The 115,343-nt window shown below is 38.0% G+C and carries 104 protein-coding genes (2 of these 104 cut by a window edge); 54 read left to right on the forward strand and 50 right to left on the reverse strand.

Annotation, left to right across the window (positions count from 1 at the left end; translation table 11 throughout):
• The 3 genes from RI845_RS15750 to RI845_RS15760 all read right to left on the reverse strand — a co-directional run.
• Positions 1-459, reverse strand: the start of a protein-coding gene (locus RI845_RS15750; protein ID WP_348387124.1) for a multiheme c-type cytochrome. Its footprint begins 1,692 nt before the window's first position; only the first 459 of its 2,151 coding nucleotides appear in the window; its start codon is at positions 457-459; its stop codon lies beyond the left edge, outside the window.
• 164 nt (positions 460-623) lie between these two features.
• The gene (locus RI845_RS15755) at positions 624-1,769 is read right to left on the reverse strand and encodes a DUF1501 domain-containing protein (protein WP_348387125.1); all 1,146 of its coding nucleotides are present in this window, start codon (positions 1,767-1,769) and stop codon (positions 624-626) included.
• A 13-nt stretch (positions 1,770-1,782) separates the two neighbouring features.
• Entirely contained in the window at positions 1,783-3,159 is a 1,377-nt protein-coding gene (locus RI845_RS15760; RefSeq protein ID WP_348387126.1) for a DUF1800 domain-containing protein, read from the reverse strand.
• Between the two features lie 153 nt (positions 3,160-3,312).
• Between RI845_RS15760 and RI845_RS15765 the strand changes: the two genes are divergently transcribed.
• The 3 genes from RI845_RS15765 (at position 3,313) to RI845_RS15775 (ending at position 6,473) form a co-directional block, all read left to right on the forward strand.
• Positions 3,313-3,765, forward strand: coding sequence for a DUF6491 family protein (locus RI845_RS15765; RefSeq protein ID WP_348387127.1), 453 nt, complete (start codon positions 3,313-3,315; stop codon positions 3,763-3,765).
• A gap of 219 nt (positions 3,766-3,984) precedes the next feature.
• Complete coding sequence (locus tag RI845_RS15770) at positions 3,985-5,406, forward strand: sodium-dependent transporter (protein ID WP_348387128.1); 1,422 nt, start codon at positions 3,985-3,987, stop codon at positions 5,404-5,406.
• Positions 5,407-5,564: 158 nt separating this feature from the next.
• Complete coding sequence (locus RI845_RS15775) at positions 5,565-6,473, forward strand: class I SAM-dependent methyltransferase (RefSeq protein WP_348387129.1); 909 nt, start codon at positions 5,565-5,567, stop codon at positions 6,471-6,473.
• Positions 6,474-6,483: 10 nt separating this feature from the next.
• Here RI845_RS15775 and RI845_RS15780 read toward each other — a convergent pair whose 3' ends face one another.
• Both RI845_RS15780 and RI845_RS15785 read right to left on the reverse strand, forming a co-directional pair.
• Positions 6,484-7,095 carry a LysE family translocator gene (locus tag RI845_RS15780; RefSeq protein ID WP_348387130.1) on the reverse strand — a complete coding sequence of 204 codons (612 nt, stop codon included), beginning with the start codon at positions 7,093-7,095 and terminating at the stop codon, positions 6,484-6,486.
• 55 nt (positions 7,096-7,150) lie between these two features.
• On the reverse strand, positions 7,151-8,023 hold the full coding sequence (locus tag RI845_RS15785; protein WP_348387131.1) for a DNA ligase: 873 nt from the start codon (positions 8,021-8,023) through the stop codon (positions 7,151-7,153).
• A gap of 94 nt (positions 8,024-8,117) precedes the next feature.
• Between RI845_RS15785 and RI845_RS15790 the strand changes: the two genes are divergently transcribed.
• Both RI845_RS15790 and RI845_RS15795 read left to right on the forward strand, forming a co-directional pair.
• A complete protein-coding gene (locus RI845_RS15790; RefSeq protein WP_348387132.1) occupies positions 8,118-8,390 on the forward strand; it encodes a hypothetical protein in 273 nt (90 codons plus the stop codon).
• Between the two features lie 116 nt (positions 8,391-8,506).
• Positions 8,507-8,737, forward strand: coding sequence for a PGPGW domain-containing protein (locus RI845_RS15795; RefSeq protein WP_348387133.1), 231 nt, complete (start codon positions 8,507-8,509; stop codon positions 8,735-8,737).
• 77 nt (positions 8,738-8,814) lie between these two features.
• On the opposite strand, the gene RI845_RS15800 is transcribed toward RI845_RS15795, so the two are convergent.
• Positions 8,815-9,534: a DUF3581 family protein gene (locus RI845_RS15800; RefSeq protein WP_348387134.1), complete on the reverse strand. Its 720-nt coding sequence runs from the start codon at positions 9,532-9,534 to the stop codon at positions 8,815-8,817.
• A gap of 114 nt (positions 9,535-9,648) precedes the next feature.
• Entirely contained in the window at positions 9,649-9,906 is a 258-nt protein-coding gene (locus RI845_RS15805) for a GIY-YIG nuclease family protein (protein WP_348387135.1), read from the reverse strand.
• Positions 9,907-9,963: 57 nt separating this feature from the next.
• Between RI845_RS15805 and arfB the strand changes: the two genes are divergently transcribed.
• On the forward strand, positions 9,964-10,377 hold the full coding sequence (arfB, locus tag RI845_RS15810; RefSeq protein WP_348389552.1) for an alternative ribosome rescue aminoacyl-tRNA hydrolase ArfB: 414 nt from the start codon (positions 9,964-9,966) through the stop codon (positions 10,375-10,377).
• A gap of 42 nt (positions 10,378-10,419) precedes the next feature.
• Positions 10,420-11,295: a DUF2797 domain-containing protein gene (locus RI845_RS15815; protein WP_348387136.1), complete on the forward strand. Its 876-nt coding sequence runs from the start codon at positions 10,420-10,422 to the stop codon at positions 11,293-11,295.
• A 56-nt stretch (positions 11,296-11,351) separates the two neighbouring features.
• On the opposite strand, the gene RI845_RS15820 is transcribed toward RI845_RS15815, so the two are convergent.
• From RI845_RS15820 to RI845_RS15830, 3 genes are read right to left on the reverse strand one after another with little or no spacing between them, the layout of a single operon-like run.
• A complete protein-coding gene (locus RI845_RS15820; RefSeq protein WP_348387137.1) occupies positions 11,352-12,398 on the reverse strand; it encodes an ABC transporter ATP-binding protein in 1,047 nt (348 codons plus the stop codon).
• A gap of 1 nt (position 12,399) precedes the next feature.
• Complete coding sequence (locus tag RI845_RS15825; protein ID WP_348387138.1) at positions 12,400-14,031, reverse strand: ABC transporter permease; 1,632 nt, start codon at positions 14,029-14,031, stop codon at positions 12,400-12,402.
• Between the two features lie 37 nt (positions 14,032-14,068).
• A complete protein-coding gene (locus RI845_RS15830; protein ID WP_405054132.1) occupies positions 14,069-15,088 on the reverse strand; it encodes a Fe(3+) ABC transporter substrate-binding protein in 1,020 nt (339 codons plus the stop codon).
• Positions 15,089-15,347: 259 nt separating this feature from the next.
• Here RI845_RS15830 and RI845_RS15835 point away from each other — a divergent pair, with 259 nt between their 5' ends.
• Together RI845_RS15835 and RI845_RS15840 are read left to right on the forward strand one after the other, a co-directional pair.
• Positions 15,348-17,159 (forward strand): DUF885 domain-containing protein, encoded by a 1,812-nt coding sequence (locus RI845_RS15835; RefSeq protein WP_348387140.1) that lies wholly within the window; start codon positions 15,348-15,350, stop codon positions 17,157-17,159.
• 263 nt (positions 17,160-17,422) lie between these two features.
• Positions 17,423-18,760 carry a hypothetical protein gene (locus RI845_RS15840; RefSeq protein ID WP_348387141.1) on the forward strand — a complete coding sequence of 446 codons (1,338 nt, stop codon included), beginning with the start codon at positions 17,423-17,425 and terminating at the stop codon, positions 18,758-18,760.
• Between the two features lie 94 nt (positions 18,761-18,854).
• Here the strand turns inward: RI845_RS15840 and RI845_RS15845 are convergent, their stop codons facing one another.
• Positions 18,855-19,277, reverse strand: coding sequence for a DUF3010 family protein (locus tag RI845_RS15845; RefSeq protein WP_348387142.1), 423 nt, complete (start codon positions 19,275-19,277; stop codon positions 18,855-18,857).
• A 134-nt stretch (positions 19,278-19,411) separates the two neighbouring features.
• Here RI845_RS15845 and RI845_RS15850 point away from each other — a divergent pair, with 134 nt between their 5' ends.
• The 5 genes from RI845_RS15850 to RI845_RS15870 all read left to right on the forward strand — a co-directional run bounded on the left by RI845_RS15850 (position 19,412) and on the right by RI845_RS15870 (position 25,020).
• Positions 19,412-21,259: a DUF885 domain-containing protein gene (locus tag RI845_RS15850; protein WP_348387143.1), complete on the forward strand. Its 1,848-nt coding sequence runs from the start codon at positions 19,412-19,414 to the stop codon at positions 21,257-21,259.
• Between the two features lie 146 nt (positions 21,260-21,405).
• Positions 21,406-22,629 carry a threonine/serine exporter family protein gene (locus tag RI845_RS15855; protein WP_348387144.1) on the forward strand — a complete coding sequence of 408 codons (1,224 nt, stop codon included), beginning with the start codon at positions 21,406-21,408 and terminating at the stop codon, positions 22,627-22,629.
• Positions 22,630-22,643: 14 nt separating this feature from the next.
• On the forward strand, positions 22,644-23,405 hold the full coding sequence (locus RI845_RS15860; RefSeq protein WP_348387145.1) for an NRDE family protein: 762 nt from the start codon (positions 22,644-22,646) through the stop codon (positions 23,403-23,405).
• A 26-nt stretch (positions 23,406-23,431) separates the two neighbouring features.
• Positions 23,432-24,160: an SDR family NAD(P)-dependent oxidoreductase gene (locus RI845_RS15865; protein WP_348387146.1), complete on the forward strand. Its 729-nt coding sequence runs from the start codon at positions 23,432-23,434 to the stop codon at positions 24,158-24,160.
• Positions 24,161-24,171: 11 nt separating this feature from the next.
• Entirely contained in the window at positions 24,172-25,020 is an 849-nt protein-coding gene (locus tag RI845_RS15870) for an amidohydrolase family protein (RefSeq protein ID WP_348387147.1), read from the forward strand.
• A gap of 12 nt (positions 25,021-25,032) precedes the next feature.
• Here RI845_RS15870 and RI845_RS15875 read toward each other — a convergent pair whose 3' ends face one another.
• Together RI845_RS15875 and RI845_RS15880 are read right to left on the reverse strand one after the other, a co-directional pair.
• The gene (locus tag RI845_RS15875) at positions 25,033-26,208 is read right to left on the reverse strand and encodes a mandelate racemase/muconate lactonizing enzyme family protein (protein ID WP_348387148.1); all 1,176 of its coding nucleotides are present in this window, start codon (positions 26,206-26,208) and stop codon (positions 25,033-25,035) included.
• Positions 26,209-26,395: 187 nt separating this feature from the next.
• Complete coding sequence (locus tag RI845_RS15880) at positions 26,396-27,163, reverse strand: class II aldolase/adducin family protein (RefSeq protein ID WP_348387149.1); 768 nt, start codon at positions 27,161-27,163, stop codon at positions 26,396-26,398.
• A gap of 155 nt (positions 27,164-27,318) precedes the next feature.
• Here RI845_RS15880 and RI845_RS15885 point away from each other — a divergent pair, with 155 nt between their 5' ends.
• Both RI845_RS15885 and RI845_RS15890 read left to right on the forward strand, forming a co-directional pair.
• Complete coding sequence (locus RI845_RS15885) at positions 27,319-28,221, forward strand: L,D-transpeptidase family protein (RefSeq protein ID WP_348387150.1); 903 nt, start codon at positions 27,319-27,321, stop codon at positions 28,219-28,221.
• Positions 28,222-28,507: 286 nt separating this feature from the next.
• Positions 28,508-29,716: an IS256 family transposase gene (locus tag RI845_RS15890; RefSeq protein WP_348389553.1), complete on the forward strand. Its 1,209-nt coding sequence runs from the start codon at positions 28,508-28,510 to the stop codon at positions 29,714-29,716.
• Between the two features lie 171 nt (positions 29,717-29,887).
• Here RI845_RS15890 and RI845_RS15895 read toward each other — a convergent pair whose 3' ends face one another.
• Entirely contained in the window at positions 29,888-30,175 is a 288-nt protein-coding gene (locus tag RI845_RS15895; protein ID WP_348387151.1) for an Lpp/OprI family alanine-zipper lipoprotein, read from the reverse strand.
• Positions 30,176-30,300: 125 nt separating this feature from the next.
• Positions 30,301-30,780: a winged helix-turn-helix transcriptional regulator gene (locus tag RI845_RS15900; RefSeq protein WP_348387152.1), complete on the reverse strand. Its 480-nt coding sequence runs from the start codon at positions 30,778-30,780 to the stop codon at positions 30,301-30,303.
• A 212-nt stretch (positions 30,781-30,992) separates the two neighbouring features.
• Here RI845_RS15900 and putA point away from each other — a divergent pair, with 212 nt between their 5' ends.
• Positions 30,993-34,790 carry a bifunctional proline dehydrogenase/L-glutamate gamma-semialdehyde dehydrogenase PutA gene (putA, locus tag RI845_RS15905; RefSeq protein ID WP_348387153.1) on the forward strand — a complete coding sequence of 1,266 codons (3,798 nt, stop codon included), beginning with the start codon at positions 30,993-30,995 and terminating at the stop codon, positions 34,788-34,790.
• A 337-nt stretch (positions 34,791-35,127) separates the two neighbouring features.
• On the opposite strand, the gene RI845_RS15910 is transcribed toward putA, so the two are convergent.
• Together RI845_RS15910 and RI845_RS15915 are read right to left on the reverse strand one after the other, a co-directional pair.
• Complete coding sequence (locus tag RI845_RS15910) at positions 35,128-35,640, reverse strand: TlpA disulfide reductase family protein (protein ID WP_348387154.1); 513 nt, start codon at positions 35,638-35,640, stop codon at positions 35,128-35,130.
• Positions 35,627-36,013 (reverse strand): hypothetical protein, encoded by a 387-nt coding sequence (locus RI845_RS15915; RefSeq protein WP_348387155.1) that lies wholly within the window; start codon positions 36,011-36,013, stop codon positions 35,627-35,629. The genes RI845_RS15910 and RI845_RS15915 overlap by 14 nt, the downstream gene beginning before the upstream one ends.
• Positions 36,014-36,176: 163 nt before the next feature.
• Here RI845_RS15915 and RI845_RS15920 point away from each other — a divergent pair, with 163 nt between their 5' ends.
• The gene (locus RI845_RS15920) at positions 36,177-37,010 is read left to right on the forward strand and encodes a 2OG-Fe(II) oxygenase family protein (RefSeq protein WP_348387156.1); all 834 of its coding nucleotides are present in this window, start codon (positions 36,177-36,179) and stop codon (positions 37,008-37,010) included.
• A gap of 79 nt (positions 37,011-37,089) precedes the next feature.
• Here RI845_RS15920 and RI845_RS15925 read toward each other — a convergent pair whose 3' ends face one another.
• The 4 genes from RI845_RS15925 to RI845_RS15940 all read right to left on the reverse strand — a co-directional run bounded on the left by RI845_RS15925 (position 37,090) and on the right by RI845_RS15940 (position 40,190).
• Positions 37,090-38,334 carry an ammonium transporter gene (locus tag RI845_RS15925; RefSeq protein ID WP_348387157.1) on the reverse strand — a complete coding sequence of 415 codons (1,245 nt, stop codon included), beginning with the start codon at positions 38,332-38,334 and terminating at the stop codon, positions 37,090-37,092.
• Between the two features lie 14 nt (positions 38,335-38,348).
• On the reverse strand, positions 38,349-38,687 hold the full coding sequence (locus tag RI845_RS15930; protein ID WP_348387158.1) for a P-II family nitrogen regulator: 339 nt from the start codon (positions 38,685-38,687) through the stop codon (positions 38,349-38,351).
• A 490-nt stretch (positions 38,688-39,177) separates the two neighbouring features.
• The gene (locus tag RI845_RS15935; RefSeq protein WP_348387159.1) at positions 39,178-39,681 is read right to left on the reverse strand and encodes a hypothetical protein; all 504 of its coding nucleotides are present in this window, start codon (positions 39,679-39,681) and stop codon (positions 39,178-39,180) included.
• A 146-nt stretch (positions 39,682-39,827) separates the two neighbouring features.
• Positions 39,828-40,190 carry a hypothetical protein gene (locus RI845_RS15940; protein WP_348387160.1) on the reverse strand — a complete coding sequence of 121 codons (363 nt, stop codon included), beginning with the start codon at positions 40,188-40,190 and terminating at the stop codon, positions 39,828-39,830.
• Positions 40,191-40,473: 283 nt separating this feature from the next.
• Between RI845_RS15940 and RI845_RS15945 the strand changes: the two genes are divergently transcribed.
• From RI845_RS15945 to RI845_RS15970, 6 genes are all read left to right on the forward strand, one after another.
• Positions 40,474-41,685 carry a POT-type proton-dependent oligopeptide transporter gene (locus RI845_RS15945; protein ID WP_348387161.1) on the forward strand — a complete coding sequence of 404 codons (1,212 nt, stop codon included), beginning with the start codon at positions 40,474-40,476 and terminating at the stop codon, positions 41,683-41,685.
• A gap of 206 nt (positions 41,686-41,891) precedes the next feature.
• A complete protein-coding gene (locus RI845_RS15950; protein ID WP_348387162.1) occupies positions 41,892-42,254 on the forward strand; it encodes a hypothetical protein in 363 nt (120 codons plus the stop codon).
• Positions 42,255-42,364: 110 nt separating this feature from the next.
• A complete protein-coding gene (locus RI845_RS15955) occupies positions 42,365-42,628 on the forward strand; it encodes a hypothetical protein (RefSeq protein WP_348387163.1) in 264 nt (87 codons plus the stop codon).
• Between the two features lie 57 nt (positions 42,629-42,685).
• Positions 42,686-43,093, forward strand: coding sequence for a hypothetical protein (locus tag RI845_RS15960; RefSeq protein WP_348387164.1), 408 nt, complete (start codon positions 42,686-42,688; stop codon positions 43,091-43,093).
• 26 nt (positions 43,094-43,119) lie between these two features.
• Positions 43,120-43,365: a hypothetical protein gene (locus RI845_RS15965; RefSeq protein ID WP_348387165.1), complete on the forward strand. Its 246-nt coding sequence runs from the start codon at positions 43,120-43,122 to the stop codon at positions 43,363-43,365.
• Positions 43,366-43,472: 107 nt separating this feature from the next.
• A complete protein-coding gene (locus tag RI845_RS15970) occupies positions 43,473-43,841 on the forward strand; it encodes a hypothetical protein (protein ID WP_348387166.1) in 369 nt (122 codons plus the stop codon).
• 419 nt (positions 43,842-44,260) lie between these two features.
• Here the strand turns inward: RI845_RS15970 and RI845_RS15975 are convergent, their stop codons facing one another.
• The 7 genes from RI845_RS15975 to RI845_RS16005 form a co-directional block, all read right to left on the reverse strand.
• Entirely contained in the window at positions 44,261-44,542 is a 282-nt protein-coding gene (locus RI845_RS15975; protein ID WP_348387167.1) for a helix-turn-helix transcriptional regulator, read from the reverse strand.
• 276 nt (positions 44,543-44,818) lie between these two features.
• Entirely contained in the window at positions 44,819-45,487 is a 669-nt protein-coding gene (locus RI845_RS15980; protein ID WP_348387168.1) for a metallophosphoesterase, read from the reverse strand.
• Between the two features lie 367 nt (positions 45,488-45,854).
• Positions 45,855-46,976 carry an RtcB family protein gene (locus tag RI845_RS15985; protein WP_348387169.1) on the reverse strand — a complete coding sequence of 374 codons (1,122 nt, stop codon included), beginning with the start codon at positions 46,974-46,976 and terminating at the stop codon, positions 45,855-45,857.
• Entirely contained in the window at positions 46,969-47,358 is a 390-nt protein-coding gene (locus RI845_RS15990) for a hypothetical protein (RefSeq protein ID WP_348387170.1), read from the reverse strand. Before RI845_RS15990 ends, RI845_RS15985 begins: the two co-directional genes overlap by 8 nt.
• Positions 47,359-47,615: 257 nt before the next feature.
• Complete coding sequence (locus RI845_RS15995) at positions 47,616-47,969, reverse strand: hypothetical protein (protein WP_348387171.1); 354 nt, start codon at positions 47,967-47,969, stop codon at positions 47,616-47,618.
• Positions 47,970-47,977: 8 nt separating this feature from the next.
• Entirely contained in the window at positions 47,978-48,604 is a 627-nt protein-coding gene (gene prfH / locus RI845_RS16000) for a peptide chain release factor H (RefSeq protein ID WP_348387172.1), read from the reverse strand.
• Positions 48,601-49,776 carry an RNA ligase RtcB family protein gene (locus RI845_RS16005; protein WP_348387173.1) on the reverse strand — a complete coding sequence of 392 codons (1,176 nt, stop codon included), beginning with the start codon at positions 49,774-49,776 and terminating at the stop codon, positions 48,601-48,603. The genes prfH and RI845_RS16005 overlap by 4 nt, the downstream gene beginning before the upstream one ends.
• A gap of 354 nt (positions 49,777-50,130) precedes the next feature.
• Here RI845_RS16005 and RI845_RS16010 point away from each other — a divergent pair, with 354 nt between their 5' ends.
• The 12 genes from RI845_RS16010 to RI845_RS16065 all read left to right on the forward strand — a co-directional run bounded on the left by RI845_RS16010 (position 50,131) and on the right by RI845_RS16065 (position 67,078).
• Positions 50,131-50,643 carry an SF0329 family protein gene (locus tag RI845_RS16010; protein WP_348387174.1) on the forward strand — a complete coding sequence of 171 codons (513 nt, stop codon included), beginning with the start codon at positions 50,131-50,133 and terminating at the stop codon, positions 50,641-50,643.
• 69 nt (positions 50,644-50,712) lie between these two features.
• On the forward strand, positions 50,713-53,436 hold the full coding sequence (locus tag RI845_RS16015) for a DEAD/DEAH box helicase (protein WP_348387175.1): 2,724 nt from the start codon (positions 50,713-50,715) through the stop codon (positions 53,434-53,436).
• Entirely contained in the window at positions 53,433-54,110 is a 678-nt protein-coding gene (locus RI845_RS16020) for a penicillin-insensitive murein endopeptidase (protein ID WP_348387176.1), read from the forward strand. Before RI845_RS16015 ends, RI845_RS16020 begins: the two co-directional genes overlap by 4 nt.
• On the forward strand, positions 54,110-55,246 hold the full coding sequence (locus RI845_RS16025) for a saccharopine dehydrogenase family protein (RefSeq protein ID WP_348387177.1): 1,137 nt from the start codon (positions 54,110-54,112) through the stop codon (positions 55,244-55,246). The genes RI845_RS16020 and RI845_RS16025 overlap by 1 nt, the downstream gene beginning before the upstream one ends.
• Entirely contained in the window at positions 55,243-55,719 is a 477-nt protein-coding gene (locus RI845_RS16030; RefSeq protein ID WP_348387178.1) for a DUF2269 family protein, read from the forward strand. Before RI845_RS16025 ends, RI845_RS16030 begins: the two co-directional genes overlap by 4 nt.
• 10 nt (positions 55,720-55,729) lie before the next feature.
• Positions 55,730-56,122, forward strand: coding sequence for a DoxX-like family protein (locus tag RI845_RS16035; RefSeq protein WP_348387179.1), 393 nt, complete (start codon positions 55,730-55,732; stop codon positions 56,120-56,122).
• 23 nt (positions 56,123-56,145) lie between these two features.
• Positions 56,146-57,129 carry a nuclease-related domain-containing protein gene (locus tag RI845_RS16040; RefSeq protein ID WP_348387180.1) on the forward strand — a complete coding sequence of 328 codons (984 nt, stop codon included), beginning with the start codon at positions 56,146-56,148 and terminating at the stop codon, positions 57,127-57,129.
• Between the two features lie 202 nt (positions 57,130-57,331).
• Positions 57,332-61,306, forward strand: coding sequence for an NACHT domain-containing protein (locus tag RI845_RS16045; protein ID WP_348387181.1), 3,975 nt, complete (start codon positions 57,332-57,334; stop codon positions 61,304-61,306).
• Between the two features lie 858 nt (positions 61,307-62,164).
• Entirely contained in the window at positions 62,165-62,770 is a 606-nt protein-coding gene (locus RI845_RS16050) for a hypothetical protein (RefSeq protein WP_348387182.1), read from the forward strand.
• Between the two features lie 2 nt (positions 62,771-62,772).
• A complete protein-coding gene (locus tag RI845_RS16055; protein WP_348387183.1) occupies positions 62,773-64,731 on the forward strand; it encodes a hypothetical protein in 1,959 nt (652 codons plus the stop codon).
• Between the two features lie 3 nt (positions 64,732-64,734).
• The gene (locus tag RI845_RS16060) at positions 64,735-65,700 is read left to right on the forward strand and encodes a TniB family NTP-binding protein (RefSeq protein WP_348387184.1); all 966 of its coding nucleotides are present in this window, start codon (positions 64,735-64,737) and stop codon (positions 65,698-65,700) included.
• Positions 65,684-67,078: a TniQ family protein gene (locus tag RI845_RS16065; RefSeq protein WP_348387185.1), complete on the forward strand. Its 1,395-nt coding sequence runs from the start codon at positions 65,684-65,686 to the stop codon at positions 67,076-67,078. Before RI845_RS16060 ends, RI845_RS16065 begins: the two co-directional genes overlap by 17 nt.
• Positions 67,079-67,500: 422 nt before the next feature.
• Here the strand turns inward: RI845_RS16065 and RI845_RS16070 are convergent, their stop codons facing one another.
• From RI845_RS16070 to RI845_RS16090, 5 genes are all read right to left on the reverse strand, one after another.
• The gene (locus tag RI845_RS16070; protein WP_348387186.1) at positions 67,501-67,851 is read right to left on the reverse strand and encodes a hypothetical protein; all 351 of its coding nucleotides are present in this window, start codon (positions 67,849-67,851) and stop codon (positions 67,501-67,503) included.
• Positions 67,852-67,993: 142 nt separating this feature from the next.
• On the reverse strand, positions 67,994-68,587 hold the full coding sequence (locus RI845_RS16075; protein ID WP_348387187.1) for a PGAP1-like alpha/beta domain-containing protein: 594 nt from the start codon (positions 68,585-68,587) through the stop codon (positions 67,994-67,996).
• Between the two features lie 61 nt (positions 68,588-68,648).
• Complete coding sequence (locus RI845_RS16080; RefSeq protein ID WP_348387188.1) at positions 68,649-71,786, reverse strand: efflux RND transporter permease subunit; 3,138 nt, start codon at positions 71,784-71,786, stop codon at positions 68,649-68,651.
• A gap of 5 nt (positions 71,787-71,791) precedes the next feature.
• Positions 71,792-73,033, reverse strand: a complete 1,242-nt coding sequence (locus RI845_RS16085; RefSeq protein ID WP_348387189.1) for an efflux RND transporter periplasmic adaptor subunit — start codon at positions 73,031-73,033, stop codon at positions 71,792-71,794.
• A 122-nt stretch (positions 73,034-73,155) separates the two neighbouring features.
• The gene (locus RI845_RS16090) at positions 73,156-73,521 is read right to left on the reverse strand and encodes a YacL family protein (protein ID WP_348387190.1); all 366 of its coding nucleotides are present in this window, start codon (positions 73,519-73,521) and stop codon (positions 73,156-73,158) included.
• Between the two features lie 141 nt (positions 73,522-73,662).
• On the opposite strand from RI845_RS16090, the gene RI845_RS16095 reads away from it, so the two are divergent.
• Positions 73,663-74,379 carry a hypothetical protein gene (locus tag RI845_RS16095; protein WP_348387191.1) on the forward strand — a complete coding sequence of 239 codons (717 nt, stop codon included), beginning with the start codon at positions 73,663-73,665 and terminating at the stop codon, positions 74,377-74,379.
• A gap of 243 nt (positions 74,380-74,622) precedes the next feature.
• Here RI845_RS16095 and acnB read toward each other — a convergent pair whose 3' ends face one another.
• On the reverse strand, positions 74,623-77,220 hold the full coding sequence (gene acnB, locus RI845_RS16100) for a bifunctional aconitate hydratase 2/2-methylisocitrate dehydratase (protein ID WP_348387192.1): 2,598 nt from the start codon (positions 77,218-77,220) through the stop codon (positions 74,623-74,625).
• Positions 77,221-77,569: 349 nt separating this feature from the next.
• Between acnB and RI845_RS16105 the strand changes: the two genes are divergently transcribed.
• From RI845_RS16105 to RI845_RS16130, 6 genes are all read left to right on the forward strand, one after another.
• Positions 77,570-78,268: a potassium channel family protein gene (locus RI845_RS16105; RefSeq protein ID WP_348387193.1), complete on the forward strand. Its 699-nt coding sequence runs from the start codon at positions 77,570-77,572 to the stop codon at positions 78,266-78,268.
• Entirely contained in the window at positions 78,261-79,367 is a 1,107-nt protein-coding gene (locus RI845_RS16110) for an AI-2E family transporter (RefSeq protein WP_348387194.1), read from the forward strand. Before RI845_RS16105 ends, RI845_RS16110 begins: the two co-directional genes overlap by 8 nt.
• A gap of 18 nt (positions 79,368-79,385) precedes the next feature.
• Positions 79,386-80,543, forward strand: coding sequence for an HlyD family secretion protein (locus RI845_RS16115; RefSeq protein WP_348387195.1), 1,158 nt, complete (start codon positions 79,386-79,388; stop codon positions 80,541-80,543).
• 3 nt (positions 80,544-80,546) lie between these two features.
• Positions 80,547-81,599, forward strand: coding sequence for a DUF2955 domain-containing protein (locus tag RI845_RS16120; protein WP_348387196.1), 1,053 nt, complete (start codon positions 80,547-80,549; stop codon positions 81,597-81,599).
• A gap of 50 nt (positions 81,600-81,649) precedes the next feature.
• A complete protein-coding gene (locus RI845_RS16125) occupies positions 81,650-82,642 on the forward strand; it encodes a metallophosphoesterase family protein (RefSeq protein ID WP_348387197.1) in 993 nt (330 codons plus the stop codon).
• Positions 82,643-82,959: 317 nt separating this feature from the next.
• Positions 82,960-83,472: a hypothetical protein gene (locus tag RI845_RS16130; protein WP_348387198.1), complete on the forward strand. Its 513-nt coding sequence runs from the start codon at positions 82,960-82,962 to the stop codon at positions 83,470-83,472.
• A 219-nt stretch (positions 83,473-83,691) separates the two neighbouring features.
• Here RI845_RS16130 and lpdA read toward each other — a convergent pair whose 3' ends face one another.
• From lpdA to ampD, 6 genes are all read right to left on the reverse strand, one after another.
• Complete coding sequence (lpdA, locus tag RI845_RS16135; RefSeq protein ID WP_348387199.1) at positions 83,692-85,125, reverse strand: dihydrolipoyl dehydrogenase; 1,434 nt, start codon at positions 85,123-85,125, stop codon at positions 83,692-83,694.
• A 439-nt stretch (positions 85,126-85,564) separates the two neighbouring features.
• Complete coding sequence (aceF, locus tag RI845_RS16140) at positions 85,565-87,220, reverse strand: dihydrolipoyllysine-residue acetyltransferase (protein WP_348387200.1); 1,656 nt, start codon at positions 87,218-87,220, stop codon at positions 85,565-85,567.
• A gap of 23 nt (positions 87,221-87,243) precedes the next feature.
• The gene (aceE, locus tag RI845_RS16145) at positions 87,244-89,916 is read right to left on the reverse strand and encodes a pyruvate dehydrogenase (acetyl-transferring), homodimeric type (RefSeq protein ID WP_348387201.1); all 2,673 of its coding nucleotides are present in this window, start codon (positions 89,914-89,916) and stop codon (positions 87,244-87,246) included.
• Positions 89,917-90,075: 159 nt separating this feature from the next.
• A complete protein-coding gene (pdhR, locus tag RI845_RS16150; protein ID WP_348387202.1) occupies positions 90,076-90,849 on the reverse strand; it encodes a pyruvate dehydrogenase complex transcriptional repressor PdhR in 774 nt (257 codons plus the stop codon).
• A 467-nt stretch (positions 90,850-91,316) separates the two neighbouring features.
• On the reverse strand, positions 91,317-92,162 hold the full coding sequence (gene ampE / locus RI845_RS16155) for a beta-lactamase regulator AmpE (RefSeq protein ID WP_348387203.1): 846 nt from the start codon (positions 92,160-92,162) through the stop codon (positions 91,317-91,319).
• A gap of 97 nt (positions 92,163-92,259) precedes the next feature.
• Positions 92,260-92,835: a 1,6-anhydro-N-acetylmuramyl-L-alanine amidase AmpD gene (gene ampD / locus RI845_RS16160; protein WP_348387204.1), complete on the reverse strand. Its 576-nt coding sequence runs from the start codon at positions 92,833-92,835 to the stop codon at positions 92,260-92,262.
• A 111-nt stretch (positions 92,836-92,946) separates the two neighbouring features.
• On the opposite strand from ampD, the gene RI845_RS16165 reads away from it, so the two are divergent.
• From RI845_RS16165 to RI845_RS16210, 10 genes are all read left to right on the forward strand, one after another.
• Positions 92,947-93,474 carry a retropepsin-like aspartic protease family protein gene (locus tag RI845_RS16165; protein WP_348387205.1) on the forward strand — a complete coding sequence of 176 codons (528 nt, stop codon included), beginning with the start codon at positions 92,947-92,949 and terminating at the stop codon, positions 93,472-93,474.
• Complete coding sequence (gene nadC, locus RI845_RS16170) at positions 93,474-94,367, forward strand: carboxylating nicotinate-nucleotide diphosphorylase (RefSeq protein WP_348387206.1); 894 nt, start codon at positions 93,474-93,476, stop codon at positions 94,365-94,367. Before RI845_RS16165 ends, nadC begins: the two co-directional genes overlap by 1 nt.
• A 447-nt stretch (positions 94,368-94,814) precedes the next feature.
• A complete protein-coding gene (locus RI845_RS16175) occupies positions 94,815-95,192 on the forward strand; it encodes a pilin (protein ID WP_348387207.1) in 378 nt (125 codons plus the stop codon).
• Positions 95,193-95,305: 113 nt separating this feature from the next.
• Positions 95,306-97,003 (forward strand): type IV-A pilus assembly ATPase PilB, encoded by a 1,698-nt coding sequence (pilB, locus tag RI845_RS16180; protein WP_348387208.1) that lies wholly within the window; start codon positions 95,306-95,308, stop codon positions 97,001-97,003.
• A gap of 37 nt (positions 97,004-97,040) precedes the next feature.
• Complete coding sequence (locus RI845_RS16185; RefSeq protein ID WP_348387209.1) at positions 97,041-98,288, forward strand: type II secretion system F family protein; 1,248 nt, start codon at positions 97,041-97,043, stop codon at positions 98,286-98,288.
• A gap of 156 nt (positions 98,289-98,444) precedes the next feature.
• Positions 98,445-99,332 carry a prepilin peptidase gene (locus RI845_RS16190; protein WP_348387210.1) on the forward strand — a complete coding sequence of 296 codons (888 nt, stop codon included), beginning with the start codon at positions 98,445-98,447 and terminating at the stop codon, positions 99,330-99,332.
• A 71-nt stretch (positions 99,333-99,403) separates the two neighbouring features.
• On the forward strand, positions 99,404-100,009 hold the full coding sequence (coaE, locus tag RI845_RS16195; protein WP_348387211.1) for a dephospho-CoA kinase: 606 nt from the start codon (positions 99,404-99,406) through the stop codon (positions 100,007-100,009).
• Between the two features lie 167 nt (positions 100,010-100,176).
• Positions 100,177-100,923 (forward strand): cell division protein ZapD, encoded by a 747-nt coding sequence (gene zapD, locus RI845_RS16200; protein WP_348387212.1) that lies wholly within the window; start codon positions 100,177-100,179, stop codon positions 100,921-100,923.
• An 80-nt stretch (positions 100,924-101,003) separates the two neighbouring features.
• Positions 101,004-101,240 (forward strand): DNA gyrase inhibitor YacG, encoded by a 237-nt coding sequence (gene yacG, locus RI845_RS16205; protein WP_348387213.1) that lies wholly within the window; start codon positions 101,004-101,006, stop codon positions 101,238-101,240.
• A gap of 92 nt (positions 101,241-101,332) precedes the next feature.
• Positions 101,333-101,863, forward strand: coding sequence for a DUF3465 domain-containing protein (locus tag RI845_RS16210; RefSeq protein WP_348387214.1), 531 nt, complete (start codon positions 101,333-101,335; stop codon positions 101,861-101,863).
• A 47-nt stretch (positions 101,864-101,910) separates the two neighbouring features.
• Here the strand turns inward: RI845_RS16210 and mutT are convergent, their stop codons facing one another.
• From mutT to RI845_RS16230, 4 genes are all read right to left on the reverse strand, one after another.
• Entirely contained in the window at positions 101,911-102,306 is a 396-nt protein-coding gene (gene mutT, locus RI845_RS16215) for an 8-oxo-dGTP diphosphatase MutT (protein WP_348387215.1), read from the reverse strand.
• Positions 102,306-104,252 carry an LTA synthase family protein gene (locus tag RI845_RS16220; RefSeq protein WP_348387216.1) on the reverse strand — a complete coding sequence of 649 codons (1,947 nt, stop codon included), beginning with the start codon at positions 104,250-104,252 and terminating at the stop codon, positions 102,306-102,308. The genes mutT and RI845_RS16220 overlap by 1 nt, the downstream gene beginning before the upstream one ends.
• Before the next feature lie 38 nt (positions 104,253-104,290).
• Positions 104,291-106,972 (reverse strand): preprotein translocase subunit SecA, encoded by a 2,682-nt coding sequence (gene secA / locus RI845_RS16225; protein WP_348387217.1) that lies wholly within the window; start codon positions 106,970-106,972, stop codon positions 104,291-104,293.
• A 91-nt stretch (positions 106,973-107,063) separates the two neighbouring features.
• Positions 107,064-107,960, reverse strand: a complete 897-nt coding sequence (locus RI845_RS16230) for a M23 family metallopeptidase (protein WP_348387218.1) — start codon at positions 107,958-107,960, stop codon at positions 107,064-107,066.
• Between the two features lie 52 nt (positions 107,961-108,012).
• On the opposite strand from RI845_RS16230, the gene RI845_RS16235 reads away from it, so the two are divergent.
• Positions 108,013-108,471, forward strand: coding sequence for a DUF721 domain-containing protein (locus tag RI845_RS16235; RefSeq protein ID WP_348387219.1), 459 nt, complete (start codon positions 108,013-108,015; stop codon positions 108,469-108,471).
• Positions 108,472-108,608: 137 nt separating this feature from the next.
• Here RI845_RS16235 and lpxC read toward each other — a convergent pair whose 3' ends face one another.
• The 6 genes from lpxC to murC all read right to left on the reverse strand — a co-directional run.
• Complete coding sequence (lpxC, locus tag RI845_RS16240) at positions 108,609-109,520, reverse strand: UDP-3-O-acyl-N-acetylglucosamine deacetylase (RefSeq protein WP_348387220.1); 912 nt, start codon at positions 109,518-109,520, stop codon at positions 108,609-108,611.
• A gap of 288 nt (positions 109,521-109,808) precedes the next feature.
• Positions 109,809-110,963, reverse strand: a complete 1,155-nt coding sequence (gene ftsZ, locus RI845_RS16245) for a cell division protein FtsZ (protein WP_348387221.1) — start codon at positions 110,961-110,963, stop codon at positions 109,809-109,811.
• 74 nt (positions 110,964-111,037) lie between these two features.
• Positions 111,038-112,273, reverse strand: coding sequence for a cell division protein FtsA (gene ftsA, locus RI845_RS16250; RefSeq protein ID WP_348387222.1), 1,236 nt, complete (start codon positions 112,271-112,273; stop codon positions 111,038-111,040).
• Positions 112,266-113,054, reverse strand: coding sequence for a cell division protein FtsQ/DivIB (locus tag RI845_RS16255; RefSeq protein WP_348387223.1), 789 nt, complete (start codon positions 113,052-113,054; stop codon positions 112,266-112,268). Before RI845_RS16255 ends, ftsA begins: the two co-directional genes overlap by 8 nt.
• Positions 113,055-113,070: 16 nt before the next feature.
• Complete coding sequence (locus tag RI845_RS16260) at positions 113,071-114,021, reverse strand: D-alanine--D-alanine ligase (protein WP_348387224.1); 951 nt, start codon at positions 114,019-114,021, stop codon at positions 113,071-113,073.
• Positions 114,014-115,343 carry the 3' portion of a UDP-N-acetylmuramate--L-alanine ligase gene (murC, locus tag RI845_RS16265; RefSeq protein WP_348387225.1) on the reverse strand. 113 nt of this gene lie beyond the right edge of the window, so 1,330 of the gene's 1,443 nt are visible here — the last part of the coding sequence; its start codon lies beyond the right edge, outside the window; it ends in the stop codon at positions 114,014-114,016. Before murC ends, RI845_RS16260 begins: the two co-directional genes overlap by 8 nt.

Consider the following 115,343-nt stretch of genomic DNA (forward strand, 5'->3'; position numbering starts at 1 on the left):
GGGCTTTATTTCTTCATTTTGATAGTTATGATACCAACGTTGCCCTCCCTCTTCTTTAGAGCGAGCATCCCAAGCAAAAGGTAAAACTTGAAAACGTCCTGGTTCAGTTTCGACTAAATATTGTTGCAACGGATAGTGTCCAAACGTATAAGTGATTGGTAATGTTTGAACTTTTTTATCGTAGGATATATCGACAAAGTATTTGTCTTGTTGCTGATAAAAATAAGCTTTTTGACCATAATGCTCTGCCGTTTGTTTATCAAAGTTTCCTACTACGCTTTGTTTATCTGCAATAGCCATAGATTTGGCATGATCTGATTTTTGCCACTGAGTTGTTTGTTCTTGATGGCAGTCGATACAAGCTTGGTTCTCATCTGCGGTTACACTGGATGAAAGCAAAAAGCCGACGGTTGCGAGAATGACAAAAGAAAGTTTATTTAAAGAATTAAAAAAATACACGAAAAAGCCTATCTGTTGTTTTTATTATGATAAGTGAATTGGAAACGATAGCCATGCTACCTCAAAATTCACAATTCAGCGAGAATTTTGAGTTCGCATAGGTTTACAAGAACTGGCAAAAGGTATTATCCCCTTAAAATTAATGTTCAAGAGCTGAACTCTTGCTAACGAATAAGTTGTGTTGTGTACGCCGGGTTATCTGGAAATACATTTGCAATATTCTTAGGCTCTAATTGCCAATGTTGCTGCAATACCGCGCCAATCCAAGAAAAGGTGCTAGTTGTAGGCATCAAATCACGGCCTTTAAATAATTGTTCAGGAGCCAACCCCGGCCATTTACCTAATACTTTGCCGCCTTGCACTGCTCCGCCAGCAATAAACATTGCACTACCAGTACCATGATCAGTACCACCAGTACCATTCTCTTTAGCTGTACGACCAAATTCAGTTGCGACCATTACCACTGTATCTTGCCAATATTCACCCAACTCTGCTTGTATCGCTGCAATGCCTTGATCCAACTCGTTAAGTTGACGGTTTAATCTAAAGCTTTGGTTATTGTGGGTGTCCCAACCACCAACTTCCAGCATGGCACAATCAATACCATTATCATTTGCCATTAACTTGCCACAAGATTTCGCAAGATCTACAAATTTTCCCTTACGTTTTGTATTAGTGCTGCCAGCCATTTGTTGAGTATTTAAGCCTTCTTGTAAACGAGAAAACAACAATTCATCACCTTGGTATAAATCCATCAGTGCTTCATATATATTTTCATCCGCATCTTTTAATCTCGCAGGATACCAAGTACTAACTTTTTCGCTGTCCCTCATGCTAATAGGTACAGAATTAGCGACCGCTAAAGCTTTGGTGTCATTGTTAATTTCGTTTAATGCTCGTCCCAACCAACCAGTATCATGATCCATGCTTGGTAAACCGCTCTCTAAATAATCTTGGCCGTCAAAATGGGATCGTTGAGGATAACCAGAGCCAACGGCAACAATCGGTAGAAGTTGTTTATTTTCATATAAACCATGCATATGCTTTAACGCTGGATGCAGAGCAAAGTCAGCTGACAAAGGTAATATATCATTAGCAATTGTTGATGCTAATTTAGGCCTTAAGCTTGGATAGCTTTTATCAGTAATAGGAATTATTGTATGCAATGAGTCCATTGCTCCGCGCAAGATAACCCAAACCACTTTTTTCGGCTTACTTGTTAGCTTATTTACAGCTGCCAATGTTGGAGTTTGCATTAAAACTAGGGATGCTGAGGCTCCTAGTGTTTTAATAAATTGACGTCTTTTCATAATTATTTCTCCACTATCTCCGCAAAAATTCTGGACTCATTAGCAACATCACTAACGCTTGTTTTCTGCTTTCCGCTCGAACAACGGCTTTATAGGTGTTGCTTGAGGATGATAGTGCTAAGGTATTATTCATAACAGTCTCAGCGTTCGCTTTAACTTTATTTGCTAATAGCGTTGTCCAGTCAATTTTCGACATTAAGGCATTGCCACCATTCCAATCTTGCTGTTCATCACTGTAGCCAGCGGGAGAGCCTGCTTGAAAAGGTTGCTGACCAAATGTGTTTAATGTAAAAAATAACTGTTGAAAATTAACTGTTTTGACGTTTAATGCACGAAATGATGATTGCAAAAATTCTCTTGGGGTTTTAAATTTTACTTGCTCTGCTGACCATGCTTGTTCAGAGTAAATTAGCGCAAGCATTACCTCTTTTATATTTCCGCCAGTTTTTTGCCAGCGTTTGACTAAGGTTTCTACTAGCTGAGGATTAGGCTTATCACTGATAAAATGCTTCACCAGTTTGCTACAGACATATTTTGCAGTGTTCGGGTGATTGGCTAAATCTTTCAACATGGCTTCACCTTGTTTAATGCCCTTTTGTTTATATTTTTTTCCTAATAAAACTCTCGCGCCAGGCTCTTTCCCCCAATCTCTATACTTAAAGCCAACGGCGTCATCTCTAGATACATTGGCTACACTCCAACCGGTTATTCCTTTGGCAAGTTCAATAACATCTTCTTGCTTATAACCGCCATTAACACCTAAAGTGTGCAGTTCAAGAATTTCACGAGCTAGGTTCTCATTAAGGCCAACGCCTCTTTTCATTTTATTAGACTTTGTTGCTAATTTTGAATTCGGTCCAAATGAACGTTCATTATTTAAATAAATTAACATCGCCGGATGTTTACTTACTGCCAATAACATATCTTCAAAGCGATTGAATAAGTTGTCAGCAATAGCCTCTCTTTCGAGCGTTGCAGCTATCGCAGTCATTACCGCTCCGTTTGCTGTAACACTAAAATGGTTTGAGAAAAAATCGAGTAGACGCCAAGCGACACTGTTGTCACTATTGATACTTTGTACAAACGAATCTGTTGCAACTTTTCGGTAACTGGATTGAATAAACCTCTGTCTGGTTTTATTGGCTTTTTTATCTTCCTCTTCACTGACTTTGTTGTTTTTATTCTGTTTTCTTATTGCTTGATATTCACTAAGCTTTTGCAACAATTCATTTGAAGAAGGTAATTCTTGATTAAAAGTTACTGGGGTTAACTGTTTCGACAACCATTTTTTAGGATCTTTTTCAGCTTGAATGATTTCACCTGGCTTGGCTCCTAGACCAAAACGATTAGTCGCTATAGTGGCTGCCACTTTCGATGCTACTGTACCCATAGTTCCCTACCATTACTTTATGTTACCCCTAACATAACAAGTTATTTACATACATCTATTTGTTTTACATAACTTTACACTAAAGCACGTTTTAACAATTTCTATAATATCGTAAGCTTAGATTATTATTTAACCATTTTATGAGGCACACAGATGTTTTTAAAATCACTTTCCAGCGCCATTGCATTGCTATTGTTATTAACTGCTTGTGCCAGCACAGAGCAATCACAAAAAGATAAACCTGTAGATCCCAGACAAGGCGAAGCAGTAAATCAAATATGTTTTACTGGTAATATGGACGGTTGGAGCCCACTTGAAGGCGATAATAAAGCGTTGATTGTTTTTGATCGAAGAGATGACGCTTATAAACTCGACTTAGTTGGTACTTGTGATCCGCAATGGGCAATGATGCGAATTGCTACCGTCAGTCGTGGTGCCTCTAACTGTTTATCAAGAGGTGATAAAATCTTCACCGATGCAGGTATGTCACGCCACGACAGTTGTACTATTATGAAAATTTATAAATGGCATCCTGAAAACGTAACAGATGAAAAAAAACCGAGCGAAACCGAAAAGCCAGCAGAGCAAGATAGTACTGAAAATTAACTTACTGCTTATATTCCCCCACTTATAAATCTAAATGTTATTCAAAGTTTGTGAAGCAAATAATACAAATTTTGAATAACATTCCTAACTTCGTACAAGACATAGCCTATAATCCTTGGTAGCATCAGAGCATGATTATTTTCTTAAATTGAAAATAATGCTTTAAATTTCTATCATAATAATTAAAAAAACTAATAAAGTTTTACACAGGATTTATATATGACTGCATCACGCGAGCATTTCAGCTCTAAACTTGGTTTTATACTAGCCGCAGCGGGCTCCGCTGTTGGTATCGGTAATATCGTTGGCTTTCCAGTAAATGCAGCTAAAAATGGTGGCGGAGCATTTTTATTGATGTACGCTATTTTTGTTATTGCCATTTGTTTACCGGTTATGATGGCAGAAATGTCTGTTGGCCGTAAAACTGCTAAAAATCCTGTAGGTGCTTATGGCGCTTTGGCGGGTGAGAACTCAAAATGGCGTTTAGCTGGTTTGTTAGGCATTATCACTCCATTTATGATTGCTGTATTTTATACCGTGTTAACCATTTGGATTCTTATATATTTGGTATTAACACTAGGTGGTCAATTAGATTATTTAGCAAGCGCCGATGGTTTTGGTGAAATTATTAATAGCCCATGGTTATTTATTTCTATGGTCGGTGTCGGTGGACTCGTTGCCTTCATCTTAAAAGCTGGTGTAAAAGATGGTATTGAACGCGCGGCGAAAATAATGATGCCAGCATTATTTGTGATGTTAGTACTACTGGTTATTTTTGTTTTAACCTTAGATAACGCTATGGCCGGCGTACAATTTTATGTTATTCCTGATCTAGATAAAATCACTCCATCGGTGATCAGCGGCGCTATGTCACAGGCATTCTTCTCATTATCGCTTGGTATGGGTATTTTAGTTACATATGGTTCTTATATTTCAAGAAAAACCGATATCGCCGGCTCTGCCAAATTAGTTGCTATTTGTGATACATCAGTTGCGTTTATTGCCGGCTTAATGGTTCTGCCTGCAATATTTGCTCTTAACCCAGAGGTGAACCCTGATGAATTAAGCTCTAGTTCTGTATCAATGATTTTTGTTTACTTACCTAAAATATTTTTAGCTCTGCAAGCAACTACAGGTTACTTTATCGCAAGCGCCATCGCGGCAGTATTCTTCTTATTAGTATTTTTTGCGGCGATTACTTCTTTAGTATCAATTATTGAAGTACCAGTTTCATATTTAATCGATGAAAAATGTAAAACCAGAAAACAAGCGTTAAGCGCAATATTCTTATGGGGTGGCTTAATTGCAGCATTGGCAACATTATCATTTGGTATGGTAGATGCGTTAACAAACTTAACTAACTACGGCAGTGGTAATAAGGGCCTATTTGATGTTATTTACGATATGTTCTACGACACTATATTGCCGCTAAATGGTTTATTAATTTGTTTATTTGTAAGTTACCGTTGGAAAAAACATAATTTGAATGAAGAGTTAAGCCAAGGCAATGAAGGCTTTGCTAATACCTTTTTAGCGAAGTATGTCGACTTCTCTTTAGGAACATTTATTCCGTTTATTCTTGCTGCAATATTTATAAATACTGTTGCAAAAATCTACTTTGGTTATGACGTATTTAGTTAAATAAAGCCTTATATAAAATCTTCAATAAACCCAGCTTTTGCTGGGTTTATTATTTCAGGAATGGAATTATTTAAAATGGTCAAAGTTCTGTTATTTATTTCAGATGATATTTAGTCTAAACTCCGCCCTATTATACAATTCTATGATTTCTAACCGCCATGATTGAACATATTAACTTTTCAGCAGTAGACCCTATTGAATGTCAGCGTTTATTCCATGGTCGGGGTCATGCCTTTCAAGGCTTTAAACATGTTAATGTTGACTGGTTACCTCCCGTTGCTCTGATCACTCTTTACCAAGAAGAAAGCGATGAATGGCTACAAGATAAAGCCCAGCAACTTTTTGAAAATATCAAGGAATGCACTTCGGTAATGGTGCAGTTTAGATGCAGACACAAGGGCCCTTATCAATTGTTATTAGGTGAGGAAAAATCACACCTGACAGTAGTTGAACACGGTTTAAAGTATCAATTGCAACTTGGCAACGCCCAAAATAATGGCTTGTTTTTAGACATGAGTAATGGTCGTAAATGGGTGAAGGAGAACAGCCAAAATAAAACGGTATTGAATCTGTTTGCCTACACCTGTGCCTTTTCTGTTGCGGCTATTGCAGGCGGGGCGAGTAAAGTTGTTAACGTAGATATAAGTAAAGCGCCGTTAGCAAAAGGCAGAGACAATCATAGAGCAAATAAACAAGAGCTAGGTAATGTTAAGTTTGAAGGTGTTGATATTTTTAAATCTTATGGCCGTTTAAAAAAGCATGGTCCTTACGATTTACTTATTTCAGATCCACCTTCTTTCCAAAAAGGTAGTGTAGATATCAAGCGCGATTACCCGAAAATTATACGTCGCTTACCACAGTTAATGAACGACCAAGGCTTAGTAATGCTGTGTTTAAATTCACCCGATTTAAGTGAACAGTTCATCCATGACATGATAGAAACTGAATGCCCACAATGCGAGTTCATTGAAAATATATTACCACCAGAAGTATTTAAAGAAGCAATGCCAGGCAAAGGCTTAAAAGTGCTTATATTTAAATACCACGCTAACAAGCCAGCCAATTAATCACGCATAACTAAACAACAACCCTAACAGCCAACAAGATAAGAACCACACCGGTTACCTTGTCGATAATGTTGGTTTTGGATTTTAAGCGTTGTAATACTGGTCCTCTAGATAAGCCAAAAGCTACAAGACAATACCAAATGGTATCAATACCACCAACGGTTAGAACCATCACCAGTTGCTGTACAAAACTAGCGTTTGCATCAATAAATTGACTGAATAACGCCAAAAAAAACATTGCAATTTTCGGGTTTAAAAATGCAATTAAAAAGCCGTCACGCCATCCATTTATATTCTCTGTGGTGGTGGCTTCTCCAGAAGTTAGTTCTATGTTGCTGGCTTTACTTGTTAAAGCTTTATAAGCTAGAAACAGTAAAAATGCCGCACCGCTATATTGAACAACCTGAAAAATTACAGGCGATTGGACAATAACTACCCCTATTCCGGTGAGTACAACTGCAGCGTAAAGACCAATTGCTAAGCCATGACTAATTGCTGTTGCCAAACCAGAGCGCGGTCCACCTAGTATAGTATTGCGTACAACTAACGCTAATGATGGTCCTGGAGACATAGCCCCTAACACGCAAATTAAAACTAAAGATAACCACAATTCTAAGACCATTTAACGAATAGCTCATTATAAGAAAAAACCTATCTAACCATATTTTGATGAATACTCATAATGTTTTTCTTACTCGTAAAAATGACGCAAACCTAGGCTTTCCTTTACTGGTTAATCCCCAGTACTTATAAGTAATTATCGATCCAAGTGGCGGCGGCATTGCTCTTTCTTTATCACTGAAACCGCTGCCAACTTTAAATATGATGCCATTTTGTTTACGTACAATAAGCGCCCCTAAAAGGCCTTGGTACTTTCCTTTGCCAATAGTATGCCCTATCACTTGCGCTTCGCTATCTTGGTAGGTTTTAAGCTTTAATAAATTATTCGTTTTACCAATATGATAATGAGCAGTTTCTCGATGCAGCATCAGCCCTTCACCACCAAGTTTAATAACCTTGTTAAGCAATTCAAATAGCTTAGCATCAGTTGATATTTTTATTTGCTGGATCATCTGTAGATATCGAGAATTACTTTTAGTAATAAGTTGCCTCATGTTCGCAACTCGGTGTGCAAAAACTCCTTGTTGCTCTGGCAAGTCAAAAATCATAAACCTCACTTTTTGCCAGCCAACATGGGGCTGTTCACGTGAAACCACACTTAATACTTCAGAAAATTTCCCCCTACCAATCCAAAGTTCACCATCTAAGCTGATAGGAGGAAAATCTTTTGTAAACCACTTTGGCGCAGCAAAGGCATTGCCATTTCTTGACATCAACTTTGTGCCATCCCAAAAACCGCGAACACCATCAAGCTTTTCACTCACGTAAAATTCATTAATGTTGATATTGCTATCTTTGGAGTAAGTTTTGCCGTGCTGTAGAGCAAGAGTTTGCGTTATTTTATTGGGCTCAAGCAACGGTTCGCCAGCATGTACTTGATTAAAAAGAAGAGTAAGAAATAAAGTAGCGGTAATAAATAAAGCTTTCATAGAAAATCCTTTTTCTAGTTTATGTCCATTTTGGACAAAGTATAGTGCGTTTTTTGAACTATAGTAATCTATGAATAAAACAAGGAGTGTTTTTATGTACAACTATCAGATTTTTGCCCTATCAATATTTATCATTTCACCAACAATTAATGCCAAACCTGACTGCAGCCCTTTACTTGACGATCTAAAAAAAGTGCAAAGTAAATTACGCTCAGGGTATAGCGTAAAACAAGGAGAGAAGTTAAAAACCAAAGAGAAAAAGATGAAAGAACTATGGTGGCAATGTCGAAACAATAAACTATCAAAAACAGAAAAAGTGAAACTAAATAAGCGGTTAAAGAAACAAAATATTAGTAAAAATGACTAAATTTTAAAATCATCTACGATTATGCTGCTGTAAGACACTGTTTTTAATTGATTATATTCTTGGTGTGAGTTTTGCAGATACCAGTTAAATAATTTTTATTAAATTTGAGAATATACATGCAAACACTTAAAACAAAAGCACTATCAGTAATTGGACTACTTTTTTTATTAATTGGTTTAGTGTTTATAATATTGCCAGGACCGGCAATATTATTCATTCCAATAGGACTTGCCTTATTAAGCTTTGAATACCCTGCAGCTAAAAAGTGGCTACGAAAATATCAGCGTTATTCAAGCAAAGCGGCAACAAAAATGGATGGTATGGTGCGTAAACTAAAACGTACCTAATAATAAGTAAGATGTTAAACGAAAACAGGCCTGCTAAAGCGCAGGCCTGTTTTCTTATTTTATAACTGAATCAGTGATTATTTTTTAGCGTAATACTCGTCTTTCATCGCATAAAATCGAGTATTTAATCCTTCCATTTGCTCTTTGCAATATTCACGTAAACCACTTAGTACCATAAACTTAACCCCATGGCCTACAACCTCACCATTACTTAACAGGTCAAATTTAAGTTTCGCCTGACCGCGTTTTCCATCAACTTTTAACACCGTTTCTTCTTTATTTAACTCTAAAGAAACATCAGTTAAGTCTACAGTGTCTAACGCAATTTCCATGCTTTCATACATGATCATTGGTCTTGCTGGATTTATCATTACATTATTCTTTTCCATCAAATCCCCTAAAATGTGTGGGAACGTATGACCCGAAAACTCAACGTAAGAATGGATTAGAGATTCGATTAACGTCTCACAGCGAGTATGATCGCCAGATACATTAAAGTTCAAGTATTCTTTATCATTATCGCCAACAATTCTTGTTTCTAAACCAACTTTTTCTGGAATGTTTAGCGATACGGTATCTGTCACCATGCCAGAAAAGTTAAATGTCATTTTTTGGCATAAGCCTGTTTTAGACAAAGCAACTGCAAATAATAAATCTCCTGGTACACAAAATCGTTTCGCATCCACATTATGAATTGGATTAAAGTCATCTGCGATTTGCTTGGCAAAATCACTCGCTTGCTGACGAGAAAAAGTAACCTTTTGATTTTCCTCGTTATAATACTTATCTATAAACATTGTTTAAAATTTTCCTGGCTCAAAACAAATTGCGGAGCGTAGTTTAACAGTGAATGGAATGTAAATCGAAGTTTAATCAACTAATCAGACCACAATGCCCTAAGTATAAATTAATTATGAACCCGCAATTAACTCTAACTTCTTCTTTCTCGTTAATTTCTTAATTGCCATCTCACGCTTTGTTGCATTAGAGCGATCCTTGCATTCTTCTTGATATACCAGCTTAACCGGTCGACGATTACGTGTATATTTAGCCGACTTAGGGCCGCCTTCATTGTGCTCTGAGATCCTACGTTCTACATCAGTAGTAATTCCTGCGTATAAACTATCATCACCACACCGTAAAAGGTAAACAAACCAAGGATTAGCCATTTATTATTGTTCTCAATCTCGCTAGTATAAGGGTTACTAAAAATGAGTTTCCCAATTATGATAGTTATATCAAATCGACTACAGATAAACGAGCAAGAAATTGAGTTTAATGCCATACGCTCTCAAGGAGCGGGTGGTCAAAACGTCAACAAAGTTTCCAGTGCTATTCATTTGCGCTTTGATGTTAAAGCATCGAGTATTGATGATTATTTTAAGGAACAAATTTTAGCGATAAGAGATAGCCGCATTAATAAAGATGGGGTTATTATAATTAAAGCGCAAACTTTCCGAACTCAAGACAAAAATAAAGCCGCAGCCATCCAGCGCTTAATCGAGCTGTTAACACCGGTTACAGTAGTGCAAAAAGTCAGACGAGCGACAAAACCAACAAAAGGCTCACAAAAAAGACGAATGGATAGTAAAAATAAGCGCGGCCAAGTAAAATCTAACCGAGCAAAAATCAGAATTTAATAGCAAACCAAATAGCCCACTTTAAATAAGCAGAATAACAATATGAGCACAAATAGCCTAACTGGCCACGTACGTAAAATGACTTCCAAGTTGATTGATGGTCAAGTTGAATATCAATTACCTTTAGGAGAACATTCATTGCCCCTGAATGAACTGATTGGTAAGCACTTGTCATTAACTCATAGCGGAAATATTAACTGTCAGGAATGCGGCAAAAAAACCAAGAAAAGTTATTCTCAAGGGTTTTGTTATCCGTGCATGATGAAGTTGGCAAAGTGTGACATGTGTATTATGAAGCCTGAAACCTGCCACTTTGAGCAAGGCACTTGTAGGGAGCCGCAATGGGGTGAAGCAAATTGCTTTGTTCCGCATTATGTCTATTTGGCAAACACTACCGCAATAAAAGTCGGAATAACTCGTCATACGCAAATACCTACCCGTTGGATTGATCAGGGAGCTAATCAAGCCTTACCTATTTTCAAAGTAAGTACTCGCTTGCAGTCTGGTCTAGTAGAAACCGCACTTGCAGAATTTATTTCTGATAAAACCAATTGGCGCAACATGTTAAAAGGTAAGGCAGATAGTATTGATTTAAAAGCCAGAGCAGAAGAATTAATCCCACAAATTGAAGCTCGTTTAGCTGACATTAAATTAAAATATGGTGAGGATGCGGTAGAGCGTTTAAATGAAGAAGTGGTGGAAATTGACTTCCCTGTAATGCAATACCCAACAAAAATTAGCTCACTATCATTTGATAAATCCAAAAAAGAATTAGAAAAAGAACAAGACCTAACTGAAAAAACACTCAAAACAGTTTCAGGCACATTAATGGGCATTAAAGGGCAGTATTTATATTTTGATACTGGCGTTATTAATATGCGTAAGTTTACCTCTTACGAAGTTACCGCAACATATTAATTACCGCACATTAAAATGGGAGCGATTAAGCTCCCGTTTATAGATTTCATCGTATTTTAAAGTACCACGAGCTGTTGTGGGGTTAATTTTACCTGTACCGTTTTAGTATTTTGTACATCAAAGTAACCCGGCAACCATACTTCAATAATTTGCTCTCCAACCGCTACCTGCGCCCGGTAACCATCATCTCTAAATTGGTACTCTTTAATTATGCCATTACCTGACTCATTAGCAATCACACTAAACTGATGCGGTCTAATAAATAGATCGACAGTTTCACCTACAACTAATGTCTTATTAGCAGTACAGGTGACGTCGCCCAAAACACAACGTAGCTGATTTTCATTGAGTACTTGCGCAGTTAAAATAGAACCATGTCCTAAAAATTCAGCAACAAACTTTGTCGCGGGATAATTATATAAATGTTGTGGCGCGCCGCTTTGTACAATGCTACCGTTATTTAACAGTGCCATAGTATCGGCCAAAGCAAAGGCTTCTTCTTTAGCGTGGGTTACAAAGATAGCCGCCATATTCCTTTGTTTAAGAATCGCTTTTATATCTCTTATTAACGGTAACCTAAGTTGGGCATCAATATTTGAAAACGGTTCATCCAAAAGTAATACTTTCGGCTCTCGGGCAAGCGCTCTTGCTATAGAAACTCGTTGCTGTTGACCACCGGACAATTCATGTGGATATCTGGCATCCAGGCCTTCTAAACTCACCAACTCTAACAATTCATCAATTTTTCTTTTCTGTTGTGTTTTACTTAAATCGGCAATACCAAAAGCAATATTTGCGCTTATGGTTAAATGTGGAAACAGTGCGTAATCTTGAAAAATCATCCCCAAGTCACGCTTGTTGGCATCAACATTAATGTTTTTGCCGGTAGCCTTGCCTGCTAATAAAAGGCGATTTTTTAATTTTATCTCACCTGATGCTGTCGTAATTAAACCAGCTATCGCTTTAAGAAGTGTTGTTTTTCCGCACCCTGATGGCCCCAACAAACACATTATTTCACCGTCACTTACGGTTAATGACAAATCATTTAGTATAGTGTTCTGTTCATAGCGACAGGTTAAGTTATTAATTTCTAAAAGGCTCATATTACAACTTAGATTCCATTGTTCTATTTAATAAAATAATAGGGATTAAACCTGCTAACACTATTGATATAGCAGCCATAGAAGCAAGTTCCAATTGTTCATCAGATACGTACTGAAAAACATATGTTGCTAAGGTCTCATAGTTGAATGGCCTTAGTAACAGGGCGGCGGGTAACTCTTTCATCGACTCGATAAAAACTAGCAGTATCGCTGTTAATCCACCTCTTTTTAACAGTGGTAGATGTACTTTCACTAAAGTAATAAAGCGGTTATTACCTAGCATAATTGAAGCATTATCTATTGAAGGTGAAATGCGTTCATAACTAGATTCCAACGCTCCGATGGCGACAGCGATAAAGCGAATTACGTAAGCGAAACCTATCGCAAATAACGTACCAGTAAAAATTAACCCTATCGGCGCTTCACCTTGAACTATCAGAAAGTCGTTCAAACCATGATCGATAAAAGTTAAAGGTAGAAGTACTGCGATAGCAAGTACAGTGCCGGGCATAGCATAACCTGAGCTGCTGATTTTCAACGGTAAGTTTGCCAGCAAACTTTGATTAAATCGCTTAAACACCACAACAACCAACCCTAAACATAAACAAATAATAGATACGCTAATCGCTAACGTTAAACTGTTAAATCCATAGCTAAAAAAGTCACTATTAAGGGCTTGCTCTTGATACTGCCACGCCATCTCAGCCAGATAAATTACCGGTAAAATAAAGGAAAAAAGCAATACGCTAAAGCAGGCACTAAACGCCAGCCATCCCTTTTTACCTTGCAGTTTAACAACCTGAATTTCGCTTGAAGAATTACCAGAAAACGTTTTTTGTTTGTTGCGACTCATTCTTTCAAAAGAGATAAACAAGAAGATCATTACTAGCATGATGACAGATATTTTAGCTGCAGCAGTTAAACTGCCATAACCTAACCAGGTATCATATACTGCGGTGGTCAGTGTATTGACAGCAAAATACTTTACCGCGGCAAAATCGGCTAGCGTTTCCATAGCAACCAGAGATGCTGCAATAGCCAATGCTGGGCGAGCTAGCGGCAATGATATGTTTGAAAATATTTGCCAAGGGGTTTTACCAAGCATTTTGCCTGCATGAACAAAGCTTGTTGACTGTTCTTTGAATGCAGTTTTTACGATTAAAAACACATAAGGAAACAACACTAAAGAAAGTACAATCGCAGCACCGGTAATTGAGCGAATATCAAAAAAGTAATAATCCGCTTTATTTTGCCACGAAAAAACAGCTCGTAAAGCTCTTTGTACAGGCCCGGCATATTCTAACCAGTCGGTATAAATATAGGCCATCAAATAGGAAGGCATTGCCAAAGGAAGCAATAAGCCCCAATTGAAAAACTTGGCTCCCGGAAAACTGAAATTTGCTAATAAATACGCTAACGGAACACCTATGAGCAACGAAATAATAATAACCGCTAGTATCAACACCACTGTATTAATTACATAGTCGATTAATACGGTATTGAGCAGATGCTCGAAAACCTCTTTATCTGGAGTTAAAGATTCATTGATCAAAAAGAGTAGCGGTAATATTAAAATTACCGCAACGGTCCAACTGGACAGGCTCCAAGATGAATACCATTTAGCTGCAATCAACTGAGGTTATCTACCTAATTAAGTAAAAACATTAAAATTATAAATCAAACTTTACTTCATCTAGTAGCATAATTGCTGCTTGACGATTTTCAGCAACTTTAGTCATCGCTAAATTATCTTCCTTAAAGGCTCCCCAAGAGGCAACTATTTCAGATGGTTTCACCGTCGGGTTTACCGGATACTCCATATTCACCGAAGCATATACTTGTTGTGCTTGCGATGATGATAAAAATTCCATTAATTTTTTAGCCGAGTCTTGGTTAGGGGCATACTTTGTCATTGCAATACCACTTACATTAATATGAGCGCCACGATCATGTTGGTTTGGAAATAAAATATTGACAGAATCGGCCCATTTTTTTTGCTCAGGATCTTGTTGCATCACACCAAAGTAATAACTGTTACCTAAGGCTAAATCACACTCACCTTCTTTTACTGCTTTTACTTGACCACGATCATTGCCTTGTGGTTTACGAGCTAAATTAGCTTTTAATCCTTGTAACCACGTTTTTGTTTCAGCACTGCCGTGATGGGCGATCATTGATGCCACTAAAGCGATGTTATAAGGATGTTTTGAACTTCGCATACACACTTTATTTTTATATTGTGGTTTCGCTAAGTCTTCATAACTTATACCAGATAGGTTCGCCATACGTTCTTTAGAGGCATAAACATTGCGAACTCGTTTTGTTAATGCAAACCATTGATTGTCATTATCACGAAATTGGCTAGGAATATTAGCCGTTAAAATATCGCTGCTAACTGCTTGGCTTAATCCTTCATCACTGATCTGCATTAAGCGCGCAAAGTCAGACGTTAACACCACGTCTGCAGGAGAGTATCTACCATCTTTTTTAAGACGTTCTATCAATCCACTCTTGGCAAAAACAACATTGGTTTTAATCCCAGTTTGAGCCGTAAACTTTTCTAAGATAGGTTCAATTAAAAATGTTTGACGGTATGAATAGATGTTCACTTCATTTGCTAATGCACTTGCAGATACACTGCTTATGAGTAAAGTAAAGGTAGCGATTGATGTTGCTTTGATCCATTTTATTTTGTTTAACATATTTGCGCCTGCTAGCCGTTTATATTTAAGAGTAACACACTCTAAATAACAATAATTCTCATTTGGATTATACTTATTCATCGTACAAAAAAAGTATTAAATTGTTATATTCTGCAACGATGTTCGTTACTTGGGCCTTTCTTTATTCAATAAATGGTAAGTTAATGTTGCAAAGACCTTTCTTTTATTAAAAAATCATTTACCCTCATAAGCATAAATCTATTTACACGAAATTCTACTTAACACTATGAAAAAATCTTTATTAGCACTTACTTTAATTACGGCGATTACTGGCTGTACTACAGCAACAGATGAAACAAAAAAAAACACAACTGAAGTAGTCGCTTCCGAGCAACAAGAGTCAGCAAAGCTTGCAACATTATTTGATAATTATTTCAACGCGAGTATTGCTTTGTCACCAATATCGGGTACTTATGTTGGATTAAATGAATACAATAATAAATTCAGTGTTCCTATATCAGCCGAAAGTCTTAAAAATGAACTTGAACACGAACAGACGTATTTGAAACAAATTGAAGCCATTGATAAATCTAAGCTCGAAGGCCAAGATCTATTAAGTTATGAAATATTTTTGCGCGATAGAAAGTTAGCGATAAAAAGCTCAGAATTTAATAGTCACTTTATGCCTTTAAACCAAATGTATGGCATACATAACTCTTTTGCGACGTTAGGCTCTGGTAAAAGTGCCCAGCCGTTTAATACCGTAAAGGATTACCAAAACTTTGTTGAGCGTAGCCACGGTTTTGCTCTATATATGGATAGCGTAACTGCATCTATGCGTGAAGGCGTTAAAAATGGCTATGTTTTACCTAAAGCCATTATAGAAAAAATATTACCGCAATTATCTGTGCATATTGTGAAAGAAGCAAAAGACAGTGTGTTTTATGGTCCGGTAACCATGCTTGCTAAGAATGAACAAATTAGTTCTGCAGATAAAACCAAAATAACAGCCCAATACGAAACTCTTATATTAGAAACGTTATCTCCTGTATACGCAAAGTTCCATGATTTCATCTTAAACGAATACTTGCCGCATGGCCGTGCAACTGTTGGTTTATCAGAATTACCTAACGGTAAAGCATGGTATGAATATCAAATAGAGAAGAACACCACATTACCTTTATCTGCAGAAGAGATTCATAAATTTGGTCAACAAGAAGTTGCAAGAATTTTAGCTGAAATGAAACAGGTGAAACAACAAGTTGGCTTTACAGGCGATTTAAAAGCCTTCTTCAAGTTTTTACAAGAAGACCCACAGTTTTATTGGCAAAACGAAGCCGAAGTTGTGAAAGCTTATACCGATGTTAAAAATGATATTAACTCGCGTTTACCAGCGTTATTTGAAGTGTTTCCTCGTGCAGATTACGAAGTAAGAGCGGTTGAAGCGTTTAGGGCTGCATCAAGTGCAGGTGCCAGTTATCAAAGTCCAGCTCCTGATGGATCTCGCCCAGGTATTTTTTATATCAATACTCATAACTTAAAAGCACAGCCGAAATTTATTCTTGAAACATTAAGTATTCATGAAGCATCGCCTGGCCACCATTTTCAAATCAGTATTCAGCAAGAAGTGCAGAGTTTACCAATGTTCAGAAAGTTTGGTGGTTACACAGTATTTGCAGAAGGGTGGGCACTGTACGCTGAAAGTTTAGGTAAAGAAATGGGCATGTTTACTGACCCTTATCAATGGTATGGACGTCTTTCTGATGAACAGCTTAGAGCGATGCGCTTGGTAGTAGATACAGGTTTACACGCCTTTGGTTGGACTCGTGAACAAGCCATTCAATTTATGGTCGATAATTCATCTTTAGCGTTAAGTGACATTACAGCAGAAGTTGAGCGTTACATTTCTATTCCTGGACAAGCATTAGCCTATAAAACAGGGCAACGCGCGATACGTGAAATGCGCACCAACGCTGAAAAACAGTTAGGTGATAAATTTGATATTAAAAAATTCCACACCCAAGTGTTAACCGATGGTGCTTTGCCGATGCCAATTTTGGCTAGAAAAATTCAATCATGGGTAGATAGCCAGTTGTAGTATTTTTTATTGCCTAAGATCTAAATACTAAGCCAGTCTTTAACGTTCCTGTTAGATTGGCATTACCTCATCCTTGAAGTAAAAATGGCGAATTATTTCGCCATTTTGTTAGTTATTCCCACATATTTACAAAATAATACAATCTTTCTCAGCTATTACCTTATTTTTTATTCCCTAAGGCTTAACTCATCGGTATATTAGAAAGTAAGCGCTGAGTAAGTAATTAAAATGCTTACCAATAATAAAAATACTATGGATTAGTTATGCACAAACTCCTTCGATTATCTTATTTACCAAGCTTAATTCTATTAACTGCTTGTGGCAGTGGTAGCGGTGGTAGTGATGATGATGATAAAGAACCAACAACTCATCAATTCACCTTACAATCACTTATAAAAAATTCATGTGGTCAGGCAACCCCCTACTCCGATGCTCAGGTATTTTTACAAGATGAGAATTGGCAAGTACTAAGCGAACATCAAATAAATGATGAAGGCCTCGTTGAAATCACCACGACTAACGATAAAATAAACTTTACCGTATTAGCCGCGTTTAAAGGCGATAATAATATCGAGTCTTATCAGGCGATGTCTTATCATCAAGTTGATAGTGACGTAAAGGCGACTTACTATGCAACGCATTCGGATAAATTAGATAACTCAACTTGTGAGTGCATTACTCAAGATGTAGTGTTATCACACATCAACTCAAACAATGTTCAAAACGCACTAAGCTCAGCTACGTTTGAAGGCTATGAGTTGATTGACGGCAGTACAACAACATTTAAACAAGTAGAATCATGTCGAATTAGTGGCCAAGAATGGCCTGAACACTCATTTGCAGTTTATGATTCTGAAGAAGGATTTGTTGGCTTTCATCAGGACTTTACCACCACCGAAAACGGTACTTGGGAAGTTTTTGACGATGGCAACGGTATCTCGGTTAGTTTTAATCGCAAAGATATGAATATGACCACTTCGCAAATATTTAACCACACTAGACACTTTGCTAAAACAGTCGTGGCCGAATCAAATGAAACAATTATTTTTGAAAATCATAAGTTCACGGGTAACGCAGTATACAGTGCCAGTGCCGACTTTATTTTTAAAGAAGAATCTTCACCATTTGGCTCTGTTGGTTTAAAAAGTAGAGAAACCGTTTTTAGTCCCGATTACAATGATTCACTCGCGGTTAAGCCAAGCGAAGATGATGAAAATATTGACTATATAACCTGGGGTGAAATCGAAGCATCAGGCGCTTATGATTACTCGCATGTAAGTAAGCATAAAATGGCAGTGATCAGTTATGTGTTTGATGCAAAGAATCCTGACACGCAATTAGATATGCCAGTATTATGGACTTCTTTTGGCCCAATTGAAGGTCAACTTCCGATGAATACTTTATTACCTGGCTTTGAAGATATTATTAACGGTGATACAGGCATCGATGTTACTCAGGTTAACTTATTAAGACATCATAGTTTTGACAACTATCAAGAATACATAAATTATTACACCAAACTTGGTCATGCTGATGTTAATCAACAAATGGATATCACAGACGATACTGTGCACCAATATTTTGTTGAATTAGTTAAGTAAAATAAAGGATTTGGAAAAATAAAGGGGTCAGTGATAATTTTATTCTGAATAAAATTATCACTGACCCCTTTTTAGTTGTTAAACCTATTAATTGTTACGGGTTAAAGAAGGTAAATGCTGCTTCAAACGCATTTTGTTGAAATTGCTTTAAACCGGTATCTCTAAAGTCGATACTTACTTGTGCTTTGTTCAATTTTTCTTTAATGATATTCGCGCGTACAAGTTCTACTTGTAAGTCATCGATCAACTGAATGGCAGCCTCAATTTTAAATCCTTGTGAGCCACCGGCAAACTTGCCTTTAGTAGCACGTTCTTTGATTACAACTGCATCAATTTTATAGTCTTCAACTAACTTTTTAAAAGCAAATTGAAATTTACGAATATTTTCAGCATCAGTTCCTTTTTGCAGTGCAATTTTTGGCACGCGCAAATGAGGAATGTCATACAAATTATTTTCTAATGCGACTAAACTAATTACAGCTTCATCGGCTTTGATTTCTACACCACAAACTCTCATGGTTTCTCCTATTAAACTTAATGAACACATTATAATCTAAACTTAGGATTTATATGTAATTAATTTGCTTTACAGTAAACTTGTTGGCAATCTAAATGAAATAAAGTATCTCACAATAATTTTTAAGGTTAATGATGAAAAAGTATTTACTCTCTGCCGCTATTTTTGCAGCTTTATCGGGCTGCTCACCAGCAGAAAAAACACAACAACCAAGTAAGGTTGAACAGCCAACAGAAGTTACTCCTGAAGAATCAGCATCTGCACCACAAGAAAGTGTTCGAGAGAAAAGCAACAATGTAGATCCAAAACTCAATGCCGAATTTGAAACATTTACCCATACATTAATTGAAGAGTTTTGGCAGTACAACCCTGGCTACGCCGTTTATGTGGGTTATTATAAATATGATGATCAATTACCAGTTCCAGACCAAAAGCGCATTGACGAAGAAGTTACTTTTACTAAGGATAGATTGACGACATTAACAGCCTTTGATGTAAACAAACTTAGTGCAAACAATGCCAGCGATTACTATATTTTAAAAAACCAAATGGAATCACAGCTGTTTACCGTTGAAGAATTTAAGTCTCATCAATGGAACCCTGCTAACTATAATGTAGCCGGAGTTTTTGGCGTTATTTTAAACACCGACTACAAAGCGAAAGATGAGCGTTTGCGAGCAATCTTCCGTCGTATGGAAAACATCCCGGCATATTATGAAGCGGCGAAAGCCAACATAACAACGCCAACTATCCCACATACAGAATTGGCAATTCAGCAAAATAAAGGCGCTGCGTCATTATTTACTGACACAATTCATGCCGCCATGATTGAGTCTGGTTTAAGTGACACTGAAAAAGCTGATTTTAATTTCCGTTTAGCTAAAAGCGCTTCGGCAATAAATAAGTACATTAAATGGTGTGAAGAAAAGCTGGAAGAGCTCAAAGCCAACGGCACTGCTAAAGATTTTCGCATTGGCGAAGCATTGTACGATAAGAAGTTTTCTTTAGATATCTACTCAAGTTTAACTGCTAAGCAACTGTTTGATAAAGCAGTTAAAGAAAAAGGCCGAGTACATGGCGAAATGGCAGAAATTGCCGAACAGCTTTGGCCAAAGTATTTTGCCGATACGGCAATGCCTAGCGATAAATTAGTAGCAATAAAGCAAGTCATTGATCATATTTCAGTTAATCATGTTGAACGTGAAAAATTTGTAGATAGCATCCGCGCGCAAATTCCTGAACTTGAAAAATTTGTTATGGATAAAAAGCTGCTAGAGATGGATGCTGACAAACCTTTAGTAGTTCGTGAAACTCCAATATATCAACGTGGGTTTGCTGGGGCATCTATCAACCCTCCTGGACCATATGATGCAAATGCCAATACTTATTATAACGTAACGCCTTTAGATAACTTTAATGCTGAACAAGCCGAAAGCTATTTAAAAGAGTATAACCATTGGTTACTGCAAATTTTAAATATTCATGAAGCAGTTCCAGGTCATTACACCCAGTTAGTACACAGCAATAAATCAAAATCTTTAGTTAAATCTATATTTGGTAACGGTGCTATGGTTGAAGGTTGGGCGGTTTATACTGAGCGCATGATGCTGGAAGAAGGTTATGGTGACTTTGAACCAGAGCTTTGGTTGATGTATTACAAGTGGAATTTACGTACTATCATGAATTCAATCATCGACTATTCAATTCAAGTGAATAATTTAAGCGAAGAAAAAGCCTTGGACATGATGATCAACGAAGCATTCCAACAAGAAGCTGAAGCACAAGGTAAATGGCGCAGAGCAACTCTTTCACAGGTACAGCTTACCAGTTACTTTACCGGTTACTCAGAAATTTATGACTTGCGTGAAGAGCTAAAAGAAAAGCTTGGTGATGATTTTGACTTAGCCGACTTTCATAACCAATTTTTAAGTTATGGCAGCTCGCCAGTACCAATTATTCGTCAAATGATGTTGTCAGAGTAATGACATAAATGATGTTTTAAAGTAGTCATAAGGGTTAACTAAAAAGTTAGCCCTTTTTTTGCAATAAAAGTTAACCATAATTAAATATAAGTAGTAAAATTAACAGCATAGAAGTTATTGGCAACACCTCATTAGGAATAACGTTAGTGAAACCAGATTCGTTTACACAAAAGCGCCACTTTATTATTACTCTTGGCAAACTATTGCATAAGTTTGGCGCTACCGCTTATCGTTTAGAAAATCATTTGAAAAACGTTTCCCGCTTATTAGAAGTACAAGCGTCATTTGTGATCACGCCCACCTCATTAACGTTCGTACTTTTTAATGTTGAAGACCAACAAGAACATAACTTTATAGTTCGAGTGAGCCCAGGAGATATTGATCTAGGCGCATTATCTAGAACCAATGAACTGGTAGACGAACTAGATTCAGGTCAACGCACTTTATCGGAAGCCATTGAGCGCTTGCAGGAAATACCCAATAAACCGTCTCCTTACTCGCCATTTCTTACGTTTTTGGGTTTTGGTGCATCTTCAGGTGCATTTGCCATGTTAATGCATACTTCCTGGAACGATGTATTTTGGTCTACCCTGCTTGGTTTTATCGTTTTTCTATTGGTTATTTGGTCGGAAAAATCGAAAAGTGTTGGTAATATGCTTGAGCCATTATCAAGTATTGTGGCAGCTGTAGGGGCAAGTGCCATTACATTAATTGACCCCACCATAAATGCACCTTTAGTTATCCTGTCGAGTATTATTGTTTTTATCCCGGGCTTATCACTGACCACAGGCCTGAGCGAACTGGCTGAACGTAATTTAATATCGGGAACCGCGAAGATAATGGATGCGTTAATGACCATGTTCAAGCTTTATTTTGGCGCTATTTTAGGTTTAACTTTAGGCAGTTTGTTGTGGGGAACTGTGGATAAAATAGATGTAGAACTTGTGCCTCAATGGACTCAATGGCTAGCGGTATTAATTCTGTCTATGTCTTTGGTGATTATCTTCAGAGCAAGACCTCGTCATGCATTTTGGGGAATTTTATGTGGTTTCATCGCCTATGGCTCTAGTGTTTGGGCAACGAACTATGTTGGAGTTTCTCTTAGTGCATTTGTTGGTGCTTTTGCTGTGGGCGCGTATTCAAACCTTTTTGCTCGATTCTTAAAAGCGCCAGCCACAGTTGTTATGCTCCAGGGTCTAGTTGTATTAGTACCAGGTTCGAAAGTTTATATTGGTTTAAACTCTATGGTAACCGGTAGCCAGATTGTACAGGCTGATCAGTTAGGCTCACAAACGTTCTTAATTTTCATGTCACTCGTCGCCGGGCTCATTTTTGCTAATGTTGCCGTACGCCCACGAAGCTCACTGTAAGCATAAAGATAACTATGTGTATATTATTCATCGCCATTAATCAGCATAAGGATTATCCATTAATCATTGCCGCTAATCGCGATGAATTTCATCAACGACCAACAAAGTCAGCGTATTTTTGGCCTGCACCAGCTGAAATATTAGCCGGTCAAGACTTACAAGCAAATGGGACTTGGCTTGGGCTGAATAAACAAGGCGACTTTTCAGCTTTAACGAATATAAGAAGTGCTTTAATGCTGAATATTGATGCTAAATCTCGCGGAGAATTAGTACAATTGGCACTGCAACAGCCAGAGTTAATTAATCAGCAATGGTTGATTCAAAACAGTCAGCACTACAATCCATTTAACCTCGTTTATACGCAAGATAATAATTTATATTGTTTTAACAGCAGTACGTTAGAACATACGTTATTAACGGATGGCTTTCATGCTATCTGTAATGGTGCAATGGATGATGTGTGGCCGAAAATGGCTAAAGGTGAAATACTACTAGAGCAATTAATAAGTGAACAACAAGAGTTACACAGTGAACATTTGTTTGCCATCATGCAAGATCCCACTCAAGCACCAGATGAATTACTACCAGAAACCGGAGTAGGCTTGGAATGGGAACGAAAACTATCCAGTATATTCATCAAGTCCAGCGAATACGGCACTCGTTCTACTGCTGTAATTTTAAAACACCATAGTGGTAGTATTGATTTTTATGAACAAAGCTATACTAGCAACGCTGAGATATTTAATAAAAAACAATTTGCCCTCGCGCATCAATAAAAACAACATTAATAAAAGTGAAAAGCATGAATAAAATTTGTATTGTTACTGGCGGCTCTTCAGGCATTGGCTTGGCGATTGTAAAAGCCTTTATTAGCAATGATTACACTGTTTATAATTTAGATATTCAGCACTCGACCCTTGGTCACTTTATTCAATGTGATATGAGTAAGGTTGAACAGGTGCAACAAGCCATCGCTCAAATAAACAGTCAAGAAAAGCAGGTAGACGTGTTAATTTCTAACGCCGGTATCCATCGGTCAGCCAGTATTGAAAACACTTCAGAAGAATTGCTAGATGAAGTATTTGCCATTAACGTTAAAGGCGCATTTGCCGCGACTAAAGCTGTTTTATCTTTAATGAAAAAGCAAAATCAAGGCAGTATTATTTATATAGCATCCGACCAAGCACTTGTTGGAAAATCAAATTCCTTTGCCTATAACTTATCAAAACATGCGTTAGCGTCTATGGCAAAAACTACCGCACTTGATTATGCCAAATATAATATCCGCGCTAATGCCATTTGCCCAGGTACTATTGAAACTCCACTTTACCATAAAGCCATTGACAAATACTGTGCTGAAAGTGGCGCAAACAAAATTCAGGTTCATGCTGAAGAAGCAGCATTACAGCCACTAAATCGTCTAGGCCAGCCAGAAGAAGTGGCACAATATGCGTTGTTTCTGGCGAGCGATAAGGCACCATTTATTACCGGTAGCTTACAAGTAATTGATGGCGGTTATACCACTGGCTAGCTTAAAAAATTATGTATAAAATTATTGACCCGCATATTCATTTATTCGACTTAATTAGTGGCGATTACCATTGGCTAGAGCCTAGTAACCCACCTTTTTGGCCGAAAAAGGCATTAATTAATCGTAACTTTAATGAGGTTGATTTAGTACTGAATGAGTCAATGACTCTTGCGGGTTTTGTACACATTGAGGCAGGTTTTGATAACAACAAACCCGAGCGAGAATTAGCCTGGCTCGAGCAACACTGCACCACGCCATTTAAAAGCATTGCTTTTGCCGATATTTGCTCAGCTGATTTTCATCACCACATACAAACGTTACAGCAATATAATTCCTTTATTGGTATCCGTCATATTCTCGATGATCAGGCAGCAATAATTCTTGCTCACCCTAACTTTCTCGCAAACCTTAAACTTCTGGCATCACTAGAGCTTATTTTTGAATTACAATGCGATTGTTCAGATATGGCTGTAGTTGCACAGTTATCAGGTTATCTTTTAGACGTGCCCAACTTGACCATTATCATTAATCATTGTGGTGCAATAGATGACAATACTCTTAATCAAGGATTGAAAAATGGCTTAGCTACTCTTGCTGAGCATGAGCGGTGTTTTATAAAGTGTTCGGGTTGGGAGATGCGCGATAATAATTGGCAACCGGAAATATTAGCACCACTAGTGCATTCAATCATTACTATATTTGGTGAACACCGAGTGATGTTAGCCAGCAATTTTCCCGTGTGTTTATTCAGTATCAGCTACGCCCAAATATGGCAGCAGTATGCACAGCTTTCTGGTTTTGCAGATAAAACCCTTGAAGCCCTGTGTTTTAACAACGCTTCTAGGGTCTATCAGTTATAAAGTAAGCGTGGTTTACTTCACTTCCGCTCGAGGTGAACGCATAACAATCTCATCGTTAAGTTCAATACCAATACCTGGCTCTTCAGACACTTGAAAGAAACCATTAACGGGTTGAGGATCTTGGATACATAATTCACGATTCCACGCTTTAATCGCATAGGTATGATGTTCATGAATTAAAAAGTTTGGTATCGCAGTTTCCAAATGTAATGATGCCGCGGTTGCCACAGGACCACCACAAACATGGGCTTGAATGCGAATATCGTAAACATCAGCGTAATCACAAACTTTTTTCGCTTCGGTAAAACCACCACATAGGCCAACATCTGGCTGGAGCACATCGATGCTTTGATCTTCAAAATATGGACGCACATCCCAGCGGTGATACAAACGTTCACCACCTGCGATAGGGACATTAACATTATCAGATACTTTTTTATGAACCGCTGAGTTTAAATAATTCACCGGCTCTTCATACATCATACAGCCGACTTCTTCGACTATTTTTCCCATTTGAATTGCTGACGCAGCCCCCATTAATGAATGCGATTCAAAAATAATATCGACATCATCACCAACAGCGTTACGGATAGCTCTAAGGCGATTGCCAAATAAACGCATTTGTGGGTTAGTAAATAACTTAGTGCGATCAAATGCCGAACTACCATCGTGGTTATAAACGATTGGATCGACTTTTACCGCATCATAGCCCTCGCTTACCGCTTTTAAGGCAGCTTCAGCGTACTCTTCTGGTTGGATAAGTTTTTTACACTCTTTATCCCAATCAAACTGTAATTGGCTCGCGTAAGTGCGCAATTTATCATTTACCTTACCACCTAACAGTTGGTAAACCGGTACACCTAATGCCTTGCCTTTAATATCCCAAAGCGCGGTATCTATTGCACTCATTGCCGAATAAAGTACAGGGCCGCCACCAAGTCCCCAAAAACTTTCTCTCAGCATACGCGACCATAAAAGCTCTGTTTGAAACGGGTTGAAGCCTATTAATACGGCTTCGGCAATTTCTTTTATCATCGCTGCGGCTGCACTATGGCCCCAATCGTAGGCTAACCCTGCTTCACCAACGCCAGAGATACCTTCATCAGTATGAATGCGAATAAACACAGGGTTCCAAGGTGGTCTTTCAGGGCATTCGATATCAAAAATTTCTACACGGGTGATTTTCATGGATTCTCCAAAGAGGGTTATTTTATTAAACTGTAATTATATAAAGTTAATATTCGGTAATTATAGAAGGAACTAGATACGAGCAACGAGAAACTAACAACGCCATTTCCTGAACTTGTTTCATGAAGTCGGTTAATGAGCTAAGCTGCTCTTCGTTTCTAGTTTCTATTAATCTCGTTCCTTGTTCTTACTTAGCAAAACCAGGGTCAAGTCGATACGCTTTACGCATCATTGCTGGCCATGATTTTTGCCCACCAGTTGAACCGGTATGCACGACATTTGCTTGTGCAATAATATTATCAACAATAGGTTGCTCAACCATGATTAGCTCTTCACCACTTGCTTGCAACATCAATTGAATTTCACAGGCACGGTTTAAATCGTACATACGCATAAATGCATCACCAATAGTAGCACCAAGCGTTAAACCGCCATGGTTTCTCAATAATAAGTGATTATTTGTGCCCAAGTTTTGCTGCAAACGTCGTTTCTCTTCTGGGTTTACTGCCAAGCCTTCATAGTCGTGATAACTCATCGATGCCATTGAAAACATGGAGTATTGACTTAAAGGAAGTAAACCCTGCTTTTGTGATGCTACCGCAATGGTTGAGTTGGTATGTAAATGCATTACACACCCTGCATCATGGCGTACTTCATGAATAGCGCTATGGATAGTGAAACCGGCAGGGTTAATGTCAAATTCACCACCGTCTAGAATATTACCGTTTATATCTATTTTGACTAAATTTGATGCTGTTACTTCATCAAATGCGACACCAAACGCATTTATAAGGTAATGCTCGGTGTTAGGTATTTGCGCTGATATATGCGTATAAATTAAATCATCCCAGCCAAAATGTGCGACTAAGCGATAACATGCAGCTAAATCTAAGCGAGTCCGCCATTCATTTTCACTCACGTGATGCTTTAAATCTCTTTCTGGTAAATCAAACAACTTCATCGCCTTAAACATTGTTTATAATTGATAGTACGTATTATACATTGCAATCATACCAAGTCCGATAATTTCTCTGAATTGGTATTACTAGCAATCATTGTTACAGCAGAGTAAACTTATCTCTAGTAAAATTATACCCTTGGAATCAATGAATGTTGAATAAAGTATTCTCAACTATTATATCAATTTGCATTTTCTTCTCGCTGAGCAATAGCGCAAATGCAATCGAATATAAACTGCCGCAGGATAACAGTAGACTTGTTGGCGAGGTCACCAAATATACTGTGGTAAAAGGTGATTACTTTCAGCAATTAGCGCAAAAATTTAATGTCGGCTTTTTAGCCCTGATGGAAGCAAACCCAGGCGTTGATCCACTACGACCTGAACCTGGTACAGAACTAATCATTCCAACACAACTTATTCTCCCTTACGGCAAACACAACGGTATTGTTATCAATTTGTCAGAGCTGCGTCTTTATTATTTTAATAATAAGAAAAAGACAGTGAACGTGTTTCCTGTTGGAATTGGAAAAATTGGTCACTCTACACCGACCTTGATTAGTGAAATAACCGAAAAACGCACCAATCCCAACTGGTTTCCTACCGAAGATACACGAAAAGATTATTTTGAAAAGCACGGTGTGCAGATGGCAAAAATGATCAAAGCAGGGCCAGACAACCCATTAGGTGATTACGCCATGCGAATTGGTACCAGTGCTTATTTGATTCACGGCACTAATCAACGGTTTGGTATTGGCATGCGTGCAAGTTCAGGTTGTATTCGAATGAACCCTGAAGATATTGAATGGCTTTTTAAACAATCAGCGCCAGGGACTAAAGTTAAAATTATCAATGCACCAATAAAGATGGCTTATATTGCACCTGATAAGCGTTTAATTGAAATACATTCTCCACTGTCAGATAACCAAGGCAATGTACCTAGCCTATTGCCAGTTTCCAAAGGTGTGGAAAAATTTATCGGCTCTGAACAAGACGATATTGAGTTATTGAAAGAAATAATTGCGAACCCGAAAGGGATCCCAGTAGAATTGTAGCTGGAAATAATACCAATCTGCATAAGGAATGAGTCACTCAGCGATACTAAAAGAGTTTTAGACGAGGCTTTCATTTTGTACTGTGGTTATTCCACTGTAAAAATGTTTAACGAAGTATAAAACTCTTATAGCATCGCCCTTTGGGTGATTATCAAACCCACGATAACGGCCCCAAATTTAAAGAAGATAGAATAACTATCTGCTTTAAATTTAGATTGTTCGACCCTGTAACTAAATCTGTGTAATTGCCTATTATTAACCCCTAAAGGGTTTAGGATAGGCAATGATGAATAAAAAAGAACTCGAAGCGTTTGCTAAGCAAGCCGCTAAATCAATCAAAACAGAATCAGACTTAACTGATTTTCGTAAAATGCTCACCAAGGTGACCGTCGAAGCTGCGCTCAATGCAGAGCTAGACGAACACCTTGGTTACTCTCGCCACGAACAATCGAGTAAAGAGAATTACCGCAATGGTTATTCTCCTAAAACCATCAGAACAGAAGATGGTGAAGTCGATTTAGAAGCACCTCGTGATAGAGATTCAAGCTTTGAACCACAACTCGTTAAAAAGAATCAAACCCGTTTTACCTCGATGGATGACAAAATTTTATATTTGTATTCCAAAGGCATGACCACGCGCGACATCGTCGCTACATTCAAAGAAATGTATGACGCAGATGTTTCACCAACACTGATTTCTCGCGTCACTAATGCTGTCATTGAACAAGTGGTTGAGTGGCAAGCAAGGCCGCTTGATGCGGTTTACCCCATTGTATATTTGGATTGTTTAGTTGTAAAAATCAGACAAGATAAGCAAGTCATCAATAAAGCCGTTTACCTAGCCTTAGGTGTCAATGTTGAAGGCCATAAAGAATTACTGGGTATGTGGATATCGGAAAACGAAGGCGCCAAGTTCTGGATGAACGTGTTAACCGAACTTCAAAACCGTGGTGTAAAAGATATCCTCATAGCGTGTGTTGATGGCTTGAAGGGCTTTCCTGATGCCATTAATACGGTTTACCCTGACACACAAATACAGCTCTGTATTGTGCATATGGTGCGTAACTCATTGAAGTTTGTGCCGTGGAAAGACTACAAGGCCATCACGGCTGATTTAAAGCGTATTTATCAATCAGTCACAGAAGATGAAGCCTTGATGTCGCTCGACCAATTTGAGCAACGCTGGGACGATAAATACCCCAATATCTCTCGTTCATGGCGTAATAACTGGCAGAACGTCAGTACATTGTTCAACTACCCGGAAGATATTCGCAAAGCCATTTACACGACCAATGCGATTGAATCACTCAACAGTGTTATCCGTAAGGCTATTAAGAAACGTAAGCTGTTTCCGCATGATGATTCTGCGCGGAAAGTGATTTATTTAGCGATAGAGCAAGCATCGAAAAAGTGGACGATGCCGATAAGAAATTGGAAAACGGCCTTGAATCGATTTATGATTGAATTCGAAGACCGTTTGAAAGATGTTATTTAAACCTGGCAGTTACACAGAATCTGTTACAGGGTCGATTGTTCTAGTGCGTTTGATAAACACTGAGTTGACTATATACTTATACAGGTTGGTATAAAAACGACCGGAACAAGTCCGGTCGATTATTTAGAAAATAACGTCTGAATTTAATCAGGCGAACAGCTTATTAACTGTTTATTTTTTATAAGAGCTTACAACGTTGTCTACACGTTCGTTAGCTTTTGCTGCTTCAGCTGCTGCTTCTGCTGCCATTTCTTTAGCTGCTTGTGCTTCTGCTGCATTTTCTTCATGAGCTGCTTTCATCGCCGCATGATCACCAGTTAAACTTTCTACTTGTGCAGAAAGGCTATCAACTTTAGTGTTTAAATCAGCAATACTTTGATTAAGTTCATCATTATTAGCACAACCAGTTAAACCTAGTGCTAATACTACCCCTGAAAGAGTGATTAATTTGTTATTCATCCTGAGACTCCAATTTCATATTAATTTAACTGTGAATGTATCTCACATTCTTAGTCAGTATGGCATAAATATTAAAAAAAACAGTTTTTTATTGTTATTTTTTAATGGTTTGAATGATTTATAAGCTAATTATCCAATACCGGAAGACCTAAATCTTCCTTAACATTTTCAATCACTACATAAGTATGAGTTTGAGAAACTCCGGGTAGCTCTACAATCATACCAAGTACATCACGGTAATTGTTCATATCAACCACTCTAAGCTTTAATAAATAATCGAATCCACCTGCCACCATATGACACTCAGCAACCTCTTTAATATTTACAACTTCGTCGCGAAACTGATTGAACACATCCGCAGTGGTTCTATCTAACGTCACTTGAATAAAGGCCGACATACCAACATTTAATAATTGTGCATCAAGCACTGCGCCGTAGCGCTTAATAAAACCTTCGTTTTCTAAGCGCTTTACTCGATCTAGACAAGGGCTTGGACTAAGATTAACTTGCTTAGCAAGTTCAACATTAGAAATACGCCCTTGTCGTTGCAAAGTGTCTAATATCGTTAAATCTATACGGTCAAGTGTTCTACTTTTGTAACTCATTTAGTATTTTATAGTGCATTAATTTACAATTTCCAAATAATACACTGAATAAAAGCGAATTTCACCAACACATTCGGTGGTTATTTCATTAAAATTCAAAAATTATTTTGCGCTGAATACTTAGCTATTCAAAAACTAGAATTACATAATTTTAATTTGTTTATTGCCTCATGTTCTTAAACAAATCTGATTCATATATATAGGTAGATACTATGCTTTTTAACGGTACTTTAACGACAACCGACCCTATTCGTCAGCAAATACGCGATCACTATCGTGCAAACGAAAACGATGTATTAAATACTTTATTGCCGTTAGCTGAAATTGGCGCCAATGCACGCTCTCGTGCTTGGGAACGTGCTCGTCAACTAGTGGTACAAATTCGTAAAGATCAAACAGGTAAAGGTGGCGTTGATGCCTTGTTAAACGAATTTTCACTTTCTAGTGAAGAAGGTGTAGTACTAATGTGTCTTGCCGAAGCATTACTACGTGTTCCAGATAAAGCCACAGCTGATAGTTTAATTCGCGATAAATTAGCGGAAGGTGATTGGAGTTCACACATTGGTAATAGCGACTCTATATTTGTAAATGCTTCTTCTTGGGGCTTATTACTTACCGGCAAGTTAGTCACTTATTCTGATGAAAATAAAAAACAACAGTTTGGTTTATTGAAAAAAACTATTGGCCGTTTGGGCGAGCCGGTAATTCGTAAGGCAGTTCGTTATGCAATGAAAATTATGGGTACCCAATTTGTTATGGGTCGTAACATAAATTCAGCCGTAGAACGTGCGATAAAAACTGAAGCAAAAGGCTATACCTATTCATACGATATGCTGGGCGAAGGCGCTCGCACGATGAAAGATGCGGACCGTTATTTTGACAGTTACGTAAATGCTATTGAAGTAATTGGCAAAGCCGCACAAGGTAAAGGGCCACAAAAAAGCCCAGGAATATCAATTAAGCTATCTGCGATTCACCCTAGATATGAGTTTTCACATCGTGAACGTGTAATTGAAGAATTAGTTCCACGTTTAAAAGATTTAGCATTAAGAGCTAAAGCTTACAATATTGGCTTTACCGTTGATGCTGAAGAAGCTGATCGTTTAGATATTTCATTAGATATTATCGGCGCAGTATTTTTAGATAAGGATCTAGATGGTTGGAATGGTTTCGGTATTGCCTTACAAGCTTACCAAAAACGTGCTTTATACGTTGTTGAATGGGTACGTGAACAAACCTTAAAAGCCAATCGTCAAATGATGGTACGTCTGGTAAAAGGTGCCTATTGGGATGCAGAGATTAAAATCAGCCAAGTTGAAGGTTATGAAGACTTCCCGGTATTCTCACGTAAACCGGCAACGGATGTTTCCTACCATGCCTGTGCAAAACGGTTATTAAGCTACCGCGACAGTATTTACCCTCAGTTTGCGACCCACAATGCCTATACAGTTGCCACCATTATTGAAATGACTGACAACCATGAAGGATTTGAGTTCCAACGTTTACACGGTATGGGCGAATCTTTATATGACCAAGTCGTTACTGGCGAACGCATTTCTTGTCGTGTTTATGCGCCAGTAGGTGAACATGAAGACTTACTTGCTTATTTAGTACGTCGCTTACTTGAGAACGGTGCTAACAGCTCATTTGTAAACAACATTGTTGATGAAAATATACCGGTTGAATCATTACTGAGTGATCCGGTTGAAGTTGTACAAAGCTGGAAAGACGTTTATAACCCACAGATACCACAATCTATCGCCATGTATGGCGCTGAGCGTGACAATTCAAAAGGTATCGATTTAACCAATATTGATCAAGTTACGCCAATGCGTGCAAACTTGGATAATTGGTTCGCTAAAGCGGTATCAACTGAAAATGTAACAGGCGGAGAGCCGGTAATTAATCCAGCTAACCACAATGAAATTATTGGCTACATTAATCATGCAGATGAACAGGAAATGGAAAATATTCTCGCATCTGCTCAAAGCGCATTTAATACATGGTCAACTACCGATGTAAAAGTGCGTGCTGATATTTTATTAAAAACAGCCGATGCACTTGAAGCTAACCGCGACGAACTTATAGCGTTATGTATTAAAGAAGCAGGAAAAATACCTGTTGATGGCGTTGCCGAAGTTCGTGAAGCGGTAGACTTTTGCCGTTACTATGCCGCTCGAGCGCAAACGATGTTAACTGATTCAAACCTTCAATCTCGCGGTGTTGTGCTTTGTATCAGTCCTTGGAATTTCCCACTAGCAATATTCTTAGGTCAAGTTGCTGCCGCTATCGTAACCGGTAACACCGTGGTGGCAAAACCAGCAGAACAAACCAGCTTAATAGCATTAAGAACCATTGAGTTAATGACGGAATGTGGTTTGCCTGAAGGTGTCGTAATGCCAGTTATTGCACGCGGTAGCAAAGTTGGTGCTCACATAGTTCCAGATGAACGCGTTCAAGCTATCATGTTTACCGGCTCTACCGAAACAGGTACTTGGATTTCGCAAAAACTTGCTGAGCGTGATGGCGACCCTGTACCGTTAATCGCTGAAACCGGTGGCCAAAACTGTATGGTGGTTGACTCTACAGCGCTACCAGAGCAAGTGGTTGACGACGTTGTGGCTTCTGGTTTCCAATCTGCAGGGCAACGTTGTTCAGCATTGCGTGTTTTATTCTTGCAAGAAGATATTGCCGATAAAGTAATTAATATGATCAGCGGTGCAATGAAAGAGCTTCATGTTGGCGATCCTGCGTATTTTAGTACAGATGTTGGTCCGGTTATTGATGAAAAAGCATTTACTGCCTTAAACAACCATGTTGATTATTTGAAAGATAAAGCAACGCTGCATTATGAATGCAAAGCGCCAGATATGGGTGATGTTGGTAATTACTTTTTCGTTCCTCGCTTATATGAAATTAGCGATTTATCGGTATTAACCAAAGAAGTGTTTGGTCCATGTGTGCATGTGATCCGCTTTAAAGCCAGTGAAATAGATAACGTGATTGACCAAATTAACGGTACAGGCTTTGGTTTAACCATGGGTATTCACACTCGTATTGAAGAGAAAAGTGAATATCTGGCAAAACGCTCTCGTGCCGGTAACGTATATGTAAACCGTAATATGATTGGCGCCGTGGTTGGTGTACAACCATTCGGTGGTCGCGGCTTATCAGGTACCGGTCCTAAAGCTGGTGGCCCAATGTATTTAACGCGTTTGGTTAAAGAGCCACAACTTAGTGAAGATAATTTACTAAGCAATGATGAAAAACAAGCGATTGAAAACCAATTTGCAGAGCATGAAAGCAATGCCTGGAAAGTTGGATCTAAGCTGCAAAATGCCAAGAATGATGAACTTAAATGGCGTGATTCGCCGGTAAATGTTCGTGTATCGGTAGCACGTCAATTATTGGCGCAGATTGCTAATAATAAATTGTTTATCTCACAAGAAGCAGAGCTTGAACAAGTATTGGTAGCGGCACGCGAACAACTTACTCACATTGAAAAAGTGATCAGTGAACCAACGACTCTACCTGGCCCTACAGGTGAATCGAATAAACTCTATCTTGAATCGCGTGGCATATTAGCGTGTATTCGTGATCAAGATACTAGTTTTGAGTTTTGGTTGGTATCTGTTGTTTCTGCCCTTGCTGCTGGTAACAACGTTATCGCATTAGTAAGTGATGAGTACCTAAGCGAGGCACAAACCTGTGAGCAAGTATTAAGCAAAATCGGTTTAGTATCTGGAATTTTCCAAGTAATTTCATTAAACCATTTGCCAACTGTACTTGAGCATAGCCACTTAACCGGTGCAGTACTTGATAGTTCAAGCCGATTAAAACAAATTGTCGGGGAACGTCTTGCCGCTAGAAGTGGCGCAATATTGCCATTAATAACGGCACAAACTCATACTAAATTATTCCAACGCTTGGTAACTGAGAAAACAGTGACAATTGATACAACTGCCGCGGGTGGTAATGCATCATTGATGACAATGGAATTAGAAGACTAGATCTGATTCAACTAAGTAAACAAAATTTAAAGGCCGCATTATTTTTCAATAATGCGGCCTTTTTATAGCTAAGATACGAGAATGCTAGAATCGAGAAACGAAGAGCTTGAATGCCTCTTCCCATCTAGTACTTATAACATCACACTTCCTGAACTTTCTACCTAATCACTTCCTGAACTCATTTCAGGATCTCTATTTAAATTTAGAGCCTGAAAGAAATTCAGGAAATGCTATTTTTCAAATCAAGAAAAGTAATGTAAGCATCACGACCCCAAGTATTATTACTTGGTATGTCTGTAGACTGGATTTTCGTTTCTAGTTTTCTCGTTTCTCGCTCTTATTCTTCTAATAACTTAACAATCTCAGCTTCATATTCTGCTTTTTTATCGGTATAAAAACCAACATGAGCAGAAACAGGCTTACCTAACTTATTAATCATGTAACTGCTAGGCATACCTTTAAGTTTAAACTCTTTCGCTATGTTACCTTTAGGATCATAAATAACACTAAAGTCAGCCGGATTTTCTTCTAAAAACTCGATAGCCAGTGACTTTTCGACATCTACGTTTACCGTAATGACCTTAAACCCTTGTTCGGCATATTTATCTTCCATGGCATTCATCCATGGAAAAGATTTTCGACAAGGAATACACCACGAAGCCCAGAAATCCAAGTAAATAACTTTACCTTTATTCTCATCCAGTAATTGTTGCAGTTGAGCTTTACTGTCTGCGCCTGCATTATTAGCACTTGCGCTTGTAGAAAAACTTAACAGTAAAGTGCTTAGAATTAAAACTAACTGACCAACCTGCTTGATATACCGACTGAACATAACATTATTGCTCAGCATCTAAATTTACTGAATCTTCCGTATCTTGCTCAGGTATATCTTTAGTCTCTAAGCCATGCTCTGGATCACGTGCAATTTCGGCTTTCTCTTCTTTGATCCATTTATCAACACTTGCTTGGTTTTCGCAACGAGTTTGCGTTTGATCGTCACGGTAATAACGTAAATTTACACAGTCTTGTTCATAACGACGTTCTAATTCGGTACGTTTAATTGGATTACCTTTGGCATTTACAATTCTACGTTGCAGCTGAGCACAATCAGCTTGTTGCTCTGAGCTAAAGGTAATATCTTCACATGGATCATCCTGAAAAAATGAACACCCAGCTTGAGACAATAGTGTGGTCGTAATAAAGGCAATTGTTATTGGTTTCATGGAAAATTCTCTATGATAATTAGGAAAGACAACTTGAAACTAACATAGCATTTACACTTGGTTGGAGCAATTGAATAACCAGCAATTAATGACAATTAATGACAAATTCAATACAATTGCTAAGCTAAACTTATTAAGAAAATAAATTAAAAGAGAATTACCAATGCAAGTTGTCGATTACCATGCAGAAGATGCCGGTGAAAAGTTTGTTGCCTCACTTAGAGAGACAGGATTTGGCGTACTAGTAAATCACCCAATTAAAAAAGAATTAGTCGAGTCTATCTATAGCAACTGGCAACGATTCTTTTCATTTGGTGATAAAGAACAATATGCTTTTGACCCTGCCAAACAAGATGGTTTCTTTAGCACTGATATTTCAGAAACAGCAAAAGGCCATCAACAAAAAGACATTAAAGAATATTATCATGTGTATCCTTGGGGACGAATTCCAGAGGATTTAAAAACTGAAATATTACATTACTATAAATTAGCATCGAGTCTTGCTGGCGAATTGCTAGATTGGGTAGAAAAATATAGTCCACCAGAGGTTGCAAAGCTTTATTCAGAGCCGTTATCAAATATGATCATGGATACGCCTAATACTCTGTTAAGGGTATTACATTACCCTCCTCTGGCTGGCAATGAAGAGCTTGGTGCAATTAGAGCGGCAGCACACGAAGACATTAACTTATTAACAATTTTACCTGCGGCCAATGAACCTGGTTTACAAGTGCAATTACAGTCAGGTGAATGGCTGGATGTACCTTCAGATTTCGGTAATTTAATTATTAATATTGGTGACATGCTACAAGAAGCATCAGGTGGTTATTTTCCATCAACAAGTCACAGAGTAATTAACCCTGAGGGTACTGATGCGAGCAAGTCTAGAATTTCACTACCGTTATTTCTTCATCCAAGAAGTGAAGTAAAGCTGTCTGAGCGTCATACTCAACACAGTTATTTGATGGAACGTTTACGAGAGTTGGGTGTGATTTAAGCTATAAGCTTTACCGTTAAAAACAAAAAGGAGCCAAATGGCTCCTTTTCTATTTAAACTAAAACTCAGATTTTAGTTATTAGCTTTTTAGAGATACGAACTCTGGGTAAGCTTCAATACCACAATCTACTTTATCTACACCGTTGTATTCATCTTCGTCACTAACACGGATACCCATTGTTTTCTTCAATGCATACCAAACTACAAAGCTAGCTGCGAATACCCAAGCAAAGATAATGAAAGCACCGTAAAGTTGAGCACCAAATGTTGCATCACCGTTGCTAAATGGAACAACCATAAGAGCGAAGAAACCAACAACACCGTGAACAGAGATAGCACCTACTGGATCATCAATCTTCATTTTATCTAAAGAAGTAATTGAGAACACAACTAATACACCACCAAGAGCACCAATTAATGAAGCAAAGATTGGTGATGGAGACAGTGGGTCAGCAGTAATTGTAACAAGACCAGCTAATGCACCGTTTAAGATCATAGTTAAGTCAGCTTTACCCCAAATAGCTTTGTTAAGTAATAAAGCAGCAACAGCACCTGCGGCAGCAGCAGCGTTAGTATTTAAGAAAATTTGACCAACAGCAGTTGCATTTTCAGCATCAGAAAGAAGTAACTGAGAACCACCGTTAAAACCAAACCAACCCATCCATAAGATAAAAGTACCTAATGTAGCAAGCGGCATGTTTGAACCAGGAATTGGGTAAATTTCACCGTTTTTACCGTATTTACCTTTACGAGCGCCAAGTAATAAAACACCAGCTAAAGCAGCTGCAGCGCCGGCCATATGTACAATACCAGAACCTGCAAAATCAGAGAAACCAGCTTCAGATAAGAAACCACCACCCCAAGTCCAGTAACCTTCTACCGGGTAAATAAAGCCAGTTAATACGACTGTAAATACTAAGAAAGCCCAAAGCTTCATGCGCTCTGCAACCGCACCTGAAACAATAGACATTGCTGTTGCTACGAATACTACTTGGAAGAAGAAATCTGATTCTAAAGAATGATCAGCGCCTTCAGCTTGCGTACCAATTAAACCAGCAATACTTGGTAAAATTCCGCCTTCAGGGTTATCAACATACATGATGTTATAGCCCACTAATAAAAACATTACACACGCAATTGAATACAGTGTGATGTTCTTAGTTAAAATTTCAGTGGTATTTTTAGAGCGTACTAAACCCGCTTCTAACATGGCAAAACCTGCTGCCATCCACATAACTAATACACCTGACATTAAAAAGTAAAATGTATCTAAAGCAAATCTCAATTCAGAGACTGTTGATGTTACTGTTGCTAACTCTTCCATTACTCAATCCCCTATTAAAGTGCTGCTACATCAAGCTCACCAGTACGAATACGCACTGCTGACTCAAGGTCATATACGAAAATTTTACCGTCACCTATTTTACCGGTGTGGGCAGACTTGCTGATTGCATCAATAATGCGTTCAACATCGTCGGCTTTCACTGCTATTTCTAGTTTTACTTTTGGCAGGAAATCCACTTGATACTCAGCACCACGGTATAATTCAGTGTGACCTTTTTGACGGCCAAAACCGCGAACTTCTGAAACAGTTAAGCCTTCTACGCCAACTTCAGATATTGCTTCTCTAACGTCATCTAGTTTGAATGGTTTTATTATTGCGTTAATTATTTTCATTTCGCCCCCTATTTATAAGCTGACTAAAGGGTTACAAGTTATGTACCAACTTTATTAAACGTTAAAAAACAATGAGTTGCAGACAGCACCAGCCTAAGGCACCATAATGGTGCACCATAGTAGTGCTCAATAATCACTAGATAAGTGCATAACAGGTAAAAACTAGATGGTAAAATTCAGATAGTTTGAGATTTTCGTGCAGCATGAGATTTTTAAGTCTCTGATTTATCGAAATTAATTAGTGCTTACTTTATATAGGCATAAAGAAAGGTGAATATTTGGGTGTTTTTTACCAATATTCCAATGAAGTTTTTACTAGTTTCACAACCTGTGTTTTGACATAAAAAAGGACTACCTTACAGTAATCCCATTAGAACCTATTCGTCTCTTAAGTGCCATTCAGAGACGGTCGCAAAGCCTTATAAAAAGTCGGAAAATTCGGCAAGATACGAGCCGTCCTTTTTAATTAACATGTAAGTTTCAAATATAATTAATAAGAACAAACTCTATTTCTAGGTTTCTTTGGATTTGCTGAGGACTGAATTTTACGAATAATTGCATCTGTGTCGTATTCCGAAAAATTATTGAGCTCTTCGATAAAAAAGAAAGTACGCAGCCCAGTTAATTCATTTTTGTATTTTATGTATATTTTGAATTCACTTACTTCTTTTTCCGTAGTTTCAAAACTTACAATATCAATTTCATCGGAATAACTACTAGGACAACTACTTAAGTTTGTTTTAAAGAAAGGGTTCTCTACCTTACCCTGTATTAACGTAGCACTAACAAATATACCTACATTTTCTATTTCGATAGGGAAAGCGATATCGATAAAACTAGAAATATTTTTTCTTGTATCGAATCTATCAATCGTTACAAAAAAATCTAAATTAGCGGCAGAATCTGGAGTAAGTTTTATTACATTAGTCTCTATTTTACCAGCGAATGTTTGGGCACTACATAAAATCAAAATAGATAATAAAATACGAAACATAGATACTGTTTTCCTGACTAGCTAATAGTTTTATCAAGTGAAGTTATGTTTAATCAACGACCGTTAATCGCTCGCAGCGGCCTGTGAGCTTTTGATTACATTACGTTAAATCGGTGAGTGGTGCAAACGTGCCATTCTTGAATTTGTTAAGTACCATTTTCTGTGTAGATTATATAGAACGCACCTTGCTCATTTATCATTTTTTGCCAATCCTCATGACCTTCAGATTGCTTACTGTAATCGCTTAGAGTTATTTCACTGTACTCTTCGATATTAACATTGTTCCAATCTTGACTCTCAAGCAATTGGGTAATATGAGTAGCTGAGAGTTCAATATTGGCTTTATCTATAATGGCTAAGAAAGGATACACCTTTTCTATTTCATATAATCCATCATGACCTGAATAAGTAACAAGTCCTTTAACTGTGAAACCTATTTTGGAGTTGTCAGCGTATTCTTCCAATTCACTTATTTTATTTTTGATTTTTTCAATGATTTTTGCGAACACTCAAGGCTTCCTGCTATGTATAAAGATTGTGTGGAGAAGTTTTAATACCACTGTCTGCTGTTCGCTCTAAGCAGACCTTAACCTTTTCAGTCACTTAAGGTCAAGGAAGTAGCTAATACTTGAGGTCATCATTATTATCAGTGCGATTATATAGCTTACAAAGCCTTTAAGGTAACAAATGCAAAAAACTGAAGTTGTCGTATTTAAAAATACATTTCATTAACTACATGCAATTGATAATATCCATACAATAAAAATAATAAATATTAAAAAGGGATTTATTTTGTGTGAAGTAACTCATTCTCCAACTAAAGGGATAGGTTGGTTATTGCTGGCTAATTGCCTGGAAAGGTTAGCATATTATGGCTTTAGAGCTATTTTAGTTCTTTTTCTAATAGACCAAGGCTCTGGAGGTGTGGGTTGGCCTACAGATAAAACACTTGAATTTTATGGTGAATTCACTGCTTATACATATTTAGCCGTGATAGTAGGAGGATTGTGCGCTGATTTTCTTGTTGGTGCTTACCTTTCCACATTGCTTGGTGCAGCACTAATGGCTTTAGGGTATATCGGTTTGACCTTTATCGATAGTCAATCTATCTACTATGCTACAAGTCTTATCGCTATCGGCACTGGATTGTTTAAACCAAATATACCTGCAATGATTGCCCATCAATTGCAAAATTTTCCAGAAAAATTAAACAGTGTTTTTACGGGACAATATTTGCTTATTAACATTGGTGCTTTGCTAGCCCCCATAATTGTCGGAGCTACGGCAGAACATGTTGGCTGGTCAACAGGGTTCGCTTTATCTGCTGCTGTAGTTTCAGCAGCTTTCTTAATTATACTTAGCCAGAGCAAACATTTATCAAAACAAAGTAAACAATCAAATATTAAAACAAAAGAGCAAGGAGGAAATTTATTTGCTGGCATTGGTGTGGTAGTAGTCACATTTGTCCTCTCGGCGTTATTTTGGGCTTACTATGAAGTTGGTGCTTCCTTGCTTTATGGCTCTTTTTCAGAGGTAATGAATGACATTGGTTTAATATTCAGCATTACTAGTGTTTTAGTTACTTGTATCACCTGCTTCTTTTTGTGGTGGTTCTTTAAAATCAGATCTTGGTATATGGTCGCTTTAAGCTTTTCCATTTATTCAATCGGTTGGTTCTTTCTTAATTATAGTATTTCAAATGAATGGAATATAAGACAAATAATTATTCTAGTCATGGTGTTGCACGCTATTGCAGAAGTTATTTGTTCAGTTATATTCATGTCGATTATTGCTAAAAAAGGTTTTAAACCGCTAATTAGTACAAGTTTTGCTATTCACTTGTATGCCTCTGCATTAGCGAACTTCGCTGGTAGCCACTTCACTGATGGTAATAAAAGTCTGGAGGCGCTTGGATGGGTATGTTTGACTGTCGGTATACTTTTGATGTTGGTTCAATACTCATATAACAAATTCTCTGGGAAAAAGCCTATCTTAGCTACGTAATAAAAAAGCCCTAACAGGCATGAACCTGCTAGGTGAGTAATAGCTTTTATGTATTTAAAATGCCTGTCCCTGTAGTAAAAGCCTTTATGGTTTTTCCATAATCTTGACGTAATGCTTTGAAAAGATTAAGGTCTGCTTAGAGCGATCAGCAGACAGTGGTATTAAAACTTCTCCACACAATCTTTATACATAGCAGGAAGCCTTGAGTGTTCGCAAAAATCATTGAAAAAATCAAAAATAAAATAAGTGAATTGGAAGAATACGCTGACAACTCCAAAATAGGTTTCACAGTTAAAGGACTTGTTACTTATTCAGGTCATGATGGATTATATGAAATAGAAAAGGTGTATCCTTTCTTAGCCATTATAGATAAAGCCAATATTGAACTCTCAGCTACTCATATTACCCAATTGCTTGAGAGCCAAGATTGGAACAATGTTAATATCGAAGAGTACAGTGAAATAACTCTAAGCGATTACAGTAAGCAATCTGAAGGTCATGAGGATTGGCAAAAAATGATAAATGAGCAAGGTGCGTTCTATATAATCTACACGGAAAATGGTGCTTAACAAATTCAAGAATGGCACGTTTGCACCACTCAACGATTTAACGTAATGTAATCAAAAGCTCACAGGCCGCTGCGGAGCGATTAGCCGACAGTGGAGCAAGGCACTTTCAAGTGAGAAATACTAAGATACCGATAGATTTGATAAAACGTGATGGTCCATTTGCTGAGTTTAAACAAGATGCTGCTTTGGTGACTGTTGAACTTTTATCTGGTATTGAATTCTCAGGGGTGCTTTTATTATATCCGAATACGATAATCGCGGTTGAAGACTATAGTGAGTTGCCTTTTAATCCAGAACACGTTATTCGCATCCATCAGTCGTCTGCGGATTTAATAAATCGTTCCTCTTCAGACTGGGTGTTTTGGAATGATTAATGAATGTTACTAACGACAGAAAAGAGCGAACAGCGGACGAATAGGAGGAAGTAAATAATGATTGAGTTTATTATTGTGGCATTGGTGCTAACCTATCTCGTTTGGTCAATTTATCAGGAAGATACACTCCCTAAAATTTACCGACTACGCAACTGTATGGGGAAACGTTGGAAAGCCGAATTCCCAGGACACTCTACAAGTAACATTCGTTCATTTTTAATATTTTTTGTAGATGCTTTTGCATTCGATAAGAAAGACAAATTGCAGTTTGAACCAAGTGATAAATTGCTAACTATTTATCGAGAGCTATACCCGAAAAAATGGCAAGCGGACGCTTTAGAGTTTGAAACTTTAGCAGAAGATTTACATAAACATCATGGTATTGACTTTAATAGTCTGTGGCATGATGATTTAACTTTAGGTGAGTTGTATCAAGCTTTTAATAAAGCTCACCGACAGGTTTGAGCGATTAAGAGACCGTCAGGATGACAATGCGAACCGAATTATCTCAACTTAAATCAGAGCTATTAAAGCTCAATATTAATCCTGATTTGATAGGTGTAGATGAATTACCTTTAATTGAAGGCTTTTGTATTTACGACGTCAGGTCTCATTTAGAAGTTTTTTATTCTGAACGAGGTTCGAAAGTCGATTGCCAAGAGTTCAGCGACATACTAAAAGCAATTGAATTCTTTAAAGATAAGGTGTTATCTGAGCCATCTTTCAGGTTAAGGTAATTGACGTCGCCAAAGAGCGATAACCAGCCTGTAGCAAACGCAAGGTAAACATTTAATTCTATATCATGAAACACTCCCGATTTGACACTAAGGAAATTACCAAACCTATGCCTCGCACTCAATCCGTTGGCTTTGGTGTGTGTTTTCTTTTTATATTTATGTTTGTAGCTTACAAAGCTTTCTTTGATACAGCTTCAGACTCTGGATTGTTTACGATTTTGCTTGTCATTCTAGGGTTACCTTTAGGGTTAATAGGTTGGAAGCTATTATTTGCAACAACACGCGAAAGAAATTTCGGATATTTCTCACCTTTAACTTTGTACGTTCTAGGTATTTTAACGCTTATATCTGGTTTAGCATTGGCTTATCAAGGTGCTAAAGGTTCGGGTTTTGCCGTAGGTGGAGGTCTAACGCTAATAGCTTTAGGGAAAAGAAGAAGCGTTCAGCGAAAAAAGCAAAAGTTGTGGTTTAAATAACATTTGCGACTGTCGGCGAATGGCACCAAGCGGTCATAGGCCACATGTTCCAAAATGGAACATGTCACTCAATTGTCCAACAGCTTGTTGGACAATTACCATCTTGAGATCACAGGTTTTGATCTCAAGTTTAATTATATCGAATTCGTCATAATTAAATTTGTGCAACAGCTTGTTGCACAATTTAGTGTTCGCTATTTCGTCTTACCCTATTTTCGTGGACACACTACAATTGTTGTAGAGATACAACAGCCATTTAAGTCGATTTATACCTTGATAAAAATCATTTTGGAGCCGATTTATACCTTGATAAAAATCATTTTCGAGTCGATTTCTACCTTGATAAAAATCAATGTAGTTTTTCACTCCTTCAAACTCTAATTATCTCAACGGCAGTTAAACGGCGTTTTAGAATTAATTTATAATTTAATATTTGCCGCTAGAACCTCGTCAATACTCTTGGGAATATCTTCCATTTGTGTAAGCATTTTCATTTTAGATAAGTCACCTAACTCTGTATACAGCATTAAGAACTGCCTCAAAGATATTTCACCTGTAGATTCAAACTTACGAATGGTGCTATTAGGAACACCAGATTTTTGTGACAAAGATTTAATACTTATTTTTTTGTTCTTTCGTACTTTACGTACAAATTGACTTAACTCAATCTGCAGATCATACGGCGTATATAGAGAAAGCATGCACCCCCCATTTTTTGTTGAATTGCTACTATTATAGCAATTTTTATCATTTATTGGTGCATATTGCTACTATTGTAGCAATATGCAGATGCCTATGTGGGGAATTTTATATGAGGCTATTTTTACTAGCCAACTTTAGCTTTAAACACATCTCTGGCAGTGCCTACAGCTCAAAATATACCTATGATAATGATGAATGAACTCTTTGGTACGGAGAAACTGAGTTTTTGGAAAAGCTTGGTTCACTGAAGCAGTTAGGCTTTTCCAAACGTGGAATTATGCAATGTCCGTTGTTTCATTCATCGCATTAAACTCTTCAATAACAGCGTTAAGTTCCACCATCGTTGGTCTGCCGTAATAGGAGGTATCAATATGGAAAGTGTTTTCAATCCAGATTGGGATTTGAGTAGAATTGTGGCCATGAATGGAAAAGTCGACACCACGATTTACGAGGCATTTTTGCTTATAGAATAACTCTCTATCCCACAGTAAAGCTGCAACAATGGCTGATTTATCAACAGGCAAATTATCCCAATTCCATTTCATTGGCAAAGTATGTGATACTCCAATTTTCATACTTTGATACTCTGCAATAATCGATAACGGTTGCTTGAGTAGCCACTGGCAGTGTGATTTCAACTGTTCATGAGGAACTGAACTATGCCAAGTTCCGCCATTCTTAGTCCAGAGTGATTTTGCAGTTTCATCGTGACTGAGGATGGATTCAATCATTAAGTGTTCATGGTTTCCGAGTACAACAAAAGCATTTAATTCTCGCATTAGCTCTAAAATCATGAGGCTATCATCACCACGATCAATCATATCACCTAAACAAATCAGCTTATCTGCTTTTGGGTCAAAACCAACACGATTCATCGCCTCTTTAAGCCTCCTATAGTTACCATCTAAATCGCCAACAACAAACACTCGTTGGTTATCATCCAAACGAACATGCTGGATACTAGAAGAGTTAAGGATGGCGGTGGTGGCGATTTTCACTATGTACCTGGCAAATAACTGTATATTGTCCCTCTATTATAATGCTTCCGCCCCTTTCCGTTAACTTATTTTCTTATTTGGCCTACAGAGAACAATCACCTTAATTAGGCGTTGGATTCTGAGCCCGTAATTAATCTGATTAACCATGAAAATTAATAACTTAAATCTAATAATCCGGTTCAATCACAAATAAAATTGCTGTTGTAGATGGATCATTTCAAAATACAGATTCAATGTTCAAGTCAACTGCGGAAGTTGAATTTAATTAGAATTAACTTCCGCAAAAAGAGCCATATAAATTTGATTAGAGAGACTAAGTTCCCTTATAACTCAAGACAGGACTTAAACGTCGAGTAACTTTGACTAGCTTCTTCTGCAACGACATTACCTTTTCAATATTTTTATAGCTTGTAGGAGCTTCTTCAGTCAACAAGCGTAGCTTCTCCTGTTGATAATAAATACCAGAAAGTTGTTTGCTTAAATTATTACTAGTAATTGTTTTCCTAGCCAATTGCCTGCTCATACATCGACCAGCACCATGAGAACTAGAAAAAAGAGAATCAGCATTTCCTTTTCCTACGACATGGAAGCTGTCACTTCCCATGCTTCCTGGGATGATAGCTGCTTCACCTTTCGTTACTGAGCATGCTCCTTTACGGTGAATTAGCAGGTCCTGTTTGTTTACTGTGATCAAATCAAGATGGTTATGATCACAATGAATCATCTTACTTTCATCTACCGAGATTGAAAATAAGTCATGGAACAGAGCTGTACATCGCTCCAAAATTTTCAGTCTGTTTGCATTAGCATATTCTCGAGCCCAACAAAGATCATTGAAGTAAGCCAGTCCTTGTTCACTTTCAATATCCAAGTACTTAAGGCTAGCCGATTTTCCAGATGAATGATGTAAATGATAGTCTCGAATAGCAGGCCCCATACCGCGAGATCCTGTATGTATCATTAACCATAGTTGTTCTGTATCAACACATCGTTGCAGCTCCAGAAAATGATTACCGCGACCTAGCGTACCCAACTGATAACACCCATCTCGTAAGGCTATATGTTGCAGCCTTTCATTAGATAATTTTCTGTCTAATTCAAAGGGTATGCCTTGAGCCTGTTTCACTATAGGAACCAAGTGAGTTAAGTTTTTGAAAATCACTTCGGCCTGCTGGCTTTGAATAAAGTCCGCATCAACTCCTAATGGCACTGATAACATGCCACACCCTATATCACCGCCAATTGCAGCCGGATATATCAATTTTTCTGTTGCTAATACACAACCCACACATACGTCGTTGGCTAAATGAGCGTCAGCCATTAAACGTACATGTTTAACGTCTTTTGCATGTAATAAACGTTGTGTTTGCTGCTGTAATTCTGGCGTTAATCTTTCGCTCATCCAATGTCGATAACTTGCTTTTGATTTATTCATAATCAGCCTCCGCTACTAATCCAAAGTGCAGCGCTGGTACTGACTTTCTGTTTATACCATATCCAACAATAAACCTTATTTCATTTTGGTGAACTCTCAGCCACTCCAATGCTTGCTCACATTCTGAAAATGATGAATGTGTTGTAGGTGCTATAGTTAAGAGTAGAGTTGATTTCCCCTTTTTCTGTTTAACACTTACGATATCCCAGCCATCTAAACCAAGTTCAGTTATGGCTAAACGGACAAGTTTTTGAACTTGACGGCACAACCGTCGATTGTCATGAACAACAGAGTTTTCTTTGTTTTTTTCATGACGAGGTGAAACGCCGTCGCCTTCGCATAGCGAATCGCAACATTCCAATATTTTATTTGATGTATTCATCGATCTCTCCACACCAGAAATCGCTAATACCCAGTCAATAAAGGTAGGTCAGCAATTATCTGATGTTGATAAAAAAGCTTTTAAAGAGCCCTTGATCGAGAGTTGTAACTTTTAGAAGTAACTAATACTCAACAACCAAGTGGCGAATTTTCTGTGTCGATGTTTTTGCAATGGAATACATATCTGCCCCCTACGGAATTATTGAATGAAAACAGTGCAATGATAATTCTTAGACGTTTTCTGTCAATTAAGAACTATTAGTTTAGCTCTGTGTTTTTATTGGTTTTCTTTATACGTTTAATGGCTTCTTTTTGAAGCTCACCATTTAAGCTATTTCGGTTATAGTCTGACATTCGCTCTATCAGTGATTCATCAGCAAACTTTTTCCAATTATCTCTTGATTGGCCCGACAAGCTCATCTCTATCGATTCGATATCCAGGTAACCAATTCTTAAAATATTATGGCTTTTTCTACGATAGTCTCGATTTACTACAGCCTTTCTATATCGAATTGATTTTCTAGAACTCTTACTGTTTTCGCCATAACAGTTCTTAGTCTGGTTCATGTAATCTCGAATCTTTTTTTCCTGTGGTGATAGTCGTTTCAACATATATTTACCTATGAAATCAAAGTGAACTTCTCACCTTTAAATGTTCTTACTGGATTACCACGTTCAACTTCCCAGTGTTGCTGCCAACGAGTTTTTTCTTGCTGTGTCATTTGCTCAAGCTTTGTTGCTTCCAACTTTTGGAATAACAATGCTCTTGCCAGACGTTTATTAGCATGTTGGCTTCGTTCACTTTCCACTCGAACAGAAATTCCCGTAACCGTATGAGTGGCCCTCACCGCAGAATCTGTAGTGTTTACGTGCTGACCACCAGCGCCAGATGCTCTGCATGTTTGAAAGGTCACCCCTTTATCTAACTGGGTATCATTGACTTCATACATTTGACCACTGAAGAACCAATTTTTACGCTTATGTTTAGGCCTATATTGACTTTGGCATACCCACAACATAGCTCCTTGCCATGACTCGGCTAACAACTTAGCTTCAGTGTTTTTGGCTGAATCAAGTTGCAATAATGCAGACTTAAAGCAGCCTCGTTCTTTCATTTCAATTGCTTCCACAATATCGAGCTTTATTCCCTTTTCTCGACATAGCTTTTCAATCGTTTTTAACGCTAAACCAACAGCTTTACTGCATTCAACAGGTCCTTGGCCCGCTGACAATTGAAGTAATATCATGATGAACAATCTCCATTTGTTTTAAAGGTTAAAACAGGGCGTAACTTCGCTACAACCTCAATCAATCCGGCATCAACCATATCGCTAATAACGGTTTCACATTTTTTGTACGCTTGCGGTGCTTCGTCATACAAAAGCTCTTTATTGCCACAAACCACACGACTTCCTAGTGCTGTTCGATATAAGTCTTCACGCTTATATTTGTGACCTAGACGGCCATGGCACTCACCACGTTTCCATTTTCTCCCTGCGCCATGAGCTAAAGAAAACAGACTCTTATTAAGATTTTCAGCAGTTGCTTCGTTACCACTAATTGGCTTCACTAGATAACTATAATCACCACGTGAACCAGGAATAACCACATAGCCTTTATCACTTGGTGTTGCGCCCTTTCTGTGTAACCAACCATCACTGCCATCAATATTTTTGGCCGAAACCAAGTTGTGGTTAATGTCTAATGCACAGTTACCGTTGGCTCTAATCGCTTCCAAAAATCGTCTGGCAATCAGCTCTCTATTTAACTCAGCCCAACGAACGGCTTCATCATGCTTAGCCATGTAATCCTGAAAGTCTTCATCATTAAAACCTAAACCATCATGATTGTGCTTAGTAATATGCTCAACCAAAATTGATTGCCCTAAACCTCTTGATCCCGAATGCACAAGAAGCTGTAAGTGCTTTTTATTAAGCCCTAACTCATCAAGTGCCTTCTGATCATAAACTTCGTTAATGGCCTGAAATTCAGCAAAATGATTGCCTCCACCAATGGTGCCTAAAGCACGGTCATAGTTATCAGTAGTTATGCACTTTTCAGATTTTCGGTTTTCAATAATTGAAGACCAACTTTCATCTAATGGCAGCTCTACATGCTCAAACTTCTTTGCCAGTTTCTCTAAATTAACTTTCGATACTTTTGCTGAGGTTTGCCAAAGTGACATACCACAACCAATATCATTGCCCACTAGTGCAGGGTAAATTTTGTTTAATGTAAAAAATGCTGCACCGATCGGATAACCTCTCCCAGGGTGCAAATCAGGCATACCCGCAACGCGATGCATACCACTTAGTTCTGATGTTTTAATCAGTTGCTGTATCGCTAGCCCTTCAATCCACGTATCAGCGGACGCAATTAGGCTAACGTTTTCAGTAATTTTTTGGACGGATTTGCCCATAGTACCAATTCCTTTCTCTTTATTAGAAAATTAGGATTTAAAACGTAATACGTATTGGCAGGTCTGGATTTCTATCGAAATGAACCGAACGAAACTTTATTAAACAACTTGGTTTAAGATGCTTAGGCTTTCTTGATTTAACGAGACGTGGCTAAGCTACGAGGTTTCTATCGGATAAGACCTGCAAAGGATGTTGATGTAATTGTCATAATATTTTCTCCTTCACAGTTAGTTGATGAATTCACCTACACGAAATGAGGTGGTGAATAATTGAACAAGCGCATATTAATCAAATGATAAACACAAAGCAATAAGTAATTGATAAAATTTTATACATCTGCGTTAATAGTATCTATGAAATGGACTAAATTAAAACATCTTGTAGAACAAAGGATTGCCCCCTCTATTCGCTCTAGGTTTGCTATAAACAGCGCTGCATATGGTGCCTGCTCGTGTGGTCATGCTTGGATCACACTTGATAAAAAAGTGGTCGCTAATTTTTGCACTAGAGCATTTTGGAACATCCCTCGTAAATTTGATGACTCTACCAAAAAGTGGGTATCAAAAGATCAAGAGTTGACCAATGGTATTTCTTCTAATAACGATAATGATTTAACTAATTATGGTGAACTAAGCCGACAAGACGCTTATCAAGCATGTTGGGAGTTTGTGCATGATTTAAGTATTGAAGAAGCATTGAGCTCAGAAGATCCTTTAGTTCAATCACTGGCAGTAATTGATTCAAGAGTTGGCAAAAGAACATTAAAAACGATTGATGTTGATACGTTACATCCTCTAGCTGGTAAGCTTTTCACGGAAAGGTGTAGAGCTGAACATTTAAAACCTAAATTGAATAATTATAAGTAGAAATAATGAGTGAATTAAATACTCTTGTTGCGACAAGGTGTTACCCGCTAACCAAATGGAATTTTAGATGTGAGTAACCAGAACGTACTTTCCTACTACCGAGACTGCTACAAAGAAGATAGTGCTGATCTCAACTTATGGAACCTTAACAAGCTCAAAAAAGACGATTGCCTAGTTTTAGAGGGGCAAGATGATTTGGGTTCTGGCTTTCTTCCTCGTCTTCCCATTCCATCAGAATTTGCAGAGCAAATGATGAAACGAGTTGAAGTATACCAACGTGAAAAAGTGTTACTTTATGCGAGCTTTATATTAGTCGGGAAATTGGAAGTTAAAGGAGAGGTGAAACAGGTTGTCACTCCCATATTATTTAATGAGGCTGTAATAGAAAAAGATAACAGCAGCTACTACTTTTCTGTCAATGACCCTACTCCAGAAATAAATGAGTCATTAACTCAACTACTAATGCCAGAGAGTGATGGTACACCCGATTTTGAAAAAACGACCAACATTCAGTCAGCGTCGCTTTGGACCTCATGGCTTAAAGATAGTCCGTTGGAGTTGAACTTACTCGAGTTACTGAACTTTCCAAACCTCGTTAATTCCGGTGAAATTAAAAAAGCATTAAGAAGAAAAACTCCAACACTGCTACCTGCTTCAATGTTAGTTTTTGTCGAGAGGTCAACGAGCAGTCGTGGTGTGCTTCATGAGCTAGAAGAGATTATTGAATCAAATAAATTATCTCAGCCATTATCTGATCTACTATCGCCCTTAGAAGAACCTTCAGATGCTAGGCATGCTCGCAAGCCTCTAAAATATGATTACTTACCTGGTTTACTGTCTACGCCACAAAAGAAAATCATTTCAATAGCGGCTAACGCTAACCTAGGTTGTGCTTCTGGTCCTCCTGGGACAGGTAAAAGCTATACCATAGCCGCTATTGCAGCAGAGCATATGGCGCGAGGTGAATCTGTACTCATAGTTGCCAATAATGATGCAGCTCTAGATGTGATAGCAGACAAGCTCGATGAAAATTTTGGGTTAAGTGATGTTTCTATAAGGGCCGGACAGAAAGAGTTTCTGAAAAGATTGAAAGGTTATATTGCGGATCTGTTGGCCGGATATTTTTCTGATGAATTAAAAAAAGAACCAAAGGTATGTGAATCAGAGTTAAAAAGACTCAATAGCTCATTAAAGAAAATGGAAAAACGCTTTGTTAAATTCTGTCATAAGGCCATCGTTAGAGGGCAAAGATTAAAGGGGCTAGAGCAGAAAGATTCTCAATGGATGAAGCGTATATACTTAGCTTTGGTTCGAAATGGCATTCGGCAATTAGCCAAACAATGGGCCTCTTTGAATGAAATTAATTTTAAACACATTGAGAGAGAAGAACTCGCTGGTGGTTATTTAAGCGCATTAAAAAATAGAAACTTAAAAGCTTTAGTTGAAACAGAACGGAAATCGCTACAAGCCTTTAATAAAGCAATACGTAGTCGTACATCGAAAAGGCAATTCGAACTTTTTGATGATATCGAGTATTCGGCACTTCTTTCAGCTTTTCCCGTTTGGTTGGTTAGCCTTAACACACTGTACCGCGTGTTACCTTTAAAAGCTGAAATGTTTGATTTGGTCATCATTGATGAAGCAACCCAGTGTAATATCAGTAGCTGCTTGCCAGCACTTTACCGTGCTAAAAGAGCGATGGTTGTTGGTGATACCAAACAGTTAAGACATTATTCGTTCTTGGCTAAGAGCAAAGAAGCTCAGCTAGTATCTAAAAATAACCTGACACCAAGTACTGATGGTGTAGTGAGTTATCGCGACAATTCAATTTTAGATTTGACATTAAATGCACTAAATAGTCATCAACAGTTGGCCTTTTTGGATGAGCATTTTAGAAGTAAACCTGAGTTGATTCATTTTAGTAATGAATGCTTTTATCAAAGCAAGCTTAAAGTTATGCAACACAGGCCCTGTACAAGCAGTGGTCATCTGCATTTACAACGATTAGAAGGGGTAAGAGATAAGTCAGGTGTTAACCACCTTGAAGCAACCCACGTAATCGAATCTATTAAAAATCAAATTCACGAAGATACCCAATCGGGCATTAATCATAGTATCGGGGTCATATCTCCTTTTAGGCATCAAGCAGAACACATTGCTAAAGAGATTGAAGCTAGTTTTAGTGAAGCTGAAATTATTAGGCACAAAATTCGTGCAGCTACTCCATTTGGTTTCCAAGGTGAAGAGAGAGACATTATGCTTATCTCCTTTTCCGTAGACAATGACTCGAAACGAGCGGCAGTTTACCTTAATAAAGCTGATGTGTTTAACGTCACCATAACCAGAGCACGACAAAAGCAGATACTGTTTTTGTCAATTGATGAAACTCAATTGCCAGAACATAACTTGCTTAGGCGATATTTGAGTTCTATTAGTGAATTTGAAGCAACTCATTCGATAACTTCTGAACTTGATGAGTTTCAACAAAACGTAATTAGCGAGTTAGATAAATTAGAAATCGAAACATGGCCTGGTTACACGATAGCAGGAACTGAAGTAGATATTCTATGTCGATATAATAGCCACTATCTAGCGATTGACCTTATTGGATTTCCAGGTCCTTGGGCCGACTTCTTTGAATTGAACACCTATAAATTATTTAAAAGAGCTGGCGTTGAAGTGCTGCCGATAAGCTATGGCTTATGGGTAGTAGATAGAGAAGCTTGTTTACAAAAAATAGTCAAAAAACTAGGTTCAACATGGAATCAATTATCAGTAAGGAACGGATCATGAAGTTTGTAATTATAATTGCTTTCATGCTTTCCATGCCTGCTATGGCTGAAAATAGCATCTGTTACGGAACAACCTCAAAGGGGCGTTTAGAAAATGGAACAAAACTACCAAGCTCAGGTGATAACTTTGTTACATACAGTAATATTGCTCGGTTGGCAGGAAGAACATACGTCCATTCTCAAGTTAAAGATATCATAGTAAATTCATATAAATCTTTAGAAACGGAGCAGCCCGATAAAGTATTTAAGTATGCTGAAACAGGTTTCGAAGAAGGCGGCCAATTCAAACCACATAAGACACATCGTAATGGCCTATCAGTAGACTTTATGACGCCAGTATTGGACGAGTCAGGCAAGTCAGCACATTTACCAACTCACCCACTAAACAAGTTTGGCTACAACATTGAGTTCGACAGCAAGGGGCAGTATGAAGAATACTCAATCGACTATGTTGCTTTAGCTGCTCATATTGTTGCATTACATAAAAAAGCTTTGGCTCAAGGTGTCGATTTATGGCGGGTTATATTTGATCCTGAACTACAACCCGAACTATTCAAAACGCCATATGGCTCATATCTTAAAAAGCATATTCAGTTTTCTAAAAAACGCTCATGGGTAAGACATGATGAACACTATCATGTGGATTTTGATATTCCATGCAAGGGATTAAACTAGTGAAAAAGGTAGTAGTCCTTGGTGGCTATGGAAATTTTGGTAAAAGAATCGTTGAAAACCTCGCAGGTATTGAAGGCATAACCATACTCATTGCTGGCCGAAATTTAAGTAAGGCATCAGCATTAGTGGAAAGCCTACAGGGTACTTCATCTGCGAGCTTAGAGCCATTAGTGATAGATATCTTGGCTGATGATTTTAAAGAACAATTAACTACCCTTTCACCATACCTTGTTATTCATACCAGTGGCCCGTTTCAAGGACAAGACTATCGTGTGCCAAAAGCCTGTATTGAATGTGGCGCTCATTATATTGATTTGGCAGATGATAGAAAGTTTGTTTGTGACATTACGGAACTTGACACTCAAGCTAAAGAGCAGGCCGTACTAATTGTCAGCGGTGCCAGCTCAGTACCTGGTTTATCATCGGCGGTTGTCGAGCACTATCAAAATCAGTTTAGCACCATTGAATCCATAAATTTGGCTATTGCACCTGGCAATAAGGCTGAGCGTGGTTTGGCAACTGTTGAGGCTATTTTGTCTTACACAGGGCACCCTCTGAATGTCTTCAAAGATGGTCGTTGGCAAGATGTTTATGGTTGGATGGATCCCAAAATAAATGACTTTGGTGGTTTTGTCGGTAAACGTCATTTGGCCAATGTAGATGTGCCAGATTTAGAGATATTTCCCAGTCGTTATGGTGTAACGCAACAAGTTAGCTTTCAAGCCGGATTAGAGCTTCCAGTATTGCACTTAACTATGGTTGGCATGGCCTACCTATCAAAAATTGGCCTCGTAAAAAACTGGGCACCATTATCAAAAATCATTGTGGGCACCAGTAATGTGTTTCTTCCTTTTGGTAGCGACAAAGGAGCGATGGAAGTACTGGTTTCTGGTAAAGATAGCAATGGTAATGCGAAACAAGTGAAGTGGACTTTGTATGCCCCTAAAGGGAATGGCCCTTATATTCCAACGCTTTCAACCATTATTTTAGCAAGAAAGCTTCTGAGCAGTGAAAGTCAAAACTCAAATAAAGATACAGGCGCTAAACCATGTGTAGGTTTGTTTGAGTTGAGTGACTTCAGTGCTTATTTTGATGCGTTAGATATTTACTTTGAAGAGAAGATTGAGGAAGTATGATGGAGCACTATTTAACCCTTAAATTAATCCATATTCTAGCCGCTGTAGTCGTTACAGGTACTGGTGCGGGTATTGCTTTTTTTATGTTCATGGCAAATCGCTCTAACAATCCTCAAGCGATTTATATTACTGCTCGGCACGTTATTTTAGGCGACTGGATTTTTACAACGCCTGCGGTAATTACCCAGATAACAACGGGAGTCTTTCTTATGAATATGCAGGGATATTCGTTTTCTGCTCCTTGGTTTTATTGGGTTGTCGGGTTATTTAGCTTTATTGGTATCTGTTGGTTACCTGTTCTTCGTATTCAATACAAACTACGTGAGCTAGCCAGAACATCAGTAGATTCAAACCAAGTGTCACCTGAATTTAAATCGCTGATGAAAACATGGACTCTGCTAGGAATTCCTGCTTTTACTGCCATCTTAGGCATATTCTGGTTAATGGTTTTCAAACCATTTCCAGTGGCTTAAAGGATGTATCGTGAACAACATTAATCAAGATACTTTATTGAGAGCTGCCAGATATTCGCTCGCCTTTTTATGGGTCTTCACAGGACTAACCTCTATTTATTTCTCCCCAGAAATTGGCTATCAAATTTTGGCGAGTGCCAATATCACAGGTTCGCTGGCAGATGTTTCTGTTTATGCTGGTGGCGCTTTAGATGTCGCACTTGGCCTGTGGCTGTTAACCTCAATCAGAATCAAGTTATGCTGCATTGTTCAAATTACAGTGATAGCCGTTTACACAGTACTTTTAACGTTTATTGATGCGAGTTTTTGGTTACACCCATTTGGGCCAATAACCAAAAACATTCCGATTATTGTTTTGATCATTTTCGTATATAGTGACACTAACAGGATAGATAAAACCTAAGTAATAGGTTTTTAAGGATTAAGATGAAATGGATTTTTCTTTGTTTAGTTGTAATGGTTTTTCCGGCCAAGGCAATAAAGCAATACACTGAATCTTCGTGCATATTGCTCAAGCAGCAAGTTACCGATTATAAAAGAAGATTAGGTAAAAACTCACCGCTATATGCAAAAACCAAAGCAAGCTTTGATATTCACTGTCAGAGCCCTATTGTTGCCAAACGAAACGGCAAGATTTCATTGGGCAATCATCAAACAAAGCAAAATACAAATCCAGCGCTTACTCAAACTAAACAAGCACCTACGCTGCTCTCTGAAAAATCGATCCAAGTAAAAGCAAATCAATCTGATCCATTGTCTCAATTGGCTTACATGTTTATGCCGATATTTTTATTGTTATTTTTCGGCTTAATGGCGCTTTATTACTTCAAGAAAAAGTTACCAGAAATTAAAGGCTGGATTGGAGAAAACCATGTCAGAAAAGGGTTAAAGAAGTATTTAGACGAAACCAAATACACCATCATTAATGATGTAACACTGCCATTAGAAGATGGTGGCACAACACAAATTGACCATATCGTTGTTTCAACTTTTGGTGTTTTTGTTATTGAGACAAAAAACATGAGTGGCTGGATATTTGGTAATGAACGTCAAGCTAAATGGACGCAGACTATTCATCGCTCAAAGTATCCTTTTCAAAACCCATTAAGACAGAACTATAAGCACACTAAAACCTTAGCTCATTTGCTTGATATGCCACATGAGAAATTTCATTCTGTCGTGGTGTTTACGCCAAATGCAGAACTAAAAACTAAGATGCCTAACAATGTTGGTTATTTGAAAGAAATGTTGGTTTATATCAAATCATTTGATCAAGAAGCACTTGATAATAAAAACAAATTAGAAATATTAGACCTTGTGAAAAGCATAAAATTAGACCAAGGTAGAAAAACAAATAAAGAGCATGTGAAGTATTTAAAAGAAGAACACAAAGGTAATGCTGCTATCTAACAGCTTTCCTTTATTAAATTTAGGTTTTAATAAGTAAATTCAAAATTTAATTTGCGTTCTATATATCGTAAACACCTAACTTGATAACTGAGAACTTTCTCATTAATTCATTCTTGGGTGGTGATGAAATAAAAATTTCCAGCCTGATTTTCATAGACTTATCCCAACTATATTTTAATAGGGCAGCCCAACTAAGGACATTATGCGTTATATCGATAGAACTTTAGCCCAAGGAGGAAATGAACTCCACCAATCTCAAATACAGATTTTAGATGAACCAATACTTATTTTAGCAGAACCAGGGGCTGGAAAAACTGCACTGTTAAAGTCATTGGCAAATTTAACAAGTGAGCAATGTCTGTCGGCTAGAACATTCCAACATATGCAACATATCGCTAGTGACTTCCTATTTATAGATGGCCTTGACGAGGTTGCAAAGCAGGGGGCCAGTAGCGTAGAAGCTATTATTGTTAAATCGTTAGAGCTTTCCCCAAAAAGTCTAGTAATTTCTTGCAGGGCTGGAGAATGGGACGATAGTTATAATACGTTGTTTGAAGATTTCGGTAGAAAGCTTAAGACATATCATCTAAAACCATTTAACAAGGATGAACAGCAGGAACTATTCATTCAAAAATTTCCTAAAGAGAGTTTCACTGATTTTTATACAAAACTCTCAGAGTTTGAATTGGATTCATTATTGGGTAATCCACTGTTTATTTATGTATTCGGTTTAGCTTATTCGAGTGATAATAATCTAAAAGTTGGTAAGTATGAGTTATTTAACAAAGCTACAGAGGTTCTATTAAAAGAAAATACGTCTAGCAAACATAGTCATCAAGAACGGCCAACTGTTGATACTCTATCAGTCAGAGCAGGAGAAGTTTGCAGCACAATCCTGTTATCTGGAGCCTCTGGAATAACAAGTCGAGAATCTAAATCAAGTGAACAATACCCATATTTATTCTCAATCACACAAGAAAATTCTTGTGCAAAGTGGTTACTAGATTGCCAGTTAATATTACCAATTGTAGACATTGAACTATTTGAACCAATTCACAGGGTTATCACTGAATTTATAGCCGCAAAATATTTAGTATCAAAATTGGAAGACCCTAATGATGAGCTTTCATTAGGGCGATTATCATCATTAATTGCCCCAAATTCGTATGTAAGGGATGATCTTCGAGGCTTGCTAGGCTGGATAATTACGCTTTCGAACTCCACGAATCAGATAGAGTTTGGAAATTTAGATCCTGTATCGGTGTTCGCTTATGGAGATGCTTCCAAACTAAAATCAGATGCTAAATTGGCACTGTTAAATCATTTGCTCGATGCATCTGAAAAAGACCCATTCTTTCTTCGTGAGGATAGGTGGCGTCAGTTTTCAATCAAGGAATTCGTATGCCATGAAACTGAACAAGAAATTTTAAAGTATCTATCTGCCCCTGATATCAACTTGGATTTATTGTCGTTAATCTTAGACATACTCGTAAATACAAGCTCAATAGAATCATTCATATTGCCATTGACTAATATAATTAAGTCTAATAAATACCAATTGCATTTTAGAAAAACTGCTCTGAGAATATTAGTTAAAAAGGACTGGAGGAAATATATCGATTTATTTGATTGGTTCATAAAAAGTGAAGCCGATATAGATAAGCTAGAGCTTGCTTGTTGCTTTGTCGAATGTACTGATTCTAAGTTTGTAGAACATGAAAAAATCGCTCTTTTATGTAATAAGTTAGCTCCTATACATAAAAGAAAAAAAGAAAAAGGAGTGTTCCGTTCAAACTGGTACATAACAATTTTTATGAGGAGTTTAAACTCCGATGTGGTTGAGAATGTTTTGAACGCTTTAACTTGCAATATCGCTTGCAGTTGTAAAGCAAAGCATGACTTTGAGTGTCATTGCTTAGACGGCATAAGTAAAGTGATAGGTAGGCTTCTTGACCAATACTTTAAAAACGATCTAACTCCCACAGATATAGATGAAAATAAACTTCTAGAGTGGCTGGTGCCGCTAAACTTTCATTCTACTGTAAGAGAAGATGATTCACCGAGTGTGATGTGGTTGCATCAGCATCATGAAGTGAGAAGAAGCATACAAAGGAAGCTATTTTCCCAATGTATAAATATTGAAGAAGTAAACGAATTAAGTTTCAAGTTTTACAGAACTTACGGTTTTCACTCAGGGTTGAGATTTGAAAAAGGAGATGTTGAGCACTTAATTCGATTTGCGTTTGAAAACGATAACCTACCTTTATGGAATTCTTTTTTACGCCGTCACAACACCTACTCTGATGCAAAAGAAGATGATTTACGCACTATTATGCGTAAACACGCCAACCAAAAAAGTAAATTTATGGCTTTTTGGGCAGCTACTCAACATGCTTATAAAGTAGACCGAAAAATCAATAGGGAACCGAAATATCGATTTGAAAGAAGAAGGGCCGCCACAGATAATAAAATACGACAAGCAAATGAGATCGAGTTCAGTAAACATAAAAGTAAAGTCTTAGCCGGAAAACACTTCGGATTTTTAAGGGCTTTTGCACATAGTTTAATGTTTGGGGATAGGTACGAACAAAACCTAGGACATCTGATTAGTAAAGAAACGCAAGAAAAAGCACTCGAAAGCTCTTTAGATTTTATAAAGGGAGATGTTTCTGATTTAACAAAACTTGCTCGAACGTCATCACGTACATCTGTCGACTTAGTTCTAATGGCTTGCTTAATATGCATATTTCGTAAGCATGGAACGTTGGCTCATATTGACAAGCGGTTCTTAGAGATTGCTCGTGTAGAGGCAAATGTTAGATATGACGGTATTAGTGAAGAGGAAAATAGTTTGTTTTTGGCCGAAGTAGATAGATGTTTGTTTACATCAAGATACGAGGCTAAACAATTCCTATATGGGTATGTAGAACCTCAATTTTCATTTAGAGATGATACTAACTCTTGTTCGTGCTACATATTGGAACAAAAGCCATTTAATTCTCTAGTAGTAGAGCTTTCAAATGAGTGGCTATCAAAATATCCAGTGTTACCAATTCAGGCTGAATCAGTCCTGTTCGAACACCTTACTAAAAACTCTGCTGAGACCGAAATTCGCCAGATCACGTCTCAGCGTTGTCTCATGTATAAAAATTTAGTTGGCCCACTTAGTAAAGAAAGGCAAAAAGTTTATATTCAATGGTGTATACGAAAATTCCTTTATTGTGATGAATATGAATTTGAATGGCTTTTGCTAAAAAGCAATAAAGAGAACTTATTTAAACTAGAGTCGACAATTGATGGCCGCTGGTCAATGGGACGCCGAGAAATACAATCCGTAAAAAGCAACAAGACTTATATAATTCTAGATTCGTTTGTTAACTACCTCGGTAGTTGGGAAGAAAAAGAGGAAGAATCTGGAGAACGGTTGCCTAATGATGTAGCGTCGGAATTCTTTTGTCATTTAATTAATTCACTTCCTATAGAAAAAGAATCAATACTACTTTTGGAAAAACTTATGGAAGATAATAGATTTAATTCATTTACTAAACTATGTCGTCATAATTATGCTTCCAAACTAAAATCACTCTCTTTGCTTGAGTTTTCTCCTCCACATCCAAACAAAGTATTTGAGTTTTTGGCAAAATATAAAATTGTAGGTGTTTTTGACTTACGAAAGTTAGTGCTAGAGCATTTGATTTCCATACAGCTCGAATATCGGGCAGGTTCAACTACCCCTATTAACAAATTTTATGAACAAGGCCAGCGAGTGGGTGAAAATCAAGCTCGAGATAGATTGGTAGAAGACTTAAAACCAAGATTGAAACTATTCAGTGTAGATATAGAGTTCAACACTGCAAATAGTGAGCGTTGCGACTTTGTTGTTAAATCATCTAATGATGTAGAGCATTTTATGTTGGCCGTAGAAGCTAAAGGTCAATGGCACACTGAACTTTTTAATGCTGCGACTGAACAATTATATGGAAAGTATCTCCAACACCCTGAATCTCAAGGCCAAGGTATTTATTTGGTATTTTGGTTTGGTACAGATGAAAAGGTTGCTGGCTGCAAAAATAAGTATACCTCCCCTGATGAATTAAAGCGTGAAATTGAGACCAGGATTGACTCTACTCTGCAACCGTTAATTGATGTCTTTGTATTGGATTTATCAAAGAAATGATTATTTCATTCCGCCAGAAAATTCAGTGACTTTAATCAGTTGCTTAAATAACTTTATGATTAGTAGTGGTTGAATTCTTTGTCCTTAAATGACAATTTGGCCCTAAAATGAGAATACCGAGAATATTTTCATTCCTGACAGATTAACCAATTATGCCCACCTTCAATTGTGATGGGTGAGTTTAGAATGCTTACTTTACATTAATTGAAGATTTACTCTATATCTGACTTTTCTATGCCGTTGGGATGGTTTTATGATAATAAGTAGATAAGACCAACCTATTTATAGCTTTTGCAGTAAAGGGGAGTAGAACAGGTGTATTTCTTGGTACGGAACTATAGATTGCATACAGACTATGTGACGACCTAAAATATTTAAATCATTACGAGCTCAAGCCGACGCGATAATAAACCTCAACAATTTAGTCAAAAAAAGTAATTTTTTATTTCCGCAGCAGTAAAAAAACAAAAAAATATCCTCTGCTTTATTTGCTCAATAAACGAGCAAACCCTAACTCATTTTTACCCAGTTATTTACAGGTAAATAAACGACTTATGAAAATGAGCAAACCAACACGCTTAAAAAACAAACTAAATGTAACTCATTTTTACCAGTTAAACATTGATTTTATTGAAATTTTTAAATTGACAAGATTTTAAGAAAGGCATTAGCATTACCAATGAATACTCGTTTAGGAAGCCTTCAATGATTTAAGAAAACACCATACCTCACATAAAAAAAACAAGCAAAATATACAATTTACGCTAAAATAATTTCAATTACAATGAATTTATATGGTCTTGCATGCCAAAAATTTAGTTACCTCATTTTTAAGCACAACAAAAGGTGGGAAGTACAATGCACAGAAATAAAAGAAAACACCGAAAACATCGTTCGAGACCAACGATTCGGTTTTTTAGCAAAAAGAATCACTGCCCTATTTGGTGCCAATCTTATTTAGAGATGCTTTTCGCATTGCTGCTTGAGTTTGACGATGATGTTGAATCTTATGCCTCACAAGTTGAAAGTATTCATTCTCCAGTAGGCAGTTATACTCCTGACTTTTTAGTGAAGTACGTTGACGGTACTAGCTTTCATTTTGAAGTTCATCACCCTGCCTTATTGAATGATGAATACCAGGAAAAGTTCGCCGCTTATCAACAGTACATTCGTGAACATTCCGATGAACCGTTAACGCTTATCACTGACTTAGGCGTGAGTGAACAAGCCTTAAAAACGCTACAGAATTTGTATTACTTTAAAAACAAATTCGAATTAAAAACAATACTATGCCAGCTCACAGAGTTACCCGTTGAAATTAGCTTCGAGCAACTGGCTCAATACCTTGGTAAGTTTCATCGCATGTATAAGCAACTGCTTAAAGCGATGCTTGCAGAGCATTGGTACATCTTTGATATTGATAAGCCATTAACCAATGACTCACTGTTGTATAGGAACTATTAATTATGCATCAAGCCCCAACCATAGGTGAAAAATATATCTGCTCTGACAATATCATTAGGATATTTTATTTTCATATAAACAATATGTTGTACCTTGTAAATGAAGATGATCCTAAAGATGTCGAACCGTATTCCCGCAACGACTTCGATAAAGAGCGTATTTTAAACAATATCGAAAAAATCGCCTCTAATGAAGGTTATGTGATCACGCCCTACCAAAAAGAGCAGGCGAAGATCAGAAAACCTTACATCGATGCTCTAGAGCAATTAATTTCAGAGGGTTACTGCTACAGCACAGAAAAAACGTATGAAGATCTCATTAAAATTGTCCCTATGCCTGCAGGCAGAATTAAGCACTATTCCCAAAAGCATATTTGTAAATGGTTCAAGGCATACAATGAAAACAATCGCCATTTAGAACTATCCATAAAGGACAGAAAACCTCGATGCAATCAACTCCAAATCAATGATGAAGAGTGTTTGATGAGCTTTTTATACAGTGGATTAGGCAGTAATTGCAATAACAAGCAAATGCATCGTAAGTATCAGCGCTATGTAGGGGATTGTAGAACCAACTGGAAAGATGAAACACTAAATGTCGCTGATATATCTACAATGCGCCGCCGTTTAAAGAAAATTACGCAACTCGACTGGGCTATTGCCTGTGGCGACAAAGAAAGTGCAAAAAAGTTATCTCTGACACGTCAGCGAAAGATTCGAGTTGATAAGGCACTTGAGCGAGTTGAAATCGATTGCTTGCACTTAAACGTTGCGCTTATTAATGATTTAACCAGTGAAGTTATCACTAAAGTTATTCTCTACGTCGCTATAGATGTAAAAACTCGTTACCCCCTATCCGTTGTCGTTCAATTCGGTGGTGGTGAGAATTCTGCTGGGGTGCTCAATTTGTTTCGCAATATGTTCATTGAATCCAGTAATGAATTGAATGCTTTTGGCTTACCACAGTACGTAATTGCAGATAATGGCACTGCGTTCAACAATATAATGATTGATGAATTAACCCAAGCACTGGAGCTTAGCTATGTTAGAACGGCAACAGGCGCAGCTCAACACAAACCATTCATTGAGAGTTTCTTCAATAAGCTTAGAGTTGAATTTTGCGAAGCGAAACTGGAAGGCTATGAGAAGAAATATCACAATCAAGAACTAAGCTCCTATCAAACCACAAAGCTTAAAAATAGAGTCAAAATAACCTACCGACAGTTTTTACACGCTTTAAATGATCACTTGATTGAATACGTCAACACCAAGCATAAAACCGCGAACCTTGTGCCACAAGAAGCCTGGAATGCGGCTCTTAATGATATGGATGTATTGCAGCCTTCATATGAAGAAATTCGAAAAAGATTTCATGTAGAAAGTGATGAGGGTCGAAGTATTTACGAAAGAGGCTCAATGTCGCTTGATTATGAACACTTCTCTAATGCTGAGCTAAACGTTTATCGCAACGAGTGGTTAAATAATTCATCGGCAAAAAGTCCAGAAACAACGATCTATCATGATCGATTCGACCTTCGCAGTGTCACTATTGTCCGACTCGACGAAGAGACAGACATCGGTGAAAAAATGGATTTGAAGAACTTAGATTTTGACATTATTAACGAAGCTAAAAGCTTTGATTTCGCGAAGGAAAAACCTGATTTCAATATGTTTGCCCTTAATGAAACCGTGCTGACTCAAATGGATGAAGTCATTCTAAGAGTAAACCCAGACGGCATAAAAAAATCAAAATCGAGAAAGACACCTCGCTCTGGCAAACCAGTTTCTTCGTATGAAGAAAACTTGGCAAAAGGTATGTCATCGATTAATCGCATTAACCAATCAAATTTATTTAAAGCAACGAGACCTAAAAAGTCTCCTTTAGAAGAGGAGTCACATGCTTCGGAACACTCTAATTCAGATTATAAAAATCAACACGACAACCTCAAAGAGTGGGATTAACTAATGCTATCTAATGAACACGGTACTCAGTTAGCTGAATTATTCTTTGGGCCTGAAGTATTTAAGCACCCTGTCCTCATCGACATTGTTGAGCAAATTGAATTTGTGCATCAAGCGTCCCTTGCTGGCGACATTTATTCTTTGTTGATCACGGGCCTTTCTCGGTGTGGAAAATCATTTATTGGCATACGATATGCTGAATTACATCAACCGTTCCATTTGGATGGTGTAAAGCAGACTCCAATACTCTATGTGAAATTGAATGGCGCTAAAAGTTCGGTAGATGTATTAAATCAAATAATTCTAGCCCTTGGGGGACCCGAATCTAAGACAGGTACAAAACCACATACCGTGCAAGAAAGATTAACAAAGCTATTTCCTGAGCACGGTGTTCAAATGGTATTTATTGATGAAGTGCAGGATTGCTTACCCCAATCTGATGGTAAGCAAGCGCAAGAGATGGCCAAACAATTTTGTCGCCTGTTTGATGACTCGGGAATTCCATTCGTACTATTAGGCACACCAAGCGCAAAGCGCTTAGTGAACATTAGATTTGGTAAAAACAATGACAATCTATTGCTCGTAAAGACGGATGAAGAACAAGTCTCAGGTCGAATGTTAGCCCCATTGAATTTACCAACCATTTTTCCACGAACACAGTGTTGGATCGACTGCGTACAGTTCTTTTTAGATAAGTTTAATTTACCTTCGGAGATCGCAACAAATAAGCTTTTGCTAAACCGAATTTATGTCGCAACGGAGGGGCGATTAGGCTTCTTAGAAAAGTTGATGTTTATTGTTTCCACAAAAAAGTTTGCCACATCATCGACGATGCAAATGTTTGAACGTGCCTATAAGTTAGCGTTTTGCCCAAAACCCGACAACCCTTTCAATGAAGAAGCATTTACGGATCATACAATCAAAAGCATGACGCATAAAATGGAGCCGACTGATGACCTTATCTGTTAAACCATACAGTAAAAAAGATGAAAGCCTTATTTCATATTTACTTAGGTTGATTGTAAGAAATGGCTTTAGGGAGCCAGGAGAATATTTTAACCGCAGCTTTATCAATGCCGTAAGCAAGGGCCGACTATCTAAAGACGTTGTTAAAATTCAGGCATCAAACTTTGAACATTTTAGTCATTTCACCCAATTTGAGTACGATGCAATAAGTCATCCTATCTTTAAACGAAATCACATCTATACCCCAAGAATATGCCCCTCCTGTGCCAGAGAAGAAGGTATCTTAAAAAAGGACTGGCAAAAAGCAACGACGACCCACTGCCCAACACACAATACGCTGCTCATTGACACCTGCTCTCATTGCGAGCAGGCATTAAAATGGGGGACTGAATTACTGACAGGAAATTGTACGAACACGGGATGCAATAAATTCCTATTTCACCACAACCCGAATAAAGCACTCTTTGCACTTAACGAATCACAAATATTAGATTGCTTCACCGCCGCCTATTTCCTGGAAAATATTGGTTGTACTAATGTAACCCCATTACTGACATCACGGTTTGATTCTCATACGGCGAGTTTTCTATCGGGATATTATTTTTTAACGCAAAAGCCAAAAGTGAGCGATTGGTATCTAGGGTTAAACACACTGCATATTGAAAATTCAGATGTTCCAGATGAGCTTAAAAACGTTAGCGCAAGCATTCTAATAAAATCGTTAAAGAGTGAGTGGCCTTTAGCTAATTTTATTCATTCCATATCCAAGGAAAGTAAGCAAGGTAAGCATTTACCCGCACGAGCAACACAAAGCAAAGAACCACTGGTTTTTAATTTAAAACAGGCTCTTACATTATTAAACTTCCAAAAAGAAGATGTTAGAAAGTTGATTAATGTGGGTTTATTGAATATGACTAATGACGTGCTTAATCAGCAATCAAAAATGAACTTCCATTTGTTGATCGACTTTTTACGATCATCATCCTCTCCAATAAAAAAGGCAGTAACTTATTACGAGTTAGAGCAAATGGGAATTCTCTATTTGGTCAATTTCTGTGATTTATTAGTCGGTTGCTATGAAGGAAAGATCCCCTTTCAATATAACCCTAAAGCCTCATTGAAGAGTTCAGTATTTTTTGAACCAGGATCAGTTCAAGCGTTTGCGTTAAATTACATTAAATCAATAAAGAATGAGCTAACAAGTGTTACCAACATAATGGATATGACCGGAATGTCAGTCGATGATATTTCACTTGCGATTAAAAAGAAAATCATCTCAAAGCCCCAATTACTCAGAAACTCTCGACACCTTAAAAACCGAGATTTAGTACGTTTAATAAAAATGAAAAATAGCACACAGCTAGAACTCAATATTTTCTAATTACCACCTCCCCCAAAGATTCCCTTTACATACCCATATTTATCATTATCATTATCATCTAGCCTGATTATTTCAGGCTCAATATTGATTTTTATTAATTTAAAGCCTAAATTTTAGAGTAACCCTTTGTCAAATTTTGCCCTTTGATTTATCAAAATCATTGTGCGTAAAATAATCTCAAATTATAGGAATTTAGTGTTAAAAAATCTCACTTTATAGCGATTTTTATAAAAACACGTTATTTCTAACCTATTGAAAGTAAAATATTCCTAGAGAATGAGAATCTCAAACTATCTGAAATTTTCCATAGAGAAGTTTCAGTTTGATTGGTTTTTAACTGCAGGGTGAAATTCTAATTAGAGTGAGTATGGTAATAATATCAGACGGCATAAACTGCATATGCCGTCTTTAAAAGTAGACAATTACAGTGTAGTTCTGCCGGGGCCAAGTAATGGGCAAAGGAAGAATTTATCTCCTTCATTCATCACGCCATCATCCGTTAGATCAATCCACCAACGACCACCCAAATGACCTTCATCTCCAGGACCAAACTCTGTGGTTAAACCATTCATCGTTGGAACAAGTTGCTGAAAATTACCACGCGGCGGTAAATCGCCTAAGGCAATAGAGTCATAATAAAGCCCTTGAGAGGTAACAAAAACAACTGGTGCTCCCTCTGAATTACGGCCTTTATCACGTGCTACAGCTGAATTACTTACAACTATTGTGCTAGTTAACAGTACTAACGTAGCCATCGCTTTTAATGATTTCATTTTACTCTCCATACTTTAATTAAATTAACTACTTTTTGAGTATGAATAATGTAAATCACGCAAAGCTCACGAGAACATCACAATTTTATAACAAGATATAAATGGAAATTAACGGCAACGACTCGTAAATAGAAACACTGACTTATGCAGAATAAAGGGAGGCTTTTTGATGGATGATTTTTACCACTTCACGTGAGTAAACCATTGATGTATGAGATTGTTTTACCACGATATGTTCGGTCATGCCGGGGATTTTTGTTTCGGCAATACTCACTGTACCGTCCGACTCTTCAATGTCTTCGCCCCATACGCGATCTAGCAGAGGTCTTGCGCCCAGCTTTACGTTTCCAGCAATTGAAATTAACTGTTGCGGAACAGGCCATGACTTTTGAAAGTTTTTTGGCAGTAAGCCAAATTGCACTGATGACCCCAACAGTTTGTCCATTTTGAATTTTTCCATATCTTTAGCAATCCTTGCACCTTGATGAGGAGTACCAATAGTAATAACTAATGGCACTTTTTCTATGGAAACTTTTTGAGTAAATAAATACTCAGTGATCACCAAACCGCCCAGTGAGTGACCAATTAAAATTGCAGGGCCTTCACCAACCAACCTATCTACGGTTTTAAACAATCTAGCCTTATCAGCCTTGGTACTTGGGTAGGAAATATTTTCAACTTGGTAACCAAGAGTTTCTAAGCGGTTAGCCAACGGTGCCATAATGATTTTATTCATAAACAGTCCATGAAGAAGAATTATTTTCATTATGCGCACCTAGCCAAAGTTTGTATTTGTATCAATTCACAAATAAGTTTGTTTTTTTATCGGGTCCTTTAATTCTAACCCTAATATCTTCTCTGATCATATACAAGGAAGGGATCAAGAATAAAGTGATAACGGTCGCAAACATAATACCAAAGCCCAGCGATATTGCCATTGGGATTATAAACTGTGCTTGTAAGCTAGTTTCAAAATACAAAGGTAGAATACCGAAAAATGTTGTAAGTGAAGTTAGTAGTATCGCTCTAAAGCGTAACATGCCTGATTCGATGACAATATCACGCATACGCATGCCAGTACTTTTCGCTTTATTGATAAAATCAACCAGTATTAATGAGTCGTTTACCACAACACCAGACAAAGCGATAAAGCCATACATAGACATCATATTAATCGTGGTGTCCAGTACCCAATGACCGAATATTGCACCTATGATCCCAAATGGGATCACCGACATTATCACTATTGGTTGTGAGTAAGATTTGGTCGGTATGGCAATAAGGCCATAAATTAAAAATAACGCCGTAATAGCGGCAAATTTTAATTGTTGAATAAAGTCCTCTTGGTCTTTACTCGCCCCTTCCATGCCATATTTCACACTTGGGTATTTCTTTAAAATAGTTGGAATAATGTCATCATTAAACTCGGTCAATATTTTTCTAGACTCAACTTTTGCACTGTCAATTTCAGCGGCAACTTTAATAGTTCGCTTTTGATTGATACGTGTTATTTTAGAAAAGCCTTGGCTTAACTCAACATCAGCCACCTGATAGAACGGTACTTCATCACCACTTGGTGTTCTAACCCACATATTTTCTAAATCAGTAATTGAGCGACGTTCTGCTTTTGGATAACGTACCATGACTTTAACTTCATCTCGGCCACGTTGAATACGTTGTGCTTCATCACCATAAAAAGCTTGGCGTACTTGTTTAGCAAGATCTGACAAGGTAATACCTAGCACTTCAGCCTCAGGTCGCATAGCTAATTTTATTTCACTACTGCCACGACTGAAGGAATTGCGAATATCGAATACACCGTCATACTCTTTAAGCTTGTTCTGTACTTCGAGTGCGGCTTGCTCAAGCTCTAATTCATCTTTACCATTTAGCTGAAATTCTAACGCCGCGCCGCCACTAGCATTCGTACCGGCAAACAACCGTAATTCACGCACTCCAGGTATTTCACCAACCTCTTCACGCCATAGTTTTTCAATCTCAAAAGCATCCAGCTCGCGCATTTCAGCTTTATTTAGCTCCATCATGAAGCCACCTTGCAGATCGCCTCGAGTAAACACCATTGTATGCTCAATAAAACTATCACCATTGAAGGTATTTTTTTCAGCCATCCTATAGCCGGAATCCATTACATATTCGAGTGCTTTATTACGTTGCTGTGGTGACGTGCCATCAACCATAATGACTTGCCCTTGAACAAAGTCACTTGGCACATTAGGAAACACTTCAACTTTAACAAAAGAGCCGGCAATTAATCCCATCGATAGTAATAGAACACAAATAAAGCTCGCCATAGTGTTGTATCGATACTCAATGGCTTTACGCAATAGGGGTTGGTATTTTTTGACGATAAAATTGTCAAGCCAAGCTTTAAATCTTAACTGAATACGATGGACAAAATGAGCATTATCAGGATCAATTTCTTTATATTTCATATGCGCTAAATGCGACGGTAATATCCATTTAGATTCAATAATTGAGAAAATTAAACACAGCGTAACAACCAAGGCAATTGCTCGGAAGAATCCAGAAAAGGACGTATCAATAAATAACAACGGAACAAACGCAGCAATCGTTGTTAATACCCCAAAGGTTGCAGGCATCGCAACTCGGTGTGCACCACGGATAACATTATCAACTGAATGTCCTTTTCGTTGTACTTCTGTGTACACACTTTCGCCGATTACAATGGCATCATCTACCACGATCCCCAATACCATGATAAAGGCAAATAAGCTGAGCATATTAACCGTTACTGACCACTCGCCCAGTAGTGGCATCATCATAAATGCGCCGAAGAAAGAAATTGGTATCCCCACCATTACCCAAAGAGCAACACGTACTCTTAAGAATAAGGTTAAAATAATAAACACCAACAATGCCCCAAGAAGCAAGTTTGAAATCATCATGTCCAAGCGCTCATCAAGGTAATATGACGAATCAGCAAAAACATCAATATTTGCACCAGGAGGTAAGGTTTTTTGCTTTTCGATGGCATAGGCTCTTACTTGCTTGGCTATTTCTAAATCGTTTTGATCACTGGTCGATCTCACTCTAATGCTGGTCGTATTTTTACCATCAAATTGTGCATAACCTTCATCTTCAACAAAGCTATCTTTAACGGTTGCAATGTCGCCAAGGGTTAGACGAGTGCCGTCCTCATTAATTGTTAGAACTAAATTTGAAAACTCAAGGCCAGTGTATGCTTGTCCTTCGGTTCTGATCTGAATGTAGCCACCTTTCGACTTGATAGTACCACCTGGTAAGTCTAAAGAAGAGCGTTTGATTGCTTGGCTAATTTCATCAATGGTGAGGCCATACTCGATAAGTTGCAGCTCAGATATTTCTACCGAAATTTCATAATCTCTGATACCAACAGCTTCTGCAATATTAACATCGGGTAAGGCAATGATGTCATCACGTATATCCTGTGCCAATTCTTGTCTGGTTCGTCTATCCATATCGCCGCTGACGGCTAACCACATCACATCCATTTGAAACTCTTGTTTCATTACCAGCGGTCGTTCTATTTGTGCAGGAAATGTTGTGATGGTATCAATTTGCATTTGAACTTCATCAAGCTTTTCTTCTAAGGAATAACCTGAATTAATTTCAATTGTAACCGTAGCCAAGCCCTCAGTTGCCTCTGAGGTTATGCGTTTTAACCCTTGAATATTTTCAAGTTTCTCTTCAATACGAAGTACTACAGATTGCTCAACATCTGCAGGAGATGCCCCTAAATGAGTTACAGAAACCAAAATGGTATTTGGGCTAAATTCAGGGAACATTTTTTTAGTAATATTTTGATAAGAGTATGCTCCCATCACCAAAATAAATACCATCAATAAATTGGCTGCAACACTATTTCGCGCAAACCATGCGATAAAGCCGGTTAAGTTTTCTTTAATCTCTGTCATAGCGGTTATTTCGCTTCGCTGTCTGTGACTGCAGGTTGTGCTTTAGCTGAAAAATCCTCTGCAACACGTATTGGCATCCCTTCTACTGGCGTTCTCATACCGGTAATTATCACCCGATCGGTTGCTGAAAAATTATTTTCAACATAAACGCTTTCAGCATCGGTCCTTATTACGTTTACCGTATGTACACTTAAAGTATTATCTGCTTTCGCTAAATATACTGTATTTACGCCATGTAACACTTCTCTTGGCAACACCACAATATTTTCAGCAGTTTTACCTTTAATATTGGCATTCACAAACATACCAACACGCAATTCAATATCGCTTTCATCATTAACCAAATTATAAGGATCGTCAATTTGAGCGACAACATAATGCACTCTTGATTGACTGTTCACCACGCCTTCATATCTGGCAATAAAAGAGTCCCAATGTAACTGTTTACCAGCTTGTAAAGATGAAATTGTCAGGGTGCGACTTTTGTCGCCCATTTCGTTTAATTTAGGTAAGTCTAAATAGGCAATATCTGACTGTTTTATAGGTAAGCGCACTTCAGCAAAGTCGATAGCTAAGGTTTTGGCTAGTTGCCCATTAGTCGATACATATTGTCCAATATCTACATATTTTTCGGTAAGTAAGGCATTATAAGGTGCCACAACTTTGGTGCGTTTAAGTTTTATTTGTGCCTCTTTCAAATCTGCTTCTGCAGCTTTTACATCGGCTTCTGCTTCTTGTAGTTGCGGTATTCTTAGTGCTAATAAAGGTGCTTCTTCAAGTGGTTTTCCAGTCATACCCCATTCTTGTTTTGCTTGTTCAGCTTTTGCTTTTTCTTGTATTAATGCCGCTTGCATAGACCCTAAACGTGATTGTGCCTGTAATACATTCACATCATAGGTAATGGGATCTATCTCTAGCATCATTTCACCTTTAGAAAAATAACCGCCAACTCTGAGTTTTGGTGAAACGTTTATGACTTGTCCAGAGACTTCAGAAATTAGTACTGTTTCAGTTCTAGGTACTACAGAGCCTTGACTGGCAATTGTGAACGTTACATCTTCGACAAGAATATCAATCACATTCACTAACGGCGGCTTTACTTCCATGTCTTTCTTATCTGGTTTTGCGGCCATTAACGTCATTGCGGTTAAGCCTAAAAAACCCACTAAGATAATAAATAGAGGCATTAAAAATAGCTTAACTTTAGATTTTTTTTCTTGGTTGGTATTTACATCTAACTGTGTCATTTTGATCCCATACAACGGAGTTCATAATTAATTTACTTATAAATATTTTAAAATAGTAATTATAAAATATTCACTTTGCTATGCGATAACGCAACTCGCTTATTAACATTTGGTCATTAATATCAATATCGAATAAATTGTTGCCAACTTTCGAGCATAATTAAAAAATCCTCAACGCCACATAGTGCCATTGAATCATGCTCGAAATCATCTACGTCGTCTAACAGGTTTTCAGGTAACTCGCTTTCTATATGTTCCACATTGGCTTTAACTTCAACTTCATCGTTTTCAACCGTTAGCGTATATTCTTTGCCAATAAGGGAGTCTGTTTGAGACTTAATATTAACGATAAATTCAATAGTGCGTTCCAGCTTTACCAAATCTTTACTCACTTCTTGTTCTAGCCATGGCCCAAAAGCCTCATGACCAAAACTAAACTGAGCGAGAGGAAGACCAGTGATAAAGTCAGTTTTGAAAGTATATTCCATGTTTTCCCGTTATTTATCGATTAGTTACAAGTATAGAGCCTGAAAATGAATTTAATAATATTTTCGTTGGTGAACTTTTTAATAATTCAACAATCTTATCATTAACAATATTTTAACAAGGTCGTTAGGGATGCTAAAGCAGTGACTCGAAGTTTATTTACAGCGTTAGTTATCTCTTTAGCAATACACGCTTTATTAATCTGGGGCTTTCTATTTACCCCAATATCTGCTCCAACAGATATAAAGCCGCAACCAGCTAAACAAACAACACCAATAAAAAGCTATATTTACCAAGCACCTAAAATTATTGTTAAGCAAGTATTAGAAAATAAAGAAGAAAATCAACAGGTAGAGCCTGCAATCATCCCCATTGTTAAACCTGAAAGGATTGTACGCGAGTTAGAAGATAAAGCTAAGGACAATGAAGCAATAAATGTTTCTAAAATTGTAACAGCCGATGAACAACCAATAAAAGCATCAGTAACAAATCCGCCACCTAAATTTAACCCTTATAACAGCATAAATTCATTTAAACGTCAGCTTAATCAGAAAATGATGAACGACTTTAAACAAGAACAATTAAACACAGGTTTTTCGGCAATGCAGACACTACCCAAAGCGGTGCCTCATAGCGTATTTCAAAAGTCTGAGCTGCAAAAAAAAGCGGAAGCGACGACTCAAATTGGTAATGAAACGTTTGTTAAGCAAAATGGTGTCTGTATGCAAACCACCGATTTATCGTTTATTGATGATAACCTAGGTACGGTAACGTCATTTAGTGATTGCGGTGAAAGTGATGAGGAAAAGTATTTTCGAGAATTTATGGCTAAAAAAATGAGTAAGTATAAGAAAAATTAGATGCTGAAATAGCTCCTGAAACAAGTTCAGAAGATTACCCCTTCCATTTCCTGAACTTGTTTCAGGAGCTCAGGTGAGATTAACTTTTCGCTTTTCGTTTCTCGTTTCTCGTTTCTCGTTTCTAAAACAATAAGGGCCGCTACATTAGCGGCCCTTATTAAACAAGAAAAAACCTGAGTAGATCCCGTTCTTCAACGGGACGACGCTAGTGCGTCGATTATCAGGGCATAACTAACGTTATGGTTACGCTACGCTTTGTGCGATAACAACTTCTTTAGCTTTCTTCGTGTAACTATCCATAGTATGGAAGTTTAAGTAACGGTATGTATCAGCTGCAGTTGTATCTAACTTAGCTGAGTATTCCATGTACTCGGCAACAGTTGGTAAGTGACCAACGATAGCACCAACAGCAGCTAACTCAGCTGATGTTAAGTATACGTTTGCACCATTACCTAAACGGTTCGGGAAGTTACGAGTTGATGTAGAAAGTACAGTCGACTTCTCTGCAACACGTGCTTGGTTACCCATACATAATGAACAACCAGGAGTTTCAATACGAACGCCAGCTTTGCCGTAAGTAAAGTAGTAACCTTCAGCAGTAAGTTGATCTCTATCCATTTTAGTTGGCGGAGCAACCCACATACGAGTATTAAGTACGCCACCGAAATCTTCAAGTAATTTACCTGCAGCACGGAAGTGACCAATGTTAGTCATACAAGAACCGATGAATACTTCATCTACGTCAACACCAGCAACGTCAGATAATAGCTTGGCATCATCTGGGTCATTTGGACAACAAACGATTGGCTCTTTAACTTCGTTTAAGTCAATTTCAATAACGTGTGCGTATTCAGCATCAGAGTCAGCTTCCATTAATGCAGGGTTTGCTAACCATTCTTGCATCGCAACAATACGACGTTCGATTGTACGTACATCGCCGTAACCTTCACTGATCATCCACTTAAGCATAACAATGTTAGACTCTAAGTATTCAGCAACTGCGTCTTCTTCAAGTTTGATTGAACAACCAGCAGCAGAACGTTCTGCAGATGCATCAGATAATTCAAATGCTTGCTCTACAGTTAAACCTTTAAGACCTTCAATCTCTAATACACGACCAGAGAATTCATTGATTTTACCTGCTTTCTCAACAGTTAATAAACCTTGCTTGATACCGTAGTAAGGGATTGCATGTACAAGGTCACGTAAGGTGATACCTGGTTGCATTTCACCTTTAAAACGTACCAATACAGATTCAGGCATATCAAGAGGCATAACACCTGTTGCAGCTGCAAATGCAACTAAACCAGAACCAGCAGGGAATGAAATACCTAATGGGAAACGAGTATGAGAATCACCACCAGTACCTACGGTATCTGGTAATAACATACGGTTTAACCAAGAGTGAATTACACCATCACCTGGACGAAGTGATACACCGCCACGGTTCATAATGAAATCTGGTAATGTGTGATGAGTAATAACATCAACTGGCTTAGGATAAGCTGATGTGTGACAGAAAGATTGCATAGTTAGGTCTGCAGAGAAACCTAAACATGCTAAATCTTTTAATTCGTCACGAGTCATTGGACCGGTAGTATCTTGAGAACCAACAGTTGTCATTTTCGGTTCACAGTATTGACCAGCACGAACACCGTCAACACCACATGCTTTACCTACCATTTTCTGCGCTAAAGTGTAACCTTTAGAACTTGCAGCAACGTCTACAGGTTTAGCAAATAATTCTATTTCTGCTAAGCCTAGAGCTTCACGAGCACGACCAGTTAAACCACGACCGATAATAAGAGGAATACGACCACCAGCACGAACTTCATCAAGAAGTACAGGGCTTAACTCGAATGTAGAGATAACTTCGTCAGTACCTGAACGCTTAACAACACCTTCATAAGGGAAGATATCAATAACGTCGCCCATGTTCATAGCTTGTACGTCTAATTCAATTGGTAATGCACCTGAATCTTCCATTGTGTTATAGAAGATAGGAGCGATTTTACCGCCTAAACATACACCGCCACCACGCTTGTTAGGAATATAAGGAATATCATCACCCATAAACCATAAAACAGAGTTTGTAGCAGACTTACGTGAAGAACCAGTACCAACAACATCACCAACGTATGCTAACGGAATACCGTCTTTTTGTAAGTCTTCAATTTGTGTGATTGGACCAACAACACCTTCTTCATCAGGAGTGATACCATCACGACCAATTTTGATCATCGCTTTTGCGTGTAATGGAATATCAGGACGAGACCATGCATCAGGTGCAGGAGATAAGTCATCGGTGTTCGTTTCACCGGTAACTTTAAATACTTTAACAGTGATCTTTTCAGCAACTTTATCGCGAGATGTGAACCATTCGCCAGCAGCCCAAGATTCCATAACAGCTTTAGCTTGTGCATTACCTGCTTCAGCTTTTTCTTTAACGTCATGGAATGCATCAAACATTAATAAAGTTTTAGAAAGACCAGAAGCAGCAGTTTCTCCTAACTTGTCACACTCTAAAAGGTCAATCATAGGCTGGATATTGTAACCACCTAACATTGTACCTAGTAATTCTGTTGCACGCTGTGCAGATAAAATTGACGACGTTGCTTCACCTTTAGTGATAGCAGCTAAAAAACCAGCTTTAACATATGCTGCGTCATCAACACCAGGAGGAACACGGTTTACAAGAAGGTCTAATAAGAACTCTTCTTCGCCTGCTGGTGGGTTTTTAATTAATTCAACTAATTGAGCTACTTGCTCAGCATCTAATGGCTTAGGTACGATACCTTCAGCGGCACGTTCTTCTACGTGTTTGCGATATTCTTGAAGCACAACGCTTTCCTCTCTATCTGGAAAATGAATCACAATGAAGTAAATTCACTATCATTATTAAAATTTATCGCGGCGATTATACGCGATCCAAGTATAAAACTGAACAAATCAACCAGAAATAGTATTTATATCTGGTATTCACAATAATTATACAACGCTCGATTACTTGTATTGATTATACCTAGGTAGTATCGCTCAATATTTAGCTGTTGCATTTTAGCAACATTTCATTGCTGTAATAACCGAACAAAGTTAAGATAAAATAATTCATTAAAATGTTGATATTGCTAGTTTTTAAGCTAAATTTAAAGATAGAAAAATAACAATAAAACGCATGGCTTAATACATAATGTCGAAAATGACCCAGCACGATAACTTTATTTACCTCACCTACTCTTTAATTTTATTACTTTTGGGTATGGCATTGGCTCAGCAATTTTTTGATCCCTCAGTTCAACGTTTGATGCAATCGGCTACGGTTGTCACGTTGTTAGTAGCCGTTTGGGGCGTTAAAGATGAACAATATATATTTAGAAAAGCGTTTATCTTCCCCGTCGCAATTATTTTCACCTCGTTGTTAAGTTATTACCTGGATAATATAGACTTAAATTATGCGCATTTGTTTTTATTATTAGGCTTTTTCATCTCCACCGCCTACCAAACAGCTAAACAAGTGATTTTTACTGGTGAAATAGATGGTAATAAAATACTCGGTGCGATTTGCCTGTATATTTTATTGGGCTTGATTTGGGCACTACTTTACACCTTGATCCATTTAGCGTCATTAAATGCATTTAATGGCATGCCCGACAGTAAACTGTGGTATGAAACCATGCCAGATTTTGTATATTTTTCTTTTGTCACCTTAACCACACTTGGTTTTGGGGACATATCGCCAGCAATGCCTGTCACCAGATTCTTAGTCTATTTTGAGGCAATAGTTGGTCAATTTTACTTAGCGATTTTAGTGGCTAGTTTAGTCGGATCTAAAATTTCAAATTCTAGCCAAAAACAATCAAATGAAACCCACGAGGCAAACCATGAATAACTCTACAAACTCTGCAGAGAGTAAATTATTTTCTGCCAATATGATTGATGCCGCAATCAAAATAATCGCCATAATGCTTATTGGAACTTGGTGCTTTGACATTTTAAGACCATTTATCATGCCTATGGCATGGGGGGCTATTATTGCCACTGCACTTTTTCCCTTTTATACAAAAATGGTGAATTGGTTTGGAGGTAAAAAAGGCCTAGCAGCCACAGTGTTTGCCTTGGTCGGAATTTCCATATTGGTTATCCCTACTGTTACCTTTTCAACGTCAGCTGTAGATTCAATAACCCAGATATCTGAAGGTCTTCAAGAAGGCACTATTGATATACCAGCACCAGATGAAAAAGTTAAAGAATGGCCTTTAGTTGGCGAAAAAATCTACCCAGCCTGGCTTACAGCCTCTGATAACTTAGAGAAATTTGCCAGCCAATATTCTGAGCAAATTAAAAATACCTTCTCAAAAGTTCTTGGCGCTGCGGCAAGCTTTGGTGGCGTTATTTTACAATTTATTTTATCGGTAATTATTGCCTCGATGTTTTTAGCTAATTCAGAGTCTTGCACCAAAGGGTGCCATTCATTTATCAGTCGATTAATGGGTGATAAGGCTGATGCGGTACTGAAAAATACAGTAGCGACAGTTCGAAGTGTCGGGGCTGGTATTTTAGGTATTGCATTTACTCAAGCGGTATTATCAGGCATTGGTCTAGTCGTAGCTGACATACCTGCTGCCGGTGTTTGGGTGTTATTAGTATTAATGGTAGCCATCGTGCAATTACCACCAATTATCATTCTAGGCCCAATTGCCGCCTATTATTTTTCAGTAGCTGATACAACACCTGCAGTTATTTTTCTGGTTTATTCAATAGTGGTTAGTAGCAGTGATGCTGTATTAAAACCAATATTTTTAGGGCGCGGAACAGACATTCCTATGTTAGTTATTCTACTCGGTGCTATTGGCGGTATGATAGTTTCAGGTATTATTGGTTTATTTACTGGCGCTGTGATCTTAGCTTTAGGTTACCAGTTGATGATGATGTGGTTAGAACAATCAGAGCACGCCAAAAAAGAAACTGCTGCCGAGCAATCTGAATAAATATCTATAGGGACTGTAATGACTGACACCAATGTTGTAAAAAAAGAAGCTAACGAAAAGTTAGACGGGTCAGAGACCACTAATGAAGACGTTAATGAGACGACTAACGAAACTGCCAAGCCAGATTTTGCCCAACGATTAAGCAAAATAATACTGAGTTTGGCACTACTTTATTTTCTTTGGTATGTCATTGGTGACAGGCTTACCCCTATTTCAGATCAAGCCCGAGTAAGAGCATTTGTTATCCCGATTGTGCCGCAAGTATCAGGGCAAATTACTAACATATATGTTGGCGGTGACAAAATAGTTAAAAAGGATGATGTGTTATTTGAAATAGATAATCGTGATTTTAAATTTGCGCTTGATAAAGCAAAAGCAAGTTTGGAGTTAACCGGCCAAGAAATTGGAGCTGATACGGCAATGGTAGGCTCTGCTAAAGCAAGTCTAGACCAAGCCAATGCCGATTTAATCGTAAAACGCATCAACGCTAATCGTGTCTTCGAACTTGAAAAGCAAGGAATTATTTCAGGATTCGACGGAGACAGAGCTCGTGGCGTATTAACGCAAGCCGAACTTGAAGTAGTTAATGCGCAAGCATCTTATGAAGAAGCGCAACAAAAACTTGGTAAACAAGGAGAGAACAATCCTAAGCTACTCAGTGCATTAGCTGAAGTTTCGACAGCCCAGTTAAATTTAGACAGAACAATCATCAAAGCGCCAAACGATGGTGTTATCTCTTATGCGAAAGTAAATGTTGGTTATTATGCTGCGCAAGGCAGTAAGATAATGACCTTTATATCAAATCAATATGTTTGGATTGAAGCTAGCTTTAGAGAAAATAGTTTAGGTAATCTTAAATCAGGAGATCCGGTAGATATTGTTTTAGATTCGGCTCCCGGACAAGTGTTTGCCGGCGAAGTTATCACCATAGGCTTTGGCGTAAGTTTTGACAAAAGCCAACCAGGTGACCTGCCAACCCCCGAAAAGCCGCAAGGATGGATGAGAGATCCACAACGCTTTACCACCATAATAAAGTTTACCGATGAACCAGATAAACGATTACTTAGAGAAGGTGGGCAAGCCGATGTAATAGCTTACACCGGAGACAGTTTTATTTTTAATACATTAGGTAAAATATGGGTAAGGATCACCAGCTTCTTAACGTATTTGTACTAATTTATGATCGCAGCATTCAATAACGCACTGCACCAACAAACACCAGAGCGAATAAGGATCATTCGCTTTACGGTGGGTTTAACCTTGGCTATTGCCATTTCATTTGGTTTTAACTGGCCATTGGCGTTTATAACCGCGGTTTTCACTGCCAAATTTTTAGGGACTGATGCAGAAAAACTTCCCTTTAAAGTATTACTGGGTATTTTCATTGTTAGCCTTACCGCGTTTTGTGCCGGAATATTAGTCACTCGTTTCTTATTGCCCTTCCCTATTGTGTTTATTTTGATCATGACATTGATCATATTTTTAGTGTCTTATTGGGGCTATTCTGGTGGCAATGATTTTGTTATCACTATGTTGTTAGTAGGCTTTACTTTGGTCCCTATGCTTGGCTTATTTAAACAAGAAGTAGCCAGCGTAGTAACAATCGGTTTTTTATTTTCATGCTTAATGGCGTTGGTAATTACTATGATCATGCATGAACTAATTCCTGATAAACCAAATACACAATACAAAGATAAAGAAGAAAAAGAAGGCTTGAAACTGCAGTCTACTCGCTTCCAGTTAGCGTTATTGAGCACGATTATTATCATGCCAGCCATCGTATTTTTCTTTTATTTTGGGCTAACAAGTTCAATGCTAATTTTAGTATTCATCGCTATTTTGGCGCAAAAACCAGATTTACTCATGGGCATGCAAGGTAGTAAAGCACTATTAGTTGGTAATACAATTGGTGGCTTAGTTGCTATAGCAGTCTATAAGCTCTTGCTTATTGCCCCAACTTATACAGCGTTAGTATTATTGTTTGCTGTGGTAAATATATATTTTGCCAAGCTGATTTTTTCAGATAAACCTCTTGCACCGCTATTTGCCATGGCCATTACCACGGTGATCATCCTGATTTCATCAGGGAGTACAGGAGATGCAGGTGCGGGCGGAAAATTTTATATTCGGATATTACAAATTGGTGCTGCCTGTGGATATATTATCTTTGCAACATACCTTACCGCGCCATTACTTACCCAAATAAAATCGGCCTACAAAGCCAAAATTTAAAATGATTCTATAATTGAGTCATTATCAACAAAAATATAAGGCATTCTTAGATGAAACAAATAACTGTGTTTTTATCTACAATACTGTTACTTATTTCGTGCTCTACTCAAAGTACAGACCCTGTTGAAACATCTGCTGAAATACAAACATTTCAAGCGCCAGTAGCTGATAACGAGTTACTTCGCTTCGCAATTATTGGCGACCTTACCGGCGGCGAACGTCAAGGCGTGTTTAATGTTGGCGCAGAAAGTATTTATGCGATGAAACCTGACTTTATTATGAGTATTGGCGACCTGATTGAAGGTGGAACAAAAGATATCGTTCAAATGGATAAAGAATGGCAGGCATTTAATAGCAAACTAAATAACCGTGACATTGCATTTTACCCAACAGTAGGAAATCACGACATTTCAAATACAACAATGCGCAAATGGTATGAAGAAACGATTGGTCCGCGTTATTATCATTTTGTTTTTAAAAATGCGCTATTTTTAGTGCTCGACAGCGAAGATTTTAGCCACGACTTTTTCAGCGAATTGCAAATGAAACGTGATGAAGCAATTAAAGTGTACAAAAAAGATCCTAATGACTTTCCTTATACTGAATACGCACAAATGGATCAGCGTAAGTTTGGTGAAATAAGTGATAGGCAAACCGACTATTTCAAAACAGTAATTAATGATAATAAAGATGTTCGTTGGACATTTTTATTCATGCATAAACCCGTTTGGCAAGATGGTAAAAAGAAAAACTTTAAAAAGCTGGAACAAGCTCTGAAAGGTAATAACTACACAGTTTTTAACGGCCATGTTCATTCATATAAATATACCAAACGATTAGGGCAAGACTATATTCAAATTGCGACGACTGGTGGAGAAATGAATGCCAGAGATGGTATTAATATGGATCATATTATGTGGGTTGGACTAAAGGGGAATACTCCGAGTTATTTAAATATCAAACTTAATGGTATGGCTGATAAAACTGGTAAAGCACCGGCAGATGGCGATAAACTCTGCTTAAATGCAGATGGTTGTAACTAACTTCCCTTAAGTAGCAGCACTTATTTAGTATTTCTATTTTCCGAGTTGATATTAGCGAGCAAATTACAATTTACTACAATACTCAACAAAACACGTATAGGAATACTAGTATGCGGTACGTTAAACTCGCCGCATAAAAACCTATCTAAATTTGTTTAAAAGCATGTTCATGACTTCAAGAATATGAATTCACTGCACTAGTTTCATACTTGAAACATACTTTTAAGATTAAACATTGGCATTTGCTTTTTTAGCAGATGCCAAAATTATTATATGTTGAATTTAACTATTCATCTGTTTAACTTAAGGTAATCATAATGTTGAAAAAACTTACAGTTGCTTGTTATGGACTAGCCCTAATAGCATGTACTTCGCACATCGCTCACGCATCAGATAAAAAGCACTTCCCAGGGATATTCATTGGCGCAACGACAATAGAAAGTCAAACTGACTTTTCATATGGTTTCGAATACGAATATAAGTTCAATAGCAAATGGGGCGCTGGCCTTACTTGGGAAAAAACCGAAGACGCGCATGAAGGCGCTGGCGTAGAAGTCGCACTGGCATCGATATATTTTCATCCTACCGAGCACTTACGATTAGGCGCAGGTTTTGGACAAGAAGAAGTAGGTGCTGTGCCCGCTACTGCAGGTCATCATCAATCAGATGAATCCCATGGACATCCAAGTCATGAAGAAGATTTGTATCGACTATCTGCCAGTTATGCAATTCCGTTAGGGAGTTTTGAACTTGAACCAACAATTGCAGCAGATTTTGTTGATGGTGAAACATCTACCGTTGTAGGTATTGCTGTAGTTAGACCGTTTTAGATCTAATAAACAATTCCTCTATTTCCTCCATCCATGGTACGAGAGGATAAGCACCTCCAACTGAAAACCCTCTCTTTGCCCCGTCCATGGTACGAGAGGATAAGCACTTCCAACTGAAAACCCTCTCTTTGCCCCGTCCATGGTACGAGAGGATAAGCACTTCCATGTGCAAAAACGCCAGCTAATGCTGGCGTTTTTATAATCTAAGTTAAAGCGAAATTACTTTTTCTTTTTCACTGCTTTTGCATTTGGAAGGTCAGTAATTGAGCCTTCAAATATTTCTGCAGCTAAACCGATTGATTCGTTCAACGTTGGGTGAGCATGAATTGTTAAACCAACATCTTCAGCATCAGCGCCCATTTCTACGGCTAAACAAATTTCGCCAAGCATTTCACCGGCATTGATACCAACGATAGCACCACCTAAAACACGGCCAGTGTCTTTTTCGAAGATCATTTTAGTTTTACCTTCAGTACGCGCTGAAGCTATAGCACGACCTGAAGCCGCCCATGGGAAGTTAGCAACTTCAATGTTTAAACCTTGCTCTTTTGCTTCACGTTCAGTAACACCAACCCAAGCCATTTCTGGATCAGTATAAGCAATTGAAGGAATACAACGAGGATCAAATATGTGTTTCTTACCAGAGATAACTTCTGCTGCACAATGAGCTTCATGAACCGCTTTATGAGCTAGCATAGGTTGACCAACAACATCACCGATAGCGAAGATGTGAGGCACGTTAGTACGTAATTCATTAGATACGTTGATGAAACCACGCTCGTCAACATTAACACCTGCTTTGTCAGCAGCAACTAAGTGACCATTTGGCTTACGGCCAACAGCAACTAAAATTTTGTCGTAACGTACTTGCTCTGCAGGTGCGTTTTTACCTTCAAAAGTAACGTATAAACCATCTTCTTTAGCGTCAACAGCAACAACTTTAGTAGACAACATGATGTTGAACTTCTTCTTGTTGTAGTTAGTGTAAACTTTAACGATGTCTTTATCAGCTGCAGGTACTAATTGGTCAGCAAACTCAACAACAGAAACGTTAGAGCCTAGCGCTGAGTAAACTGTCCCCATTTCTAAACCGATGATACCACCACCTAGAACTAACATTTCACCAGGTACGTCTTGTAATTCAAGTGCGCCAGTTGAATCGATAACACGTGGGTCATCGTTAGGAATAAATGGCAAATCAATTACTGATGAACCAGCAGCGATAATTGCGTTGTCAAACGTAATGTTGGTAACGGTACCGTCACTTGCTTCAACTGCAATAGTTTTGTCTGATGTAAATTTACCAAAACCAGTAACTGTTTTTACTTTACGCGCTTTAGACATTCCGCCTAAACCACCAGTAAGTTGACCAATTACGTCTTCTTTCCAGCTGCGAATTTTGTCTAAATCAATTTTTGGAGTGCCAAACGTAACACCGTGTGATGCCATTGCAGCAGCATCATCGATTACTTTAGCAACATGAAGTAATGCTTTAGAAGGAATACAACCTACGTTCAAACAAACACCACCAAGTGTAGCGCGGCTTTCTACTAATACTACGTCTAAACCAAGATCAGCAGCACGGAAAGCTGCAGAATAGCCACCAGGGCCAGCGCCTAAAACAACGACTTGGGTTTTAATATCGTTACTCATGTTTACCTCAAATACCTATAAATAATTGGCTAACTTGATTGTAAGTGAGCCATTTTATATCACCCCTAAAAAGTAGGCATGACATGTATGAATTTAAACTCTTTATAATCGCCGCAAAGCGATATTTTTTTCACCATATACCTAAATTTTTAAATCAATTTACGTATAGGTGCATTTTCGGGGGCAAGTTTACATGCTGTGACAAAAAATCGCCAACTTTTAAGTCAAAATTAGTAAACTTTTAGACTTAAGTTGTATGTTTTCATTGGCACTTACAACTAAATACATTTATTACCAAATAACTTAGTTGATAAATCTGCTTTAACAAGCCTTTACTATGTATCAGAATCCTATAAATAAAATTAATAGGAATGGATACTAGTTACTTTTGCTTAGCTGTTAGTTCTTACCCTAACAACTAAGCAAATATCTATAATAACTATAGAATTAACTGACGAATATCAGTCATTACTGACGCTAAGTGCACAGTAAAGCGTGCTGCTAAAGCGCCATCAATTACACGGTGATCATATGACAAAGATAATGGCAACATTAACTTAGGCTCAAAATCTTTACCGTTCCACTTAGGCTTCATTTCAGACTTAGATACACCTAAAATACCAACCTCTTGACCGTTAATAATTGGTGTAAACGCTGTACCACCAATACCGCCAAGGCTAGAGATAGTAAAACAGCCACCTTGCATATCTGCAGCTTTCAACTTACCTTCACGGGCTTTAAGACTTATTTCTAATAACTCTTTAGATAACTGGTGAATGCCTTTTTGGTCAACATCGCGTACCACTGGTACTACTAAGCCATTTGGCGTATCTACCGCAACACCAATGTTGATGTATTTCTTCATGATCAAGCTTTCACCGTCTTCACTCAAGCTTGAGTTAAATACCGGGAATTCGCGTAATGCATCTGCTACGGCTTTTAAAATAAACACCAATGGCGTTATTTTAAAACCAAGCTTTTTCTTTTCAGCAATCACGTTTTGTTCTTTACGGAATGCTTCAACGTTGGTGATATCGGCTTCATCAAACTGAGTTACGTGTGGAACCGTTACCCAACTGCGGTGTAAAAATGGTCCAGAGATCTTCTGAATTCGACTTAATGGTAATGTTTCAATTTCACCAAATTTAGAGAAATCGATAGATTTAGCACCAATAACTTGTAAACCACCAGCACCACCTGAAACAGACGTGTTAGCGGTAGCTTTAGGACGTGATAATTCGTATTTAACGTAAGACTGAACATCTTCTTTTAAAATACGACCTTTATTACCAGTACCTTTAACCAATGTTAAATCAACACCAAATTCACGGCCGATGCGACGAATTGAAGGTGATGCGTAAATATGACCTTGGCTTTGCTTAGTACCCGCACTTGGGTGATGCGGTACCGGCGCAGCTTTTGGTGCAACCGGAGCTGCAGGTGCAACAACAGTAGTCTCTTTTACTGGCTCCGGTGCTGCAACAGGCTCTGGAGCAACTGCGCCAGATGTTGTTTCAAGCATAATCACTAAGCTGCCTTGCTTAACTTTATCGCCAGTAGCCACTTTAACTTCAACAACCGTACCGGCTTCAGGGCTTGGTACATCCATTGTTGCTTTGTCAGTTTCAAGAGTAATTAAACCATCTTCAGCTTCGATAACATCGCCCGCAGCAACTAATACTTCAATAACGTCAACTTCACCGTCTTCGCCAATATCAGGTACTGTAACTTCAATTACCGCACTTGCAGCAGGAGCCGCTGCAGCAACAGGAGCTGGCGCAGCTTCAACTACAGGAGTAGGTTCTACGGCAACAGGTGCAGCAGGAGCTTCAACCTCAGCCGCTGGTGCATCCGCACCAGCTACTTCAATCATTACAACTAAATCACCTTCGTTAATTTTGTCTCCAACAGCAACTTTAATTTCAGTGATAGTACCTGCAAATGGTGCAGGAATATCCATAGAAGCCTTGTCAGTTTCTACACTTACCAGTGCATCTTCAACTTCTACTGTATCGCCAACGGCAACACATAATTCAATAATTTCAACTTCATCGCCACCAACATCAGGGACTAGAACTTGTTTAATATCAGACATCTGTATTTTCCTTCTCTAGCCAATTATGCGTATAGCGGGTTAATTTTGTCGGTGTTAATACCAAAGTCTTTGATCGCTTTAGTAACAACTGCCATTTTAATTTCGCCACGTTGAGCTAGTTCGTATAGTGAAGCAACAACAATGTAATTGTGATCAACTTCAAAATGACGTCGTAAGTTTGCACGTGAATCACTGCGACCAAAACCGTCAGTACCTAATACACGGTAATCGGTATTTATGTATGCACGTACTTGATCAGAATATGCTTTAACATAATCGGTTGCAGAAATTGCAGGACCATTCTCACTAGTAATTACTTGGCTGATAAATGGTACTTTTTGCTCTGCCTCTGGGTGAAGCATGTTGTAACGTGTTGCTTCTTGACCTTCACGAGCCAACTCGTTGTAACTTGTTACTGAGTACACGTCAGACGAAATACCAAAGTCGTTTGCTAGAATTTGAGCCGCTTGACGAACCTGTAATAAAATAGTTCCTGAGCCCATAAGTTGCACGTTAGCTTTTGCTTTTTTGCTCGGCGTAACTGTTTCTAACTTATAAATACCTTTAATGATGTCATCTTCTGCATCTTTTGGCATTTCAGGGTGTTGGTAGTTTTCATTCATCAACGTTAAGTAGAAGAAAATATTTTCATTTTCTTCATACATTCTGCGTAAACCTTCACGAACGATAACAGCAACTTCATAGCCGTATGTAGGATCGTAAGTAACACAGTTTGGTATAAGACCCGCTTGTACATGTGAATGACCATCTTGGTGCTGTAACCCTTCACCATTAAGCGTTGTACGACCAGCCGTTGCACCTAATAAGAAACCACGTGCCTGACTGTCTGCCGCTGCCCATGCTAAATCACCAACACGTTGGAAACCAAACATTGAGTAGTAGATGTAGAATGGAATGGTTGTAGCATTACATGTTGAGTATGACGTACCAGAAGCAACCCATGAAGCCATTGCACCTAATTCGTTAATACCTTCTTGAAGTACCTGGCCTTTTTTATCTTCACGATAATAAGCAACTTGATCAGCATCTTGTGGCACATACTTTTGACCTTCATTAGCATATATACCCACTTGACGGAATAAACCTTCCATACCAAAAGTACGAGCTTCATCAGGAATGATTGGCACAATACGCTTACCAATTTTCTTATCTTTTAATAAGTTATTCAGTATACGAACAAATTGCATCGTTGAAGAAACTTCGCGTTCACCAGAGCCTTTTAAAACCGCATCAAAAATTTTCAATTGCGGTATTTCTAGAGCAGTTTCAGGTTGTTCTAAACGTGCAGGTAATGAACCACCTAGTGCTTCACGACGACTCATCATGTACTTGTATTCAGCACTGTCTTCAGGGAATTTGTAATATGGTAAGTCAGCAATATCTTCATCAGCTACAGGAATGTTAAAGCGATCGCGGTAATGCTTAATTGACTCAACATCCATTTTCTTAACGTTGTGGGCAATGTTTAATGCTTCACCAGAAGCACCTAAACCAAAACCTTTAACTGTTTTAGCAAGAATTACTGTTGGACGACCTTTAGTTTCCATCGCTTTTTTGTAAGCGGCAAAAACCTTAACAGGATCGTGACCACCACGATTTAAGCGGTAGATGTCTTCATCTGACATATTGGCTACTAACGCAGCCGTTTCTGGGTACTTATTGAAGAAGTTTTCGCGGGTGTACTTACCACCTTTAGCTTTACAGTTTTGGTATTCACCATCCACTGTTTCGTTCATAAGTTGTAAAAGTTTACCTGACGTATCACGAGCGATTAATGCATCCCAATATGAACCCCAAATAACTTTTACTACTTCCCAGCCAGCGCCGCGGAATGTACCTTCAAGCTCTTGAATGATTTTGCCGTTACCACGAACAGGACCATCTAAACGTTGTAAGTTACAGTTAATCACGAACGTTAAGTTATCTAAACCTTCACGAGATGCTAAACCAATTGCACCCAATGATTCTGGCTCATCTGTTTCACCGTCACCTAAGTAACAGTAAACACGTTGGCCTGAACAATCTTTAATGCCACGGTCGGTAAGGTATTTTAAGAAACGAGCAGTGTAAATTGCTTGCAAAGGACCTAAGCCCATAGATACAGTAGGGAATTGCCAAAAGTCTGGCATTAAATGTGGGTGTGGGTATGAAGATAAACCTTTACCATCTACTTCCTGACGGAAGTTATTCATTTGTTCTTCGGTCAAACGGCCTTCTAAGAAAGCACGAGAATATATACCAGGAGAAATATGACCTTGCGAGAAAATAAAGTCGCCACCGCCTTTTTCTGAAGCACCTTTAAAGAAATGGTTAAAACCAACATCGTAAAGCATCGCAGAAGATGCGAATGAACCTATATGACCACCCAGCTCTAAATCTTTTTTAGAGGCACGTAAAACCAATACTAAAGCGTTCCAACGAATTGCAGCACGGATACGAGCTTCAATGGTTTGGTCGGCTGGCATTTGTGGTTCTTGGTTTACAGGGATAGTATTTACGTAAGCTGTTGTCGCATCAAATGGTAAATGTGTACCACCGCGACGAGCGCGTTCAATTAAAGATTCTAGTAATTGATGTGCACGTGCTGGACCTTCTTGTTCAAGAACAGCTTCCATTGAATCTAGCCATTCTTGTGTTTCTTGAGGATCAATATCGTGATTGAGTAATTCAGTCATAACGATTTTTTAACTCCGATTCTGATAAACGATTTCTGTTTATATATTAATTTTTAATTTGCATTTAAAGATAGTTCAAATTTCGAACAACCCTTAGTAAATAGTGCCGTTAATTACAATTTATACGGCTTTTTTAGCTCTTTTAGCTACTTCCAAGCTTTAGCTTGTTTGGAAGCGTCTTAGTGAACGAGTAACTCGACTGTCTTCTTCGCCAAGTTTGAGCATGACCTCTTCGATGTAAGCTAGGTTTTTGTGACTCGCCCCCCAAGCTTTATTCGGTTCACCACTTATAATGCTTTCCATTAATTGCTTTCTGTATTGAGCAATTCGTCCAGGTACTTCAGGACGTTTAGCCAGCACTTGTAAATTCTTTTCAATGTTATCGATTAATAACGAGCCCATGGCTCTGGCTAAATGTAAAATCACCGCATTATGCGACGCCTGACAAATAGCTAAGTAAAACTCAAAAACTGTTTCGGCTTCGCCGCGAAAATTCTCACTAATTTGTGTATTTTCAATTTGTGCCACAGTAATTTCATCATACTTTTCTTCGATATTTTTAAAGTCTTGTTTCGTACCACGCATTGCTGCGTAATAAGAAGCCATACCTTGAATACCATGGCGAAACTCTAATAAATCCAGTTGCGCTTCACCTTTATTAGCCATCAGATCAAATAATGGATCTGACATTCCTTCTAATAAACTTTCTTTTACAAAAGTGCCACCACCTTGGCGGCGATAAACCAAGCCTTTGGTTTCAAGCTTTTGAATTGCTTCACGTAATGACGGCCTTGATACGGAAAACTGCTCAGCAAGCTCACGCTCTGGAGGTATTTTTTGTCCGGGCAATAAGCTCCCTTCTAAAATCATATCTTCTAACTGAGTAAGTATTACGTCAGATAGTTTTGGCTGTCGTATCTTTTTAAAAGTCATAGTTAATATTACGCATACAAGTCGAATTAAGCTCAGGACACCTGGTAAATTGGTCTTACCAATATATCAATAATTCAACATAAAGTAACAGACTTTGATCTAAATGTAAAATTATTACATTATTCGACCTCTACCTGAGTTGACCTAAATTTAGAGAAATATACGTATTGGTAAGACCAATATTGACTGGGACTTTTAATAGTAGTTAAATCGAATGGCAGAATGTAAGTGTGGGTTCAGTTGGTGTATGCCATGATCACATTACGACAATGAGGCGTGTATTAGAGAGCTTTATCCGTATAGGCCATACTTGCTACAAATCTATTACCCTCCATGGTGATTTGCATTGCCTCATCCGTGATGACCCCCTCCCTTTCCCCCATCCATGGTACGGCAGGATAAGCACATCCATGAAGCAAAAAAAAGCCGCTAAAAAGCGGCCTTTAGAGATTTGATTTAATTAAACGTTAACTCAATACGCCAGCAAGTGTCATAAAGGCCGAAGTGGCAAGTAATAATAAAACATTGCGTTTAGCTAATCGGACTAGCAAAGATGGCTCTGCAGTTAAATCTTCGTCTTCAACCGTATATTCTTCAGAGGTTTTAGCAACAGTACACAAGTAACGACGTGAAGACTGGTGAAGGTTCAATAAACCTTCAAGCCAAATAGTTGACGCTTTAGAAAAGTGCCCGACTAACATATAGCCAAAAGCAACAAATCTAGACGGAATAATATCTATCGCAAACAATAAATCACGGCCATGCTCTACAGCAGTTTCAGGTAAATAAGCTTCGCCTTCAGAGTTTTTAACATTATTACCAATTGCCACAAGTATGCGATATAAAATAACTCCGCCTATACCAAAGAAAATAAATATCAGCATAACTGCTATATAATATTGATAGTTTAACCATACTAAAGTTTGACCAAAGCTTTCACCTTCAAACTCTTGGTTTTGCTGTAACTCCATTTGATAATGAGAAACCGCGACTTCATCACCGCGCATTGCTGCATTTAAAAAACCTTTATAGGATTCTCTTGCCTCAGTACACCCAAAACAGATTATCAATAATAATATTGATACAACAAAGGTAACGAGCGTGCTGTCAATTAACGCTAACAGCCCCCAAACTACTAAAGCTGGAACTAAAGCGAACACAAAAACATTTAAACTGCTTTTGCTGATCTCGCCTTTGGAAACAAAGCCACGGACAAACTTCAGGTATTGAGAATAATAAAAGTTAAAGTGCCAATGTTTCGATAGCAAAACTCGCTCAGCGGCTAAAGCGATTAGTAAGCTAATAAGGGTCATTTAAGTTCCTGTTGTTCTTATTTAAATTCAAATATTTTTCTTCTTATAAAATTTTACTCTGACAACCCATCGAATGCCAGAAAATAAAGTTTTTAAACTATTCATTTAAGCCATTTTTATACTTTTTCCAATCAAAACTTTCACCGGGGTCGGTTTTACGGCCAGGGGCAATATCACAATGGCCAGTAATTCTATTGGTATTAATATCAGGATAGTTGTTTTTTATCGCAATGGTTAACAATTGCAGTGATTCATATTGCAGTTCAGTATAAGGCAGTTCATCGGTGCCTTCCATTTCAATACCAATAGAAAAGTCATTACACTTTTCCCTGTCTTCAAAGCAAGATACACCTGCATGCCAAGCTCGTTTATTAAATGGCACATATTGCACGACCGTTCCATCTCGACGAATTAAACAGTGGGCAGATACTCTAATTTGATAAATGCTTTGAAAATATTCATCATCATCAGGGTTAAGCTTTCCTAAAAAGAATTCAGTGATGTGATTTGAACCAAACTTACCTGGCGGTAAAGATATATTGTGGATCACCAATAAACTCACATCTTCACATTCCCTTTCATCACAATGAGGTGATGGAAAGTGTGAAACTGGAAAACGATTTTCAGCAGATATTTCTATCCAACCATTGTCGATTGTAACGTTTGTCTCCATACTACTGTTATATACCCTTATATAATATGTCGTTGGTAAAGTGTCATTATGACCTTAAGATTAACGTCATTGTGGCAAATGCCGCAATCTATTTAAAGAGCAAACTAATACATGCGCAACACAGATGATACGGTAAAATTAGGCAAAGGTATGATGTGGATAGCCTGGATCATATTTTTTGCATTATTAGTATGGGCATTCCAAGGTTTCTTAGACAAGCAACAAAACCCTAATCAAGTACCGCAAGTTGCACTTACAAGTGATGGTTTAGCTGAAGTTACTCTAAAGCGAAATAAATATGGTCATTACTTGTCGGCTGGCAGCATTAATAACCAAAGCGTCGTATTTTTACTTGATACTGGCGCCACCAATGTTTCAATTCCAGCAAAGTTGGCCGACAAACTTAACCTGCCAAATCTGGGTAATCACTACGTGCAAACGGCTAATGGGCGAGTAAAGGTATATCAAACTCAAATAGATCAATTGAGTATTGGTAATATTATTCTGTATAATGTCGCGGCAAATATAAACCCAGGTATGAATACAAACGAAATATTGTTAGGCATGAGTGCTTTAAAACAAGTAGAGTTTCGTCAATCTGGACAATACCTTTATTTAACAGAACAAAGAGAATACTAATGCACAGTCTTGATCTTCAAATTAGCCCTGAACTACAAAATGACATTGAATCTACTGTAACTTGGGCACTGGCTGAAGATTTAGGTGCAGCTCCTGGCGAGTTGCCAAAAGCAGAAAATGATATTACTGCGTGTTTAATACCAGCGAATACCAACGCAGTGGCTACAGTAATTTGTCGTGAAGACTGTGTTATCTCAGGTGTTGCTTGGGTAAATGAAGTGTTTAAACAATTAGACGCATCAGCAAATGAACAAACAGCAATCACGTGGTTTGTTGCTGACGGCCAAACAGTGAAAGCTAATACTACCTTGTTTGAATTAAACGGTAATGCCCGTTTACTTTTAACTGGTGAGCGCACCGCACTTAACTTTTTACAAAGCTTATCAGGCACAGCAACCCTTACTAGCCAATACGTAAAAGAGCTGGAAGGCAGCGAAACTAAATTACTTGATACCCGAAAAACTATTCCAGGCATGCGCAGCGCACAAAAATATGCAGTAACTTGTGGTGGCGGTCATAACCACAGAATTGGTCTTTTTGATGCATTCTTAATTAAAGAAAACCATGTTAACGCCTGTGGTGGTATTAACAATGCGGTAGCAACTGCCAAACAAAACCACCCTGGTAAAACTGTAGAAGTTGAAGTAGAAAGCCTGGATGAACTAACTCAAGCCTTAAACGCTGGGGCAGACATCATCATGTTAGATAACTTCACCACCGATATGATTGAAACTGCCGTAGGCCTAACAAGAGGCAAAGCCAAACTCGAAGTATCGGGCAACATGACGATTGAGATACTAAAAGAATACACTGCGGCAAAAGTAGACTTTATATCAGTAGGCGCATTAACCAAACACGTGAAGGCTATCGATTTATCGATGCGTTTTGCTTAATTAAATACAATCTATTTACTGTCATTCCCGACTTGTTCGGGAATCCATATTTTCCACTTCCTGAATTTATTTCAGGATCTGCTCTTAATAACCTCCCGAACTTACCACCGTTATTCTAGACTTATAATTTCTGACATTCCGGCTTGTTCAGGAATCCATACATCTGCATTTCCAGAACTTATTTTAGGGCATAATTCCTGCCAGTTTAGTATCCAGAAGCTCAAAATCATACAAAGCTACACTTCTAATTAACTCATAGAAACCTTAAAAATACCTTGGTAAATACAGCCATAAACGGCAATCAATCGCCGAAAAACTGTACAAAATGGCAAGTAATTGCCGAAAACAGCCTATTTTGAACAAAAAACATTTTACTTTTGTAACTATGTGTTACATATTGACTGTAGCCCCCATAATAACAATTAATTAATTAATGGAATTAATACTATGAAAAATAATAAAGGTTTTACCTTAATCGAACTAATGATCGTTGTTGCGATCATCGGTATTCTTGCAGCTATCGCTTTACCTGCATATCAAGATTACATTGTGAAAGCTGATGCTTCTAATGCTGTTGCTTCATTATCAGGTAGTAAAGTTAAACTTGCTGAAACTTATACAACTACAGGTGCATTTTCTTGTACTAACGATGGTGTAAATATCGCTAATTGTGCTGGTACTCCACCAGAATTAACAGCTACAAGCGGCAACGTTTCAGCAAAATTATCTCCAACAGCGCCTTCAGCTATTGGTGGTAACATTGAGTGGAACTGTACTTTAACAGGTAACCAAGGCGTACTTATCAAAAACTGTACTCAAGGTTAGTATATTTTTGTGATAAAAAACCCAGCTTATGCTGGGTTTTTTGTTTTATATATACTTGTTTTTGTTTATAGTAATATTTAGTTTACATCATAAAAATAGAATAAAAATAATTTATGAAAGGAATTCATCGTCAATCAAGCTTATTATCAGCCTTAGTTCGAAATGAAATTATTGCTAAAGATAAAGCGGCAGCTATTTTTGAAATAAGTCAAAAGAAAAAACAATCTATAATAAATTATCTCGTCAATGAAGATAAAGTCTCCCCAAGCATGCTCGCAAAGGTACTTTCTAAAAGCTTTGGCTATTCATTTTTAGATTTAAAACAAATTGATTTAAGCTCACTTCCTGATGGCCTTCGCAACGAAAAATTGATACTCAAACACAATGCCTTACCGCTATACTTAAGAGGCAACATTCTATTTATTGCAGTTTCCGACCCTACTAATATTGATGCTTTAGAGGAGTTCCAATTTAATACGGGTTTTAATACAGAAATGGTATTAGTACCAGAAGACATCCTAAAAAGCACAATAGATAACCTCCTAGAAGATGACACTTCAGCTTTAGATATTTCAGATTTAGATAACGAAGAACTCGGTGATCTAGATGTAGAAGATGATATTAAAGAAGAAGAAACATCTTCCGGTGCTGATGACGCACCAATTGTTGTATACATTAATAAGATACTGTTAGATGCGATAAAAAAAGGCGCTTCAGATTTACATTTTGAACCATTTGAGCACAAATTTAGAATTCGCTTTCGTGTTGATGGTATTTTAACAGAGGTAGCTACGCCTCCGGTGAACCTATCAGGCAGAATGACTGCACGATTGAAAGTAATGTCGAAGCTAGATATTGCAGAGCGTAGAGTTCCACAAGATGGTCGTATTAAACTAGCCGTTTCTAAGAAAAAATCGATCGATTTTCGCGTATCTACCTTACCAACAATGTGGGGAGAAAAAGTAGTAATGCGTATCCTTGATTCTTCAAGTGCAAAATTAGGAATCGATATACTTGGTTATGAAGATGAGCAAAAAGCGCTTTATTTAGACGCATTATCTAAACCACAAGGCATGATCCTAGTTACTGGCCCTACCGGATCCGGTAAAACAGTATCCCTCTATACCGGCCTGAATATTCTTAATACCGAAGAGCGTAATATATCTACTGCTGAAGATCCTGTTGAAATAAACCTTGAAGGCGTTAACCAAGTACAAATTAATAATAGAGCCGGATTAGACTTTTCCAGTGCATTAAAATCATTCTTACGACAAGATCCTGATATTGTTATGGTTGGTGAGATCCGAGATTTGGAAACTGCTGAAATAGCGATTAAAGCGGCACAAACCGGTCACTTGGTATTATCTACCCTTCATACTAACTCGGCTGCTGAAACCTTAACGCGTTTATTGAATATGGGAGTACCTTCTTATAACGTAGCTAGCTCAGTGAGTCTGATTATTGCCCAACGTCTTGCTCGCCGGTTATGTAACCACTGTAAACTCGAGGATGATATTACGGAACACGCACTAATAGAGTTTGGGTTTGAACCTACAGAAGTATCTTCTCTAAAAATATTTAAAGCCGTAGGCTGTGATGAATGCACCAAAGGTTATAAGGGCCGGGTTGGTATTTATGAAGTGATGAAGATAAGTGAAAAAACCGCTAGTATTATTATGGAAGGAGGAAATTCTTTGGATATTGCCAATCAAGCACAAAGTGAAGGGTATAACAATTTACGTCAATCAGCCCTATTAAAGGCAAAGTCAGGAGTTACAAGCTTATCAGAAGTAAGTCGAGTGACTGCATAAATAAAATAATAATCACTTAAAACATTTAGGATCTTATATGGCCATCCCTAGTGCGCAGCAAAAAATAGCAAAACCTAAACCATTGGAAGTTTTTCTGTGGGAAGGGGTTAACCGCAAAGGAAAAAAAATAAAAGGTGAGCTTTCTGCGACTAATTTGATGGAGCTAAAAGCTCAACTTAGAAATCAAGGGGTAACTCCATTAAAAACGAAAAAAAAACCTAAACCTTTTCTCGGCTTAGGTGGTGATAAAGCCATAAAACCAATGGATATTGCTGTAATAACTAGGCAAATTGCAACCATGTTAGGCGCAGGAGTGCCTCTTGTACAAACTGTAGAAATGATTGGCAAGGGCAACCCTAATGGAAATATGCGCAAGCTTCTTAGTGATATTGGAAACAAAGTTCAATCTGGCTTACCTTTATCAGAATGCTTAAGAGAGCACCCTAAATATTTTGATGATTTATATTGCGACCTTGTCGAATCAGGTGAACAATCAGGCGCTTTAGAAACAATTTTTGATCGAATTGCAATATACAAGGAAAAAGCAGAAGTACTTAAATCTAAAATAAAAAAGGCAATGACATATCCCATTGCAGTACTAGTTGTTGCAGCTATTGTTACGTCTATATTGCTTATTTTTGTAGTACCAACTTTTGTAGAAGTATTTGCAGGATTTGATGCTGAACTTCCCGCCTTTACTTTATTTGTTGTGGGCATCTCTGATTTCATGGTTGCATACTGGTGGGTGGCTTTAGCGATAATGTTTGGTGTTGGTTATATTTTTAAACAAACACACCTGAAAAGCCAAGATTTCAGAGATAAAATTGATAGGTTAATTTTAAAAACACCTGTGATAGGAGCGATTTTAGATAAAGCAGCTGTAGCTCGATTTGCTAGAACCTTATCTACTACATTTGCTGCAGGCGTGCCACTTATAGATGCTTTAGGCTCAGCAGCGGGTGCCTCTGGCAATGCTGTTTATCGCGATAGTATTAATGAGATTCGAAGTGAAGTTACTTCAGGAATGCAAATGAACTTAGCTATGCGGAACATCCCAATCTTTCCAGATATGGTGATACAAATGGTAGCCATCGGCGAAGAGTCTGGTGCACTTGATGATATGCTAGCAAAAGTGGCTACGATCTATGAACAAGAAGTCGATGATGCTGTGGATAATTTAACAGCCTTATTGGAACCCATGATTATGGCAGTCTTAGGGGTTGTAATTGGTGGTCTTATAATCGCCATGTATTTACCTATATTTGCTATGGGTTCAATGATGTAATAATCACCTATTTATATAAAAAGTCCCGTGTAATGAACGGGATAATACTTTACATAACTAATAACAATAATAAAATCCTGATTTGAAACTGAAATAAATTCAGTCAGTCAGTCACTACTGTGACAATTAATTCAAGACAATATAAAAGGCCTCACTGTGTTTTCTGATGTTATAGCTCTATTTGTGCATTCCCCTGAAACTTTCTATGTCACTATTACAGTTTTAGGTTTAATCATTGGTAGTTTTTTAAATGTTGTAATTTATCGTTTACCTAAAATGCTGGAAAATGAATGGCGTTGTGAATGCAGAGAGTTTTTAGAAGAGGAATTAAAACCAGCTAAAGAATTAGCAAAAGTTGAAGAGTTAACACTTTCAAAGCCTGCATCTACCTGCCCAAAATGTGGCCATAAAATAAAAGTACTTGAAAACATTCCTGTTATTTCATGGCTATTTCTAAAAGGTAAATGCTCTTCTTGTGCAAATCCTATATCTGCTCGATACCCAATAATTGAAACGATTACAGGGTTAACCTCTCTAGTTATTGCGATGTATTTTGGAGTTAGCTGGCAAGTATTGTTTATGCTGGTATTAACTTGGTCACTAATTGCATTAACCATGATTGATATTGATAAAATGATTTTGCCAGACCAAATCACCCTGCCACTTGTTTGGCTAGGATTAATACTTGGCTTAAATGATGTATTTGTATCTATTGATCAAGCGGTTATAGGCGCAATTGTTGGTTACATGAGTTTATGGTCTATTTTTTGGTTATTTAAACTGATAACAGGCAAAGAAGGCATGGGTTATGGTGACTTTAAACTGTTTGCTGTATTTGGTGCCTGGTTTGGCTGGCAATTACTACCGTTGCTAATTTTAATGGCTTCTTTGGTTGGGGCTATTATTGGTATTAGTATGATGGTGTATAAAAACCATGAAGGCTCTAAACCTATTCCATTTGGCCCGTATTTAGCCATCGCTGGCTGGATCACCGCATTATGGGGTGAAGGCATTTGGGCTTGGTATTTGGGAATGTTGGTTTAGATTATTTATCAATTAGATCCTGAAATAAATTCAGGAAAGAGTTATTCCACTAAAATGTATTAGGAAGCTAAGTGTCAAAGTTAGTAATCGGTTTAACAGGTGGTATTGGTAGCGGTAAAACCACCGTTGCTGATATCTTTTGTGAATATGGTATAGATATCATCGATGCTGATATTGTAGCCCGAGAAGTTGTTGAGCCAGGAACACCTGCACTAAACCAAATTGCAGAATATTTTGGCTTTGATTTTATTCTCGCGGACGGTAGTTTAGACAGAACTCAATTACGCCATAAGGTATTTGCTAGTGAAACCGATAAAGCTTGGTTAAATGCTCTCTTGCACCCTCTCATTCGACACGCTATGGCCGAACAATGCAAGACAGCTAAAAGCCCTTATTGTTTCCTTGTTGCCCCTTTATTAATAGAAAACAGTATTAATAAAACGGTTGAAAAAGTTTTGGTCGTTGATGTCAAGCCCGAAACTCAAATTAGCAGAACAGTAAGCCGAGATAATAATACTGCTGCGCAAGTTCAGAAAATTTTAGACGCACAAGTATCTCGTGAAGAGCGTTTAGCTCATGCAGATTATGTGATAAACAACGACGATTGCTCAATTGAAGAATTAAAAGCGCAGGTTGAAGTATTACATAGAGAATTTTTAAAATTAGTCGTTGGTTAATTCCATAACGAGTGAAGATCGCCGATGATTTCGGACATTATTTTTAGTGGCTAAGCCATTACGCGCGAATAAATTCACGCCAACCATACATTCCCCCAAAAAAAATAATAGCCTTTAACTAAATCCTTGGTTAGTATAGAAAAGATCAGAACAAAAATTATAAAAACATGACTGAAATTCTTTATGAACACCCTCTAAACGAACGGATTCGTAACTATTTGAAACTTGAACAATTATTTGTTCAGGCGCGTTCGTGTCTAGCGCAAGAGTTTTCATCAAGCCATACTCTTTTTTTTAATGCTTTATTTGCCATTTTAGATACTTTAGACAGAACCGATTTACGCGGTGATGTTATTAAGGATCTAGAAAAACTTGAACAAAATTTAATCCTTTGGTCAAAATCACCAGATGTAAATTCAAAAGCCTTACAGCTTAATCTTGAACAAACAAAAACTCTAGCCACTAACCTTCGTTCAAAACAGCCATTATGGGCGAATTTGAAAGATGATAAATTTTTAGACGGTATGCGCAAGCGCTTTACTTTGCAAGGTGCATATTGCGGATTTGATTTACCGGCTCTTGTTTATTGGTTAAATCAACCACCTATTTTTATTCAACAAGATGTTGATCGATGGTTGAGTGCATTAAGTACCATTGAACAGGCGTTGGTCATAATTTTAAAATTTATCCGTCAAAAATCTGCTTTTAAAGATGTTGAAGCTGGCAACAGCTTTTATCAAGATAATGGTGAAGGTTTATTACTATTACGAATTAAACTACCTGAAGCTGTTGATTACTTTCCGTCAGTAAGTGGCAATAGATATCGATACTCTATTCGATTCATGGAACTTTGTGAAACCAAAGGCCAGCAATACATTACTGATACAGTAAAGTTTCAGTTATCTAAGTGTTAACCAATAAACCGATTCAATCTAGGTATTATCAACACTGCCGTAATAGGTTAAACTACTCTTTTTAATTATCTGTTTATATTATGACTACAAAAGTAAACTGTCCTAATTGCCAAGCCGAAGTTGTTTGGTGTAGTGAATCTGAATTTCGTCCATTTTGTTCTAAACGTTGCCAATTGATTGATTTAGGTGAGTGGGCCAGTGAAGGACATAAAATTTCGCAACCGGTGCAAGGTGCACAGCCTTTATCTGAAGAAATGCTAGATGCACTTGAGGATGAATTTTTGCAAAATAATAAGTTTTTCGTTGAGTCCGAATAAGCTTATCTTTTGTTGTTTTCAATGACTTGAAATCCATACGAAAAATAAGGCATAATTATTTTATCTTGGACAAAAGAACAACTTAACGGATTATGAAAAATTTACTTATATTTTCTTTGTTAGCCTTTGTTGGCGTATACGTTTATTTCAATATTCTATTTCCAACTCCTGAAGAAACGGTATTAGTTAATACTAAACCAGCCGTATTGGCATCGACTGATGATATGCTTGCACATGCATTTGATTCAGAGGTAAAATTTACTCGTGATGTCGATTTATCTAAACTGTCAGATCTAGAAAAAATTAATCACCTTTTTGACAATCAGTTATCCAATGTTCAAGTACGTGGCTTTGGTCGCGTAATAAAAATGTTGCCTGATGATAACGATGGTTCACGTCACCAACGTTTCATTGTTCGTCTCAAAAATAACCAAACCGTGTTAGTTGCACATAATATTGATATTGGCTCAAGAGTTAACTCTTTGCGAGCAGGCGATGATATTGGTTTTTCGGGTGTGTATGAGTGGAATGACAAAGGTGGCGTTGTGCATTGGACTCATAAAGATCCAAATGGTAAACACCCAGATGGTTATTTAAACTATGTGGGACTCACTTATAACTAGAAATTAGAAATTAGAAATTAGAAATTAGAAATTAATAGAATCAGACTTTATATGTTGAGTTCAAGTATTTTATTCACTATTGGCGTATTAGCTTTTGGAAAGTCGATAGTTGTTAATTCTCCTTTTTTAAACCAACCTTGTTGCTGCCCTTCTTGAGCTGTTGGCTCTCCTAAAAACTGATCTACCAAGAATACTTCTAACAACACGTGTTTATCGCTGTAATCATGGCTTATTTCAATCAATGGTCGTATCGCTAGGGTATCGATAGCTATTTCTTCTTTAAGCTCTCTATGCAGCGCTTCATGAACTGTTTCATCATTTTCCACCTTACCACCTGGGAATTCCCATTTCCCGCCTTGATGGGTATGTTCAAGGCGTTTGGTGAGGAAGAATTGCTGGTCTTTGTAAATTACGCCTACAGCTACGTGTACTCTTTTCTTCATTAGAAGCTTGGATATCCAGCACGGTTACTCAATTTTAGAAATTTCATTAAACTTTCCGATTCAACAATTGAAGCAATATCATTAATATTTTCAATATTACAAGAAAATCTGTACTCACTATAACAAGTTTCAATAGCTTTATTTACACATAAATTTTCAACAGGTAAACATCTTGTGTTACCCAACCTAAATGCATAATTATCTATATCCATATTAAATATAGGTCTATTGTCTACAGTTTTTTGCTTCCCAAAAAATGGACGTCCTAAAAATGAAAAATCTTGCTTTATATCTAACTCAGAAAGTATTGAAGGTGCTATGTCTAAATGACTTAACTGCATACCTGGATCAACATAATCATCGACTCCATATACAACAAGAGGTGTCCTGAACAGTGTTTCAAACTGATCAACATCTGACTGAATAATCTCAGGGTAATATGGGACACCATGATCTCCCGTTATAATCAGAATAGTATTATCACTTAAAGGGCTGTTAATAAACTTATTCCAAAAGACACCTAATGCATAATCAGTATAGTTAATACCTTTCCTATAATTTTTGTAAATATTTTCGCCGGTATAAGATACAAAGTCAGGAAAGACATGCTTACCATAATCCCAGTTGAACGGTTGATGATTTGTTAAAGTCAATATTTCAGCAAAAAAAGGTTCAGTCTTATTTTCTAAAATTTTAAATGCTTCATTAAATACATCTTCATCTTTAATTCCCCAACCTATGATTTCATTTTTGGCAAGATTTTTAGTTTCAAAATATTCCTTAGAGATTAAGTTTTGGAAACCAATACTAGGATGGAAAACGTCCCTATTAAAAAATTCTTTAGTGTTCCCATGAAACCAATAAGTATGATAACCATTCTTCTTTAGAATTTTTGGAAGGCATTGCCCATTAAACTTACCAAAATGTACAGAATAAGGGACGTGTTTATGTACATCTAATAGACTGCATAATATGGCTTGCTCTGACTTTATAGTGTAACGAGATGTACTATAAAAATTTTCAAAAGAAACTCCATACTTTGCAATTTCATTCAGGTTAGGTGTTAATGAAATTCCGTTATACTTTTCTGTCTCATACTTTCGAACACTTTCCAGCACAATCAAAATAACGTTTTTTCTTGTTTTTTTATGATCTGATGCGCTCCCCAAATCTTCACTTTTAAATTTAAATGGTTCGACATTTAATCCAGAGTGGCTAAACTCCGGGTAAGGAATAATTAACGTTTTGAATTTATCAAAATGATATTCTGGAGGAAGAAATTTATTTTGGTTTTTTTGGATAATACTTGTTAGAAAGTCAACTTCTTTTTGTTTAGCATTACTCATCTCATCTACAATTACTTTGTTTACCAATTCGCGAACTAAAAACATTATTGGATTTTCTTCCTGATACTCATAAGAGGAAAATTCATTTTGTTCATCAAGTTTTTCAAATATAAATTTTTGCGAATGTGTGTTTTGAACAAAGAAAGCAATAAAGGAAATTGCACTAATCAAAGTGTAAAAAAAGATTCTATTTGGTTTTACTAATTCTATTTTAGTCTTGGACAGAAAAGTAAAAAATAGAAATGTGACAAGAAAAAGCAAAGCTAAAATAGGAATTGAAACAAAATTCTTAATCCCTAATAATACCTCATTGAATAATCCTAATGTTTCAAGCGAAATGTAGGATTCAAAAAATATAAAATACTCCTGACTAACCTTTAAAAATATTAAGATAATTACAGTTAATATAAAAATTATTTCTACAGTTTTTTTATTTACAAAATAACAATAACCTAGATATCCCCACCAAAGAGAGAGAGATAACAATGTCGAATCCATAATGGCAAAAAAGTCGTTATGGAATCCGAGGAATTGACTCGCTCCCCAAGGGAGGAAAGCGCAAATAAAACAAAATAAAACAGTGATATTAATCTGAAGCATACGGTCCCTTGTTTAACTTCGTTTCAAATAAAATGAAATTAGCTTAACTTACCGTGACATTGTTTGTATTTTTTACCTGAGCCACATGGGCACGGTTCGTTACGGCCAACGCGAGGTACTTCGTTTTCTTGCGTTGCCTGGCCACTTGATTCATGCGTGTATTGCTTCGGTGCTTCTTCGCTTTTGCGAGTTTGCTCTTCTACCGCTTCTACATCTGACTCTTGTTGTATACGAACTTTAGATAACACGCTTACTACGTCATATTTTAAGTTATCAAGCATGTTTGAGAATAACTCAAACGACTCTTTCTTATATTCTTGTTTCGGGTTCTTTTGAGCATAACCACGTAAGTGAATACCTTGACGTAAATGGTCCATCGCCGCTAAGTGCTCTTTCCATAAACCATCAAGAGTTTGTAGCATAATTGCTTTTTCAAACTGGCGTAAAACGTCTGGACCAACTTGCGTTTCTTTTTCAGTATATGCAGTTTCAACTTCCGCTAAAATACGTTCTCGCAGTGAGTCTTCGTTTAACTTGTCGTCTTCTTCTAACCATTTAGCTAGAGGTAATTCTAATGTTAACTCGCCTTTAAGCTGCTCTTCAAGCGCAGGGACATCCCACATTTCTTCAAGAGATTGTGGCGGAATATGTGCATCAATCATACCGTTAACAACGTCACCGCGAATAGCTGCAATAGTGTCGCCAATCTCGCCTTCATCAAGAAGTTCGTTACGTTGTTCGTAAATTACTTTACGTTGATCGTTAGCAACATCATCGTATTCAAGCAATTGCTTACGCACGTCAAAGTTACGGCCTTCAACTTTACGCTGAGCGTTTTCAATCGATTTAGTTACCCATGGATGCTCAATCGCTTCACCGTGTTCCATACCAAGCTTACGCATCATATTTGCAATACGCTCTGAAGCGAAGATACGCATTAAGCCATCTTCCATAGATAAGTAGAAACGTGTTGAACCTGGGTCACCTTGACGACCAGAACGACCACGTAATTGGTTATCGATACGACGTGACTCATGACGCTCGGTTGCAACAATGTGTAAGCCACCTGCTGCAACTACTTTTTCATGATTTTCTTGCCATTCTGCCGTTAATTTAGCTATTTGCTCGTCTGAAGAGTTTTGCAATTTAGCGATATCGGCACCTAAATTACCACCTAACACGATATCGGTACCACGACCGGCCATGTTTGTTGCAATCGTTACTGCGCCAAGTTTACCGGCATTGGCAACAATTTCGGCTTCTTCCGCGTGAAATTTAGCATTAAGTACTTTGTGCTTAATTTTTGCTTTACGCAAAATGTCTGATAAAAATTCAGATGTCTCGATACTGATGGTACCAACAAGTGTTGGCTGACCGCGTTCAACACAATCTTTAATATCAGCAATTACTGCTTCATATTTTTCTTCTTGTGTTAGGTAAATTAAATCAGCCATATCATTACGAACCATAGGACGGTTCGTTGGGATCACAACAGTTTCTAAAGCATAAATATGATTAAATTCGAATGCTTCTGTATCAGCAGTACCCGTCATACCTGATAACTTTTCGTATAAACGGAAGTAATTCTGGAATGTAATAGAGGCTAGTGTTTGGTTTTCATTTTGTATGTTTACATTTTCTTTAGCTTCTACTGCTTGATGCAAACCTTCAGACCAACGACGGCCTTCCATCGTACGGCCAGTGTGTTCATCAACAATAACTATTTCGCCTTCTTTAACGATGTAGTCAACGTCTTTTTGGAATAATTTGTGCGCACGAAGAGCTGCCATCACGTGATGTAATAACGCGATGCTTGATGCACCATATAAAGAGTCATGCTCGTCAAGCATACCACGCTCTTTTAAGATTTCTTCAACGCGAACCTGACCACGTTCAGTTAGGTAAACTTGTTTTGATTTTTCATCAATAGTGTAGTCACCAGTACTTTCTACGCCTTCTTCATCTTCAGCTTCTTGTTGTTCTAGCATAGGAACTAAAGAATCGATTAAACGGTATAGCTCTGAACTGTCTTCAGCTTGGCCAGAAATAACCAATGGCGTACGTGCTTCATCAATTAGGATTGAATCGACTTCATCGATTACGGCAAAGTGTAATGGGCGCTGAGCACGTTGTTGTGGAGTGAACGCCATATTGTCACGTAGGTAATCGAAACCAAATTCGTTATTGGTACCGTAGGTTACATCACAGTTATATGCCGCTTGCTTTTCTTCAGGTGCCATATTTGGAATGTTACAACCAACCGTCATGCCTAAGAATTCAAATAATGGACGAGCCCAATCAGCATCACGTTTAGCAAGGTAATCATTCACGGTAATAACGTGAACGCCTTTGTCTGTAAGACCATTTAGATATGTTGGCAGCGTTGCGGTTAAGGTTTTACCTTCACCGGTGCGCATCTCAGAAATTTTACCTTGATGTAAAACCATACCACCAATCATTTGTACATCGAAGTGGCGCATCCCAAACACACGAACACTGGCTTCACGTACTACGGCAAATGCTTCAGGTAAAATGTCGTTTAATGCTTCGCCGTTGGCAATGCGCTCTTTAAACTCAGCTGTTTTAGCTTTTAACTCTTCATCATTTAACGCTTTTGTTGTTTCTTCTAGGGCGTTAATTTTCAGTACTTCTTTGTTCATTTGCTTTAGAAGGCGGTCATTGCGACTACCAAACAGCTTTGTCATTAATTTTACAAACATTTTATTTAAACCAATTTTGCCAATTATATTTTTGGCGATAAAAAAATATCAGTCAGAGACTGATCTAAAAAATTTACTCAGAGTTATGAACCTAAGTTTTAGGCTTGCGATAAACGTATTTAGTTGGATTTATTTGTTTATCGTTACGCAGGATTTCGTAATGAACGTGCGGGCCAGTTGAACGGCCGGTACTTCCCATTTTGGCAATTGCTTGCCCTTTACTCACCACGTCACCAACTTTAACTAAATGCGTTTTATTATGCGCGTATCTAGTTTTATATCCGGTACCGTGATCAATTTCTACCAAATTACCATAACCCCAACGTTCGCCAGCAAAACTAACAACGCCTGAGCCAGTGGCATATATTTCAGCATTTTCTTTTCCGGCAAAGTCTACACCTTTGTGTTGTGTAGGCTTACCAGTGAATGGGTCTTTACGAACTCCGTAATATGACGACAACCAGCCTTTGCCAATTGGACGCCCGGATAAATAACTCGTACTTTCGATATGGTGACCCAATGCCAAAGATTCAAGTAGGTTAAGCTGATTTTCTTTTTGAATAACACTATCATTCAAATTATTCAGTTGAGTTTCTAAATCAACCATAGAAAACTCGCTAGTTAACACTTCTTGATGTAGTGGCCCACCTGAAGAAGGCAGTGCCACCATATTAAACTCTTCTTTTGGGATATTTGCTTCTTCAGCCAAGCGTTCACCCAAAGCATTCAAGCGAAGTACATGGGATTGTAACTCGGCAATTTTAGCGCTTAAGGCAACAACTTGTTTGTCAGTAGTCAAATTTGCGGTTGGCTGCACCGGCTGTGTTGCCAACATTAAGTGCTCTGGCACTTCTTCTGACTTCATAACAGCGTGTATAACAAAGCCTGACACCACAGCAAAGCCACCAACAATGGCAAGCCATCTTGGTTTACTTAACTTCATTGAAAAACGAACATTTTGTCCGCGGTATAATAGTGTTAAACTCATTTAAATACTTATATCTGATTCGTAAATGTAATCGCTCAAGGTAAACCAGTTAATGAAACGCATTGTAAAAGCCCCTCAAGACTTAAACAGCTTGCTTAAAAAAGCCAGTGGTACAATGGCAGATTTCTCTACTAAAGCGCAATCTTTTAAAATACTAGACGACATTATACGACAAATTTGTCCAGATCTACCAGAAAATGCTTGGCAAATAGCCAATTGCCGAGATGATCTGGTTGTAATAGAGGCTAAATCACCCGTTTGGGGACAACGCCTACAGTTCGAGCGTAACAATATCTCACAACAACTGGCATTGCAAACTCAGGGAATTTTTCGACGTATTGAAATAAAAATAAATCCGCACGGTAATCGCCGTGAAACCGTTAAAGAGCCAGTAAAACCAAATAAGAGTATGTCAGCAGAAACTGCAGAGCATATTTATGAAGTGGCTGAAAACGCACCGCCGGGTTTAAAAGAAGTATTATTGCGCTTGGCTAAGCACGGAAAAAAGTAACTTATTTCTCGTTTCTCGTTTCTCGTTTCTCGTTTCTCGTTTCTCGTTTCTCGTTTCTCGATTCTCGATTCTAAGATATTTCAGACATAAAAAAACCAGAGTGAAAACTCTGGTTTTAAGAATCAATATTTATTCACTTACGCGATAACGGCATCTTGATAAGCAATTGGTGATGGACGCTCGTCTTCATACGTTACCCATTCCCAGCTTTCAACTTGTTTAAATACTTCGCGTAATAGCATGTTGTTTAAACCATGGCCTGATTTATACGAGTTCATTTCGCCTAAAATGCTTACGCCGCCCATATACAGGTCACCGATTGCATCTAAGATTTTGTGTTTAACAAACTCATCATCATAACGAAGCTCTTCGCTGTTAAGCATACGGTATTCATCTAGTACGATAGCGTTTTCTAAGCTGCCGCCTAATGCAAGGTTGTGCGAGCGTAAAAACTCAATATCTTTCATAAATCCAAACGTTCGAGCGCGACTAATTTCTTTAATAAAAGAGTTAGCAGATAAATCCATGCTCATGTTTTGCGTAGTATTGGCAATTACCGGATGCTCAAAGTCGATAGCAAAATTAACTTTGAATCCTTCGTGTGGACATAATTCAGCCCACTTATCACCTTCTTCAACGCGAATTTTTTTAGTAATTCGTAGAAATTTCTTAGCTGCGTTTTGTTCTTCAATTCCAACTGATTGGATCAAGTATACAAATGGTAGAGCGCTACCATCCATAATCGGGATCTCAGGAGAATCTACTTCGACTACTAAGTTATCAATACCTAAGCCAGCTACTGCGGCTAGAAGATGTTCAACGGTGGAAACTTGAACACCTTGCTCATTAACTAAACATGTACACAACGTAGTTTCGCCCACAGCTTCAGGTGTAGCCTGAATATCTACCATAGGTTCAAGGTCAACACGACGGAATACTATTCCCGTGTTTGCAGGCGCAGGACGGAGAGTGATCTGCACCTTTTCACCTTTATGTAAACCAACACCAGTAGCATTTACGCTTTGTTTGAGAGTACGTTGTTTAATCATAATTCGCCTTAAATCTGCGTTCCAACCGACACTATTAACAACTTGTTAATTTTAGTGGACGCGTAATATAGCAAAAATTCCCTTTGCAGTCAAAAGATAACGGTTATGGCCCAAAATTTGCTAACAATTCATTACCAACTGTAACTAGTTGTAATTAAACAGCAAATAGTGCACAAACTCGCAATTAACTTAACACCTAAAAACTGAACATAAGCTGAACAGATTTTACTAATCCTATATAACTCACTTAGATCCTGAAACAAATTCAGGACGACACTAGTGTGCCGCCTAGTCAGCCTGCTTTCGTAAAAATGCAGGAATGTCCAAGTAATCAGTTTCAACAGCTGGTGCGGCTTGCGGCGCAGCGCTGGTTTCATTGTACGTGTTATTCGCAACTTCTGGCTCAGGAGCTGGTGCATAACTTGCGTTCACTACCATAGGCTCAGGTTTTTGAATTGGAGGTACAATTGAAATTTCAGGTTTTTGCTGTTGACCAATACCTGTTGCTACAACAGTTACGCGCAGCTCTTCAGTCATCTCAGGGTCAATTACAGCACCCACTACTACAGTAGCATTTTCTGAAGCAAAGGCTTTCACGGCATTACCAACGGTTTCAAACTCATCAATTGAGATATCCATACCAGCAGTAATATTTACTAAAATACCACGAGCACCGGCTAAATCTACATCTTCAAGAAGAGGACTAGATATAGCGGCTTCTGCAGCTTCTTCAGCACGATCTTCGCCAGATGCTTGGCCAGACCCCATCATTGCCGTACCCATTTCAGACATTACTGTACGAACATCGGCAAAATCGACGTTGATCAAACCAGGGCGAGTAATTAACTCAGCAATACCTTGTACCGCACCTAGTAATACATTATTAGCTGCTTTAAAAGCATCTAATAAACTCGTACCAGGGCCTAATACTTTTAACAGTTTTTCATTAGGAATAGTAATTAATGAATCAACATTATTTTGTAAGAACTCAATGCCTTGATCTGCATAGTTCATACGTTTTTTGCCTTCAAATGGGAATGGCTTAGTTACAACGGCAACCGTTAAAATACCCATTTCTTTCGCTATTTCAGCAACGACAGGTGCCGCTCCAGTACCTGTACCACCACCCATACCAGCAGCGATAAAGATCATGTCTGAACCTTGTAGAGTTTGACGTATCGTCTCTCTATCTTCTTCAGCACTTTTGCGACCAATCTCAGGGTTAGCACCAGCGCCTAATCCTTTAGTTACATCACAGCCCATTTGTAACGTTACATTAGCAGATGAGTTACGTAGCGCCTGCGAGTCAGTGTTGGCAGTAATAAACTCAACACCTTCTATGGTTTGTGACACCATGTGCTCTACAGCGTTACCGCCACCTCCACCAACGCCGATGACTTTAATCACCGCTTCTTCGTTGTGGTCTTCCATTAATTCAAACATAATTTTCTCTCCGTTCTATTGTATTTTTTGTTCCACCAAAAAAATTGTTTTTGTTTTTAAGTTTTAGCTTCTTGCTAAAATTGTCCCTTAAACCAGTTTTTCATACGAGTAAGTGCGCTTACTACGCCCTCACCCGCTGTTGAATTTGTTGTGCCTTCTGCGCTCGCTTCAATTCCGTATTTTAATAAGCCGATAACAGTGCTGTAGCTTGGATCATTCACATAGTCACTTAAGCCATGAATATCTAATGGGCTGCCAATGCGTACCGGCATTTGAAAAACTTCTTCGGCAAACTCAGTAACGCCTTCCATTTTTGCAGTACCGCCAGTTAAAACGATCCCTGCAGCAACTTGATCTTCCAAGCCGCTTTCTTTGATCTCTTCTTGGATCAACTCAAATAATTCGTGGTAACGTGGTTCTACCACTTCAGCCAGTGTATGACGCGACATGCTTCTAGCAGGACGTCCTCCAACACTTGGTACTTCAATATTTTCTTCCATGCTAACCATTTGGCGAAGTGCACAGGCATATTGCACTTTAATGTCTTCAGCATGACTCAGTGGTGTTCTAAATATTTTGGCAATGTCGTTAGTGACCTGGTTACCACCAACAGGGATAACCGCGCTATGACGTAATGCACCACCAGTAAAGATAGAAATATCCATTGTACCGGCGCCCATATCTACAACACATACACCTAATTCTTTTTCATCGTCTGTTAATATCGAATAGCTTGAGGCTAATGCTGAAAAAATTAATTGGTCAGCGGTTAAATCACAGCGCTCTACACACTTAACAATATTTTTTGCCATGTCGTTAGCACACGTTACGATATGAACCTTTGCTTCCATACGCACACCAGACATACCAATAGGGCTTTTAATACCTTCTTGTACATCAACACTGTATTCTTGTGGTAATACATGCAACATGCGACGTTCTGCCGACATTGGTACTGAGCGAGCAGTATGTATTACGTTATCAACGTCCTCTTGCATTACTTCATGATCGTTAATTGGTACCATGCCATTTTCGTTTTGACAGCTAACATGCTTACCCGATATACCTAGATACACAGAGCCAATACGACAATCAGCCATTAATTCAGCTTCATTTACTGCGCGCTGGATAGACTGAATAACCAGGTTAAGATCGTTAACACCACCTTTATCCATACCACGTGCAGCATGATGACCTACACCAATGATGCTTAATTCATCATCAGGTGTTACTTCACCGACTACCGCAACAATTTTTGATGTTCCGATATCCAGGCCAACAACTAAATTTCTTTCTATGGCTTTAGGCATTTGTTTTTTGCTCTTGTAATTGTTTTAAATCATCATTCAACACTGGTTTCCAGCCAACAGCCATTCCTGTGTCGTAGCGCAAATCAACATAATCAACTTGCATGTCTTTTTTCGCATACGCTTTTATTTGCTGGTAAGCATCCATAAAGCGCTGCACTCTTGTCACTCTATCTTCTCGACCTAAATCAAGAAACACACCGTCTGCCAAGGTTAATTGCCAAGCATGGCGTTCGGTTAAAACTAATTCATCAATGCCTACTTGAATGTAGGTTAATAAATTATTTAAATTTCTATAGTTTTCCAAAGCCAGTACTTCACTGCCTTCCGGACCAAATAATTTTGGCAATTTAGTTTTTACTCGTGATTTATCTGCTTGAAAAATCACGCCGTGCTTATTGATAAAAAAATCATCATTCCATTGTGCAACCGGAGTTTGATCGATTACATACACACGTACTTCATTGGGCCATTGCTTACGTACCGACGCAGAATAAACCCATGGCAAACGCTCTAAACTTTGTTGGACATTATTAACGTCCAACTGAAAAAAATTGCCAAGCGTATTTTGCTTTAATACCGCAACAATTTCTTCGTTTTTGGTATATGGAATATTTCCTTTAATAACTAATGATGAAACAGGTACAGCTTCATCTTCGAGCATTGAATCGAAAAGGTAATAGCTACCTATTACAATAAACAAACAAACTAGAATAAAAAAACTAAACCCAGACCAAAAGGTCCAGGGTGCATTTTTTAAATCAAGTTGCGTTTGTTTGTTCATACTCTTCAATTAATCCTTAATTAGTGTCGCTAAGCTGTAAAACTCGCGTTACCAATTGCTCAAAACTTAGGCCTGCAACTTTAGCGGCTTTGGGTACTAAAGACGTTACTGTCATACCCGGTACCGTGTTAACTTCCAATAAGTTAAAGTTGCCCTGTTCGTCTTGCATCAAATCAACGCGTCCCCAACCTTTTGCTCCGGTTGCTTTAAATGCCTTTAATGAAATGCTTTTTAATTCATTTTCAACTTCGGTATCTAATCCACAAGGACATAAATACTGAGTACTATGACTTTGATACTTGGCTTGGTAATCATAAAACTCATGTGGCGTTACCATCGAAATTGCCGGTAGCGCTTCATCACCTAAAATGGCAACAGTAAATTCAGCTCCACTTAACCAAGCTTCAACAAGTATTTGTTGATCATATTTAAACGCATTCATTAGGGCTGCGTTCAATTCTTCAACATTGTTGGCAATCGCCATACCAATGCTCGAACCTTCATTGGCTGGTTTAACCATTACTTTATTGCCAAGTTGGTTTAAAACCAGTTCAGCAGTATTTTTGTTAAAGTCTTCTTGGCTAACCACTGCAAACTCTGCCGTTGGTAAACCCATTGCTTTAAAAATTTGTTTACTTCTCACTTTATCCATAGATAAGGCGGAGCCTAAAACACCAGAGCCAGTATATGGAATGCCTAAATATTCAAGCGCCCCTTGAATACAACCATCTTCACCGCCACGGCCATGAAGAGCAATATAAGCGCGGTCTATATTTTCGGTTTTCAGCTTCGCTAAATCGAAACCTTGAGTGTCGATAGCTTTTACTTTGAAGCCTGCGTTTTTTAGCCCTTCTGTAATTGCAGCACCAGAGCTAAGCGATACTTCACGCTCTGCACTGTCACCACCAAATAGCACCGCTATGGTTTCTTGCTTTAAAGAAGCTAGATCAATTAATTGATCACTCACCGTTAGCTCCTTTTCTTAAATTCAAACGTTTGGCAGTAATCAACTCACGAGCAATAGCGCCAATGTTACCAGCCCCTTGCGTGATCAACATGTCACCATCTTTTAGGATAGATTCCATGATCTCTGGAAGTTGCTCTGTTGAGCTAACGTAAATAGGTTCAACACTGCCACGCAAACGAATGCTTCTAGCTAACGCCTTAGAATCAGCATTGGTAATTGGCGTTTCTCCAGCAGCATAGACATCAAGTAATACTAAAGAGTCAACTTCGCTTAACACTTCAACAAAATCTTCATATAAATCACGGGTACGTGAATAACGGTGTGGTTGAAACATCATCACTAACCTGCGCTCTGGCCAACCATTACGCATTGCTTTAATGGTTGCGGCAACTTCACTTGGATGATGACCATAGTCATCAATTACCGTAATATCGCCTTGTTGTGGTGTTAACGTAGTTAAATGCTCAAAACGACGACCAATACCTTCAAATTTACCAAGAGCATTAACAATAGCCTCATCACTCACGCCTTCATCGGTTGCCACTGCAATAGCAGCCAAGGCATTAGCGACATTATGTAATCCAGGTAAGTTCAACGTGATCGCTAAATCTTCTTTACCTGCGCGTTGCACAATAAACTGACTCACTTCACCAGCTTGTTGGTAATTAATAGCTCTAACATCAGCATCTTGGCTAAAGCCATAAGTAGTAATTTGACGACCTATTTTAGGTAATAACTCGCGCACTACAGGGTTATCGATACACATAACAGCTAAACCATAAAATGGTAGGTTATGTAAAAATTCGATGTAAGTATCTTTTAACTTTTCAAAATCACCGTCATACGTTTCCATATGATCAGCATCTATGTTGGTTACAACTGATACCATTGGCTGCAGATGTAAAAATGACGCATCACTTTCATCAGCTTCAGCAACTAAATAACGGCTTTTACCTAAACGGGCATTCGTTCCAGCACTATTTAACAAGCCACCAATAACAAATGTCGGGTCAAGTTGGCCTTCTGCCATAATACTGGCGATTAAACTTGTAGTCGTTGTTTTACCGTGAGTACCAGCAATTGCGATACCGTGTCTAAAACGCATAAGCTCAGCCAACATTTCTGCACGACGCACTACTGGTATGCGTTGTTCTTGTGCGGTGACAAGCTCAACATTTTGTTTATTTATTGCCGTTGAAACGACGATCACACTGGCACCTTGTACATTATCCGGCTTATGGCCTATGGTAATGCTAGCGCCAAGCTTAGTGAGACGGTTAACAACAGGGTTAACGCTAATGTCTGATCCCGTTACTTTATAA

It is taken from the genome of Thalassotalea nanhaiensis (genome assembly GCF_031583575.1).
In the GTDB taxonomy this organism is placed as follows: Bacteria; Pseudomonadota; Gammaproteobacteria; order Enterobacterales; family Alteromonadaceae; genus Thalassotalea_A; species Thalassotalea_A nanhaiensis.

Excerpts from the sequence above, each read along its gene's own strand:
- RI845_RS16120 (WP_348387196.1), top strand. The coding sequence starts at position 80,547 with ATGATCGCAGCATTCAATAACGCACTGCACCAACAAACACCAGAGCGA.
- RI845_RS16090 (WP_348387190.1), bottom strand. The coding sequence starts at position 73,521 with ATGGAATATACTTTCAAAACTGACTTTATCACTGGTCTTCCTCTCGCT.
- RI845_RS15900 (WP_348387152.1), bottom strand. The coding sequence starts at position 30,780 with ATGAGTTACAAAAGTAGAACACTTGACCGTATAGATTTAACGATATTA.
- prfH (WP_348387172.1), bottom strand. The coding sequence starts at position 48,604 with ATGATATTACTTCAATTGTCAGCGGGCCAAGGACCTGTTGAATGCAGT.
- RI845_RS15755 (WP_348387125.1), bottom strand. The coding sequence starts at position 1,769 with ATGAAAAGACGTCAATTTATTAAAACACTAGGAGCCTCAGCATCCCTA.
- RI845_RS15920 (WP_348387156.1), top strand. The coding sequence starts at position 36,177 with ATGCAAGTTGTCGATTACCATGCAGAAGATGCCGGTGAAAAGTTTGTT.
- yacG (WP_348387213.1), top strand. The coding sequence starts at position 101,004 with ATGACTACAAAAGTAAACTGTCCTAATTGCCAAGCCGAAGTTGTTTGG.
- RI845_RS15770 (WP_348387128.1), top strand. The coding sequence starts at position 3,985 with ATGACTGCATCACGCGAGCATTTCAGCTCTAAACTTGGTTTTATACTA.
- RI845_RS15790 (WP_348387132.1), top strand. The coding sequence starts at position 8,118 with ATGTACAACTATCAGATTTTTGCCCTATCAATATTTATCATTTCACCA.
- RI845_RS16235 (WP_348387219.1), top strand. The coding sequence starts at position 108,013 with ATGAAACGCATTGTAAAAGCCCCTCAAGACTTAAACAGCTTGCTTAAA.
- RI845_RS16175 (WP_348387207.1), top strand. The coding sequence starts at position 94,815 with ATGAAAAATAATAAAGGTTTTACCTTAATCGAACTAATGATCGTTGTT.
- RI845_RS15795 (WP_348387133.1), top strand. The coding sequence starts at position 8,507 with ATGCAAACACTTAAAACAAAAGCACTATCAGTAATTGGACTACTTTTT.
- RI845_RS15760 (WP_348387126.1), bottom strand. The coding sequence starts at position 3,159 with ATGGGTACAGTAGCATCGAAAGTGGCAGCCACTATAGCGACTAATCGT.
- nadC (WP_348387206.1), top strand. The coding sequence starts at position 93,474 with ATGCACAGTCTTGATCTTCAAATTAGCCCTGAACTACAAAATGACATT.
- RI845_RS15885 (WP_348387150.1), top strand. The coding sequence starts at position 27,319 with ATGTTGAATAAAGTATTCTCAACTATTATATCAATTTGCATTTTCTTC.
- RI845_RS16045 (WP_348387181.1), top strand. The coding sequence starts at position 57,332 with ATGCGTTATATCGATAGAACTTTAGCCCAAGGAGGAAATGAACTCCAC.
- RI845_RS16105 (WP_348387193.1), top strand. The coding sequence starts at position 77,570 with ATGTCGAAAATGACCCAGCACGATAACTTTATTTACCTCACCTACTCT.
- secA (WP_348387217.1), bottom strand. The coding sequence starts at position 106,972 with ATGTTTGTAAAATTAATGACAAAGCTGTTTGGTAGTCGCAATGACCGC.
- RI845_RS15975 (WP_348387167.1), bottom strand. The coding sequence starts at position 44,542 with ATGCTTTCTCTATATACGCCGTATGATCTGCAGATTGAGTTAAGTCAA.
- lpdA (WP_348387199.1), bottom strand. The coding sequence starts at position 85,125 with ATGAGTAACGATATTAAAACCCAAGTCGTTGTTTTAGGCGCTGGCCCT.
- RI845_RS15765 (WP_348387127.1), top strand. The coding sequence starts at position 3,313 with ATGTTTTTAAAATCACTTTCCAGCGCCATTGCATTGCTATTGTTATTA.
- RI845_RS15990 (WP_348387170.1), bottom strand. The coding sequence starts at position 47,358 with ATGAATACATCAAATAAAATATTGGAATGTTGCGATTCGCTATGCGAA.
- RI845_RS16020 (WP_348387176.1), top strand. The coding sequence starts at position 53,433 with ATGAAGTTTGTAATTATAATTGCTTTCATGCTTTCCATGCCTGCTATG.
- RI845_RS15870 (WP_348387147.1), top strand. The coding sequence starts at position 24,172 with ATGTATAAAATTATTGACCCGCATATTCATTTATTCGACTTAATTAGT.
- RI845_RS15840 (WP_348387141.1), top strand. The coding sequence starts at position 17,423 with ATGCACAAACTCCTTCGATTATCTTATTTACCAAGCTTAATTCTATTA.
- RI845_RS15850 (WP_348387143.1), top strand. The coding sequence starts at position 19,412 with ATGAAAAAGTATTTACTCTCTGCCGCTATTTTTGCAGCTTTATCGGGC.
- arfB (WP_348389552.1), top strand. The coding sequence starts at position 9,964 with ATGATAGTTATATCAAATCGACTACAGATAAACGAGCAAGAAATTGAG.
- RI845_RS16210 (WP_348387214.1), top strand. The coding sequence starts at position 101,333 with ATGAAAAATTTACTTATATTTTCTTTGTTAGCCTTTGTTGGCGTATAC.
- RI845_RS15925 (WP_348387157.1), bottom strand. The coding sequence starts at position 38,334 with ATGGAAGAGTTAGCAACAGTAACATCAACAGTCTCTGAATTGAGATTT.
- ampE (WP_348387203.1), bottom strand. The coding sequence starts at position 92,162 with ATGACCCTTATTAGCTTACTAATCGCTTTAGCCGCTGAGCGAGTTTTG.
- RI845_RS16005 (WP_348387173.1), bottom strand. The coding sequence starts at position 49,776 with ATGGGCAAATCCGTCCAAAAAATTACTGAAAACGTTAGCCTAATTGCG.
- RI845_RS15960 (WP_348387164.1), top strand. The coding sequence starts at position 42,686 with ATGATTGAGTTTATTATTGTGGCATTGGTGCTAACCTATCTCGTTTGG.
- aceE (WP_348387201.1), bottom strand. The coding sequence starts at position 89,916 with ATGACTGAATTACTCAATCACGATATTGATCCTCAAGAAACACAAGAA.
- RI845_RS16165 (WP_348387205.1), top strand. The coding sequence starts at position 92,947 with ATGCGCAACACAGATGATACGGTAAAATTAGGCAAAGGTATGATGTGG.
- RI845_RS15915 (WP_348387155.1), bottom strand. The coding sequence starts at position 36,013 with ATGAAACCAATAACAATTGCCTTTATTACGACCACACTATTGTCTCAA.
- RI845_RS16070 (WP_348387186.1), bottom strand. The coding sequence starts at position 67,851 with ATGAAATCATTAAAAGCGATGGCTACGTTAGTACTGTTAACTAGCACA.
- aceF (WP_348387200.1), bottom strand. The coding sequence starts at position 87,220 with ATGTCTGATATTAAACAAGTTCTAGTCCCTGATGTTGGTGGCGATGAA.
- RI845_RS16115 (WP_348387195.1), top strand. The coding sequence starts at position 79,386 with ATGACTGACACCAATGTTGTAAAAAAAGAAGCTAACGAAAAGTTAGAC.
- RI845_RS15985 (WP_348387169.1), bottom strand. The coding sequence starts at position 46,976 with ATGAATAAATCAAAAGCAAGTTATCGACATTGGATGAGCGAAAGATTA.
- RI845_RS15805 (WP_348387135.1), bottom strand. The coding sequence starts at position 9,906 with ATGGCTAATCCTTGGTTTGTTTACCTTTTACGGTGTGGTGATGATAGT.
- RI845_RS15845 (WP_348387142.1), bottom strand. The coding sequence starts at position 19,277 with ATGAGAGTTTGTGGTGTAGAAATCAAAGCCGATGAAGCTGTAATTAGT.
- RI845_RS15930 (WP_348387158.1), bottom strand. The coding sequence starts at position 38,687 with ATGAAAATAATTAACGCAATAATAAAACCATTCAAACTAGATGACGTT.
- RI845_RS16080 (WP_348387188.1), bottom strand. The coding sequence starts at position 71,786 with ATGACAGAGATTAAAGAAAACTTAACCGGCTTTATCGCATGGTTTGCG.
- RI845_RS15910 (WP_348387154.1), bottom strand. The coding sequence starts at position 35,640 with ATGCTGAGCAATAATGTTATGTTCAGTCGGTATATCAAGCAGGTTGGT.
- RI845_RS15785 (WP_348387131.1), bottom strand. The coding sequence starts at position 8,023 with ATGAAAGCTTTATTTATTACCGCTACTTTATTTCTTACTCTTCTTTTT.
- RI845_RS15865 (WP_348387146.1), top strand. The coding sequence starts at position 23,432 with ATGAATAAAATTTGTATTGTTACTGGCGGCTCTTCAGGCATTGGCTTG.
- RI845_RS16055 (WP_348387183.1), top strand. The coding sequence starts at position 62,773 with ATGCATCAAGCCCCAACCATAGGTGAAAAATATATCTGCTCTGACAAT.
- RI845_RS15970 (WP_348387166.1), top strand. The coding sequence starts at position 43,473 with ATGCCTCGCACTCAATCCGTTGGCTTTGGTGTGTGTTTTCTTTTTATA.
- ampD (WP_348387204.1), bottom strand. The coding sequence starts at position 92,835 with ATGGAGACAAACGTTACAATCGACAATGGTTGGATAGAAATATCTGCT.
- RI845_RS16060 (WP_348387184.1), top strand. The coding sequence starts at position 64,735 with ATGCTATCTAATGAACACGGTACTCAGTTAGCTGAATTATTCTTTGGG.
- RI845_RS16125 (WP_348387197.1), top strand. The coding sequence starts at position 81,650 with ATGAAACAAATAACTGTGTTTTTATCTACAATACTGTTACTTATTTCG.
- RI845_RS16050 (WP_348387182.1), top strand. The coding sequence starts at position 62,165 with ATGCACAGAAATAAAAGAAAACACCGAAAACATCGTTCGAGACCAACG.
- RI845_RS16255 (WP_348387223.1), bottom strand. The coding sequence starts at position 113,054 with ATGAACAAACAAACGCAACTTGATTTAAAAAATGCACCCTGGACCTTT.
- RI845_RS16220 (WP_348387216.1), bottom strand. The coding sequence starts at position 104,252 with ATGCTTCAGATTAATATCACTGTTTTATTTTGTTTTATTTGCGCTTTC.
- RI845_RS15965 (WP_348387165.1), top strand. The coding sequence starts at position 43,120 with ATGCGAACCGAATTATCTCAACTTAAATCAGAGCTATTAAAGCTCAAT.
- RI845_RS15835 (WP_348387140.1), top strand. The coding sequence starts at position 15,348 with ATGAAAAAATCTTTATTAGCACTTACTTTAATTACGGCGATTACTGGC.
- RI845_RS15860 (WP_348387145.1), top strand. The coding sequence starts at position 22,644 with ATGTGTATATTATTCATCGCCATTAATCAGCATAAGGATTATCCATTA.
- putA (WP_348387153.1), top strand. The coding sequence starts at position 30,993 with ATGCTTTTTAACGGTACTTTAACGACAACCGACCCTATTCGTCAGCAA.
- ftsA (WP_348387222.1), bottom strand. The coding sequence starts at position 112,273 with ATGCCTAAAGCCATAGAAAGAAATTTAGTTGTTGGCCTGGATATCGGA.
- RI845_RS15890 (WP_348389553.1), top strand. The coding sequence starts at position 28,508 with ATGAATAAAAAAGAACTCGAAGCGTTTGCTAAGCAAGCCGCTAAATCA.
- RI845_RS16110 (WP_348387194.1), top strand. The coding sequence starts at position 78,261 with ATGAATAACTCTACAAACTCTGCAGAGAGTAAATTATTTTCTGCCAAT.
- RI845_RS16065 (WP_348387185.1), top strand. The coding sequence starts at position 65,684 with ATGACCTTATCTGTTAAACCATACAGTAAAAAAGATGAAAGCCTTATT.
- RI845_RS15815 (WP_348387136.1), top strand. The coding sequence starts at position 10,420 with ATGAGCACAAATAGCCTAACTGGCCACGTACGTAAAATGACTTCCAAG.
- ftsZ (WP_348387221.1), bottom strand. The coding sequence starts at position 110,963 with ATGTTTGAATTAATGGAAGACCACAACGAAGAAGCGGTGATTAAAGTC.
- RI845_RS16230 (WP_348387218.1), bottom strand. The coding sequence starts at position 107,960 with ATGAGTTTAACACTATTATACCGCGGACAAAATGTTCGTTTTTCAATG.
- pdhR (WP_348387202.1), bottom strand. The coding sequence starts at position 90,849 with ATGACTTTTAAAAAGATACGACAGCCAAAACTATCTGACGTAATACTT.
- RI845_RS15800 (WP_348387134.1), bottom strand. The coding sequence starts at position 9,534 with ATGTTTATAGATAAGTATTATAACGAGGAAAATCAAAAGGTTACTTTT.
- RI845_RS16010 (WP_348387174.1), top strand. The coding sequence starts at position 50,131 with ATGAAATGGACTAAATTAAAACATCTTGTAGAACAAAGGATTGCCCCC.
- RI845_RS16030 (WP_348387178.1), top strand. The coding sequence starts at position 55,243 with ATGATGGAGCACTATTTAACCCTTAAATTAATCCATATTCTAGCCGCT.
- RI845_RS16040 (WP_348387180.1), top strand. The coding sequence starts at position 56,146 with ATGAAATGGATTTTTCTTTGTTTAGTTGTAATGGTTTTTCCGGCCAAG.
- RI845_RS15875 (WP_348387148.1), bottom strand. The coding sequence starts at position 26,208 with ATGAAAATCACCCGTGTAGAAATTTTTGATATCGAATGCCCTGAAAGA.
- RI845_RS15780 (WP_348387130.1), bottom strand. The coding sequence starts at position 7,095 with ATGGTCTTAGAATTGTGGTTATCTTTAGTTTTAATTTGCGTGTTAGGG.
- RI845_RS16130 (WP_348387198.1), top strand. The coding sequence starts at position 82,960 with ATGTTGAAAAAACTTACAGTTGCTTGTTATGGACTAGCCCTAATAGCA.
- RI845_RS15935 (WP_348387159.1), bottom strand. The coding sequence starts at position 39,681 with ATGTTTCGTATTTTATTATCTATTTTGATTTTATGTAGTGCCCAAACA.
- RI845_RS16075 (WP_348387187.1), bottom strand. The coding sequence starts at position 68,587 with ATGAATAAAATCATTATGGCACCGTTGGCTAACCGCTTAGAAACTCTT.
- RI845_RS16185 (WP_348387209.1), top strand. The coding sequence starts at position 97,041 with ATGGCCATCCCTAGTGCGCAGCAAAAAATAGCAAAACCTAAACCATTG.
- RI845_RS15895 (WP_348387151.1), bottom strand. The coding sequence starts at position 30,175 with ATGAATAACAAATTAATCACTCTTTCAGGGGTAGTATTAGCACTAGGT.
- RI845_RS15995 (WP_348387171.1), bottom strand. The coding sequence starts at position 47,969 with ATGTTGAAACGACTATCACCACAGGAAAAAAAGATTCGAGATTACATG.
- lpxC (WP_348387220.1), bottom strand. The coding sequence starts at position 109,520 with ATGATTAAACAACGTACTCTCAAACAAAGCGTAAATGCTACTGGTGTT.
- pilB (WP_348387208.1), top strand. The coding sequence starts at position 95,306 with ATGAAAGGAATTCATCGTCAATCAAGCTTATTATCAGCCTTAGTTCGA.
- RI845_RS15820 (WP_348387137.1), bottom strand. The coding sequence starts at position 12,398 with ATGAGCCTTTTAGAAATTAATAACTTAACCTGTCGCTATGAACAGAAC.
- zapD (WP_348387212.1), top strand. The coding sequence starts at position 100,177 with ATGACTGAAATTCTTTATGAACACCCTCTAAACGAACGGATTCGTAAC.
- RI845_RS15775 (WP_348387129.1), top strand. The coding sequence starts at position 5,565 with ATGATTGAACATATTAACTTTTCAGCAGTAGACCCTATTGAATGTCAG.
- mutT (WP_348387215.1), bottom strand. The coding sequence starts at position 102,306 with ATGAAGAAAAGAGTACACGTAGCTGTAGGCGTAATTTACAAAGACCAG.
- RI845_RS16085 (WP_348387189.1), bottom strand. The coding sequence starts at position 73,033 with ATGACACAGTTAGATGTAAATACCAACCAAGAAAAAAAATCTAAAGTT.